The 115,343-nt window shown below is 64.3% G+C and carries 86 protein-coding genes, 1 tRNA gene and 3 pseudogenes (2 of these 90 cut by a window edge); 41 read left to right on the forward strand and 49 right to left on the reverse strand.

Going from position 1 to position 115,343, the window contains the following annotated elements:
- On the reverse strand, nucleotides 1-1,369 hold the 5' portion of the coding sequence (gene clpB / locus FLG15_RS16015) for an ATP-dependent chaperone ClpB (RefSeq protein WP_057677792.1). 1,217 nt of this gene lie to the left of the window's left edge; 1,369 of the gene's 2,586 nt are visible here — the first part of the coding sequence; its start codon is at nucleotides 1,367-1,369; its stop codon lies off the left edge, out of view.
- Nucleotides 1,370-1,751: 382 nt separating this feature from the next.
- Between clpB and FLG15_RS16020 the strand changes: the two genes are divergently transcribed.
- Together FLG15_RS16020 and FLG15_RS16025 are read left to right on the forward strand one after the other, a co-directional pair.
- Complete coding sequence (locus tag FLG15_RS16020; protein WP_017156987.1) at nucleotides 1,752-2,078, forward strand: GIY-YIG nuclease family protein; 327 nt, start codon at nucleotides 1,752-1,754, stop codon at nucleotides 2,076-2,078.
- Nucleotides 2,079-2,122: 44 nt separating this feature from the next.
- Nucleotides 2,123-2,830 carry a glutathione S-transferase gene (locus FLG15_RS16025; protein WP_057677791.1) on the forward strand — a complete coding sequence of 236 codons (708 nt, stop codon included), beginning with the start codon at nucleotides 2,123-2,125 and terminating at the stop codon, nucleotides 2,828-2,830.
- Between the two features lie 217 nt (nucleotides 2,831-3,047).
- Here FLG15_RS16025 and FLG15_RS16030 read toward each other — a convergent pair whose 3' ends face one another.
- The 5 genes from FLG15_RS16030 to FLG15_RS16050 form a co-directional block, all read right to left on the reverse strand.
- Nucleotides 3,048-3,866, reverse strand: coding sequence for a DUF3014 domain-containing protein (locus tag FLG15_RS16030; protein ID WP_057677790.1), 819 nt, complete (start codon nucleotides 3,864-3,866; stop codon nucleotides 3,048-3,050).
- A 337-nt stretch (nucleotides 3,867-4,203) separates the two neighbouring features.
- Nucleotides 4,204-5,370 carry a lysozyme inhibitor LprI family protein gene (locus tag FLG15_RS16035; RefSeq protein ID WP_150146776.1) on the reverse strand — a complete coding sequence of 389 codons (1,167 nt, stop codon included), beginning with the start codon at nucleotides 5,368-5,370 and terminating at the stop codon, nucleotides 4,204-4,206.
- Nucleotides 5,370-6,971 (reverse strand): SulP family inorganic anion transporter, encoded by a 1,602-nt coding sequence (locus tag FLG15_RS16040; RefSeq protein WP_057677788.1) that lies wholly within the window; start codon nucleotides 6,969-6,971, stop codon nucleotides 5,370-5,372. Before FLG15_RS16040 ends, FLG15_RS16035 begins: the two co-directional genes overlap by 1 nt.
- Before the next feature lie 138 nt (nucleotides 6,972-7,109).
- Entirely contained in the window at nucleotides 7,110-8,174 is a 1,065-nt protein-coding gene (locus tag FLG15_RS16045; protein WP_057677787.1) for an XAC2610-related protein, read from the reverse strand.
- Entirely contained in the window at nucleotides 8,141-8,614 is a 474-nt protein-coding gene (locus FLG15_RS16050) for a DUF3574 domain-containing protein (RefSeq protein WP_017156981.1), read from the reverse strand. The genes FLG15_RS16045 and FLG15_RS16050 overlap by 34 nt, the downstream gene beginning before the upstream one ends.
- Before the next feature lie 221 nt (nucleotides 8,615-8,835).
- Between FLG15_RS16050 and FLG15_RS16055 the strand changes: the two genes are divergently transcribed.
- From FLG15_RS16055 to FLG15_RS16085, 6 genes and pseudogenes are all read left to right on the forward strand, one after another.
- Complete coding sequence (locus FLG15_RS16055; RefSeq protein ID WP_057677786.1) at nucleotides 8,836-11,271, forward strand: TonB-dependent receptor plug domain-containing protein; 2,436 nt, start codon at nucleotides 8,836-8,838, stop codon at nucleotides 11,269-11,271.
- Between the two features lie 330 nt (nucleotides 11,272-11,601).
- The gene (gene otsB / locus FLG15_RS16060) at nucleotides 11,602-12,360 is read left to right on the forward strand and encodes a trehalose-phosphatase (RefSeq protein ID WP_057677785.1); all 759 of its coding nucleotides are present in this window, start codon (nucleotides 11,602-11,604) and stop codon (nucleotides 12,358-12,360) included.
- 48 nt (nucleotides 12,361-12,408) lie between these two features.
- Nucleotides 12,409-14,187 carry a glycoside hydrolase family 15 protein gene (locus tag FLG15_RS16065; protein ID WP_057677784.1) on the forward strand — a complete coding sequence of 593 codons (1,779 nt, stop codon included), beginning with the start codon at nucleotides 12,409-12,411 and terminating at the stop codon, nucleotides 14,185-14,187.
- Nucleotides 14,184-15,551 (forward strand): alpha,alpha-trehalose-phosphate synthase (UDP-forming), encoded by a 1,368-nt coding sequence (gene otsA / locus FLG15_RS16070; protein WP_057677783.1) that lies wholly within the window; start codon nucleotides 14,184-14,186, stop codon nucleotides 15,549-15,551. Before FLG15_RS16065 ends, otsA begins: the two co-directional genes overlap by 4 nt.
- Nucleotides 15,552-16,222: 671 nt before the next feature.
- Entirely contained in the window at nucleotides 16,223-18,661 is a 2,439-nt protein-coding gene (locus FLG15_RS16075) for a glucose/quinate/shikimate family membrane-bound PQQ-dependent dehydrogenase (protein ID WP_209225638.1), read from the forward strand.
- Nucleotides 18,662-19,386: 725 nt separating this feature from the next.
- Nucleotides 19,387-21,254: pseudogene (locus tag FLG15_RS16085) on the forward strand (methyl-accepting chemotaxis protein).
- Nucleotides 21,255-21,466: 212 nt separating this feature from the next.
- On the opposite strand, the gene FLG15_RS16090 reads toward FLG15_RS16085, so the two are convergent.
- The 4 genes from FLG15_RS16090 to rluD are packed head-to-tail and all read right to left on the reverse strand — an operon-like array spanning nucleotide 21,467 to nucleotide 24,224.
- On the reverse strand, nucleotides 21,467-21,901 hold the full coding sequence (locus tag FLG15_RS16090; protein ID WP_057662452.1) for a thiol-disulfide oxidoreductase DCC family protein: 435 nt from the start codon (nucleotides 21,899-21,901) through the stop codon (nucleotides 21,467-21,469).
- Nucleotides 21,888-22,394, reverse strand: a complete 507-nt coding sequence (locus FLG15_RS16095) for a DUF4166 domain-containing protein (protein WP_007965341.1) — start codon at nucleotides 22,392-22,394, stop codon at nucleotides 21,888-21,890. The genes FLG15_RS16090 and FLG15_RS16095 overlap by 14 nt, the downstream gene beginning before the upstream one ends.
- Before the next feature lie 20 nt (nucleotides 22,395-22,414).
- On the reverse strand, nucleotides 22,415-23,227 hold the full coding sequence (pgeF, locus tag FLG15_RS16100; protein ID WP_057662458.1) for a peptidoglycan editing factor PgeF: 813 nt from the start codon (nucleotides 23,225-23,227) through the stop codon (nucleotides 22,415-22,417).
- A 1-nt stretch (nucleotide 23,228) separates the two neighbouring features.
- The gene (gene rluD, locus FLG15_RS16105) at nucleotides 23,229-24,224 is read right to left on the reverse strand and encodes a 23S rRNA pseudouridine(1911/1915/1917) synthase RluD (protein ID WP_003488615.1); all 996 of its coding nucleotides are present in this window, start codon (nucleotides 24,222-24,224) and stop codon (nucleotides 23,229-23,231) included.
- A gap of 120 nt (nucleotides 24,225-24,344) precedes the next feature.
- Between rluD and FLG15_RS16110 the strand changes: the two genes are divergently transcribed.
- Together FLG15_RS16110 and FLG15_RS16115 are read left to right on the forward strand one after the other, a co-directional pair.
- Nucleotides 24,345-25,226, forward strand: a complete 882-nt coding sequence (locus FLG15_RS16110) for an outer membrane protein assembly factor BamD (protein WP_005915798.1) — start codon at nucleotides 24,345-24,347, stop codon at nucleotides 25,224-25,226.
- 284 nt (nucleotides 25,227-25,510) lie between these two features.
- Complete coding sequence (locus FLG15_RS16115) at nucleotides 25,511-26,488, forward strand: hypothetical protein (RefSeq protein WP_057677781.1); 978 nt, start codon at nucleotides 25,511-25,513, stop codon at nucleotides 26,486-26,488.
- A gap of 18 nt (nucleotides 26,489-26,506) precedes the next feature.
- Here the strand turns inward: FLG15_RS16115 and FLG15_RS16120 are convergent, their stop codons facing one another.
- From FLG15_RS16120 to sucC, 5 genes and pseudogenes are all read right to left on the reverse strand, one after another.
- Nucleotides 26,507-28,147 carry an NAD+ synthase gene (locus FLG15_RS16120; protein ID WP_057677780.1) on the reverse strand — a complete coding sequence of 547 codons (1,641 nt, stop codon included), beginning with the start codon at nucleotides 28,145-28,147 and terminating at the stop codon, nucleotides 26,507-26,509.
- A gap of 22 nt (nucleotides 28,148-28,169) precedes the next feature.
- Nucleotides 28,170-28,541 (reverse strand): endonuclease domain-containing protein, encoded by a 372-nt coding sequence (locus FLG15_RS16125; protein WP_057677779.1) that lies wholly within the window; start codon nucleotides 28,539-28,541, stop codon nucleotides 28,170-28,172.
- A gap of 64 nt (nucleotides 28,542-28,605) precedes the next feature.
- Nucleotides 28,606-28,968 (reverse strand): annotated as a pseudogene (locus FLG15_RS16130) (hypothetical protein); the annotation flags it as partial.
- A 173-nt stretch (nucleotides 28,969-29,141) separates the two neighbouring features.
- Nucleotides 29,142-30,017: a succinate--CoA ligase subunit alpha gene (sucD, locus tag FLG15_RS16135; protein ID WP_150146785.1), complete on the reverse strand. Its 876-nt coding sequence runs from the start codon at nucleotides 30,015-30,017 to the stop codon at nucleotides 29,142-29,144.
- 24 nt (nucleotides 30,018-30,041) lie between these two features.
- Nucleotides 30,042-31,211: an ADP-forming succinate--CoA ligase subunit beta gene (gene sucC / locus FLG15_RS16140; protein WP_007965356.1), complete on the reverse strand. Its 1,170-nt coding sequence runs from the start codon at nucleotides 31,209-31,211 to the stop codon at nucleotides 30,042-30,044.
- Between the two features lie 231 nt (nucleotides 31,212-31,442).
- On the opposite strand from sucC, the gene FLG15_RS16145 reads away from it, so the two are divergent.
- Both FLG15_RS16145 and FLG15_RS16150 read left to right on the forward strand, forming a co-directional pair.
- Entirely contained in the window at nucleotides 31,443-33,056 is a 1,614-nt protein-coding gene (locus FLG15_RS16145) for a sensor histidine kinase (protein WP_007965357.1), read from the forward strand.
- A gap of 262 nt (nucleotides 33,057-33,318) precedes the next feature.
- Nucleotides 33,319-34,773 (forward strand): sigma-54-dependent transcriptional regulator, encoded by a 1,455-nt coding sequence (locus tag FLG15_RS16150; protein ID WP_170922314.1) that lies wholly within the window; start codon nucleotides 33,319-33,321, stop codon nucleotides 34,771-34,773.
- A 598-nt stretch (nucleotides 34,774-35,371) separates the two neighbouring features.
- Here the strand turns inward: FLG15_RS16150 and FLG15_RS16160 are convergent.
- The 4 genes from FLG15_RS16160 to FLG15_RS16175 form a co-directional block, all read right to left on the reverse strand.
- Nucleotides 35,372-35,491: a hypothetical protein gene (locus tag FLG15_RS16160; protein WP_057687107.1), complete on the reverse strand. Its 120-nt coding sequence runs from the start codon at nucleotides 35,489-35,491 to the stop codon at nucleotides 35,372-35,374.
- 61 nt (nucleotides 35,492-35,552) lie between these two features.
- Entirely contained in the window at nucleotides 35,553-35,672 is a 120-nt protein-coding gene (locus FLG15_RS16165; RefSeq protein ID WP_057687106.1) for a hypothetical protein, read from the reverse strand.
- Between the two features lie 61 nt (nucleotides 35,673-35,733).
- On the reverse strand, nucleotides 35,734-37,467 hold the full coding sequence (gene pilB / locus FLG15_RS16170) for a type IV-A pilus assembly ATPase PilB (RefSeq protein WP_061112147.1): 1,734 nt from the start codon (nucleotides 37,465-37,467) through the stop codon (nucleotides 35,734-35,736).
- 133 nt (nucleotides 37,468-37,600) lie between these two features.
- The gene (locus FLG15_RS16175; protein ID WP_057677883.1) at nucleotides 37,601-38,029 is read right to left on the reverse strand and encodes a pilin; all 429 of its coding nucleotides are present in this window, start codon (nucleotides 38,027-38,029) and stop codon (nucleotides 37,601-37,603) included.
- A 340-nt stretch (nucleotides 38,030-38,369) separates the two neighbouring features.
- Between FLG15_RS16175 and FLG15_RS16180 the strand changes: the two genes are divergently transcribed.
- From FLG15_RS16180 to FLG15_RS16215, 6 genes are all read left to right on the forward strand, one after another.
- Nucleotides 38,370-39,632, forward strand: coding sequence for a type II secretion system F family protein (locus FLG15_RS16180; RefSeq protein ID WP_057677885.1), 1,263 nt, complete (start codon nucleotides 38,370-38,372; stop codon nucleotides 39,630-39,632).
- 6 nt (nucleotides 39,633-39,638) lie between these two features.
- Nucleotides 39,639-40,502: a prepilin peptidase gene (locus tag FLG15_RS16185; protein WP_003491180.1), complete on the forward strand. Its 864-nt coding sequence runs from the start codon at nucleotides 39,639-39,641 to the stop codon at nucleotides 40,500-40,502.
- A 13-nt stretch (nucleotides 40,503-40,515) separates the two neighbouring features.
- On the forward strand, nucleotides 40,516-41,124 hold the full coding sequence (gene coaE / locus FLG15_RS16190; RefSeq protein ID WP_022558665.1) for a dephospho-CoA kinase: 609 nt from the start codon (nucleotides 40,516-40,518) through the stop codon (nucleotides 41,122-41,124).
- A gap of 79 nt (nucleotides 41,125-41,203) precedes the next feature.
- Nucleotides 41,204-42,291 (forward strand): IS3-like element ISXcd1 family transposase gene (locus FLG15_RS16195; RefSeq protein WP_223842567.1). Its coding sequence is split into 2 segments (ribosomal slippage): nucleotides 41,204-41,456 and nucleotides 41,456-42,291, totalling 1,089 coding nucleotides; the frame shifts between segments, so codons are not numbered across the junction.
- A gap of 255 nt (nucleotides 42,292-42,546) precedes the next feature.
- A complete protein-coding gene (locus FLG15_RS23550; protein ID WP_370512604.1) occupies nucleotides 42,547-47,103 on the forward strand; it encodes an RHS repeat-associated core domain-containing protein in 4,557 nt (1,518 codons plus the stop codon).
- Nucleotides 47,104-47,846: 743 nt separating this feature from the next.
- The gene (locus tag FLG15_RS16215; protein WP_057679407.1) at nucleotides 47,847-48,245 is read left to right on the forward strand and encodes a SymE family type I addiction module toxin; all 399 of its coding nucleotides are present in this window, start codon (nucleotides 47,847-47,849) and stop codon (nucleotides 48,243-48,245) included.
- A 102-nt stretch (nucleotides 48,246-48,347) separates the two neighbouring features.
- On the opposite strand, the gene FLG15_RS16220 is transcribed toward FLG15_RS16215, so the two are convergent.
- The 4 genes from FLG15_RS16220 to rimK all read right to left on the reverse strand — a co-directional run bounded on the left by FLG15_RS16220 (nucleotide 48,348) and on the right by rimK (nucleotide 51,952).
- A complete protein-coding gene (locus FLG15_RS16220) occupies nucleotides 48,348-49,706 on the reverse strand; it encodes a sensor histidine kinase (protein ID WP_007971710.1) in 1,359 nt (452 codons plus the stop codon).
- Nucleotides 49,699-50,376, reverse strand: coding sequence for a response regulator transcription factor (locus tag FLG15_RS16225; RefSeq protein WP_003490678.1), 678 nt, complete (start codon nucleotides 50,374-50,376; stop codon nucleotides 49,699-49,701). The genes FLG15_RS16220 and FLG15_RS16225 overlap by 8 nt, the downstream gene beginning before the upstream one ends.
- Before the next feature lie 25 nt (nucleotides 50,377-50,401).
- Entirely contained in the window at nucleotides 50,402-50,878 is a 477-nt protein-coding gene (locus FLG15_RS16230; RefSeq protein WP_007962331.1) for a hypothetical protein, read from the reverse strand.
- A 186-nt stretch (nucleotides 50,879-51,064) separates the two neighbouring features.
- Nucleotides 51,065-51,952: a 30S ribosomal protein S6--L-glutamate ligase gene (gene rimK, locus FLG15_RS16235; protein ID WP_057679410.1), complete on the reverse strand. Its 888-nt coding sequence runs from the start codon at nucleotides 51,950-51,952 to the stop codon at nucleotides 51,065-51,067.
- Between the two features lie 485 nt (nucleotides 51,953-52,437).
- On the opposite strand from rimK, the gene glgX reads away from it, so the two are divergent.
- Nucleotides 52,438-54,570 (forward strand): glycogen debranching protein GlgX, encoded by a 2,133-nt coding sequence (glgX, locus tag FLG15_RS16240; RefSeq protein WP_150146787.1) that lies wholly within the window; start codon nucleotides 52,438-52,440, stop codon nucleotides 54,568-54,570.
- A gap of 458 nt (nucleotides 54,571-55,028) precedes the next feature.
- Here the strand turns inward: glgX and FLG15_RS16250 are convergent, their stop codons facing one another.
- Both FLG15_RS16250 and FLG15_RS16255 read right to left on the reverse strand, forming a co-directional pair.
- On the reverse strand, nucleotides 55,029-55,421 hold the full coding sequence (locus FLG15_RS16250; protein ID WP_017154750.1) for an H-NS histone family protein: 393 nt from the start codon (nucleotides 55,419-55,421) through the stop codon (nucleotides 55,029-55,031).
- Nucleotides 55,422-55,668: 247 nt separating this feature from the next.
- A protein-coding gene (locus FLG15_RS16255) for an IS3-like element ISXcd1 family transposase (protein WP_223842567.1) occupies nucleotides 55,669-56,756 on the reverse strand; the annotation gives its coding sequence in 2 pieces (ribosomal slippage) (nucleotides 55,669-56,504 and nucleotides 56,504-56,756; 1,089 coding nt in all).
- A gap of 186 nt (nucleotides 56,757-56,942) precedes the next feature.
- On the opposite strand from FLG15_RS16255, the gene FLG15_RS16260 reads away from it, so the two are divergent.
- Nucleotides 56,943-58,613, forward strand: coding sequence for an adenylosuccinate synthetase (locus tag FLG15_RS16260; protein WP_150146790.1), 1,671 nt, complete (start codon nucleotides 56,943-56,945; stop codon nucleotides 58,611-58,613).
- A gap of 4 nt (nucleotides 58,614-58,617) precedes the next feature.
- A complete protein-coding gene (locus tag FLG15_RS16265) occupies nucleotides 58,618-59,262 on the forward strand; it encodes a DUF7002 family protein (RefSeq protein ID WP_150146793.1) in 645 nt (214 codons plus the stop codon).
- 217 nt (nucleotides 59,263-59,479) lie between these two features.
- Here the strand turns inward: FLG15_RS16265 and FLG15_RS16270 are convergent.
- The 5 genes and pseudogenes from FLG15_RS16270 to FLG15_RS16290 form a co-directional block, all read right to left on the reverse strand.
- Nucleotides 59,480-59,872, reverse strand: a pseudogene (locus FLG15_RS16270) (H-NS family nucleoid-associated regulatory protein).
- Nucleotides 59,873-60,165: 293 nt separating this feature from the next.
- Nucleotides 60,166-60,669, reverse strand: coding sequence for a hypothetical protein (locus FLG15_RS16275; RefSeq protein ID WP_150146799.1), 504 nt, complete (start codon nucleotides 60,667-60,669; stop codon nucleotides 60,166-60,168).
- A gap of 36 nt (nucleotides 60,670-60,705) precedes the next feature.
- Entirely contained in the window at nucleotides 60,706-62,022 is a 1,317-nt protein-coding gene (locus FLG15_RS16280) for a site-specific integrase (protein WP_150147715.1), read from the reverse strand.
- A gap of 251 nt (nucleotides 62,023-62,273) precedes the next feature.
- Nucleotides 62,274-62,347, reverse strand: a tRNA-Gly gene (locus FLG15_RS16285).
- Nucleotides 62,348-62,465: 118 nt separating this feature from the next.
- Nucleotides 62,466-64,250 (reverse strand): autotransporter outer membrane beta-barrel domain-containing protein, encoded by a 1,785-nt coding sequence (locus FLG15_RS16290; RefSeq protein WP_150146802.1) that lies wholly within the window; start codon nucleotides 64,248-64,250, stop codon nucleotides 62,466-62,468.
- A 187-nt stretch (nucleotides 64,251-64,437) separates the two neighbouring features.
- Here FLG15_RS16290 and thiS point away from each other — a divergent pair, with 187 nt between their 5' ends.
- The 4 genes from thiS (at nucleotide 64,438) to FLG15_RS16310 (ending at nucleotide 68,494) form a co-directional block, all read left to right on the forward strand.
- Nucleotides 64,438-64,638, forward strand: coding sequence for a sulfur carrier protein ThiS (gene thiS / locus FLG15_RS16295; protein ID WP_057679458.1), 201 nt, complete (start codon nucleotides 64,438-64,440; stop codon nucleotides 64,636-64,638).
- 49 nt (nucleotides 64,639-64,687) lie between these two features.
- Nucleotides 64,688-65,482, forward strand: coding sequence for a thiazole synthase (locus tag FLG15_RS16300; RefSeq protein WP_033473827.1), 795 nt, complete (start codon nucleotides 64,688-64,690; stop codon nucleotides 65,480-65,482).
- Between the two features lie 298 nt (nucleotides 65,483-65,780).
- On the forward strand, nucleotides 65,781-66,566 hold the full coding sequence (trmB, locus tag FLG15_RS16305) for a tRNA (guanosine(46)-N7)-methyltransferase TrmB (protein WP_057679457.1): 786 nt from the start codon (nucleotides 65,781-65,783) through the stop codon (nucleotides 66,564-66,566).
- Between the two features lie 65 nt (nucleotides 66,567-66,631).
- Nucleotides 66,632-68,494: an SLC13 family permease gene (locus FLG15_RS16310; RefSeq protein ID WP_057679456.1), complete on the forward strand. Its 1,863-nt coding sequence runs from the start codon at nucleotides 66,632-66,634 to the stop codon at nucleotides 68,492-68,494.
- Nucleotides 68,495-68,553: 59 nt separating this feature from the next.
- Here the strand turns inward: FLG15_RS16310 and FLG15_RS16315 are convergent, their stop codons facing one another.
- A complete protein-coding gene (locus FLG15_RS16315) occupies nucleotides 68,554-68,895 on the reverse strand; it encodes a Rieske (2Fe-2S) protein (protein WP_150146804.1) in 342 nt (113 codons plus the stop codon).
- Between the two features lie 265 nt (nucleotides 68,896-69,160).
- Here FLG15_RS16315 and FLG15_RS16320 point away from each other — a divergent pair, with 265 nt between their 5' ends.
- The 6 genes from FLG15_RS16320 to FLG15_RS16345 all read left to right on the forward strand — a co-directional run bounded on the left by FLG15_RS16320 (nucleotide 69,161) and on the right by FLG15_RS16345 (nucleotide 74,005).
- The gene (locus FLG15_RS16320; RefSeq protein ID WP_017155446.1) at nucleotides 69,161-69,436 is read left to right on the forward strand and encodes a hypothetical protein; all 276 of its coding nucleotides are present in this window, start codon (nucleotides 69,161-69,163) and stop codon (nucleotides 69,434-69,436) included.
- A 109-nt stretch (nucleotides 69,437-69,545) separates the two neighbouring features.
- Nucleotides 69,546-69,869 (forward strand): hypothetical protein, encoded by a 324-nt coding sequence (locus tag FLG15_RS16325; RefSeq protein WP_057679455.1) that lies wholly within the window; start codon nucleotides 69,546-69,548, stop codon nucleotides 69,867-69,869.
- Nucleotides 69,870-69,900: 31 nt separating this feature from the next.
- Nucleotides 69,901-70,614 (forward strand): fumarylacetoacetate hydrolase family protein, encoded by a 714-nt coding sequence (locus FLG15_RS16330; RefSeq protein WP_150146807.1) that lies wholly within the window; start codon nucleotides 69,901-69,903, stop codon nucleotides 70,612-70,614.
- Between the two features lie 60 nt (nucleotides 70,615-70,674).
- Nucleotides 70,675-71,106, forward strand: coding sequence for a large-conductance mechanosensitive channel protein MscL (gene mscL, locus FLG15_RS16335; protein WP_003487203.1), 432 nt, complete (start codon nucleotides 70,675-70,677; stop codon nucleotides 71,104-71,106).
- A gap of 123 nt (nucleotides 71,107-71,229) precedes the next feature.
- Nucleotides 71,230-72,648, forward strand: a complete 1,419-nt coding sequence (locus FLG15_RS16340; RefSeq protein ID WP_057679453.1) for a M28 family peptidase — start codon at nucleotides 71,230-71,232, stop codon at nucleotides 72,646-72,648.
- Nucleotides 72,649-72,952: 304 nt separating this feature from the next.
- Nucleotides 72,953-74,005: a LacI family DNA-binding transcriptional regulator gene (locus tag FLG15_RS16345; RefSeq protein WP_150146810.1), complete on the forward strand. Its 1,053-nt coding sequence runs from the start codon at nucleotides 72,953-72,955 to the stop codon at nucleotides 74,003-74,005.
- Nucleotides 74,006-74,039: 34 nt separating this feature from the next.
- Here the strand turns inward: FLG15_RS16345 and FLG15_RS16350 are convergent, their stop codons facing one another.
- The 4 genes from FLG15_RS16350 to FLG15_RS16360 all read right to left on the reverse strand — a co-directional run bounded on the left by FLG15_RS16350 (nucleotide 74,040) and on the right by FLG15_RS16360 (nucleotide 82,397).
- On the reverse strand, nucleotides 74,040-75,080 hold the full coding sequence (locus FLG15_RS16350; protein WP_057677744.1) for a cytochrome P450: 1,041 nt from the start codon (nucleotides 75,078-75,080) through the stop codon (nucleotides 74,040-74,042).
- Between the two features lie 149 nt (nucleotides 75,081-75,229).
- On the reverse strand, nucleotides 75,230-75,319 hold the full coding sequence (locus FLG15_RS23555; protein WP_017155454.1) for a tryptorubin family RiPP precursor: 90 nt from the start codon (nucleotides 75,317-75,319) through the stop codon (nucleotides 75,230-75,232).
- A gap of 528 nt (nucleotides 75,320-75,847) precedes the next feature.
- Nucleotides 75,848-78,784, reverse strand: coding sequence for a TonB-dependent receptor (locus tag FLG15_RS16355; protein WP_057677743.1), 2,937 nt, complete (start codon nucleotides 78,782-78,784; stop codon nucleotides 75,848-75,850).
- Nucleotides 78,785-78,926: 142 nt separating this feature from the next.
- Entirely contained in the window at nucleotides 78,927-82,397 is a 3,471-nt protein-coding gene (locus tag FLG15_RS16360) for a glycoside hydrolase family 2 (RefSeq protein WP_057677742.1), read from the reverse strand.
- 218 nt (nucleotides 82,398-82,615) lie between these two features.
- Between FLG15_RS16360 and FLG15_RS16365 the strand changes: the two genes are divergently transcribed.
- Complete coding sequence (locus FLG15_RS16365; RefSeq protein ID WP_057677741.1) at nucleotides 82,616-84,580, forward strand: glycoside hydrolase family 97 protein; 1,965 nt, start codon at nucleotides 82,616-82,618, stop codon at nucleotides 84,578-84,580.
- Between the two features lie 137 nt (nucleotides 84,581-84,717).
- Here FLG15_RS16365 and FLG15_RS16370 read toward each other — a convergent pair whose 3' ends face one another.
- The 6 genes from FLG15_RS16370 to FLG15_RS16395 form a co-directional block, all read right to left on the reverse strand.
- Nucleotides 84,718-86,223 (reverse strand): carboxylesterase/lipase family protein, encoded by a 1,506-nt coding sequence (locus FLG15_RS16370; protein WP_150146813.1) that lies wholly within the window; start codon nucleotides 86,221-86,223, stop codon nucleotides 84,718-84,720.
- The gene (locus FLG15_RS16375; RefSeq protein WP_150146816.1) at nucleotides 86,223-87,140 is read right to left on the reverse strand and encodes a TrmH family RNA methyltransferase; all 918 of its coding nucleotides are present in this window, start codon (nucleotides 87,138-87,140) and stop codon (nucleotides 86,223-86,225) included. The genes FLG15_RS16370 and FLG15_RS16375 overlap by 1 nt, the downstream gene beginning before the upstream one ends.
- A gap of 288 nt (nucleotides 87,141-87,428) precedes the next feature.
- Nucleotides 87,429-87,998, reverse strand: coding sequence for a GNAT family N-acetyltransferase (locus tag FLG15_RS16380; RefSeq protein WP_057677747.1), 570 nt, complete (start codon nucleotides 87,996-87,998; stop codon nucleotides 87,429-87,431).
- A gap of 67 nt (nucleotides 87,999-88,065) precedes the next feature.
- On the reverse strand, nucleotides 88,066-90,747 hold the full coding sequence (locus FLG15_RS16385; protein ID WP_057677738.1) for a M1 family metallopeptidase: 2,682 nt from the start codon (nucleotides 90,745-90,747) through the stop codon (nucleotides 88,066-88,068).
- Nucleotides 90,748-91,090: 343 nt separating this feature from the next.
- The gene (locus FLG15_RS16390; protein WP_057677737.1) at nucleotides 91,091-94,216 is read right to left on the reverse strand and encodes an efflux RND transporter permease subunit; all 3,126 of its coding nucleotides are present in this window, start codon (nucleotides 94,214-94,216) and stop codon (nucleotides 91,091-91,093) included.
- Complete coding sequence (locus FLG15_RS16395) at nucleotides 94,213-95,283, reverse strand: efflux RND transporter periplasmic adaptor subunit (RefSeq protein ID WP_150146818.1); 1,071 nt, start codon at nucleotides 95,281-95,283, stop codon at nucleotides 94,213-94,215. The genes FLG15_RS16390 and FLG15_RS16395 overlap by 4 nt, the downstream gene beginning before the upstream one ends.
- 78 nt (nucleotides 95,284-95,361) lie before the next feature.
- On the opposite strand from FLG15_RS16395, the gene FLG15_RS16400 reads away from it, so the two are divergent.
- Complete coding sequence (locus tag FLG15_RS16400) at nucleotides 95,362-95,547, forward strand: hypothetical protein (RefSeq protein ID WP_082341365.1); 186 nt, start codon at nucleotides 95,362-95,364, stop codon at nucleotides 95,545-95,547.
- On the opposite strand, the gene cysN is transcribed toward FLG15_RS16400, so the two are convergent.
- Nucleotides 95,544-97,502 (reverse strand): sulfate adenylyltransferase subunit CysN, encoded by a 1,959-nt coding sequence (cysN, locus tag FLG15_RS16405; RefSeq protein WP_370512605.1) that lies wholly within the window; start codon nucleotides 97,500-97,502, stop codon nucleotides 95,544-95,546. The genes FLG15_RS16400 and cysN overlap by 4 nt on opposite strands.
- A gap of 17 nt (nucleotides 97,503-97,519) precedes the next feature.
- Nucleotides 97,520-98,428 (reverse strand): sulfate adenylyltransferase subunit CysD, encoded by a 909-nt coding sequence (cysD, locus tag FLG15_RS16410; RefSeq protein ID WP_057677734.1) that lies wholly within the window; start codon nucleotides 98,426-98,428, stop codon nucleotides 97,520-97,522.
- A 178-nt stretch (nucleotides 98,429-98,606) separates the two neighbouring features.
- On the opposite strand from cysD, the gene FLG15_RS16415 reads away from it, so the two are divergent.
- The 3 genes from FLG15_RS16415 to FLG15_RS16425 all read left to right on the forward strand — a co-directional run bounded on the left by FLG15_RS16415 (nucleotide 98,607) and on the right by FLG15_RS16425 (nucleotide 102,991).
- The gene (locus FLG15_RS16415; protein ID WP_057687088.1) at nucleotides 98,607-100,454 is read left to right on the forward strand and encodes an assimilatory sulfite reductase (NADPH) flavoprotein subunit; all 1,848 of its coding nucleotides are present in this window, start codon (nucleotides 98,607-98,609) and stop codon (nucleotides 100,452-100,454) included.
- A 108-nt stretch (nucleotides 100,455-100,562) separates the two neighbouring features.
- Complete coding sequence (cysI, locus tag FLG15_RS16420; protein ID WP_150146820.1) at nucleotides 100,563-102,269, forward strand: assimilatory sulfite reductase (NADPH) hemoprotein subunit; 1,707 nt, start codon at nucleotides 100,563-100,565, stop codon at nucleotides 102,267-102,269.
- Nucleotides 102,266-102,991: a phosphoadenylyl-sulfate reductase gene (locus FLG15_RS16425; protein ID WP_057677524.1), complete on the forward strand. Its 726-nt coding sequence runs from the start codon at nucleotides 102,266-102,268 to the stop codon at nucleotides 102,989-102,991. Before cysI ends, FLG15_RS16425 begins: the two co-directional genes overlap by 4 nt.
- Nucleotides 102,992-103,127: 136 nt before the next feature.
- Here FLG15_RS16425 and FLG15_RS16430 read toward each other — a convergent pair whose 3' ends face one another.
- The 3 genes from FLG15_RS16430 to FLG15_RS16440 form a co-directional block, all read right to left on the reverse strand.
- Nucleotides 103,128-104,729 (reverse strand): PepSY-associated TM helix domain-containing protein, encoded by a 1,602-nt coding sequence (locus tag FLG15_RS16430; RefSeq protein WP_057677523.1) that lies wholly within the window; start codon nucleotides 104,727-104,729, stop codon nucleotides 103,128-103,130.
- Complete coding sequence (locus FLG15_RS16435) at nucleotides 104,729-106,732, reverse strand: TonB-dependent receptor (protein ID WP_057677522.1); 2,004 nt, start codon at nucleotides 106,730-106,732, stop codon at nucleotides 104,729-104,731. Before FLG15_RS16435 ends, FLG15_RS16430 begins: the two co-directional genes overlap by 1 nt.
- 195 nt (nucleotides 106,733-106,927) lie before the next feature.
- Nucleotides 106,928-107,365 (reverse strand): DUF2946 family protein, encoded by a 438-nt coding sequence (locus FLG15_RS16440; protein WP_057661167.1) that lies wholly within the window; start codon nucleotides 107,363-107,365, stop codon nucleotides 106,928-106,930.
- A gap of 302 nt (nucleotides 107,366-107,667) precedes the next feature.
- Between FLG15_RS16440 and FLG15_RS16445 the strand changes: the two genes are divergently transcribed.
- Complete coding sequence (locus FLG15_RS16445) at nucleotides 107,668-108,864, forward strand: sensor histidine kinase (protein ID WP_057661169.1); 1,197 nt, start codon at nucleotides 107,668-107,670, stop codon at nucleotides 108,862-108,864.
- Between the two features lie 840 nt (nucleotides 108,865-109,704).
- Here the strand turns inward: FLG15_RS16445 and FLG15_RS16455 are convergent.
- Both FLG15_RS16455 and FLG15_RS16460 read right to left on the reverse strand, forming a co-directional pair.
- Complete coding sequence (locus FLG15_RS16455) at nucleotides 109,705-109,986, reverse strand: hypothetical protein (protein ID WP_057677521.1); 282 nt, start codon at nucleotides 109,984-109,986, stop codon at nucleotides 109,705-109,707.
- An 8-nt stretch (nucleotides 109,987-109,994) separates the two neighbouring features.
- Complete coding sequence (locus tag FLG15_RS16460) at nucleotides 109,995-110,978, reverse strand: LysR family transcriptional regulator (RefSeq protein ID WP_008574681.1); 984 nt, start codon at nucleotides 110,976-110,978, stop codon at nucleotides 109,995-109,997.
- Between the two features lie 164 nt (nucleotides 110,979-111,142).
- Here FLG15_RS16460 and cobA point away from each other — a divergent pair, with 164 nt between their 5' ends.
- The 4 genes from cobA to FLG15_RS16480 all read left to right on the forward strand — a co-directional run bounded on the left by cobA (nucleotide 111,143) and on the right by FLG15_RS16480 (nucleotide 114,865).
- Nucleotides 111,143-112,345 (forward strand): uroporphyrinogen-III C-methyltransferase, encoded by a 1,203-nt coding sequence (cobA, locus tag FLG15_RS16465; RefSeq protein WP_081023041.1) that lies wholly within the window; start codon nucleotides 111,143-111,145, stop codon nucleotides 112,343-112,345.
- A 16-nt stretch (nucleotides 112,346-112,361) separates the two neighbouring features.
- Entirely contained in the window at nucleotides 112,362-113,321 is a 960-nt protein-coding gene (cysK, locus tag FLG15_RS16470; RefSeq protein ID WP_057677520.1) for a cysteine synthase A, read from the forward strand.
- A 303-nt stretch (nucleotides 113,322-113,624) separates the two neighbouring features.
- A complete protein-coding gene (locus FLG15_RS16475; protein WP_017155478.1) occupies nucleotides 113,625-114,131 on the forward strand; it encodes a methyltransferase family protein in 507 nt (168 codons plus the stop codon).
- Nucleotides 114,132-114,325: 194 nt separating this feature from the next.
- Nucleotides 114,326-114,865 carry an O-acetyl-ADP-ribose deacetylase gene (locus tag FLG15_RS16480; protein ID WP_057677518.1) on the forward strand — a complete coding sequence of 180 codons (540 nt, stop codon included), beginning with the start codon at nucleotides 114,326-114,328 and terminating at the stop codon, nucleotides 114,863-114,865.
- A 214-nt stretch (nucleotides 114,866-115,079) separates the two neighbouring features.
- On the opposite strand, the gene FLG15_RS16485 is transcribed toward FLG15_RS16480, so the two are convergent.
- Nucleotides 115,080-115,343, reverse strand: partial view of a class I fructose-bisphosphate aldolase gene (locus FLG15_RS16485; RefSeq protein WP_003487259.1) — the end only. The gene runs 741 nt beyond the window's last position; 264 of the gene's 1,005 nt are visible here — the last part of the coding sequence; its start codon lies off the right edge, out of view — the gene reads right to left on this strand; it ends in the stop codon at nucleotides 115,080-115,082.

The raw sequence follows: 115,343 nt of genomic DNA on the forward strand, positions 1-115,343 counted from the left end.
CGGAGAACTCGCGTTCGAGCTTGTCGATATCGCTTTCCAGATCGGCCAGGCGCTGCCGCGAGGCCTCGTCCTTTTCCTTCTTGAGCATCTCGCGCTGGATCTTGAGCTGGGTCAGTCGGCGCTCCAGGCGGTCGAGTTCCTCCGGCTTGGAGTCGATCTCCATGCGGATGCGCGAGGCGGCTTCGTCCATCAGGTCGATGGCCTTGTCCGGCAGCTGGCGGTCGGTGATGTAGCGGTTGGACAGCGTGGCGGCAGCCACGATCGCCGGGTCGGTGATCTCCACGCCGTGATGCACCGCATAGCGCTCCTTCAAACCGCGCAGGATCGCGATGGTGTCTTCCACCGTCGGCTCGCCCACGAACACCTTCTGGAAACGGCGTTCCAATGCCGCGTCTTTTTCGATGTACTTGCGGTATTCGTCCAGCGTGGTGGCGCCGATGCAATGCAGCTCGCCGCGCGCCAGCGCCGGCTTGAGCATGTTGCCGGCATCCATCGCGCCGTCGGCCTTGCCCGCGCCGACCATGGTGTGCAGCTCATCGATGAACAGGATGATCTGGCCTTCGTTTTTCGACAGGTCGCTGAGCACCGCCTTCAGGCGCTCTTCGAACTCGCCGCGGAACTTGGCGCCGGCGATCAGCGCGCCCATGTCCAGCGACAGCACGCGCTTGCCGCGCAGGCCTTCGGGCACTTCGCCGTTGATGATGCGCTGGGCCAGGCCTTCGACAATGGCGGTCTTGCCCACGCCGGGTTCACCGATCAGCACCGGGTTGTTCTTGGTGCGCCGCTGCAGCACCTGGATGGTGCGGCGGATTTCTTCGTCGCGGCCGATCACCGGATCGAGCCTGCCGCTCTCGGCGCGCGCGGTCAGGTCGATGGTGTATTTCTCCAGCGCCTGGCGCTGTTCCTCGGCGTTTTCAGACTGCACGGTTTCGCCGCCACGCAGCTTATCGATGGCCGCCTCGATCTTCTTCTTGTCGCCACCGGCCGCGCGCAACGCCACGCCCAGCGGGCTGGCATCGTCGGCAGCGGCCAGCACGAACCATTCGCTGGCGATGAACGCGTCGCCATGTTGCTGGGCGAGCTTGTCGGTCTGGTTGAGCAGGCGATTGAGGTCGTTGCCGATCGACAGGTTGCCTTCCTGCCCGGACACCTTGGGCAGCGTGTCCAGCGCCTCGCCCAGGCGCTCGCGCAGCAGCGGCACGTTGACGCCGGCCTGCGACAGCAGCGGACGCGTACTGCCGCCGCTCTGGTCGAGCAGAGCGGCCAGCACGTGCACCGGCTCGATGATGTTGTGGTCGCGGCCCACGGCCAGCGACTGCGCGTCGGCCAGCGCCTGCTGGAACCGCGAGGTGAGCTTGTCCATCCGCATGGGTGATCCTCTGAACAGGTGGCCGGCAGCGCCGGCGATACCGTGCAGATGCGGTTGGCGAGCGAGGTTTCAAGGTTTGCCGGTGCTGGAGATGGACACTGGCAGACCGCTGCCGCCCCAGGCGGGCTGGGCGAAGGCTTCTGGGCAGGCGGACTTGCGTTGCAACTGCGTAGCGTGCAGCAGCGTCGCAGCGAGTGGCAGCCGCTCCGGGCATGGCCCAGCTACGTTTGGCGATGCATGGCCCGCGACTGACGCATGGACGGTCGCCCAACAGGCCGGGATCCACGCGCACCGGCCTGCAAGCACCTCCAGGCTCCGGCACTTGCGCCGCCATTAGCCGACCCCGCAGCGCCCGCACCTGGAACGCGCTGCGCAACCGCGCATGAGTGGCGATAATGCGCCGATGGACGCTCCCAAGCCCTGGCACCTCTACCTGCTGCTCTGTCGCAACGGCAGCTATTACGCCGGCATTACCAACGATCTGGAGCGGCGCTTCCAGGCCCATCTGCGTGGCACCGGTGCGCGTTACACGCGCGCCAACCCGCCCGTGCAGCTGCTCGCCAGCCACCGTTATCCGGACCGCGCCAGCGCTTCGCGCGCCGAATGCGCGCTCAAGCGCCAGCCACGTGCGCGCAAGCTCGCCTGGCTGCAGGCGCAACCGAACGATGCGGAGTCACGACCTGCTGACGCATCGATCACGCCCATCTAGCCATCGTTTTCCTACGCTGCAGCGCCCTACAGGCGAAGCCGACCATGCATTATCAGCTCTACTACTGGACCGGCCTGCAAGGCCGCGGCGAGTTCGTGCGACTGGCACTGGAAGACGCTGGCGCGGCGTATACCGATGTCGCCCGCATCCAGGGCGACGAGGCCATGACGGCGTTTTTGCAAGGCGAGCAGGTCGGCGCGCAGCCGTTCGCACCACCCTTTCTCAAAGCCGGCGACGTCGTGGTGGCGCAGGTCGCGGCGATCCTGCACTTCATCGGGCCACAGCTGCAATTGGTGCCCGATTCGGAACCACAGCGCCTGCAGGCGCTGCAATTGCAGCTGACCATCGCCGATCTGGTGGCCGAGGTGCACGACACGCACCACCCGATCGCAACCGGACTGTATTACGAAGACCAGCAAGCCGAAGCGGCCAAGCGTGCGCAGGACTTGCGTGAAAACCGCCTGCCCAAGTTCCTGGGCTATTTCGAACACGTGCTGCAACAGGCTGGCGGCACGCATGTGCTCGGCACGCATTCGTATGTGGACCTGTCGCTGTTCCAGCTGATTAGCGGCCTGGAGTACATGTTCCCCAGGCGCATGGCGACGCTGGCAAACAACTTGCGCGGGCTGAAGGCGCTGCAGCAGCACGTGGCCCGGCGGCCGCGTGTTGCGAGCTATCTGGCGTCCGAACGCCGGGTGGCCTTCAACACCAATGGCATCTTCCGCCATTACCCGGAGCTGGACGCGGCATAGGCAGCGGCGACGGGTCGGTGCGGCCAGTCGCAACAGGCTGGCCCGCATGCGGGCGCGGCGCAGGCCGTTGAATGCTGCTCTCGATCACGCAGCCAAGCCACCTGATCCTGACCGAGGTGTGCAGCGTTACGTCATGTACATCCGCACTCACGCGAGTGCGAACGCCGCACGGTCGCCCGGCATGCGGCCTTCACCCGGGGGAGCGAAACCAATGGCCTCAGCGCCCCTGCAGCAGGGCCGCGCGAATCCGCTGCAGTTGCGCTTTGACTGCAGCCGCTTGCGTCGGCCCCAGCCGCAGCAGCGCCTTCTGCCCCACCGACAGCGATTCCAGCGATGGCTCGACGAAGCGGTAGCGGCCACGCTCGTCGCGTTGCACGCCGATCGGCTGTTTCGGCTCGGGCGTGCGCAGCAAGTGGTCGATCACATCGATGAGGCGGTCATTGAAGTAACGATCCGGCGCGCCCAGGTCCGCGTACGCCTGCTGAAACAGTGGATAGAAGCGCACATAGCTGCGCGCCATGGCCTGCGCATCCACACGGGTGAATGCGGCCACGTACGGTGCGTAACGCGCCGCATTGGCCTCATCGAGCACCTGATGATCGCCCGCCCCTGCCACCTGCAATTCGCCAGGCACCGGCTGCAGCACTAAGGCGCGGCGGCTGATGCTGGGTTGGGTGAGGTTGTCGATCATGACCACCACGCGTTCGATCAGGTGCTTGCGCAACACGATCGACAATGCGTCATCGTCCTGCACCAACGCCCGCAGCGCTTGCCACGCGGCATCGTCGCTTTGCGCCAACGCAGGAATCGCCGCATCGGCAGCGTCGGCCGACGCTGCCGGCACCGGATGACGTGGTTCGCTACTGGCCGGTCTCGGCTGTGGGCTGACCGCAGCGGCCACAGCACTGGCGGTGCGGCTGATGGGTGCAGGCAAGGTGCCCTGCGGGTCGGGCGGGCCGCTGAACAACCACCACGCGGCGCCAGCGATCAAGGGGACCGCCAACAACCACGGCCAGCGCGAGGATTTGCTTTGCATCGTGGAACTCCTGACATCGACAACATCCAGTGTGTGACAACGGGATGCTTCGGTGGTTCCATCGATTGACGGTGTCGCGCGATTAGCCGCTTGAGGTGGGGCGTAGCGCGATAGCTCGCGGCTCCTGGAAAACACATCGACCGGCTTGCCGGCTGTGTGTGGGACGTCCTACCGATCGAGCAGTTCAACTGGTCCTTGCCCACCCGCTATCGCGGCAACGCATGCCGCATGAATGCCGCAAAGGAGCTACAGGGACGTACGCAGCTGGTCCTGCGATGGTCGGCAGGCAAGGCCCCTGCGCGAACCGGCAGATCCTTCGCTGCGCGATCCGCGTCACTTAGCCGGCGAAATCCAATCGCGCATTCACCCAGGCCGCGACAATGGCAGCGGCAACCTGTTCGGCCTGCCTGGCCGGCATGCGTTTTTCGCTTACCAGCCAGGCGGCCGTCTCTGCGCGCACTTTTGGCAACAGCGCGCGCACGGCGTTGCGCTCGGCTGCCGGCCAGTCGCTGTCGTCGCCGGACCACGCAGCAATCGCCTGATCCGGATCGTTGCCGTAGCGCTTGCGCAACTCCGGTTGCAGATACAGTGCCGGCGACACGGCAGCGCTTAGCGCGATGATTTGCCACTCGGCGTAGCTGGCATAGCGGATGGTGCCCGCGTCCTTGCTCAAGGCCTCGATCAGCCCGGCAAACCCGGCATCCAGCTGTTTCCAGCTCGGTTGCGCGAACAGCCCGCCGGGCGGCTCGCAGATCGGCGCGAAACTGTCGCGTGTCGAGCCATAGAGCGGACCGAACGCCTCATACGCCGGCTCGCCCACTGCAGCGAAGATGAAGCAATGCACATACGGCCGCTCCGCACGATCTTCGCGCTCGATCCACATGCGCAGCAGGGTCAGCACACGCTGCTGCTGTTGCATGGCAGGCGCGCCTTCCACATCGTCGAGCAAGGACGCTGCGAAATCATCGCTCTTGCGTAGCGCCTTGCGTGCGCTTTCAAAACGCGCGCTCGCCAGGGCGGCATCCACGCCTGCGGCAGGCGCGAAGTGATGCAGATACGCCAGCCACGCCGAGGCCAGCGGCGCGTCGTAGCCCTGCAACTGGCGTGCAGCGTCCGCTGGCGTTTTGGGGATGCTGGCGATGATGCGGTCCAGCGCTCGCTGCTGGGCGTCGCGTGTCTTGCTCAGCGCATCGACCCTGGCCTTCAAACTGCGTTGCAGGCAGTCATCCATCTTGGCGTCCTCCGCGCAGGCATTGCGCTGGCGCAACCAGGCGCGTTGCTGATCGCGTACCGCGGTGAGCGAGGTACGCGGCGCGGTGTCCAGCACGCCGCGGTACGCCTCATCCAGTTGATCGTCCAGTTGACCGAGCGCCGGTACCGCGCATAGCCGCTTTTCCACCGGCGTGCCCGCCTGCTTGCAGTCGAACGACGCCGTCCATGCGGCGCCGGCGCTCAGCATTAGCACACCAGCCACGATGCCCTGCACGCCACGCATCCGATACATCACTGCAACGCCTGCTTGCGCGCCGGCAGCAGCGACAGCAACAGCAGCGTTGCCGCCAGCGCCACATAGGCACCGACGAACTGCCAGCTGATCAGCCGCGCCAGGCCTTGCAGCGACCACGGCAGATAGATGCCGCCGCGCGGGTCCACCGAGTGGATCAGGCCGAACAGGGTCAGCCCGGCAGCCACCAGCAGGAACACCGCGCCGCGTCGCAAGCGGCCGTCGATCATCGCCGCCACCGTGGCGATCCACAGCATCGCGGTGATGATGAAGCCATTGCCTAAGGCGAAGATCACTGCCAGCTCAGGCAACCCGTGGCCATCGACCTTGGTGGTCAGCGCGACCAGCTGCTCCGGTGCAATCCAGCCCGGCGCCTTGATGGTCAGCAGGTACGCAACCGACGGCAGAAAGCCCAGCACCATCGCACCGGCGTGCTGCTTGGGCGTGGCCTGGAATGCCTGCGTGGTGATGTCGATGGAGACATACACGATGATCGGGGCCAGCACGGCCAGCGGCAACCACTGCACCAGGCCGCTGATCACGCCAAGCATGCCGCCGATCCCGATGAACACACCGGTCAGCAGCGTGTAGCCGCAGCGCGCGCCCATGTGCTTGTACGCGGGCTGGCCGATGTAGGGCGTGGTCTGCGCGACGCCGCCGCAGACGCCGGCCACCAGCGTGGCCAAGGCTTCCACCAGCAGGATGTCGCGGGTGCGGTAATCGTCGCCGGCTGCGCGTGCGCTCTCGCTGACGTTGATGCCGCCCACCACCATCAACAAGCCGAACGGCAACAGCAACGGCAGGTACGCCACCGTGGCCGGCAGGCCGTCGATAAAGCCCAGCGTCGGCAGCGGCAGCACGATCTGCGGCGGATTCCACGCCGGCAAGGCGAAGCCGGGGGCACCCAATCCCGACAGGCCAAGCCCGTAATACAACGCGGTGCCGATCACGAACGCCACCAGCACGCCGGGCAATTTGGTCGGCAGGCGGCCCTTGGCGAGCAGCACATACAGCAGCAGGCCCAAGGTGACGAAGCCGGCCACTGGCGAACGTAGCGTTTCCAGCAATGGCAACAAGCCCATCAGCACCAGCGCGATCCCGGCGATGGACCCGAGCAAGGCCGCCCGCGGCAGCGCGCGCGTCACCGCTTCGCCTGCGAACGACAGCACCAGCTTGAGCAGCCCCATCACCACCAACGCGGCCATGCCCAGTTTCCAGGTGGCGATCGCGGCGGCCTGCGGGTCCAGCCCCTGCGCCTTGAAACCGGCAAACGCCGGGCCGAGCACCAACAGCGCCATGCCGATGCTGGTGGGCGCGTCCAGGCCCAGCGGCATGGCGGTGACGTCGTCGCGCCCGGTGCGTGCGGCCAGCCGCCGCGCCATCAAGGTGTACAGCAGGTTGCCCACCAGCACGCCGAATGCGGTGCCGGGGAACATGCGCTGGAACACGACGTCGGCCGGGAACTGGAAAATACCGACCAAGGCCATCGCAATGAAGCCAAGGATGGACAGGTTGTCGACCACCAGGCCGAAGAAGCCATTGAGATCGCCAGCGACGAACCAGCGCGGCGCAGCCGCAGGACGCGAAGAGGGAGCCGACATGAGAACCAAACAAGCGTGGGGGTCGGCCGATGGTAGCCGCTGCATTGCAAGGGCGACAGCGGCGCGGTGGATCAGAGCGTGTCGCGGCCATGGGGCCATCGGGCTGTCCGTGAGCAGGCAGCCCGGCGCCATCGCCCGCTACTGCATCGCTGCATCCACATCGATCCAGCCCACGCTGTCGCTGCGGCCGGCACTGCGATAACGCACCTGCAGCCGCCTACCATCGGCGCTGACGTCCAGCGCATCGGCCTGATCGCCGCGCACCAGATAGCGCTTGGTGGCGGTGGCCGTCGGCGTGGCGTACAGCGGCAAACGCGCCACCTGTACATGCAGTTGCACCGGCATGGGTTCTTCGAGCGTGGTGCCGATTTCGCTTGCCACCTTGGTGCCGCGCGGGTCGTACATCGGCCACACCGATAAAGGCATGCCATCCTCGCTTCCCGAATCCAGCAAGGTCTGGATCTGCGGCGACTCGATCCGCTGCTGCGTCCGCCAGACGTACAACCGCCCGCCAGCGTCGTAGCGGTAGACATCCGCGTACCACATCGGCCCACTGCGGCAGGAACTGGTCAGGCTGCGTTGCTGTTGATCCGCAACCAGATTGAAGAATCCTTCGCACTGCACCGTCGGCCGCGTCGGTGCAGCGAGCGCATGAAAGCGGCGCTTTGCAGGATCGAACACAAAGACCCACACCGCCTCGTTGACCTGACCCAGCATTGCCGACACCGCAAGATCCGGGCGCCCGTCGAAGTTGTAGTCGTCGCTGCGCAGCTGCGCGCCGCCCTCGCCATCGTCCACATTCGCGTCGAACCACTGTTCGGTATCGCCGGGAGACAGCACCACATGCAGGCGCTGGCCGACCAAGGTGGCGGTCGCATGGGTGTGCGCATCTAGCGTTAAACGAAGACTTGTGTCGTCTGCCGCAGCGCCGAACGCCAGCCCGCCTGCCATCGCAACCAACAGTGCGCGCGCGGTGCGCATGGGCGGCAACTGCAACGCGCCAAGGCGCATGCGCAGCTGGCCGGAACCGGTGCGCAAATACGCGCTCCCCGACGACGCATGCGATACCCGCCCGCGCCGGAGGACGCGCGGCATACGACCACCAACGCCGGCGAGCGTGGTGGCCGGCACCTGTACGGACCTGTCAGTGCGCAAGCCAGGCCGCCGACTCAGAACGAGACCTCGACCGGCTGCCGCGACCACAGCACCGACTGGTGTCCGGTGGCCTGCTTCCAGGCCAGCCGGATCGCCTCGATGTCGCTGCGCCGTTGCGGGGTGTCTTCGTGCAGGATCACCAGCACCTTGGTCCCCAGCCGGTTCGGCTCCTTGGCGCCGCGGAACAACCATTGGCCGTAGGCGTCGAACACGGTCAGACCATCGGGGAAGCGCGGAGTCACTTCCTTGTCCAGAAACGCGCGCCATTGGGTTTCGTCGATGGTGCGGGTCTGCGGGCGGTCGGCCGGGCCGGATTCCTCGCCGACGCCGAAATACAGCTCGCTGCGCACCCAACCCCGTGCCGCCGCCGGCCGCGCTGCATCGCCCTGCAGGCTGGCAGTGGTCGCGGTCGGCGCGGTGCCGGGCGTGGTGGCGCATGCGGTCAGCGCCAACATGGCGGCAAGCAGGCAAGACGGCAGCAACTTCATCGACTTCTCCACAACAGATCGGGGGACAGGATTTGGGGCAGGCTCATGCAAGGCTGATATCAGCTCATGCCGGCGCGCACGGACTGTGCCATCTCGCGCCGGCCTGAACAACGCGATAATATCTTTCCATCCGGATGAATGTGGACAATCCGCCCTCTTTGCGCCCAGCCCGGCCGGATGCCGACCGCGCGGCGCGTTGCAGTTGCAGGAGAGAGAACAGCATGACCCGCCCCACCCTTTCGGTGATTGGCCTGGCCATCGCCGCCGTGCTCAGCGCCAACGCGCAAGCCCAGCAGGCCGATGCCGGCGCCACCACCCTGGACACCGTGATCGTCACCGGCACCCGTGCCAGCGACCGCACCGTACTGGAATCGACCGTGCCGGTGGACGTGCTCACCGCCGAAGACATCCGCAAGGCCGGCGTGGTCAACGGCGAGCTGGGCAGCGCACTGCAGGCGCTGCTGCCCTCGTTCAACTTCCCGCGTCAGTCCAACTCCGGCGGCGCCGACCATATCCGCGCCGCGCAGCTGCGCGGGCTCTCACCCGACCAGGTGCTGGTGCTGGTCAACGGCAAACGCCGCCACACCTCTGCGCTGGTCAACACCGACAGCAAGATCGGCAAGGGCACCACGCCGGTGGATTTCAATTCGATCCCGATCAACGCGATCAAGCGCATCGAAGTGCTGCGCGACGGGGCCGGGGCGCAATACGGCTCGGATGCGATCGCCGGGGTCATCAACGTGATCCTGGACGACAACCCCGAACGCGGCGAACTGGAAGCCAGCTTCGGCGCCTACAACACCGATGTGAAGCCGATCGACCGTCGTGTCACCGACGGCCAGACCAGCTACGCCAGCGCCAAGGTCGGCTCGCTGCTGGGCGACGACGGCGGCTTCTTCAAGGTCGGCCTGGAACTGAAGAACCGCGAGGCAACCAACCGCGCCGGCTTCGATCAGATTCCCTCGTTCGAAGAACAGACCCCGGCCAATCTGGCGCTGCGGGGCCAGCGCAATTACGTGCTCGGCGACGGCGCCACCAAGGGCCTCAATGCCTGGCTCAACACCAAGGTTCCGTTCAGCGCCAGCGGCGAGTTTTACGCCTTCGGCACCTACAACCAGCGCGATACCGAAGGCGCCAATTACTTCCGTTACCCGGACAGCAGCGCCAACTGGCGCGAGATCTACCCCAACGGCTACCGCCCGATTTCCGAAGGCGAGAATCGCGACCTGCAACTCGTGGCCGGTGCGCGCGGGCAATGGGGCAACTGGGATTACGACGCCAGCGTCAACTACGGCCGCAACGACTTCACCTACCGGCTACGCAACTCGCTCAATGCATCGCTGGGGCCCAGCAGCCCCACACGCTTCAAGACCGGCGATTTCGCCTTCGCGCAGACCGTGGGCAACCTCGACCTGACCCGCGTGTTCGACGCCGCCGGCGCCACCCATACCTTCGGCACCGGCGCCGAGTTCCGCCGCGAGCAATACCGCACCCACGCCGGCGACCCCGCCAGCTACGCGGCCGGCCCGTTCACCGATCGTCCCACCGGTTCGCAGGCCGGCGGCGGGCTCACCCCGCAGGACGAAGCCGACCTGTCGCGCAACGTTGCCAGCGCCTACGCCAACGTCTCCAGCCAGTTCGGCGACAAGTTCTCCACCGACCTGGCCGGCCGCTACGAGCATTACCAGGATTTCGGCAGCCAATGGACCGGCAAGTTGGCCGCACGCTACGCGTTCGCACCGGCCTTTGCGCTGCGTGGTGCCATCTCAAACAACGTGCGCGCGCCTTCGCTCAGCCAGATCGGGTATGAAGCCACCTCCACCGGTTACGACGCCGCCGGCCGCCTGACCCAGGGGCGCCTGCTGTCGGTCAACAACCCCATCGCGCGCGGACTGGGCGCCACCGATCTGAAGCCGGAAAAGTCGGTCAACTACAGCCTGGGCTTCACCAGCAAGCTGGGCGATCACTTCGACGTGTCGCTGGACTTTTTCCAGATCGATATCGACGACCGCATTGCGCTGTCCGAAGACATTACCGGCGATGCGCTGACCAGCTTCGTGCAGCAGAACTACGGCGTCACCGGCGTGCAGAGCGCCAGCTATTTCCTCAATGCCGCCGACACCCGCACCCGCGGCGCCGAGCTGGTTGCCAACTGGCGTCAGTACGCCTTTGGCGGCGACCTGCTGCTGACCGGCACCTACAGCTACGCCAAGACCGAGTTGGAAAACATCATCGCCACCCCGGCCCAGCTGCTCGCACTGAACCCGGAGTACGTGCTGTTCGGCGTGGAAGAAAGCAATACGCTTACCGACGCCGCACCGCGCACCCGCGCCTCGCTTGCCGCGAACTGGAGCAACGAGCGCTGGAACCTGCAGACGCGCGTCAACCGCTACGGCAGCGCCACCCGCGTGTTCGATTTCGGCGGCGGCTTCGTACCGCGCCAGACTTACGGCGCCGAGTGGCAACTGGACCTGGAAGCCGAATACCACCTGGGCACGCAATGGACGCTGGCCATCGGCGGGCAGAACATCCTGGACAATTACTCGGACCGGTCCATCGACGACATCGCTTACTTCGGCAACCTGCCTTACGACGTGCTCTCGCCGATCGGCAGCAACGGCGCGTACTGGTATGGACGGGTGCGGTACAGCTTCTGATGCGGGATCGGGATTCGGGATTGGCAAGAGCAGCATTGCTGCGAATCCCTAATCCCTAATCCAGATTGGCCTTGCCTCCACTACGACACCGTCCAGGCAATCGGCAATCGTTGGCATTGGAGACTCGAGATTGGCAGGCGTGGCCCTGCCATGCATACCCGGTGCCCAAGACGGTAGCGGAACTGACTGGCAGGGCCATGGCGCACGCCATCAAAGGCGGTTCGGGATCGGGATTGGCGCGCCCTGCTTTGCACGAATCCCCAATCCCGACTCCCCAATCCCCCCCGTTCCATAACCTGAATCTCACACCGCTTTGCGCACACTGCCTGGATGGCAGACGCGCATCCCCCCCTACCGTCGCCGCCATTGCTGGACGATGCCTGTGCATTGTTCCTGGACGTGGACGGCACCCTCATCGACTTTGCCGACCGCCCCGAGGCGGTGCAGCTATTGCCCGAAGTGCGCGAGGCCATCGGCCTGCTGAGCAAGCGCCTCAAGGGCGCCGTTGCGCTGGTCAGCGGTCGGCCACTTGCCCAGCTGGATGCCCTGTTCGCTCCCTTGCTGCTGCCGGCCGCCGGTCTGCACGGGCATGAACTGCGCAGCGATCTGGCGGCACGCGCGGCAATGCCGCAAGACACCTCCGAGTGGCTGCACGGCCTGCATCAACGCGCCGCGGCGCTGACCCACCAACACCCGGGCGTGCTGGTCGAAGACAAGGGCGCCAGCGTGGCGCTGCATTGGCGCGCCCGGCCGCAGGCCGGCCCCGAGGTGCTCGCCTTCGCGCAGCAGGAAATCGCCCAGCTTTCCGGCTATCGCCTGCAGCCCGGCGACCACGTGGTGGAATTCGTTCCCGAGGGCAGCAACAAGGGCCTGGCGGTCGAACAGCTGATGCAGCACGGCACCTTCGCCGGCCGCACGCCGGTGTTCGTCGGCGACGACCTCACCGACGAATTCGGCTTCGATGCCGCCAACCGGCTCGGCGGCTGGAGCGTGCTGGTGGGCGATCGCGCGCAGACCAGCGCGCGCTTCCGCGTCGATGGCACCGCCGACGTCCACGCGTGGCTACAGCGCAATGCACGCAATCGCTGAGCACAGCGCACCTTCTCTCTTTCACTTCAACAGGATCGTTTGCACTCCATGACCGAGCCAAACCTGGATCTGGGCGTCATCGGCAACTGCAGTTTCGGTGCACTGGTCGATCGGCAGGCACGTGTGGTGTGGAGCTGCCTGCCGGCATTCGACGGCGACCCGGCCTTTTGCACGCTGCTCTCGCCCAAGACCGAAGGCGGCGACTTCGCCGTGGAACTGGAAGATTTCGCCAGCAGCGAGCAGCACTACCTGCCCAATACCGCTGTGCTGCGCACGGTGTTGCGCGACAGCAAGGGCGGCGAGGTGGAAGTCATTGATTTTGCGCCGCGCTGGCGCAACAACGGGCGCTTCTATCGGCCTGTCAGCATCATCCGCCAGATCCGGCCACTGAGCGGCAACCCCCGCATCATCGTGCGCGCCCGCCCGTTGGCCGACTGGGGCGGCCGCACGCCGGACACCACCTGGGGCAGCAATCACATCCGTTGGGTGTTGCCGGAATTCACCCTGCGCCTGACCACCGATGTGCCGGTACGCTTCGTACGCGACGGCTTGCCGTTCGTGCTCAGCCATCCGGTGAGCCTGGTGCTGGGCGTGGACGAATCGCTGACCCGCTCGCTCAACGGTTACGTGCAGGAAGCGCAGGAACGCACCGAAGAATACTGGCGCGAATGGGTGCGTTACCTGTCCATTCCGCTGGACTGGCAGGAAGCGGTGATTCGCAGCGCGATCACGCTCAAGTTGTGCCAGTACGAAGACAGCGGCGCGATCATCGCGGCAATGACCACTTCGATCCCGGAAGCGCCCAATACGCCGCGCAACTGGGATTACCGCTATTGCTGGCTACGCGATGCCGCCTTCGTGGTGCGTGCGCTCAACCGGCTTGGCGCAACCCGCACGATGGAGCAGTTCATCGGCTACATCTTCAATATCGCCACCACTGACGGCACCATGCAGCCGCTGTACGGCATCGGCTTCGAATCGCAGCTGGAAGAACACGAAGTGGACACCATGGCCGGTTACCGCGGCATGGGCCCGGTGCGGCGCGGCAACCTGGCATGGATCCAGCAGCAGCACGATGTCTATGGCAGCGTGGTGCTGGCGTCCACCCAGCTGTTCTTCGACCTGCGCCTGAAGGATCAAGGCGATGCCGACACCTTCCGCCGGCTTGAACCGCTGGGCGAGCGCGCCTATGCATTGCACAACGTGCCCGACGCCGGCCTGTGGGAATTTCGCGGCCGCGCCGAAGTGCATACCTACACCGCCGCGATGTGCTGGGCGGCATGCGATCGCCTGTCCAAGATTGCCGACCGGCTGGCGCTGCCCGAGCGCAGCACCTACTGGCGCGAACGTGCCGACAGCATCCGCGAGCGCGTATTGACCGAGGCATGGAGCGACGAACACGGCCATTTCACCGATACCCTCGGCGGCCATCGGCTCGATGCATCGCTGCTGTTGCTGGCCGATATCGGGATCGTGGCCAACGACGACACCCGCTTCGTGCGCACGGTCGAAGCCGTTGGCCGCGTGCTCAAGCACGGCGATGCGCTATACCGCTACATCGCACCGGATGACTTCGGTGAGCCGGAAACCAGCTTCACCATCTGCACCTTCTGGTACATCGACGCACTGGCCGCGATCGGGCGCAAGGACGAGGCACGTGAATTGTTCGAACGCATCCTTTCGCGCCGCAATCACCTTGGCTTGCTGTCGGAAGATCTATCGTTCGAGGACGGCGAAGCCTGGGGCAACTTCCCCCAGACCTATTCGCATGTTGGCTTGATCATCGCAGCGATGCGCTTGTCGCGGAGCTGGCAGGAGGCGTCATGAGTCGTTTGGTGGTGGTATCCAACCGTGTTGCAGTGCCTGGCGAAAACCGCGCCGGCGGCCTGGCGGTTGGCTTGTTGGCAGCGCTCAAGGAGCGCGGCGGCATGTGGTTTGGCTGGAGCGGCAAGACCGTGCGCGGCGACAGCGGTGGCATGCACGAGCAGACCGAAGGCGACATCACCTTCGTCACCCTGGACCTCAACAAGCGCGACATCGATTCGTACTACAACGGCTTCGCCAATCGCACGCTGTGGCCCTTGCTGCACTTCCGCCTGGACCTGGTCGATTATGATCGCGCCACCCGCGAAGGCTATATGCGCGTCAATCGGCTATTTGCCGAAAAACTCGCGCCGCTGCTGAAAGACAGCGACACGCTGTGGATCCACGATTACCACATGATTCCGCTCGGCGCGATGCTGCGCGAGCTGGGCGTGGGCTGCAAGATGGGCTTCTTCCTGCACGTACCGATGCCGTCGGCCGATCTGGTGCAGGCCATGCCCGATCACGCGCGCCTGTTCAGTACCTTCTACGCATACGACCTGGTCGGATTCCAGACCCAGCGCGATGCCGAACGTTTCAAAGCCTATGTACGCCTGTTTGGCGGTGGCCGCATTCTGGAAGGCGATCTGGTGGAAGGCCCGGGTGGGCGCCGCTTTAACGCTTCTTCGTTCCCGATCGGGATCGACACCGACCTGATTGCCCACCAGGCCAAGGCGTCTGCCGGCAAGCAGGCGGTACGTGATCTGCGCGAAAGCCTGCGTGGCCGTCAGTTGGCCATCGGTGTAGACCGCCTGGATTATTCCAAGGGCTTACCGGAGCGCTTTCAGGGTTTCGAGCGCTACCTGGAGCGGTATCCGGATCAATCCGGCAGCCTGACCTATCTGCAGATCGCGCCGGTCTCGCGCGGCGATGTCACCGAATACCGCCAATTGCGCAGCCAGCTCGAACAGATCGCCGGCCACATCAATGGCGGACATGCGGAGCCGGACTGGACGCCGCTGCGCTACGTCAATCAGAACTTCAGCCATGCCACGCTGACGGGCTTCTATCGCGCGGCCTCGGTGTGTCTGGTCACGCCATTGCGCGATGGCATGAACCTGGTTGCCAAGGAATTCGTGGCCGCGCAGGATCCGGCAGATCCGGGTGTGCTGGTGTTGTCGCTGTTTGCAGGTGCAGCCGATGAAATGAAGGAAGCACTGCTGGTCAACCCACACGATCTGGATGGCGTGGCCGACGCGATCGCCACAGCGGCAAGCATGCCGCTGGCAAGCCGCATCGAACGCTGGCACGCAATGATGGACCACCTGCGCAAGAACAATATCAACCACTGGCGCCAGCGCTATCTGCAGGCGCTGTCTGAGGTGTAAGGCAAACCTTTTCCCACCAGGGCATTGTTCTCCTCAATGAAGGAGACGGTGCCCGAAATGCGGACGTGGGTGCGGCCGCAATCAGAGTGAAGTCCGGAGCTCCTAGAGATGCGCTGCGTGGCGCAGCTATATTGAGCGGCTGCTGCGTTTGGCCAATGCATGACGCAGCCATATTGAGCAGCTGCGGCGTTTGGCCAAGCTGCCCCGACTCGCAATGGGATGATTAGCTCGCACGTCGACAGTCTGCAGCTGCGATCGACACGGCAGTCACACGCAACGCCACGTGCGCGGCTGCACCCTGCTCTTCGATCGTGGTCGCGCTTAGCAGCAGCGCATGTCGCCGATGGCTGTGCAAGTACCGCATGCACTTCGCAAGGCGTTCAAAATCCGCATGTTTCCGGTGTGCCAAACGTGCAGGTTGGAACGCTGGTTCCTATTCCGTCACGGACAAAGGGCGTTCGGGGGTCTAAAATATTTGCATGATTAGCGCTGAGGACCCTGGGAGGGGCTGCGCGTTCATAGCGTTCGACGTTCGTATCTAGATCCGGGGCCGCGTGTTGGCGCCTGCGATCGCTCTCCCTCCACGACTCGCCACCGCTCGCTGGTGCCTGAGTCCTTCCTGACATCTCAAAATGACTGATCAATCCTCAAAACGTGGGCTAGGCACCTGGTTGCTGGTGGCCTATGCCGTGGTGATCGCCGTGCTCGGCGCGGTGCTCGCCTATCAAGGCGGCCGCCTGGTGGCCGTGGGCGGCTCCTGGTATTACCTGATCGCGGGCATTGCCCTGTTCCTGGCGGGCGTCCTGCTCGCGCTGGGCAAGCGCGCCGGGCTGTGGCTGTTTGGCGCCACGCTGGCCGGCACCATCGCCTGGGCGCTGTGGGAAGTGGGCCTGGATGGCTGGGGCTTGGTACCGCGCCTGGCCATGATGTCGGTGCTCGGCCTGGTGCTGCTGCCGTTCTGGGGTGTGGCGCGTCGTCGCATGCAGCCGCTATCCGGGCTGGGCTATGCGCTGGTGACCGGCGTGCTGCCGATCCTGGGGGCGGCGCTGATCCTGTGGCCGCTGCTGATGCCGCGCAATGTCGAGCTGGCCGATGCCTCCAAGCTGCCGGCCGACAACGCAACGGCCTTCAGCCGCGGCACCGTGCCCAGCCCCGACGGCAACGTCGCGGCCAACCACGACGCCAGCAACTGGACCTCCTATGCCGGCTCCAACCTGTCCAACCACTACACCCCCGGCGCGCAGATCACCCCGGACAACGTGAAGAATCTCAAGGTGGCCTGGGAATTCCACACCGGCGATCTCAAGCCCAAGGATTCCAAGCTGGGCTACGCCTTCCAGAACACCCCGCTCAAGGTCGGCGACCTGCTCTACATCTGCACCCCCACCCAGAAGGTGATCGCGGTGGAAGCAGCCAACGGCAAGGAGCGCTGGCGCTTCGATCCGCAGACCAATCCCAAGGCGATGGCGGGTGTGGCTGCCACCACCTGCCGTGGCGTGTCGTATTACCAGGCACCCGAAGGCACCGCCGAGTGCCCGACCCGGATCTTCTGGCCGATGGTCGATGGCCGCCTGGGCGCGCTGGACGCGCAGACCGGCAAGCTGTGCACCAGCTTCGGTAACAACGGCTATGTCGATCTGAATGCGGGCACCGGCAACACCAAGCCGGGCTTCGTCGGCCCGACCTCGCCGCCGGTGGTGATGCGCGGTGTGGTGATCCAGCCGACCGGCCAGGTCCGCGACGGTCAGGAAGGCGATGCGCCGTCCGGCGTGGTGCGTGGCTTCGATGCGCTGACCGGCCAGCTGCGCTGGGCCTGGGACCTGGGCAACCCGGCGATCACCGCCGAGCCGCCGGCCGGCCAGACCTACACCCGCTCCACCCCGAACGTGTGGTCGCTGATGGCCGCCGACGACGAGCTGGGTCTGGTCTATCTGCCCACCGGCAATGCGTCCGGAGACTTCTTCGGCAAGGGCCGCACCCCGCAGGACGAGGAATACACCGCCTCGCTGGTTGCGGTGGATGCCGCCACCGGCAAGGAGCGCTGGCATTTCCGTACCGTCAATCACGACTTGTGGGATTACGACATCGGCCCGCAGCCGAACCTGGTCGATTGGCCGGTCGCCGGCGGCGGCACGCGTGCTGCGGTGATCCAGGCGACCAAGTCCGGCCAGGTGTTCGTGCTGGACCGCGCCACCGGCGAGCCGATCATGCCGGTCAAGCAGATCCCGGTACCGCAGGGAACCGACCACGGTGACTGGACCGCTGCCACGCAGCCGATCTCGCCGGGCATGCCCAACACCGTGGGCGCGCCGAGCCGCGAGTTCGAAAAAATCATCGAATCCGATGCCTGGGGCATGACCCCGTTCGACCAGTTGGTGTGCCGTATCCAGTTCAAGCAGCTGCGCTACGAAGGCATGTTCACCCCACCCACCCTGCAGGGGTCGCTGGCATTCACCGGCAACCACGGCGGCATCAACTGGGGCGGCGTTTCGGTGGACCTGCAGCGCGGCATCATGGTGATGAACAGCAATCGCCTGCCCTACACCCTGCAGGTGTATACCCGCCAGAAGATGGACGAGCTGGGCGTGGTCTCGGTGTTCGACGGCAAGAGCAAGACGCCCGGCTACATGGCGCAGAAGGGCCTGGCCTACGGCGCACGCAAGGAGCCGTGGATGTCGCCGCTCAACACCCCGTGCGTGGCACCGCCGTGGGGCTACATTGCCGGTGTCGACTTGCGCACGCAGCAGGTGATTTGGCGCCGTCCGTTGGGTACCGGTTATGACCAGGGCCCGATGGGTATCCCGTCCAAGACCAAGTTCGAAATCGGCACGCCCAACAACAGCGGCTCGCTGGCCACCGCTGGCGGAGTGACCTTCATCGGCGCGAGCCTGGACGACTTCATGCGCGGCTTCGACACCCGCACCGGCAAGCAGGTCTGGGAGACCCGCGTGCCCGCCGGCCCGCAGGCAGCGCCGATGAGCTACACCATCAACGGCAAGCAGTACATCGTGGCTGCCGTCGGTGGACACGACCGCATGGAAACCAAGTCGGGCGACAGCGTCATTGCCTGGGCCCTGCCGGACGATGCGCAGGCCGCGCCTGCCAAGTGACGGCCGCGCTCCACGCACCACGCGGCCAGGCAGTGCGCTGATGCGCATCAGCGCATGCAGTCTGCACTGCATCGGCCGCTGCGCCTCACCCGCCTGGCTGCGTGCTGGCGCATAGGCAACCTGCCGTCGGCCCGGGGCCGACGGACGCATCAATCAAACCGGTCGTCGCGAGGCGGCCGGTTTTTTTGTGCGCGCGCATCCAGGTGCGGCCAAGGCTCGTGGGTCCAATCCGAGGATGTCGGCCCAGCGCAAGACGCGCGACCGACGTGGGTTGGCTGTCAAACCTGCGTCGTGGACGTCCGGATCCACGCCAACCTCCGAGGCCGGCGCCCCCATGCAGCAGCCAAAGGCCTGTGTGGGTGCCAATCCAGAGCCCGCGCAGGTCGACAAGCCAACCAGCACCATTCCCAGGAGGGGTTTGTCCACCCCAAATCGCAGCTCGCCGACATTGCCGGGCATTCGGCACGCACAGGGATTTTTCACGCGGAATTTACAATCAAATTGACGCGTGGGCGCATTTGATCGCACCCGACGCACATACCCTGGCGAACTGAAATCGCTTCCATATCAATGACATCCTGCCATTTCGGGACCTGGTTGCCACATTCCGACGAACGGCGCCTTCACATCATCATGATTCGGACTCAGCCGCCGATACCCCCATTGCGGGCCATGGACTGCCGATGCCGCTCCCCCTTCTCAGATCATCCAGCTGGACTCAGCCTATGTCGCTTGCACACGATGCCGCCCCCGTTGCCCAACCGCCTGCCGGTCGGCATTTGCGCGCGCTACCTGGACCGCATGGCTGCCCGCCGCTGCACATATCGCGCTGCTGGCGTTGCTGGCCTGCTATGCCGCCACGCTGGTGCCCGGCGGCTTCCTGAGCGGGCTCGGACGCGTGCTGCCCGCCCTGCTGGTGTTGGGCGCGACAAGCGCCGGGCTCTGGTGGTGGTCGCGCCGGCGTCACGACGGCCAGTTGCAGCAGGCAATGCGTGCGGCGGTGGCGATCGGCGAAGGACGCATCCAGCGTCTGGACCTGCGCAACGCCTCCGGCGACCTCGCGCCGTTGCTGCATGCGTTGCAGGATGCCCAGGACAAGCTCGCCATCCGCATCGACGTGATGGAGCAAGGCCTGCGCCATGGCCAATTCGTGATCAAGGCGCTGGACGATCTGGACACCATGATCCGCATCGCCGACGACGATGGCCAGGTGCTGTTTGCCAACCGCAAACTGCTCGCCATGCTCAAGCTGATCGAGCCGGATGTACAGAGCTTCCGTCCCAGCTTCCATGCCGAAGGCTTCGTCGGCGGCAGCATCGGCGACATCTATCCCGACAGCCAGGCCGCGATCGACCGCATGCGCGCGTTGAATGCCTCCAAGGCCGTGCGTGCGCCGTTCTTCGGCCGCCAGATCGACTTCGTGTACAGCCCGATCATCGCCGCCGACGGCACCAAGCTCGGCACCATCGCGCAGTGGATGGACGTCACCGCGCAGGTCAATGCCGAGCAGGCGCTGATCCAGATCATCGACGCCGCCTCCGCCGGCGATTTCAGCCGCCGCATGCAGATCGACGGCATGGACGGTGTGCTGCTGACCCTGGCGCAGGGCATCAACCGCATCTACGACTCGGTGGAAACCCACCTGGCCGCACTGGCGCGCGTGATCGGTGCGCTGGCCGAGGGCGACCTCACCCAGCGTGTGGACGGCGATGCGCACGGTATCTTCGCGCGCTTGCGCGACGACACCAACCAGACCGTCACCCGCCTGACCGAGATCATCGGCGGCATCCAGACCGCATCGGACACCATCCGCCAGGCCGCGGTGGAAATCGCCGCCGGCAACATGGATCTTTCCGAGCGCACCGAGCAACAGGCGGCCAATCTGGAAGAAACCGCCAGCTCGATGGAAGAACTCACCTCCACCGTGAAGCAGAACGCCGAGAGCGCGCTGCAGGCCAATCGCCTGGTCGTCGGCACCGGCGACGTGGCGCAGAGCGGCGGCCAGGTGATGGACGAGGTGGTCGCCACCATGGGCCAGATCAGCACCGCCTCGCGCAAGATCGGCGAGATCATCGGGGTGATCGACGGCATCGCGTTCCAGACCAACATCCTGGCACTCAATGCCGCAGTGGAAGCCGCACGTGCCGGCGAACAGGGCCGCGGTTTTGCGGTGGTCGCCTCGGAAGTGCGTGCCCTGGCGCGGCGCTCGGCCGATGCGGCCAAGGAAATCAAGACGCTGATCGCCGATTCCACCGACAAGGTGGAGCTGGGTTCGGGCTTGGTGCACCGCGCCGGCGCGACCATGCGCGAGATCGTCGGCTCGGTCAAACACGTCACCGACATCATGAGCGAGATCACCTCGGCCAGCGCCGAGCAGTCCAGTGGCATCGAGCAGGTCAACCGCACGGTCGCGCAGTTGGACGAGGTCACCCAACGCAACGCCGCGCTGGTGGAAGAAGCCACCGCCGCCGCGCGCAGCTTGGAAGAACAGGCGGTGGAACTGGCCGATGCGGTCTCGATCTTCCGCCTGCAATCCGACACCCGCCCGAGCACCTCCAACCTCGCGCGCGCCAGCTTCCACAACGCGGCATAAGCCCGGCATGCTTGGCGATTCGTAGGAGCGCACCCGGGCGCGACCGGGTTTGGGCAGAAATGCCATCCATCAACAGCTGCGCTGCTGAGGCCAGCCGAGCGAGGCGCAGCATCGCCCCGTCCCTGCGTAGGTTCGCGTTGCGTTGCGTTGCATCGCAATGCGATGCGATGCAGCGCACCTCAGGCCAGCGCCCCGATGCCGGGCGCACTGCGTCAGTCCAGAAACCGCGCGTGCTGCTCGGGCGTGGGCAGCAGGCAGTGATCGCTGCGGCCGAACCAGCGGTAACGATTGCGTGCGATCAGCCGGTAGCCGAGATCGCGCACGCGACGTGGGACCAGGCGCAGCACCCCACTCAGCCGCCAGAGTCCGCCCAATCCCGCAAGCACGCGCACGATCGCGTCGCTGTCGGTCCAGGCACCGGTGGCGTCCACCAGTAGAAACGACAGGGGGTCGTCTGGGTCCAGACCGTGCTGCTGCAACAGTGCGCGCCCGGCTTGCCCCTGCATGGCAGCAAAGCGATAGCGCCCACGCCGATCGTGGCGCAGCAGGAATTTGACCCAGCCATTGCAGAGCAGGCACACGCCGTCGAAGACGATGGTGGCGCGCCCCACAGGCGGCGCAGCAGGCGATGGATCAGCGCGGTTCAAGCCAGCCCTCGTAACGAATGAACGGTCCTACCAGCGGCAACTGCACGTCCACCAGAAACCCGTAACGGCCGTCGTCGGCATGCTCGCGGCAGCGCACCTGCCGGAACCAGCGTGCAGGCAACCGCATCATCCCGAACGCCCACACGCCGGTAGCCTGCCAATACAACGATTGCGCATCGGCCTGCAGCGAAAATTCAAAGCGCACCGCACCCAGGTGTTCGCGCAAGCTGTCGCCATGGCGCCATAGCCGCGAATGCATCGGCATGCCGTCAAAGCGCCGATGCCAGCGCTCGCCGTGCGTGTCGGCCAGAAAGTCCACTTCCACCGCCACCTCGCCGCTACGCGGCAGACGGCTCAGCAGCGCCAGCAACGGCACCAGCGCATGTCCACCGCGCTGAATCTGTGCGCGTCCGGCAAAGCGCTGCCGCTGCCGCACCGAGTGCAGCGCGCGCACTGGCGCAGGCAGTTGCGCGAACGCGTCCTGCCCCAGCACTTGGGCGAACAGGGGCGTGTTCAGGGGACAATCCAGGCCAGTGTGGCCATGCGTCCGCTGCGGCGATCGCGACGGTGCGAGAAGAAGCGTTGCGGCTCGGAAATGGTGCACAACCCGCCGCCATGCACCGCATCGGCCGGCACGCCGGCCTGCTGCAGCCGCTGGCGTGCCAGCGCATACAGATCCACCCGCCAGTGCCCCGGGCGCGTGGCGACAAACGCGCGTTGCGCCTGTGCATCGTGCGCAACGAAGGCGTCGAACACGTCCTCGCCGATTTCATACACCTGCGGTCCCGCGGCCGGCCCCAGCCAGGCCACCAGTCGCTGCGGTGGCGTCCGCATTGCGGCCATGCTGCGCTCCAGCACGCCGTCGGCCAGCCCGCGCCAGCCGGCATGCGCAGCAGCAACTTCGCTGCCATCGACGGCGGCGAACACGACCGGCAGGCAATCGGCCGTGAGGATTGCCAGTACCACGCCAGGCGCCGACGTCACTGCAGCATCGGCGACCGGTTCGTGCGCGCCTGGTCGCTGATCCGCCGCGCGCTCGGCGGAATCGGGCGCAGCGGGTGGTGCATCCAGCCGCACCACGTCCACGCCATGGACCTGCCGCAGCCAATGCGGCGTGCTCGGCAGCTGCAGGGTCGCGGCCAGCAGCGCTCGGTTGCGCTCCACCTGCTCGGGCACATCGCCTTCGGCGCTGTTGCGGTTACCGAGGTTGAGCGTGTCGAACGGCGGCAGCGAGCCGCCCAGACAGTGACGCAGCGTGGTCAGCGCACGGATGCGCGGCGGCGCCGGCCAGTCGGCTGGCAGGATGAAGGCCGCAGCCATGGACATCTCAGCGGCGTGCCAGCTCGGCGGCGCGTGCGCTGTCTTCGCGCAGCACAGTCATCAGGCGCTGCAGATCGGCCGGCACCGGCGCGCTGGCCCGGACCGGCTCGCCGCTGACCGGATGCAGGAATTCCAGGGTTTCAGCGTGCAGCGCCTGGCGCTTGAAGGTGCGCAATTCGTGCACCAGCTCATCGGTGGCGCCCTTGGGCAGCTTGAGCGCGCCGCCGTACAGCGGGTCGCCGACGATTGGCGATTTCAGGTGCGCCATGTGCACGCGGATCTGATGGGTACGCCCGGTTTCGAGCCGACATTCCAGCGCGGTGTGCGCACGGAAGCGCTCGCGCAGGCGGTAATGCGTGACCGCATCGCGGCCATCGTCGCGTACCGCCATCTTCAGGCGGTCGCGCGGGTGGCGATCGATCGGGGCATTGGCGGTGCCGCCGGAGACCAGCGCGCCCACCACCACGGCCAGATACTGGCGATGCACCTCGCGCGCGGACAGCTGCTCCACCAGCGCGGTCTGCGCCTGCACGGTGCGCGCTACCACCATCACGCCGCTGGTGTCCTTGTCCAGGCGATGCACCACCCCGGCGCGCGGCACCGAGGCCAGCGCCGGGTCGCGGAACAGCAGCGCATTGACCAGGGTCCGGTCCGGATTACCGGCGCCCGGATGCACCACCAGGCCGGCCGGCTTGTCGATCACCAGCACCTGCTCGTCTTCGTACAGCACGCTCAGCGGGATGTCCTGCGGCGCAGCGTGGGTCTGGGTTTCCAGCACCACCTGCACCTGCACGCTCTCGCCACCGCGCAAGGTATCGCGCGGGCGCGCCATTTCGCCGTCCAGCAGCGCATCGCCGGACTTGATCCATTCCGACAGCCGCGAGCGCGAAAATTCCGGGAACAGCTCGGCCAGCACTGCGTCGAAACGGCGTCCGGCGGCGTTGTCGGGCACGATCGCCTGGCGGATGGACGGGTCGAGGGGTTCGGCAGATGGGTCGGACATGGACACGGGCACTCGGGCAAAAGCGGGAATTTGGGGGTCCGGGCGGCGGGAGTCAGTCGCCGGACAGGCCACTAGGCTATCATCGCGCTTTCGTTTTCCTGATGCGTCCTGCCCAGACCCATGATCCGACGGTCCACGTTTTCCGCGCCTGCGCGCCTGATTGCCCTCATGCTGGTCATGGCGTTCGTCGTCACCGGCTGCCACCGCGGCGCCAAGGACAAGAATCCCGACGAGGGCATGCCGGTCGAGCAGCTCTACGGCAAGGGTCATAACCTGATGGAGAAAGGCAACTGGGCCGGCGCCGAAGCCAGCTACAAGCGCCTGATCGCCCAGTACCCGTATGGCCCGTACACCGAGCAGGCGATGATCGAAACCGCCTACGCCCAGTACAAGGCCGGCAAGCACGACGACGCCGTCTCCAGCGTCGACCGCTTCATCCGTACCTACCCGACCCACCGCAACATCTCGTATCTGTACTACCTGCGCGGGCTGGCCAACAGCAACCGCGACACGGTGTTCCTGCGCCGCGTGTGGTCGCTGGACCCGAGCCGCCGCGACCTGTCTTCGCCGCAGCAGGCCTACAACGATTTCAATACCGTCACCGATCGCTACCCCAACAGCCGTTACGCCGCCGACGCACGCAAGCGCATGATCGAGTTGCGCGACATCTTCGCCCAGCATGAATTGGACAACGCGCTGTACTACCTGCGCCGCGATGCCTGGGTGTCGGCCGCCGGTCGTGCCAACTACCTGCTCGAAACCTATCCGCAGAGCGCCTTCCAGTACGACGCGGTCGCAGTGCTGGCCGAGGCCTACACGCACCTGGGCAACAAGACCTTGGCAGCCGACGCACGCCGCGTGCTGGAGCTCAACGACCCGCAGCACCCGTGGCTGACCGGCAACTGGCCGAAATACCCGTGGGCCATCCGCAAGCTCAACCCGTTTGCCGGCGAAAAATCCGCCGCGACCGGGCAAAGCAATTCGCAGATGAATCGCGACTGAGACATCAGGCGCAGCGCATGACCAAAGAGAGGCCGAAAGGCCTCTTTTTTGTTGTGGCGACGATGACGGCAGCACGGCAAGTGCAGTACCGACGACAACACGGCGGCGATTGCCGACGCCGACGCACCTACAGCCTTCAGTCGCTTCCCCCGCGCACGATGCATTGCCGGAGTCGCGCGTGCATCCTGGAACCGGCCCCAGGTCACCAAATGCCCCCGGGCCCCCTGTCTATACTCATCCCCAACCAGCTCCGACTCCCTGCGAGCGCCAGCCAAGGAAGCCGCATGTCTCGTGCCATCATCGCTTTGCTGCTCATGCTCTCGCTGGCTGCCGTGACCGTCAGCGCCACCGCAGCCCCCATCGTCTACGGCGTCAACGCGCACGACAGCCGTCCCGGCTATGCCATGACCCAGGCCGAGGCACGCTTCAAACTGCTGGCAGCGCGCAACCTGCGCAGCTACCGGTTCGATGTCGACCCGCGCGACTACGCAACGCTGGATGCGCTAGTTCCCTTGGCGCGCAAGTACGGCATCACCCTGCGCCCGATGGTCTACCCGATGTCGCGCGAGATCGGTTACCAGCTGGCACGCCGCTATGCGGCAGACATCAAGGTCTGGGAAATCGGCAACGAACAGGATCTGGTGCGCGCCGAAGCCGATACCCGCATCGCCGCAATGACCACGATGTATCTGGGCATGCGCCAGGCTTCCGACGAACTGGGCGCAGGCCTGCGCTTCACCATCAACATCACCGCCTGCAATAGCGACGATCGCAGCGCCAACGCGCGCTGCCCGGGCGATCGCAACGGCTCGCTGTGGTTTCTGGCAAAAGCCAAGGCGGCCGGCTTCGACTTCGACCACATCAGCTTCCACTACTACGCGTTCTACCAGGATGCCGGCTACTGGACGGACTTGTATCTGGGCCAGCTGCGCACTGCCGCACGCACCTACAACACCTCGATATTCTTCAACGAGCTGAACTGTGCGGAGATTTATACAGGCAGCACCACTGGGGGCACCGCAGGTGATCGGGGCTGTTACGACAGCCTGGCGCAGCTGTTGCGCAACGTGCGTGACAACTACGCCGACGTGGTGGCCGAGGTGAACGTCTATGAGTTAGTGGACCAGGCCACCATCCAGGGGCCCGAAGGCCATTTTGGCCTGATGTACGACCTGGCCCGACCAAAGCCGCCCCTGGATCTGCTCACGCGGTTCGCCCAGCCGCCGGCCACCGCAGCGGCAGCCACTGCGTCAGCCGAGTGACCGGATTAGCCGTTCGGACTACTGCCCGCGATACCCGTTGGTGATCGGATAGCGCCGTTCGCGACCGAATGCACGCCGCGACACCTTGGGCCCGGGCGCGGACTGATGGCGCTTCCACTCGTTGAGCCGTACCAGGCGCAGCACATGCTCGACGGTATCGGCCGCATAGCCTGCCGCAACGATGTCGTCGCGCGACTGCTCCTGATCGACGTAGCGATACAGGATGCCGTCGAGCACATCGTACGGCGGCAGCGAATCCTGGTCAGTCTGGTTGTCGCGCAACTCCGCCGACGGCGGGCGCGAAATCACCGCCGGCGGAATCACCGGCGCGCCGCCGACGGTGTTGCGCCATTTCGCCAGGCCGAACACCTCCGTCTTGTACAGGTCCTTGAGCGGCGCATAGCCACCGCACATGTCGCCATAGATGGTGGCGTAACCCACTGCGTATTCGCTCTTGTTACCGGTGGTCAGCACCAGCCCGCCGAACTTGTTCGACAGCGCCATCAGGATCACGCCACGGCTGCGCGACTGCAGGTTTTCTTCGGTGATGTCCGGCTGTGTGCCTTCGAACATCGGCCCCAGCGAGCCGAGCAGGCCTTCGAAAGCCGGCTCGATCGCGATGGTCTCCAGCTTCACGCCCAGCGCGAGACATTGCTCGTCGGCCAGGTCGTTGGACAGGTTCGCGGTGTAGCGCGACGGCAGGCGCACGGCGGTCACGTTGTCGCCGCCCAGCGCATCCACCGCCATCGCCAACACCAGTGCCGAGTCGATGCCGCCGGACAAGCCCAGCCAGACCTTGCTGAAGCCGTTCTTGCGGCAATAGTCCTGCAGCCCGCGCACCACCGCGCGCCAGGCCAGCGCGTCCATGCTCTCGTCGCCGTCGTCCACCCACACCACCGGAGTGAAGCTGCGCTCGCCGGCCGCGTAGTCCACCACCAGCCACTGGTCCACAAAGGCTGCAGCGGCGGGATGCACGGTGCCGTCGCCATCGGCCACCACCGAGGCGCCATCGAACACCAGTGCATCCTGCCCGCCCACGACGTTGAGATAGGCAATCGCCGCCCCGCTCTCGCGGGTGCGTTCGGCCAGCAATGCATCGCGTTGCGCATGCTTGCCGCGCTCGTAGGGCGAGGCGTTGGGCACCAGCACCAATTCCGCGCCCGCCCGTACCGTGTTGGCCAACGGCTCGGCGAACCAGAGGTCTTCGCAGATCACCACGCCCACCCGCACGCCCTTGACCGTGACCACGCAGTTCTCGCCATCCGGGTCCACGTCGAAATACCGACGCTCGTCGAACACCGCATAGTTGGGCAGTTCGCGCTTGCGGTAGGTGGCTTCGATTCGCCCGTCGCGCAACACGCTGGCGGCGTTGTAGACCACGCTGCCGGCGCTTTGCGGCCAGCCGACCACCGCCACGATGCCGCGCGTGGCCGCCGCAATCCGTGCCAGCGCCTGTTCGCAATGAGCGAGGAATCCCGGCCGTAACAGCAAGTCTTCCGGCGGATACCCGCTGATCGCCAATTCGGGAAACAGCACGATGTCGGCCTCGAACTCGTCGCGCGCCGCTGCGATGTATTCGATGATGCGATCGGTATTCTGCGTCACGCCGCCGACCGGGAAGTCGAACTGGGCCATGGCGATGCGGAGGGTCTGGGACATATCGGCAGCCTTTTGCAGATTCCTACCGAACGCCGGAAGGAGGAAGAGAGAAGCGGGCAACGCATAGCCGCTGCGCAATCGCGTCGCAGACAGCGTCGGTGCGCACCAGCACTTCATTATTCCAGAAGCGCAGCAGCTGGAAGCCTTTTCGGTGCAGGAAGGTCTCGCGCGCGGCATCGGAGGACGCATCCAGGTGTTGGCTGCCGTCAAGTTCGACGATCAGCGCCCGTTCCAGGCAGGCGAAATCGGCGACATACGGGCCGACCGGACACTGCCTGCGGAACTTGAATCCCAACAGCCGCCGATCGCGCAGGCGGTACCAAAGCAAACGCTCGGCAGCGGTCATCTCGCGCCGCAAGGTTTTTGCAAAGCGGATCTTCTCACCGGTGCGCATCGGAAGCACCCAGGTCTGGGGAGCTCACAGCTTGGTGTGGAGCGCCACGGATCGCTATCGGCTGCGGCCGTCGGGGAGTGTGGGGAAAGCCGCCCTCACCCCTGCCCCTCTCCCGCAAGCGGGAGAGGGGAAATCCAAGACGAAAGGCAGGCGGTGGATCGGTCTGCTTCTGCGTCTGCTGCTTCTGCGTCTGCTGCTTCTGCGTCTGCTGCTTCTGCGTCTGCTGCTTCTGCGTCTGCTGCTTCTGCTGCTGCTTCTGCTGCTTCTGCTGCTGGTGCTGGTGCTGGTGGTGCTAGTGCTGGTGGCGCTGCTGGTGGCGCTGGTGCTGGTGCTGGTGCTGTTGGTGTTGGTGTTTGTGGTGTTTGTGCTGTTGGTGTTTGTGCTGTTGGTGTTTGTGCCGGTGCCGGTGCCGGTGCCGGTGCCGCAAAGTTGCAGCTCTTATCGCCCCGACACTCACACCTGCGCTCGTCACTCCCTTCTCCCGCGTGCGGGAGAAGGTGCCCGAAGGGCGGATGAGGGCAAGCTCCCGCGCACCAACAACAAAAAAGGCCGCCCGAAGGCGGCCTCTCTGACGCTCACACGCTTGCGCGCGGGGCGTGCTTACTTCACCAGCGCTGCGATCGCCGCACCCAGATCGCCCGGCGAACGGACGGTCTTGACGCCAGCGGCTTCCATCGCCGCGAACTTGCCTTCGGCCGTGCCCTTGCCACCGGACGCGATCGCACCAGCGTGGCCCATGCGCTTGCCGGCTGGCGCGGAGGCACCGGCGATGAAGCCGACGACCGACTTCTTGACGTGGTTCTTGATGTACTCGGCACCGGCTTCCTCGGCGTCGCCGCCGATCTCGCCGACCATGATGATGCCTTCGGTCTGCGGGTCTTCGTTGAACAGCTTGAGGCAGTCGACGAAGTTCAGTCCGTTGATCGGGTCGCCGCCGATGCCGATGCAAGTGGACTGGCCCAGGCCGACTTCGGTGGTCTGCTTGACCGCTTCGTAGGTCAGCGTGCCCGAACGCGACACGATGCCGATCTTGCCCGGCTTGTGGATGTGGCCCGGCATGATGCCGATCTTGCATTCGCCCGGGGTGATCACGCCGGGGCAGTTCGGCCCGATCAGCACGGTGTCCGGATGCGAGCGGGTCAGCACGTTCTTGACGCGCAGCATGTCCAGCACCGGGATGCCTTCGGTGATGCAGACGATGACCTTGATGCCGGCCGCAGCCGCTTCCAGGATCGCGTCGGCCGCATACGGCGGCGGCACGTAGATCACCGAGGCGTCGGCGCCGGTGGCCTCGACCGCGTCGGCGACGGTGTTGAACACCGGCAGGTTGATATGGGTGGTGCCGCCCTTGCCGGGCGTCACGCCGCCGACGACCTGGGTGCCGTACTCGACCATCTGAGTGGCGTGGAAGGTGCCCTGCTGGCCGGTAAAGCCCTGCACGATCACCTTGGTGTTCTTGTTAATCAAAACGGACATGGATAATTCCTTCGGTGTCGTGGATCAGGCGGCGTTCTTGACAGCTTCAACGACTTTCTTGGCACCGTCGTTGATGTTGTCGGCCGGGATGATGGCCATGCCGCTGTCGCGCAGCAGCTGCTTGCCTTCTTCCACGTTGGTGCCTTCCAGGCGCACCACGACCGGAACCTTGACGCCCACTTCCTTGACCGCGGCGATGATGCCTTCGGCGATCATGTCGCAGCGGACGATGCCGCCGAAGATGTTGACGAAGATGCCTTCGACCTTGTCCGAGGACAGGATCAGCTTGAACGCCTCGATGACGCGCTGCTTGTTCGCACCGCCGCCCACGTCCAGGAAGTTCGCCGGCTCGCCGCCATTGAGCTTGATCACGTCCATGGTGGCCATGGCCAGGCCTGCACCATTGACCATGCAGCCGATGTTGCCGTCCATGGTGACGTAGTTGATGTCCAGCTCAGACGCGGTCACTTCGGTCTCGTCTTCCTGCGTCTTGTCGCGCATGGCGACCAGCTGCTTCTGACGGAACGCGGCGTTGTCGTCGCTGTCGAACTTGCCGTCCAGCGCGTACAGGTTGCCGTCGTCCAGGATCGCCAGCGGGTTGATTTCAACCAGCGCCAGGTCCTTTTCGTTGAACAGGCGATACAGGTTCACCATGATGCTGGCGAACTGGCCGGCCTGCTTGGCGTTCAGGCCGAGCTTGAAGCCGAAATCGCGGCCGTGGTAGCCCTGCACGCCTTCGACGAAATCCACATTGAGCGCGTGGATCAGCTCAGGGGTTTCGGCCGCCACCTGCTCGATCTCCACGCCGCCCTCGCTGGAGGCGATGTAGGTGATGGTCTTGGTCCCGCGGTCGACCAGGATCGACAAGTACAGCTCCTTGACGATCTCACCGGCCGTGGTGACCAGCACCAGGTTGATCGGCAGCTCGACGCCGGCGGTCTGGTAGGTGGACATCTTGGTGCCGAGCATCTTGGCTGCTGCGGCCTTCACATCGTCGGTGGTCTTGCAGAACTTGACGCCGCCAGCCTTACCGCGGCCGCCCGCGTGGATCTGCGCCTTCACCATCCAGGGGCCATTGCCCAGGGAATTGGCGACTTCAACCGCTTCGTCCGGGGTCGCCGCGACCTTGCCGGCCGGAACGGGGATGCCGTACTCGGCAAGCAGCTGTTTTGACTGGTATTCGTGGAAATTCATGCGTCACCGTGGGAAAAGGAAACGACCGCTGCGTGCAACGCAGACCGCCGGGGCGGCACGTCATGGGACGCGAACGGGCCGCCTATTGTGGCCGACCACGCCGTGCGGCGCAAAATTCGACGGGATTGGCCGCCCGATCGCAGCGCTTGCGCGCCGGCCGACTCTGTGCGCAAGCGCTGCGCAGACCGCGCACCTGCCTATACTCGCGGCTCGCTCCAGCGGGGAATCGGCTTGGCATCCATCGCATCGCTCATCGCCCGGATCCAGTCCGCGCCGCAGCGCGAGCTGTACTTTTTCTCGCTGTACCGGGTGCTGGTGGCCGGCCTGATCGCCGCACTGGTGTTCAGCCCCTTGTCCGACGCCATCCCCGAGCCGCGCTACCCGCGCCTGGCCGCCGGCGTGGCGATCGGCTACCTGTGCATGGCGATCCCGCTGCTGTTCTGGGGCCGCGGCGAACGCCGCCTCACCCCGACCGTGCTGTGCGCGGTAATGGCCGACATCCTTGCCGCCACCCTGGCCACGCACGCGCTGCCCGGTGCCAGCGCCGGGATTGCGATGATGCTGCTGTTCAACGTGGCGGCCGCCTCCATCCTGCTGCGGCTGCGCTACGGCATGAGCATCGCGGTACTCGCCAGCGCCGCCATCCTGCTGGAATACCTGTGGACCCTGCTCGAAGGCGGCGGCGCCACCCGGCCGGTGGCGGAGCTGGCAATGTTTGCCACCAGCTACGTCGCGGTGGCCTTCATCTGCGAACAAATCGCCGCGCGCGCCCGTCGCAACCAGATGCTGGCCGAAGAACGCGGCGCCCAGGTCGCCAATCTGTACGAGATCAACGAGCTGATCATCCGGCGCATGCGCACCGGCGTGCTGGTGGTGGATACCCACAACCATATCTCGTTGGCCAACGAAGCGGCGCTGAGCTTGCTGGGCGATGGCGACCAGCGCACCCCGTCCACCGACCTGTCGCTGGTGGCGCTCACCCCGGAACTGGCGCGCCGGCTGCAGCGCTGGCGCAGCGGCTGGCGCGAGGAAGAAGCGCCGCTGCAACTCGGCGCCGACCGCCCGGAAGTGCAGCCGCGCTTCGTGCGCCTGCTTGCCGACAGCGACCTGGCGCTGGTGTTTCTCGACGACGCCACGGTGGTGTCGCGCCGTGCCGAGTCGCTGACCCTGTCGGCCATGGGGCGCTTTTCGGCCAGCCTGGCGCACGAGATCCGCAACCCGCTAGCCGCCATCAGCTACGCCTCGCAGTTGCTGGAGGAATCGCCGGACATCGGCGATGCCGACCGCCGCCTGCTGCAGATCATCCACCAGCAATGCCAGCGCACCAACGGCATCGTCGAAAGCGTCCTCGCGCTGGCGCGCCGGGAACGCGCCACCCCGGACAATCTGGACCTGGCCGCATTCGTGCGCCGCTTCGTGGTCGAATACCGCCAGACCTTGTCGATGGAAACCGACATCCTGGAGGCCGGCATCCAGGGGAGCTCCGTGCATGCCTTGGTCGACCCCAAGCACCTGCATCAGATCCTCACCGCGCTGGTGCACAACGCACTCAAGTACGGCCGGGTGATGGACGAACCGGCACGGGTCAAGCTGCACGTCGAACGCCTCGAGCGCAAGGCAGTGATCGATGTGATCGACCGCGGCCCAGGCATCCCCGACGCCGTGGCGGCACAACTGTTCCGCCCGTTCTACACCACCTCCGAACACGGCACCGGCCTGGGCCTGTACATCGCCCAGGAACTCTGCCGCGCCAACCAGGCGCAACTGGACTACGTCGCGGTCCCCGGCGGCGGCGCGTGCTTCCGGATCTCGTTGCAAGGCCCCAACGGATTGCTCGGCAAGTGAGTGCTCGGCTGTCGGCTGAGCGGGATGCCTGATGTGGCGATATCTAGCAGAGCGTTACTTGTTCGATAGAACGCGTTGCAATTGGCGAAGACGCAAACGCCACGCGGCACCTGGTTCGCAGGCCTTACCGGCTTGCGCCCCCCCCGCTAACCAGACGCGTTTGGCAACACAGCACATCGACAGCTGCGAATCGCCGACCGGCATCGGCGCCTTGCAAACGCGCTGAAAGCAGCAACGATGCGCGCGCGCAGCAGGTGAATCGTTGGGCCACCACCTGCTCGACAATTGTCGACCATCATCACGCTGGGCTATCGTGCGTCCCATGAACGAACCCAAAAGCGCCCTGGTTGTCGATGACGAGCGTGATATCCGCGAGTTGCTTGTTCTCACCCTGGGCCGCATGGGCCTGCGCATCAGCACCGCTGCCAACCTGGCCGAGGCGCGCGAGTTGCTGGCCAACAATCCCTACGATTTGTGCCTGACCGACATGCGTTTGCCTGACGGCAACGGCATCGAACTGGTCACCGAAATCGCAAAACACTATCCGCAGACGCCGGTGGCGATGATCACCGCGTTCGGCAGCATGGACCTGGCCGTGGAAGCACTGAAAGCCGGCGCCTTCGATTTCGTCAGCAAGCCGGTCGACATCGGCGTGCTGCGCGGCCTGGTCAAGCACGCGCTGGAATTGAACAACCGCGACCGCCCTGCTCCGCCACCGCCGCCACCGGAACAGGCCAGCCGCCTGCTCGGCGACTCCAGTGCCATGGAAAGCCTGCGCGCCACCATCAGCAAGGTCGCGCGCAGCCAGGCGCCGGTCTACATCGTCGGCGAATCGGGTGTGGGCAAGGAGCTGGTCGCACGCACCATCCACGAACAAGGCGCACGTGCCGCCGGCCCGTTCGTACCGGTCAACTGTGGCGCCATTCCCGCCGAACTGATGGAAAGCGAATTCTTCGGCCACAAGAAAGGCAGCTTCACCGGCGCGCATGCCGACAAGCCCGGGCTGTTCCAGGCCGCGCATGGAGGCACGCTGTTTCTGGACGAAGTGGCCGAATTGCCGTTGCAGATGCAGGTCAAGCTGCTGCGCGCCATCCAGGAAAAGTCGGTGCGCCCGGTCGGCGCATCCAGCGAATCGCTGGTGGATGTGCGCATCCTCTCGGCCACCCACAAGGACCTGGGCGACCTGGTCTCCGACGGCCGCTTTCGGCATGACCTGTACTACCGCATCAACGTGATCGAGTTGCGTGTGCCGCCGCTACGCGAACGCGGTGGCGACCTGCCGCAGCTGGCCGCTGCCATCATCGCACGCCTGGCGCACAGCCACGGCCGCCCCATTCCGCTGCTGACCCAATCTGCGCTCGACGCATTGAATCACTACGGCTTCCCCGGCAACGTGCGCGAACTGGAAAACATCCTCGAACGCGCCCTGGCCCTGGCCGAAGACGACCAGATCAGCGCTACCGACCTGCGCCTGCCTGCGCACGGCGGCCACCGTCTGGCCGCCCCCCCAGGAGGCGCCGCGGCCGAACCGCGCGAAGCCGTGGTCGACATCGACCCCGCCTCGGCCGCGCTGCCGTCCTACATCGAACAACTGGAACGCGCCGCGATCCAGAAGGCGCTGGAAGAAAACCGCTGGAACAAGACCAAGACTGCTGCGCAGTTGGGCATTACGTTTCGGGCGCTGCGTTACAAGCTGAAGAAGCTGGGGATGGAGTAGAAGAGCCGGGAATCGAGATTGGGGAATCGGGAATCGTAAAAGCGCAGTCGCCGGCCTCGATGGCCTGTGTGGGAGACACTGCGATGGACTGGCTCATGCGTCAGCTCCCGATCGTCGGCTGCAACGCTCGACGCTGTTGTCCACACAAAACAGCCTGGAACGTACGGGTCCGCAAGCTGTTCCAATTCCCTAATCCATAATCCCTAATCCCTAATCCCGATTCCCGATTCCCAGCCCTTCGTCCTTGGTTACTCGATTGATTTCCGCCAGGCCGGTCACCCAATGCGCAGCCCCCATCAACGCCGACTGGCGCAAATCGCCGATACCGACCTTCTGCGCCGCATCAGCGATCTACATCGCAGTGCAGCCCTCTTCTCCCGCTTGCGGGAGAAGGTGCCCGGAGGGCGGATGAGGGCGCTTAGTCCCTCGTCATACGATTGATCTCAGCCAGGCTGGTGACCAATGCGCAGCCGTCATCAACGCCGACTGGCGCAAATCGCCGATACCGATCTTCTGCGCTGCATCGGCGACCTGCATCGCAGTGCAGCCCTCTTCTCCCGCTTGCGGGAGAAGGTGCCCGGAGGGCGGATGAGGGCGCTTAGTCCTTCTTCACACGATTGATCTCGGCCAGGCTGGTCACCCAATGCGCAGCCGTCATCAAAGCCGACTGCCGCAAATCGCCGATACCTATCTTCTGGGCTGCATCGGCGATCCGCATCGCAGTGCAGCCCTCTTCGCCCGCTTGCGGGAGAAGGTGCCCGGAGGGCGGATGAGGGCGCTTAGTCCTTCGTCACACGATTGATCTCGGCAAGGCTGGTGACCCAATGCGCAGCCCCCATCAACGCCGACTGGCGCAAATCGCCGATACCGACCTCCTGCGCCGCATCAGCGATCTGCATCGCAGTGCAGCCCTCTTCTCCCGCTTGCGGAAGAAGGTGCCCGAAGGGCGGATGAGGGCCTTTAGTCCTTGGTGACCCGGTTGATCTCTGCCAGGCTGGTCACCCCATTCGCAGCCTTCATCAGCGCCGACTGACGCAAATCGCGGATACCGATCGCCTGCGCGGCTTCGGCGATCTGCATTGCATTGCCGCCTTCCAGCACGATCGCACCGATCTCGTCGGTCATCGGCATCACCTGGTAGATACCGGTACGCCCCTTGTAGCCTTCGGTGCACTCATCGCAGCCAACCGCCTCATACAGCTCTATCCCTGCGGCAAGCTGGGCAGGCGTGAATCCTTCGGCCAGCAATGCGTTATCAGGCAGGGTCGACTTGCGCTTGCAGTTGTTGCACAACCGCCGCGCCAGCCGCTGCGCGATGACCAGGGTCACCGACGAGGTGATGTTGTACGGCGCGATGCCCATGTTCATCAGACGGGCGATGGTCTGCGGCGCATCGTTGGTGTGCAACGTCGACAGCACCATGTGACCCGTCTGCGCCGCCTTGATCGCAATCTCGGCCGTCTCCAGGTCACGGATTTCGCCGACCATGATGATGTCCGGATCCTGTCGCAGGAACGAGCGCAAGGCTGCCGCGAAGGTCATGCCACGCTTGTTGTTCTGCTGCACCTGGTTGACGCCAGGCAAGCGGATTTCGACCGGGTCCTCCGCGGTGGAGATATTGCGCGTCTCGTCGTTGAGAATTCCCAGCGCCGTATATAACGACACCGTCTTGCCCGAGCCGGTCGGCCCGGTCACCAGCACCATGCCATAGGGCTTGTGGATCGCCTCCAGGAACAACTTCTGCTGGTCCGCCTCATAGCCCAGCTTGTCGATGCCCAGCTTGGCCGCGCTGCCGTCCAGGATACGCAGCACCACTTTTTCACCGAACAGGGTCGGCAAGGTGCTGACACGGAAGTCGATCTGCTTGGTCTTGGACAGGTTGAGCTTGATGCGCCCGTCCTGCGGCACCCGCTTCTCGGCGATATCCAGCTGCGACATCACCTTCAAGCGCGCCGCGATGCGCTGGTTCAGCTTCACCGGCGCCTTGGCCACGTTCTTCAACAGGCCATCGATGCGCAAGCGCACCCGGTAGTCGTCTTCATACGGCTCGAAATGGATGTCCGACGCTCCCCGCCGGATCGCATCCACCAGCACCTTGTTGACGAACTTCACCACCGGCGTGTCGTCACCCTTCGCATCGACCCCGGAATCCCCGCCGGCGCCCATGTCCTCGTCGCCAGCCGAAACGTCCAGATCCCCCATCTCCTCGTCGTCGTTGCCAAGCGACGAACCCAACGACGCGTTGCTGGCCTGCCACTGTTCGAGCGTCCGGCGGATCTGATCCTCGTCGACAAGAATGGCTTCGACCACCAGGTTCGTATGGAACTTGATGTCGTCCAGCGCCCGGGTCTGGGTCGGGTTGCTCACCCCCACGAACAACCGGTTGCCGCGCTTGAACAGCGGCAGCACTTGATGCTTCTGGAGCAATTCCTCGCTGACCAGCTTCACCGCGTTTTGGTTGGCGTCGAATGCCGACACGTCCAGTAGTGGCATGCCGAACTCGACTGCATTGGCAGCGGCCAATTGAGACGCTGAAACCAGCTTTTTCTCGGAGAACCATTGGGGAAGCGGAATCTTCGCCGCCGCGGCTTGGTCCATTGCGGTACGGGCACTTGCCTCATCCAGTGCTCCATCCTGCACCAAACGGCGTGCAATGCCTGTAATTCCCACTAAGTTCGCCGCGACTGCACTCATCACAATCTTCCCAATTTAGAGTAACAGTACTTTACTACTTCCTATCTTTTCGCCAACAGAAAGACAAAAAACCAAGCCCGCATCTGCGGGCTTGGCAAATAGCTTAGCTGTAGCTGCGATACAAATCAGCAGATTAGGTGCGGCATTCAGCCGGACGATACTTGGCAACCAAGGTGCCACCCTTGCAATCCCACGAAATGCGATCGGTAGGAACGGTGCCGGAAGTCAGCGCAGCGCCGTTAGCGGTGGGAGCAAAAATGATCGTGCCGCCGCCGGCCTTATCGGTAGTGGTCACAGTAATATTGCCCGTAGCGGCAGCAACGGCTACGCTGGCAACATTATTGGTCGCCGTAGGAGGGGTCCACCCGCTATTCAGGGCAGAGCCGTTGGCGGCATTTTCGGCCACCACCGTCTTGGCGGCAGACGCGGCAACCATCGCTTCAGAGACGCGGCCGCGAACGGTGTAGTCCTGGTAGGCCGGCAACGCGATGGCAGCAAGGATTGCGATGATCGCGACAACGATCATCAGTTCGATAAGGGTAAAGCCGTTTTGCTTCTTCATAGATGCATCCCCAAGAGGTTGTGGTAATCGAGGCGGACTAGGTGTGTTGGAACCGGTCCGCGGTGGTCGTGCAAGTGGGATCAAGCAGGTTACGTGCCAACTTCGCACCAACCCCAGATGTATCCCTGAGAGCAATGATTGCAGACGTTCTGGGGATTGGAAGCGTGAATTTCCATAATTGCGACCCCCCATGCAAAGTGACGCTCCCTGTCACTTTCAGCCCCATTTGATGCACATCCTGAGGCCCACACTTCTCCTTCATGACCAAATGCCCGGCCTGCTCAAACGCGCTATCATGCTGCTAGCTCCGGCCTGGGGATGGCCGATGGGGGAATTCGAAATGTCTGTCGCACGCAACGCCATCAAGAAGCAAACTGCGGATCGTAGCACCGTTCAACAGCTACAGCTGTTCCTTTGGGAAGGAACTGACAAACGCGGGATCAAGATGAAAGGCGAACAGACTGCTCGCAACATGAACATGTTGCGGGCGGAGCTTCGCCGCCAGGGTATCAATCCATCGATAGTCAAGCTTAAGCCTAAGCCGTTGTTCGGTGCTGCAGGCAAGAAAATCACGCCAAAAGACATCGCTTTTTTCAGCCGCCAGATGGCGACCATGATGAAATCGGGGGTGCCGATTGTAGGCTCGCTCGAGATCATCGGTGAGGGTCACAAAAACCCGCGGATGAAAAAGATGGTGGGTCAAGTGAGAACGGATATTGAGGGAGGCTCCTCCCTTTACGAATCAATCAGCAGACATCCGGTTCAGTTTGACGAGCTCTACCGAAACCTTGTAAGAGCAGGTGAGGGTGCAGGCGTCCTGGAGACAGTGCTAGATACGGTTGCCACTTACAAAGAAAATATAGAAGCACTAAAGGGCAAGATCAAAAAGGCCCTATTTTATCCAGCCATGGTTATTGCAGTCGCCCTGATTGTCAGCGCCATCCTCCTCATCTTTGTCGTCCCTCAATTTGAGGAGGTTTTTAAAGGTTTTGGTGCCGAGCTACCTGCTTTTACTCAAATGATTGTGGGAGCCTCACGCTTCATGGTGAGCTATTGGTGGATTATGTTCTTCGTCATAGCAGGCGCCATCGTCGGATTTGTCTTTGCTTATAAGCGTTCGCCAAGCATGCAGCACACTATGGACAGGCTGATATTGAGAGTACCTGTCATAGGTCAAATCATGCATAACAGTTCGATTGCGCGTTTCGCGCGCACCACCGCTGTTACCTTCAAAGCCGGCGTCCCACTGGTAGAGGCATTAGGCATTGTTGCGGGCGCCACTGGGAACCGCGTTTACGAAGATGCTGTACTCCGCATGCGTGACGACGTATCCGTGGGATACCCTGTCAACATGGCGATGAAACAGGTAAACCTTTTTCCACACATGGTCATTCAAATGACCGCGATTGGCGAAGAAGCGGGCGCGCTAGACTCGATGCTTTTCAAGGTAGCGGAATACTTCGAGCAGGAGGTTAATAATGCCGTGGATGCACTCAGCAGCCTGCTCGAACCAATGATTATGGTCTTCATTGGCGTTGTCGTGGGCGGCATGGTCATCGGCATGTATCTTCCGATCTTCAAACTCGGCGCAGTGGTTGGATAAGACGTAATGGCATTTCTCGACCAGCATCCCGGCCTCGGCTTTCCTGCCGCGGCCGGACTGGGACTGCTGATCGGCAGCTTCCTGAACGTGGTGATCCTGCGCTTGCCCAAGCGTATGGAGTGGCAGTGGCGACGGGATGCGCGCGAGATTTTGGAGCTGCCGGACATTTACGAGCCGCCACCGCCGGGGATCGTGGTGGAGCCCTCGCACGACCCGGTGACGGGCGACAAGCTCAAGTGGTGGGAGAACATTCCGGTCCTGAGCTGGGCGATGCTGCGCGGCAAGTCGCGCTACAGCGGCAAGCCAATCTCGATTCAGTATCCGTTGGTCGAGTTGCTCACCTCCATCCTGTGCGTCGCCAGCGTGTGGCGCTTCGGCTTCGGCTGGCAGGGCTTCGGCGCGATCGTGTTGAGCTGCTTCCTGGTGGCGATGTCGGGCATCGACCTGCGTCACAAGCTGCTGCCGGACCAGTTGACTCTGCCGCTGATGTGGTTGGGTCTGGTCGGCTCGATGGACAACCTGTACATGCCGGCCAAGCCCGCGCTGCTGGGCGCGGCAGTTGGCTATGTATCGCTATGGACGGTGTGGTGGCTGTTCAAGCAGCTCACCGGCAAGGAAGGCATGGGCCATGGCGACTTCAAGCTGCTGGCCGCGCTAGGTGCGTGGTGCGGGCTGAAAGGCATCCTGCCGATCATCCTGATCTCTTCGCTGGTCGGCGCCATCCTCGGCTCGATCTGGCTGGTCGCCAAGGGCCGCGACCGCGCCACCCCCATCCCGTTCGGCCCCTACCTGGCCATTGCCGGCTGGGTGGTGTTCTTCTGGGGCAACGACCTGGTGGACGGCTACCTGCACTTCGCAGGCCTGCGTTGACCCTGGCGCGACGATGAGTGATTTCATCGTCGGCCTTACGGGCGGCATCGCGTCCGGCAAGAGCGCGCTAGCCGCGGAGTTCGAGAAACTGGGTGTACCGGTGATCGATGCGGATGTGGTTGCGCGGCAGGTTGTGGCACCGGGGCCGATCCTCGACGCCATTGCTGCGCACTTCGGGGATAGCGTTTTGCTCCCCGACGGAACCTTGAACCGACAAGCGCTACGCTACCGCGTCTTTGCAGACACCGCGCAACGGCAAGCGCTCGAAGCCATCACCCACCCGGCCATCCGCAGAGAACTGCAGCGCGCAGCGCTGGCTGCACAGGGCCCCTATGCAATTGTCGCAATCCCCCTGCTCGCCGAAGCCGGTGGGCGCGCCACCTATCCCTGGCTAGATCGCATCCTCGTCGTCGACGTACCAGTCGCCTTGCAACACGAACGCCTGATGCAACGCGACGGAGCGACGGCCGAACTCGCCGATCGCATGATTGCTGCGCAGGCAACGCGGGAGCAGCGGCTGGCCATCGCCGATGATGTCGCCTGCAATCACGGCGTTTTAGAGCAGTTGTCGCAGGTGGCACGCGGATTGGACGTGGACTATCGTGCACGCGCCAACCCTTAGGCCTTTGTGCGGTAATCCCCCCACAGGTTAGCTGACGCCAGAAGTGGAATTTTCTCGTACCCTTTTCCGAGGAGGTTCCATGAAGACATCCCGCTTCACCGACAGCCAGATCATTGCCGTCCTCAAGCAGGCCGAGGCCGGCACGCCCGTGCCGGAGTTGTGCCGGGAACACGGCATCAGCTCGGCGACGTTCTACAAGTGGCGCAGCAAGTTCGGCGGCATGGACGCATCGCTGATGTCCCAGCTCAGGGAGCTGCAGGACGAGAACCGGCGCCTGAAGAAGATGTACGCCGATGCCCAGCTCAGCGCCGACCTGCTGAAGGAGGCGATGGCAAAAAAATGGTGAGGCCATCTCAACGCCGGGAGATGGCCCGATGGGCCGTAGATGGTGGCCACACGAACATCCGGCATGCCTGCCGGACCTTTGCGGTGAGCGAGACCTGCTTTCGCTATCAAGCCAAGGCCAGCGAGGAGAACGCCCGGATTGCCGATTGGCTGGTGCGGTTGACCACAACCTATCGTGATTGGGGGTTCGGCCTGTGCTTTCTGCACCTGCGCAACGTGAAGGGCTTTGGCTGGAATCACAAGCGGGTGTACCGCATCTATCGGGAGCTGGAGTTGAACCTGCGGATCAAGCCGAAGAAGCGGCTGGTGCGCGAGCGGCCAGAGCCGTTGGCGGTGCCGGAGACGATCAACCAGGTCTGGTCGATGGATTTCATGCACGACCAGCTGGCCGACGGCCGCAGCTTCCGGTTGTTCAATGTGCTCGATGACTTCAACCGTGAGGGTCTGGGCATCGAGGTCGACTTATCGCTGCCATCGGCCCGGGTGATCCGCTCGTTGGAACAGATCATTGACTGGCGCGGCAAGCCAAACGCCATTCGCTGCGACAACGGCCCGGAGTACATCAGCGGCGCGCTGCTAGCTTGGGCACAGCAGCGCGGGATTCGGATCGAGCACATCCAGCCAGGCAAGCCGCAGCAGAATGCCTATGTCGAACGTTACAACCGCACCGTCCGCTACGCCTGGCTGGCCACAACGTTGTTCGACACCATCGAGCAGGTTCAGGACAAGGCCACGCGCTGGCTATGGACGTACAACCATGAGCGCCCCAACATGGCGCTCGGCGGTATCACGCCAGCAATGAAATTGGCGATGGCCGCCTAGCTCCACTTTTGGCGAACGCTCAAAGCGGGGGGATTACCGTGCATCGGCACTTGCTTATGCGCTATGCGTAATATATCGATCGCCCAACTGATCAGACATGGTTGTAGCGATCGCTGCAGAGCGCCGAGAGTGCACTGATGCGATCACAGAAAGCACTGCAATGCTCTCCATTAGCAGCCATGCTTTACGATAAGCTCCCGCCTGTGCAGGCGCGACTAAGATGACCTGCAGACATTCTCCAAGGAGTTGGACGCGATGCAGGACGTGCAGAGGCGAGCCCCGGGATACGGGAGCAAGTGGTTCGGGATGTTGTTGGCCATTGTGGTGACGTGTGTTTCTCTCATTCCTACGATACAGATCGCCCACGCCTATGACTCGGGCGTCTGCAATGCAGGGACGCGCTTGTGCGATCAAGGCCAGGCTTATCTCAATGCCATCAAGGAAGGAAACGAAGCAATCTGCATTGGCGGCGGGATAAATACACACGCCAGCTTGGTACTCGACCTAGCCTATGATCAGCGCTACCAAGCGGTAGTTCAGTGCTACAGAGCGTTTGATAACTTTACCAGCGAATCTGGTTTAGGCGAAAGCTTTTATCCCCTAAAGTGCAGCGCCAGACCGACATTCACCCCTGCTGCCGACAGTAATGGCAACCTATGCCAGGAAGGCTGCGAATATACGGTCAGCAACAACGGCGGCCAGCCGGTCGCCACGCCAAACGGGGCGGTCTGCTCGCCACCGCCACCGCTCGATCCCGGCAAGAACAATGGCTGTTGCGAAGGGAGCACTGGTCCGACCACCGCCGGCAATCCGGCCAATGTGTTCACCGGAACCAAGCTCGAAACGGCGGCCGACTACCGTGCGCCAACAGGGCATCTGGAATTCGTCCGGTATTACAGCAGTGCCGTCGGCCTGCAGCCCACCAGCGCGCTCGGCAACACCTGGCGCCATAGCTACGTCCGGACCATCACCGTCACCGATGCATCGACGCTGATCCTGACGCGCCCCAACGGTAACTTCTACACGTTCAAGAAGTCCGCCAATGGCACATGGACACCGGACTGGGATGTGCGCGAAACGCTTTCCGAAGTGCAAGACAACGGGACACTGACTGGATGGCAGGTGACTGCCACCGACGACAGCAAAGAGCAGTTCGATCTGGACGGCAAGCTGACCGGCATCAGCTACACCGATGGCGAGCAACTCACCCTGACTTACGCCGGCCGCCAGTTGCAATCGGTGACGGATACGCGTGGCCGTCGCCTGCTATTTGCCTACCAAGCAGACAGGATCACACAAGTCGGACTCCCCGATGGAATGGTGCTGGCCTACGGCTACGACTCCCAGGCGCGGTTGAGGTCGGTGACCTTGCAGACAGCTGCCGGAGCGGTGGCGTCGGCTATCGCCGGGTATGACTATGGCAATGCGCGCTTTCCGGATGCACTGACCATCCACCGCGATGAGCAGGACCAGGTGTATGCCTCGTGGACCTACGATGCGCAGCAACGCGTCGTACGCAGCGTGCATGGCGATCCGACCGGCAAGATCGACGAGGCCACTATTGCCTACTCGGGGAACACTTCCACAGTCTCCAATGCGCTCGGCAATGCAGTAACGCGCACTGGCATCTCCAAGCTTGGCCAGGCCAAGGTCACCGCCGTCCAGGGCTTGTGCCCCGAATGCACGGTTGGGGCGTTCAAATCGCGCAGCTACGACGGCAACGGCTACCCCGACCAGGAAGTCGATTTTGCAGGCGTCACCACCGATTGGAGGTACAACAACCGTGGCTTGTTGGCCAGCAAGATCGAAGCGGACAACAGCAGTGGCGGCCAGAAGCGCACGCTGCAGACGGACTGGCATCCCAGCTTCCGTGTTCCCACCGACCGGCGCACCTATGATGCCAATGATGTCCTGGTCGCAAGGACGAGCTGGACCTACAACACCAGGGGTCAAGCACTGACCGTATCGCGGACGGATCCAAGCGGAGGTCCTACCCGCGTCACCACCCAGCGCTACTGCGAAGACAGCGATATTGCTGCCGGCAATTGTTCCTTGCCCGGCTTGCTGTTGGCCAGCGATGGCGCACGCACGGATATCACGGATAGCACCAGCTACACCTACTACCTTGCCAACGACGCCAGTTGCACGGCATCGGCGAGTACGTGCCCGCACCGCAAAGGCGACCGATGGAAAGTCACCAACGCCCTCGGCCAGACCACCGAATACCTCGCCTACGACGGCGCTGGCCGCCCGCTGTCCATCAAGGACGCCAACGGCATCGTCACCGACTACACCTATCACCCGCGCGGTTGGCTGACGGCCACCAAGGTGCGCGGCGCCGATGCCTCCAGCGAGGCCGATGACCGCATTACCCGCATCGACTACTGGCCCACCGGCCTGGTCAAGCAGGTCACCCAGCCCGATGGCGCGTTCACTGCCTTCACCTACGATGCGGCGCATCGGCTGACCGACATTACCGACAACGCGGGCAATACCGTCCACTACACGCTCGACAACGCCGGCAATCGCATCAAGGAAGACACCAGCGATGCGTCGGGCACGTTGAAGCGCACGCTCTCGCGCGTCTATAACCAGCTCGGCCAGCTCAAGACGCAGGCCACTGCCGCCAGCGACCCGACCGACTTCGCGTACGACGCCAACGGCAATGCCACCACCGTGACCGATGCGCTGGCAACCGCGACGCAGAACGAGTACGACCCGCTCAATCGCCTGTCGCGCACGCTGCGGGATGTCGCCGGCATCAAGGCCGACACGAAGTTCGAATACGACGCACTCGACAACCTGACCAAGGTCACCGACCCCAAGGGCTTGAACACCACCTACGACTACAACGGGTTTGGCGATCTGGTGAAACTCACCAGCCCGGACACCGGCGTCACCAGCTACACCTACGACAGCGCCGGCAACCGCGCCACCCAGACCGACGCGCGCGGCAACACCACCGCCTACAGCTACGACGCGCTCAATCGCCCGACCAAGGTCACCTACCCCACCACCAGCCTCAACGTCACCTACACCTACGACGCGACGCAGACGGCCTGCGCCAGCGGGGAGACGTTTTCGATCGGCCGCCTGACCAAGATGCAGGACGGCGGCGCCATCACCCAGTACTGCTACAACCGCTTCGGCGACTTGGTGCGCAAGGTGCAGACCAGCAACGGCACCGCGTTGGTGCTGCGTTACGACTACACCATTGGCGGCCAGTTGCGGCGGATGACCTATCCCGACGGGGCGGTGGTCGATTACGTGCGCAATGCACAAGGCCAGACCACACAAATTGGCGTCACGCCTGCTGGTGGTAGCCGTCAGCTACTGCTGGGCAATGCCAGCTACTACCCGTTTGGCCCGGCTGCCGGCTGGACCTACGGCAACGGCCGCACCCTCACCCGCCAGTACGATCTGGACTACCGCCCGCAGGCGATCCAGGACACCCGCCCGGGCGGTCTTGACGTAGGCTTCGGCTTCGACCCGGTTGGCAACCTCACCGCGCTGACGCCCGCAGGCAACACCACACCGGAAATCAGCCTGGGCTACGACGCGCTGGGCCGCCTGACCGGCCTAAAGGACGGCCGCACCGGCACACTGATCGACGGCTACAGCATTGATGCCACCGGCAACCGCCTCAGCGCCAAGGTCGGCACGGCCACGCAGATCTATAGCTATCCCACCGACAGCCACCGCCTCAGCGCCGTGGCCGGCGTCGCACGTACATACGATGCCACCGGCAACACCACCGCCATCGGCGGCACCGCGCGCCAGTACACCTACGACACCACCGGCCGCATGACCCAGGCTCGCCGCGCCGGCGCGGTGACCATGAACTACCGCTACAACGGCCGTGGCGAGCAGGTGCGCCGCTTCCTCGGCACCACCGATACCTACACGCTCTACGACGAAGCCGGCCACTGGCTGGGCGATTACGACAGCAACGGCGTGCCCAAGCAGCAAGCGATCTGGCTGGATGACCTACCGGTCGGCCTGCTCGCCAACGCCAACAAACTGCACTACATCGAACCGGACCACTTGGGCAGCCCGCGCGTGGTGATCGACCCCACCCGCGATGTGGCGGTGTGGACATGGAGCTTGAAGGGCGAAGCTTTCGGCAACACCGCGCCGAATCAAGATCCTGATGGGAATGGTGCGGCGCTGGTCTTGGATATGCGGTTCCCGGGGCAAAAATATGACGCTGCAAGCGGGGTCTTTTACAATTATCAGCGTTATCTCGATTCCGGGGTGGGGCGATACGTACAGTCCGACCTCATTGGACTTCGGGGCGGCGTGAGCACTTATGGCTATGCGCTTCAATCCCCATTGATGAATTCTGACCCTTATGGCTTAGCGACTTGGAAAGGATCAACGTATAGCGTAGGGGCCGGTGCTGCATATTATGGGGGGAATATCGATTTTTACCAGGTTACTTCGCCGTGCCCCGGCGGCGGATTCGCGTCTGCATATGTAATGGCATTAGCTGCGGCGGGTGGGGTCGGCTCGCAGGGGTCCATGACGGGCTCACAAGTTGAGCTTAACGATTCGAACGGCGTGCCTGATCCTGAAATTTTTCGCGGTGCTTATTCGAAAGTAGGCTTCGGATCAATAGCATTTGGACTGGGTCATCAGGTATATCAAAAAATTTCAATTGGGGGCGCAACTTCAACTTGGTTTAATTTTGGCAATGGTGCTGACTCAAGTGGGTGGAATCAATCTCAAGGTGGATTCGATGCAACGTTGTATGGTGTTGCGGCGGGCTTTACTGTGCTTCTAGAGCAAAAAAAATGTGAGTGCACCCAATGATGCCTTGGATTCAGATGGTTTTAGGGTTGATTGCAGTATGCCTGTTGGCTGTCGGGGGGCTGATTAGATCGGTATCATTTATGATCGCGCCAGAGAAAAAGCCCTTCAGATCCGTGTGGGATAAGAGGGGTTTTTACATTGCGATATCGGGAGCAACCTTGATGCTTGTGACGGTTTTAGCCTCAGATCTTTTTATTCACAAGAAGGTTTAGAGGTAGCGATTTATCACACTGCAACCTTATCTCGCCTACCCTGGAAACATGCCGCAATGCGTTACCAGCCGCATAGGCGTGGCAGAACAAGCAGTTTTCGCTACGCTACGACAGGCTTTGACAATTTGCTTCGATGCGTACACGCCGTTACGAGTAGACCTACTCTGGCATCAGATCAGCTCTTATGCTCCTAAACCAAGCAGTTGACATTCCAAACAACCAGTAGCGACCTCTACCTCAAGGAGCGTAGAAATTCCTCTAGTGGCGGTACCCACCTCCGTCAAACCGGTGGGTTTTTTGTGCCTGTTCGCAGGTGCAAGCCGACGCGATGCCTGCGTCGGGAGGGCGGCTAATACAACACTCCTTCGGGAGGAATACGCCCGCCGACTATGCACGGTTTCTAACCTCCCGACATCCCGTCGCCGGCCGGCGACGGTGCCTGTTCTTCGAAGGAGGCGTTGTTATGGCAGATGTATCGATAATGGAGATTGGTGTACTTCGTCGCTCCGTGGTGCTGGTGGAGGTGAGGCTATGAGCCGGGCGCCGTCTCCAACCGCCAAGCGGCCCAAATCGAACGCCAAGCGCGCAGCTGCCGCAAAGCAGACAGCCTTGCAGGTGAAAGACGCGCAGCCCATGCGGCTGGTGCCCTCGCCCACGTTCGATGTGGACAACCTCGACTTCGACCGGCGCCATAACAGACCTCGCGCGGACAATCTACCGCCGCGCCCACCGCGCAAGGCGCGCACGCCCACGCGCTGCACCGTGGGCTATGCGTTCTACGATGCAGAACCCGGCCGGCCACACAGCCAGCGCATCCCGAGCGTGCGCTTGCGCGGGCTGTGGCTGGAGCAATTGGGATTTGCGATTGGCTGCAAGCTGCAGATCACTACGCGCGAGGGCGAGTTGGTGGTGACGGTGGTGGAGCGCTGAGCTGGGTTTTGGGTGTGGTTGTTGTCTGGAGGCGCTGCCCTGGGGGCGCAATGGGTAAGGCCGTCGCGCCCGGGTGCGCTCCTACGGGAGTGCGTGTGGTGGTCAGCGATGGAAGGCCAATGTTGCGATGACGCCGCGCTGCTGGCCTGGGCGCACGCTGACCCGCCAGCCGTACAGATCGCAAAGACGGCTGACGATCGACAAGCCGATGCCGCCGCCTTGCGAGTGGCCGGCGTGGGTCCCGCGGTAACCGCGCTGGAACAGCTTGGCGGCGTCTTCTTCGCTCAGGCCGGGGCCCGAATCGATCACTTCCACTGCATCGCTCAGCACGCGTACGCGCACCTGACCGTCCTGGGTGTATTTGACGGCGTTGCCGATCAAGTTGCCCAGCGCCACCGACAAGGCGGATTCGGGCGCGTCGATGACCAGATCGCGTACGCCCTCCAGTAGCAATTCCAGTGGTTTTCCGCCGAGCTGCGCGCGGTGCGAATCGATCAGTTGCTCGGCCACCTTGGCGACATTGCTGCTGCCCTGCCCGCGCTCGTTACGCGAGAGCAGCAGCAACGAGCCGATCAGATCGCTGCATTGCTGCTCGGCGCGCTGGATGCGTTGCAGCCGCTGCAACACCTTTTCGTCCAGGTTGGGCTTGGTGAGCAGCAACTCGGTGGCGCCGCGGATCACCGCCAGCGGCGTGCGCAGTTCGTGGCTGACGTCGGCGTTGAATTCGCGGTCGCGCTGCACCACTTCGGTGAGCCGCGCCGAGTAGTCGTCGAGCGCTTCGGCGAGCTGGCCGACCTCGTCGTCCGGGAAGTGCGCAGCCAGTGGCTTGGGTTGGCTGGTGCCGCCGCGATAGGCACGCAGGCGTGCGGCCAGATCGGAGACCGGGCGCATCACCTTGGACGCGGACCACCAGCCGATCAGCAGCGAAAACCCGCTGAATACCAACACCGACAAGATTAGAGTGCGCTTGAGCTGGATCTCGCCCTTCAGCGCCTGGGTCATGTCATAAGCGAGGAAGAACCATTCGCTCGGTGTCTTGCGCACCGCAAGCTTGTACGAATAGGTATTGCCGCTTTCGTCCACGCCGGTGATGGTGTGGATGCCGTCGGGCAGCTGATACCACTCCGGTTGTTCGCGGCGTAGCGCTTCGAACTTGTCGCTTTTGACCACGCGCCCGCGCATCTGCTGCAACGGCAGATCGGGGTTGCGCATCGGATCGGAATAGAAGCGTTGCGCGAAGGCGTCGATGTTGCGATTCATCACGTCCTCCACCAACTGGTTTTCCACGCGCGAGCGCGCCCAATTGGTGGCGAAGGCGAACAGCGTTGTCAGGCAGAAGCCCAGCAACACGAACGACAAGATGATGCGGCTGCGCAGGCGCCGCCGATAGCGGCTGCGCAGGCGCCGCCGATAGCGGCCGCGCCGGCGCGCCGGCCGCGTCTCGCTCGTACTTTCAGGCATCGGGCGAGGCGATGCGGTAGCCGATGCCGTGACGGGTCTGGATCATCGGCACATCGAACGGCTTGTCGACCACCGCGCGCAGGCCGTGGATATGCACGCGCAACGAATCGGAGTCGGGCAGCTCTTCGCCCCACACGCGGGTTTCCAGCTCCTGGCGCGTGACCACCGCCGGCGAGGCTTCCATCAGCGCCTGCAGGATCTTCAGCGCAGTCGGGTTGAGCTGCAGCAGCTTGCCGCGGCGACGCACTTCCAGCGTATCCAGGTTGTATTCCAGATCGCCGGTTTCCAGCACGCGGGTATGCACGCCCTTGCCGCGACGCGATAGCGCGTTGAGGCGCACTTCCACTTCCTGCAGCGCGAACGGCTTGATCAGATAGTCGTCGGCACCGGAGTCGAAGCCGGCCAGCTTGTTGTCAAGCGAGTCACGCGCGGTCAGCATCAACACCGGGGTCTGCTTGCGCGCCTCGTTGCGCAGCTTGCGGCAGACCTCGATGCCATCCATGCCAGGCAAGTTGAGGTCGAGCACGATGGCGTCGAACTCGTGCACCACGGCAAGGTGGAGGCCAGTCACCCCGTCGGCGGCGAAGTCCACCGTGTGACCACGGTCTTCGAGGTAATCGCCAAGGTTTGCGGCAATGTCGCTGTTGTCTTCAATTACTAGAATTCGCACTGGAACCTCGTTCGTTAAGCTGTTTTTAGCGCTGGCGCCGAGAAATTTCGTCTTGACTCACCGTGGTCTGACGGCGCCGCTGGGCAGCCGTCATGCACTGTTTCGTACTCATCTGCGACCCAGTCGCGCGCTCGCGCCGACAAATCAGCCGGCTATCTTCACGTGCCCTGGTCAAAATTCGGGTGACGAACTCCTGATCGCTGCGAACCGCTGCCAATTGCTCTGGCTGCAGCGCCTGGATATCCGGCTGCGTCTGGAATGCTGCTTCGATCCGATCAAGCGCAGCGCCCACCTTAGCGCGCTCATCCTGACTGATCTCGGAGTACTTCTCGCCATCGGCAAGATCGGTACGGACCTGCTCTGCCTGCGGCTTGAACGGCTTGTCCAGATCGAGCACGACCGCCAAGGCATGACCACTCATCAGGCCCGCGGCGAACAGCAGTCCCGCAACACTCCACCGTTTTGCCATGCGACGCCTCCTTGTGCCCGACCGATTTAACATTTTTAACATTGGCGAATGTAGATGCGAACCCCAACAGCGGCAAGCCGTCCATAAAAAGGCCCAAGTGCGACAGCGCACTTGGGCCAAAAGTTCATCCCGATCACCGTCACTGCCGAGAGCGGAGCTACGGTCGGAAGAGGCTAGCGAGGCGACAATTAGATTTTCGTTAATTTTTCGGTAAAACCGTTAGCCGGGTGACCGGCGGACCGACTGCTCCAGGTGCAGGACAATCGCCGCGGCCACATCTACCCCGCACACGCCTTCCACCCCTTCCAGGCCTGGGGTCGAGTTGACCTCCAGCACCAGCGGGCCGCGTTTTGACCGGATCAGGTCTACCCCTGCCACCGCCAGGCCCAAGGCGCGTGCCGAGCGCACCGCAACCTCCTGCTCCTGCTCGGTTGCCTCGGCCACGGCAGCAGTGCCACCCAGGTGCAGATTGGACCGGAAATCGCCTTCGGCCGCCTGGCGGCGCATCGCCGCGACGACCTTGTCGCCGACCACGAAGCAGCGCAGATCGGCGCCTTCTGCCTCACCGATGAACTCCTGCACGATGAAGTTGGCGTACAGCCCGCGCAGCGCTTCGACTACGCCGCGCGAAGCGCTGGCCTTTTCGGTCAGGATCACCCCGGCGCCTTGCGCACCCTCGTTCAACTTCACCACGTGCGGCGGTGGGCCGAGCATGGAGAGCAGATCCTGGGTGTCGTCGGGGTTGTCGCCGAACACGGTGACCGGCATGTCGATGCCCTGCGCGGCCAACAACTGATGCGCGCGCAGTTTGTCGCGCGAGCGCAGGATGGCGTCCGACGGATTGGGCGTGTAGGTGCCCATGAACTCGAGCTGGCGCAGCACTGCCGTGGCATAGCGGGTGATCGAGGCGCCGATGCGCGGGATCACCGCATCGAAGCCGGTGATCGGCTTGCCCTTGTAGTGCAGGCTGAAGCCGTCGGCGGCGATGCGCATGTAGCAACGCAGCGGGTCGAGGATGCGCACGGTGTGACCACGCTTGCGTCCGGCTTCGATCAGCCGCCGGGTCGAATAGAGCTTGCTGTTGCGGGAAAGGATGGCGATTTTCATCGCGGCAGGCACACGGCGCGGCTTGGACAGAGTCTGATGATGAAGTGACCCAAGTCCGTACAGCGCAGGCCGATTGCGCGTTCGCGGCAGCCCGCGATGTACGCTGCGATCAGGCCGACTGCGACGGTCCCGAGAAGGGAAGAGCGACGGTACCGCGACAAGTCCGAACAACGCTGTGCTGCACGGCCTCAACCGGGCCGATGCTAGCAGGGCGCTGGCGCGTCGCTCAAGCAACGCATGCGCGTAATGGCGAAAAGCGCTCGCTATGCCGTCGTCCCGATCACAACCGGTGGGTGGCTTGCCCGATGACTCGCGCTTGGCCGTAAGCTGGCCCGCCGGCACGTTGTTGCAGCGGCGCGCTGCGTGAGCGATCGCGACGGCCGCCCTCACGCCGCACCCCTGTTGCCGTAACGCGTTTTGCACAGCGGTAGACGCAATGCTTGAGGCCCCTCAATGCCGGCGTGCCGGCACCTCCGAGACTCTCCATGCGACGTCCAGCAAGCGCGGCCTATGCCAACCCCTCCCGCATCCGTCAGGGGCGCCCGTTTCCACGCGGCGCTGTCTTCGACGGCAAGGGCACCAATTTCGCGCTGTTTTCCGCGCATGCCACGCGGGTCGAGCTATGCCTGTTCGACGAACAGGGCAACGAAACCCGCATCGACCTGCCGGAGTACACCAACGAAATCTGGCACGGGTATCTTCCCGATGCCAAGCCGGGCCAGCGCTATGGCTACCGCGTGCACGGTCCCTACGCGCCGACCGAAGGGCATCGCTTCAACCACAACAAGTTGCTGCTGGACCCGTATGCGCGCGAGCTGGAAGGCGACCTGATCTGGTCCGACGAGCTCTACGGCTACACCGTGGGCCACCCCGATGGCGACCTGAGCTTCGACGAGCGCGACAGCGCGCCATTCATGCCCAAGTGCGTGGTCGTCGAAGACACCTACGATTGGGGAGACGACACACGCCTGCTCAAGCCATGGAATGAAACGGTTATCTACGAAACCCATGTGCGCGGCTACACGATGCGCAATCCACAGGTGCCCGAGGCGGTGCGTGGCACCTTCGCCGGCCTGGCCCAGCCGCAGGTCCTCCAATACATCAAGGACTTGGGCATCACCGCAGTGGAGTTGTTGCCGGTACATGCGTATCTGGATGATCAGCATCTGCTCGACAAGGGGCTGCGCAATTACTGGGGCTACAACACCATCGGCTTTTTTGCGCTGAAGTCGCGCTACCTCGCCAGCGGTCATCGCGATGAGTTCCGCGACATGGTCAAGGCCATGCACAAGCAAGGCCTGGAAGTGATTCTGGACGTGGTCTACAACCACACCGCCGAAGGCAGCGAGCTGGGGCCGCCCCTGTCGTTCAAGGGCATCGACAACGCCAGCTATTACCGCTTGGCCGACGACAAGCGCTACTACATCAACGACACCGGCACCGGAAATACGCTGAATCTGAGCAATTCGCGGGTGATCCAGTTCGTCAACGACTCGCTGCGCTACTGGGCAGGCGAAATGCATGTGGATGGCTTCCGCTTCGATCTGGCCACCATTCTTGGCCGCGAACCGAGCGGCTTCGATCAACGTGGCGGCTTCCTGGATGCCTGCAACCAGGACCCGCTGCTGTCGGAGGTCAAGCTGATCGCCGAGCCGTGGGACTGCGGCCCGGGTGGTTATCAGGTGGGTCACTTCCCGCCGGGTTGGTCGGAGTGGAACGACAAGTTCCGCGACAATGCGCGCGAATTCTGGAAAGGCGAAGACGGCAAGCTGGCGGAGTTCGCGACCCGCTTCACCGGTTCGGCCGATCTATTCGATCGTCGCGGCCGGCGTCCCTGGGCGTCGGTGAACTTCATCACCGCGCACGATGGCTTCACCTTGCGCGACCTGGTCAGCTACAACGAAAAGCACAACATCGATAACGGCGAGGACAACCGCGACGGTTCGTCGAACGATGGCTCCTGCAACTACGGCGAAGAAGGCGACACCGAGAACGCCGAGGTGTTGCAGATTCGCGAGCGCCAGATGAAGAACCTGCTGGCCACGCTGCTGCTATCGCAAGGCACGCCGATGATGCTCAGCGGCGACGAGCGCGCGCAGACCCAGGGGGGCAACAACAATACCTATTGCCAGGACAACGAAATCACCTGGCTGGATTGGGAAAACGATCCCACCGACGGCCGCCTGACCGAATTCGTGAAGGCACTGACCCGTCTGCGCAAGCGCTACCCGATCCTGTCGCGGGGCCGCTTTCTCAACGGCCAGTACAACGAAGAAGCCGGGCTGCGCGATCTAACCTGGCTCAATCCGGGCGGCATCGAAATGGACGATGCGCACTGGACCGATCCGGCCGCGCGCTCGGTGGGCCTGCTGCTGGAAGGCAAGGCGCAGACATCGGGGGTCAAGGAACTGGCCAACGACGACACCTTGCTCATCGTCATCAACGCCTATCACGAGGGCGTGACCTTTACCCTGCCCTCCTCCGATGAGCCGGTGCACTGGAAGCTGGTGCTCTCCACCGACGAAGCGCTGGAAGTGGACATGATGCCGGCCGGCGCCAGCGAATTCCTGGCCCCGCCGCGCAGCGTGTCGGTCTTCGAGTGCAAGAGCGACCAGTAAAGCTGTCCCAGCAACGCACATCAGAAGCGACGCTTGCTGCCTACCGGTATCGGATAGGCAGCAAGCGTTTTCGTTTCCGTCGTCGGAATGACGGATTGGTCCTGCGTGCGCTACCCGGCTTGCGCATGGCCAGGGTGATGGTGCCGATGGCAACACCCAAGCGAATCTGCGCGCCCCCTCACGTTGGACCACGTCATCATCGCTTACTCCGTGGATCGAGAATTAGCAGGCGTAAACATCCATCGCGGGATTTGCGCGAAAAAACGGCAAATGCTTTTTCGCAATTATTGAGCTCGTGGGCTTTGCTTGGAGATCCGGCACCCACTGCGTCGTTTGAAGGCACGCGGCTTACGACACTCAACAGCAGGGCACTGGTGCGCCAAACGTTCACTAAAACATCGAAGGCCAAAAGCAATGCCTCACCCATTGCGGGCCTTCGACATCACATGCCGGGCGACTCAACCCGGATACAGCGGGAAGCGCTTGTCCGGATGATTGGCTTTCCACTCTTTATAAGAGCTGGTGCCTTCCCAGGCCTTGAACGCCTTCGGTGTACGACCACGGCCGGACCAGGTTTCGCCGGAATGCGGAATCCAGTACTTGGCGACCACTTCGCCGGTGGAAGACAGCGGCCCCTTGGTCTTGCCGGTCATCGCCAGCGAGGCGATCTGGGATTTTTGCTTGGCGTTGAAACGGTTGCCGAACTGGGTAAGCACCTCGATCACCTGGTCGAAGGCTTCCAGCGTCTGGGCGTATTTCAGCTGCGCTTCTTCCTGCTCAAGCTTGCGCAGCTCTTCCAGTAGTTGAGCCCGGGCGGCGGCGGTGGGTGAAGCGGGCGAATCCTGGCGCATTGGCAAAACATAAGGTATGGGCGGGTCAACGAGTATTGCCGCTGGGCCGCCCAGCGTAAAGCGCCCGGGCCCGCGCGAGTCTGCCGGCGCTCAGCGATGGCGCAGCAGTGCGTGCTCGCGGGCCATGGTCAGGACCGGGCCGATCCGCCCGGCACGGATCAGTTCGCTGCAGTGCTTGCCGACAAATTCCACCCGTGGCGTGCGAAACCGGTAATCCCCCCGCTTTGAGCGTTCGCCAAAAGTGGAGCTAGGCGGCCATCGCCAATTTCATTGCTGGCGTGATACCGCCGAGCGCCATGTTGGGGCGCTCATGGTTGTACGTCCATAGCCAGCGCGTGGCCTTGTCCTGAACCTGCTCGATGGTGTCGAACAACGTTGTGGCCAGCCAGGCGTAGCGGACGGTGCGGTTGTAACGTTCGACATAGGCATTCTGCTGCGGCTTGCCTGGCTGGATGTGCTCGATCCGAATCCCGCGCTGCTGTGCCCAAGCTAGCAGCGCGCCGCTGATGTACTCCGGGCCGTTGTCGCAGCGAATGGCGTTTGGCTTGCCGCGCCAGTCAATGATCTGTTCCAACGAGCGGATCACCCGGGCCGATGGCAGCGATAAGTCGACCTCGATGCCCAGACCCTCACGGTTGAAGTCATCGAGCACATTGAACAACCGGAAGCTGCGGCCGTCGGCCAGCTGGTCGTGCATGAAATCCATCGACCAGACCTGGTTGATCGTCTCCGGCACCGCCAACGGCTCTGGCCGCTCGCGCACCAGCCGCTTCTTCGGCTTGATCCGCAGGTTCAACTCCAGCTCCCGATAGATGCGGTACACCCGCTTGTGATTCCAGCCAAAGCCCTTCACGTTGCGCAGGTGCAGAAAGCACAGGCCGAACCCCCAATCACGATAGGTTGTGGTCAACCGCACCAGCCAATCGGCAATCCGGGCGTTCTCCTCGCTGGCCTTGGCTTGATAGCGAAAGCAGGTCTCGCTCACCGCAAAGGTCCGGCAGGCATGCCGGATGTTCGTGTGGCCACCATCTACGGCCCATCGGGCCATCTCCCGGCGTTGAGATGGCCTCACCATTTTTTTGCCATCGCCTCCTTCAGCAGGTCGGCGCTGAGCTGGGCATCGGCGTACATCTTCTTCAGGCGCCGGTTCTCGTCCTGCAGCTCCCTGAGCTGGGACATCAGCGATGCGTCCATGCCGCCGAACTTGCTGCGCCACTTGTAGAACGTCGCCGAGCTGATGCCGTGTTCCCGGCACAACTCCGGCACGGGCGTGCCGGCCTCGGCCTGCTTGAGGACGGCAATGATCTGGCTGTCGGTGAAGCGGGATGTCTTCATGGAACCTCCTCGGAAAAGGGTACGAGAAAATTCCACTTCTGGCGTCAGCTAACCTGTGGGGGGATTACCACACCCCAACGAGGTCAGTGCTCGCTCGCTGCGAAGCATCGCCGATTGCCTGATCGATACATCAACACAGACGCCAGAGCAGGTGGCGTCCACCATCATTAAGAATTGGAGCTGACGATGCCAAGCCACCGGGTGGTTATCATCAGCGGCAAGCGATGCACAGGCAAAAGCGGCTTGGCCAAAGCGTTGGCTGAGCGCTATGGATTTCGTCTCATTTCCACCGATGACTTTTTTTCAGGTCAACTCGAACTAAATGGTCATATGGCCGCTCCCCGTATCACTCCCAGGACACCGATGCCGGATCGGGATCGAGATGGCGAATGGATCAATGAGAGTGTGCAAAAGATTTACGACTCATTGACAGAAGGCGAGCCAGGGATTGTCGTGGATGAAGTGCGCTCTGTTGAACAAGTCAATCAGTTGCGTCAACGCTTTCACACTCGACTTACCCATGTGCACTTGTATGCGTCGACAGAAGTGCTGCTGCAACGCTACATCGCATCAACAACAGACGATCCGGTCAGCTTACCCTACGACCAACTTGACGATCTTGATGACGGCGAGATCAAAATTCTGAAAGAAGATGCCGATGTTCGTATCTACACCGTCCGCGCTGATCATGAGGATACGCTCGTCCGCGTCGCCGCACACCTCCATCTCCTGACGCCACCAGACGTCCGCTGTGTGGATGTGCTGGTCGGTGGACAATATGGTAGCGAGGGAAAGGGCAACATCGTGGCTTATCTTGCTAACGAATACGATGTGCTTGTTCGGGTCGGTGGGCCCAACGCCGGTCACACCGTCGCCAATGCCGTGGGCAAATCGATCCATCATCAGCTGCCTTCCGGCGCCAGCTTTTCTAGGGCAAAACTGCTCTTGGGACCGGGCTTCACCATCAATGTCCAAGGACTTCTGAGAGAAATCGAGGAATTTGGCATCGGCTCTGATCGGCTATTCATCGATCCGCAGGCCACCATCATCGAAGCGGAGGATATCGAACTTGAAAAGGGCGGTGTCGTAGGTGCAATTGCCTCAACCGGCAGCGGAAGTGGCGCTGCCAAGGCACGACGCATTCTCAATCGCGGAAACATGGCAAAGCCCGTCCGCCTAGCCCGTGACATCCCCGAACTCGCTCCCTATATCGGCCGAACAGAAGATTTCTTAGAGCAAGCTTATCGCAAGGGTCAGTCAGTTCTTTTGGAAGGCACTCAGGGCAGCGCGCTGAGCTTGTATCACGGCGCGTATCCGCATGTAACATCCCGAGACACTAATGTAGCGGGTTGCTTGGCAGAGGCCGGCATCTCCCCAAGTCGTGTCCGGAAAATACTCATGGTGGTGCGCACCACACCTATCCGCGTTGCTGACCCGGATGGTCAAAACGGCAACACTTCTGGACGGCTAAAGAACGAAACAAGCTTTGCTGTTATTGCCGAAAGAGCAGGCCTGGACCCAATCGAAGTTCAAAGCGCTGAGATCACTTCCACAACGAAGCGCAATCGTCGTGTGGGATGGTTCGAATGGAGTGAATTTCGTCGTGCCTGTAATCTCAATGCACCCACCGATATCGTGCTCACTTTTGTCGACTACCTCAAAGCAATCAATCAGAAGGCTCGACGATTTGATCAGCTCGATGATGACACAATCAAATTCATCGAGGAAGTTGAACGCGTTGCCCAAGCGCCGGTATCGTTGATCAACACTAGATTTCCCAAAAAAGATAGCGACTTCAAAGATCTTCGATCCATCATTGATCGTCGCAACTGGACCGCGCGTTCGCGCTTGGAGTAGAAGATTGGACCTGAGCAAGCTTATTGATCGCTATCCGCGCGTCTATCACATGGCCCAAGCTGGCTCTTGGCCCAGCATTCAAGCGCGCGGCCTCTTCTCCACGACAGGTGCACTTGACGCACTCAGCGTTGAGGGCGACCGTCGCAATCATTTCGAGGCCGAGCATCGGCCCGAGATGACTTCGCTCAGGCCCCATTCACCTGACGATATCGTGCTTCGCGATCAAAAGCCTATGCCTCCTGGCCGATTGGCGCATACACTTCCCGCACACGTCACCCCTGAGCAGTGGTATCGACTTATCAATGGCAAGGTCTTCTTCTGGGCCGAGCGTGAGCGGCTGCTTCGACTACTGAAGTCGTATGGCGAGTTTGAACACGATGTCTTGACCGTCGATACGGCAAGTCTTTTGGCCGCTCACGCTGAAAACACTTGGCTATGCCACATGAATTCTGGCAATACTTGGCCCATCCCCCATCGAAGGGACGTCGACATCTTCAGGCGTATTGCTGACTATCCTGCCAAAGCCAGCGGCGCTCCTGTAAAAGAGGTTGTGGAGCTGGTCATCGACCATGCCGTGCCTGATATCGCTGACCATGTCATCGCGGTCACCCGCATGAAGGGTGAGGTCGAGATCCGAACAATCCGATAGCCTTGCGGGTGAATGCCATCAGCTCTTCATCACGAAGCAATTGTTCATTGTCAGCGAAGCCTGAACCGCCGCAAGACCGAAAGCAGGCATAGGCATGTCGCACCGAACGTAGTCCTCCCCCTGATCTGACCTCAAAGCTCTGATCCGGGAGCTAAGTGACACACGCTGAATTGAACGACGCGTGCCTAGCCTCGATCCAGCCTCACTGACTAATCGCTCAGCCAGGACACTTCGGGAACTTCACCGTCCGGATGCCGCTTTTTCCAGTCGTTATAGCGGCGGCGCCGACCCAAGTTGCAAATGCCCGGGGTGGATGCCCTCGACCCGACCAAGTCTCTTGGGTATGAGGTAGCCAGTATTTGGGAGCGACTTCCTTCGTTGAAGCAGCTGCCTTCTTGGTCTTTGCCGCCCCATGAATGACAAAGCCCGCAGTTTCGGAACGTTGCTGAGCGTTGAAGTGCTTGGCGAAATTTCCAAGGAGCTTGACCACCTCATTGAATGCCTCAGCAGCCTGATCCTGCCGCAACTGCGCCTCTTCTTCAAGCTTGCGAAGCTCCTTCTCTAACTTCGCCCGTGCGGAGGCGATCAATTCCAACGATCTATTATTCACAAATTCCCTCTAATAAAAAGACCACAGGCTTGACAGGCTTCATTCTTCAATTACAAGAAGCAATTCACTCACATCAACAGCACCCATATGAAAGTCGAACAATTCTGGAATAAAGCATTTCTTGCCGCACTTACCCGCCTACCCGCTGACGAAGCGAAGGCGGAAGCTGACAAGGCGACCGAGTTGTGCATCAGTCACTGGCAGAACAACGCTACAAACTACGCATTCAACTACCTGGTAGCCTGGAAAGAACAGGATATCTCAAAAATACCATATAGAAGATCGGAGTAACATTAAAAATTATTCTTGCGGCGCCCCTTGAGCTCCGGCTCCTTCTCCTTAATCTCTTTACTCATCTCAGCTTGCGCCCCTAGAGCCTCCTCGGGAGATTCAAAAGCGCGAAGTGAGCTAAGTGTGGAATTTAGGATCCCAGTCAAAAATCTAAAGCCAGGTTGAAGCGCGGCTAACACATACCCGGTTTCGCCTAGTTCCCAGCACATAACTTCGGCCGCAAAGGCTCCGGTGTTTTGGTCAAATGCCAGAATTTTTGAGTCTTTGTAAGACAATGTCTGGCCAACAGCCTCGACCTTTCCCTTATCAGGCGGGGACCAGGCATTTCCTAAAAGGTTACTGCCAACCACTTTTGCACCATGATCAAGACCTTTAGAGGCCTCTTCCGCACTAGAAAGTTGATCTCCAGCTTGTTGAGGGGGATGCGCCGCAGTAAGGGCTACGAAGCTCTTTTCACTCCCACCTTCTTGCGAAAAAGGAAGTTCAACGATGACGACCTCAACCATGCTTAACCTCACTCAGAATAATACTGAAATTAACCTCTAGAATCCGGCTTTATAGATTGGAAGCGCAACTGGCGGTTTGAAATGCGCCAACGTTGCCACACGATCAGGCAAAGTTCTTCTATCAATATAGAACTTCTCCAACACCCCCTGCCCTCGCGCATGACCGGTGATCGCCGCAATAGCTGAGGCTGATACACCTGCCTCATCTAAACGCGAAGCAATGGTGTGGCGAAAGCCATGAAAGCCTTGCCCCTTTGCCGTGATCCCTTGACGTTTAATGTAGACCGAAAACTGTCGGCTCAACTGTCGACCAAAGCCCAGTCCGGTGCTATTGGGTAGATGCCGGAAGATTTGCGTGTGCCCCGCTTGGCGCACCTCATCGATGTAGACCAGAAAGCCGGCATCGATCACAGGTTTGGCCAGCGGCACAAAACGGCGGCTGTTCTTGTTCTTGACACTCTGTCCCTTGCCGCCCTTTCGCACGAAGAAGCCCGGCACACCGTCGATCGTGTCGATGTCCTCCACCCGAAGCTGCGCGATCTCGTTCACGCGCGCTCCTGAGTAGAGTCCAAGCATCGGACCAAACCACCGATGTGGATACTTCTGGGCCCATGCCGGGAACGCCACCGGATCAAAGATGGCCTTCAACTGGTCATCGGTGAAGGGCTCGCCCGTGTCGTCTGCATCAGGCGTCGAAATCGCACGGATACCGGCCAACGGATTGCTCGCCAAAAGCCCTGCCGACACGAGCGACACCAAAAACACCGACAAGCGCTGTCGATGCTTAGCAACCGTCCAGGCGGCAGGCTCGGGAACTTGATTGGCTTGGGCAAGCGTCACTACATCCATGACGGCAAGGCCCTTGTAGGGCGCGCGCTTGGTCGCATTCGACGGCCACCACCTCACGACATCGAAAAATGCCCTCACATGGTCTGCCGTCAATTCGGACACCGCCAGGTCTTGTCCTACGGCGCCCGCAAACAAGCGCAGCGAGTGGCGACTTTCAAGCACTGTCTTGCTGTGGAGCTTGGCGCGATCCAAGTCCCCCAAGTGATCAGCAATCGCTTTGGACAACAGCGGGCCAGACGCCTTGGCCTTCCCGGTGCGCCAACCGCTTGGCTTGGCGGGCGGGACAACCTCGGCGGCAGGCTCGCGCAACAACTCAGCAAACAGCGCTGCGTCCTTGGGCGTGTCGATCTGGGCCTTGCCCAGACGCGTGCCATTAGGCAGCGTCACATCGGTCAATGTGAGTTCGCGCAGCCCTTGTTCTCGGATGCGCCGCAGCACTTCGTCCAGATCCACCGGCTTCCCCTGCCTCAATGCTTGGAACGCGTTCGATAGTGCCATCCCCATGTAGGCAGACACCAGACGCGCAGTATCGCCGGGGCGAAGATGGAGAGGACGAACAAGAAAACGCGAGCCGACCTGCTCCCGCAAATCAACAGGAACCAAGAAGCGCACGTAGAGGCCTGATGGCCGATGCAGCAAGAGGGGTTTTGGCAAAACGATACCTCAAACGATACCTTGGGAGGTCGTTCGAGGCAGTCTTAAACCAAGCGAAATAGTCAGCACAATCAACAGCTTAGCGCTGAACTTCGCAAGACTGGAGCGGGCGATGGGAATCGAACCCACGTCAGTAGCTTGGGAAGCTACAGCTCTACCATTGAGCTACGCCCGCATGGCGCTGGCAGAGTTTATGCGGGTGCAGGTGTCCGGCGCAATGTGCGCCGATAAGACGAGGGCCGGTTGCCCGGCCCTCGTGTGTTGCGTGTGAGCCAACTGCGGCCTACCGCGCCTCAGAAGTTGCCGCTGAAGTTCACGAACAAGGTGGCATCGCGGGCGCTGCGCTGGGCCGTGGTGGTGCTCAGGCCGATGTTGCTCTGCAGGCCCCACAGCCCGGTACGGGCACCCAGCACGACGGTGGCGTAATTGCGATCGAAGTTCTGCCCCGGGACGGTGTACATGCCCACTTCCGGCATCGACTGCAGCCAGGCGCTGGCTTCGCCGCCGTCCTTGAACTCGTGGTCGTAGGTTGCCTGCAGGTACGGCTTGACCATGGCACCGTCCAGACGCACCTGGAAGCCGACTCGGCCGACCAGCGAATCGATGTCCTGGTTGGCGTAGCCCAGCGCGGTGGCGCTGTCGTTGCTTTCCGTATAGCCGTCGAGCTTGATCTTCTGCCAGGTCAGGCCGGCCACCGGGCCGTACTTGAGGTTGCCTTCGCCCAGCGAATACCCGGCGTTGAGGGCGGCGGTAAGGTTGCTGCCGTCGGGGGAGCCGCTGTGCACGCGGGTCGCTGGCCCAAGCTGGACTTCGCGGTCCACGTCGTAGCTCAGCCAGCCGTAGCTGACCTGGGCATTGACCCACACCGGGCCGGTATACCAGCCGAAGAAGCCGCCCAGCGTGGTGTCGTCCTGCTTGAAGCTGCCGTTGCGGTTGCCGAAGTCGGCGTCCATGCGGCCGAAACCGGCAAAGCCACCGAACACCAGGTCGCCTGCAGTCCAATCCACGCCGAACAAGCCGGCCGGCGCCATGCCGTCATACAGGTCGGCGTGGTCGTAGCGCTGCATGTCGCCACGCACGCTGCCCCACCAACGCATGCCATCGGCGTCCGGCTTGCCGTCCAGATGCCAGGCCACCTGGTCGGCGCGCGCGCGGCCGCCGGCCTGCGCCGAATGCGTCAGCACCTGCTGCAGACGCGGCGCTTCCAGCAACGAGATGGCGTATTCGCCCAGGATCTGGTGCACTGCCGTGGTCGGGTGAATGCCATCGGCGAACACATAGGTGTTCTGCGCATTGGCGGCGACCAGGCTGGTCGGGTTACAGGCAGGCAGCGGCACGGCCGGGTTGCAGGCGGTACTGGTGACATTGCTGAAGCCATAGGTGCCCGGGTTGGCGACGATTTCCTGCAGCATGTGGAAGGTGTCGACCGGAATCACGCGCAGGCCGGCGGACTGCAGGCCATTGAACAAGGCGGTGTTGTAGGCGGTGGCCGCAGCGGTGCCTTGCGCCATTCCCACGGCGCCGCCGGCGCGGAAGCGCGGGGTGAGGCCGACGTCCGGAATGGTCGGCACCATGACGTAACGCGCGCCGGCATTCTGCAAGGTGGCCACGGCACCGACCTGGGCGGTCACCGCGCTGCCGATGATGGCCTGCGCCTGTGCCGGGGCGAGCGACGCGGCGAGCAGGTCGTTGGCGCCGCCCCACACGGTGTACAGCGCATTGGGGTTGGCGCGGCCGCCATTGGCGGTGAGGTAGGTGTTGATCTGGCTGGTTACCGACGGTGCAGCGCCGAGCGCGCTGACCGAGCTGGCCTGGATGCGCGCACCGCCGGCAGCGTAGTTGTCGCCGGTCTGGCCGTTGCCGTTGGGCGCGGCATTGGTGCCGAAATGGTCGCCGACATATTCGGCCCACACCCAACCCGGGTTGGTGGTGAACTTGCCGGTGACCGCGCGCGAAGCGGCCGGCAGCAGCGGGTTGTAATAACCGCTGTCGGTGAGGCTGTCGCCGAAGAACACGGTCTGGTCGAAGGCCGACTCGGCCATGGCCGGGGCGGCCGCGATAGCGATGGCCATAGCCATCAGGGAGCGGATCGGGCGAAGTGTTGAAGCCATCGGAATGCCTGCTTGAGTGAGTGGGACCGGGCCGGCGTGCATACGTACGCTGGCGAATGGCACATGGTTTCACCCTCGCCGCCCGCGCTCACGCTGCATTGCCGCATAACGCAAAAACGCGCGCCGGAGCGGCACGCGATGCAACAATGATGACATGAACATCCAACTCAACGGCACCCCGCGCGCGCTTCCGGACAATTTGCCGCTGGCCACCCTGCTGGAGCAGGAAGGCCTAGCACAACGCCGCGTTGCGGTAGAGGTCAATAGCGAAATCGTGCCGCGCGGACGGCATGCAGATCACTTACTGCGCGAGGGCGATGTGGTGGAAATCGTGCATGCGCTGGGCGGCGGCTGATGCGCCGCGCAAGCCGGCGCATCCGCGCCCGATCGGTGATAATTGCGGCATGACGAATCCCGCCCCCTCTGATGCGCTGGTCATCGCCGGCAAACACTACCGTTCGCGCCTGCTTACCGGCACCGGCAAGTTCAAGGACCTGGACGAGACCCGCCTGGCCACCGAAGCCGCCGCGGCCGAAATCGTCACCGTCGCCATTCGCCGGGTGAACATCGGCCAGGACCCCAACGCGCCCAGCCTGCTGGATGTGCTGCCGCCGGATCGCTACACGCTGCTGCCCAACACCGCCGGCTGCTACACCGCCGAAGATGCGGTACGCACTTGCCGGCTGGCGCGCGAATTGCTGGATGGCCACAACCTCACCAAGCTGGAAGTGCTGGGTGACGAGCGCACGCTGTACCCGGACGTGGTGCAGACGCTCAAGGCTGCCGAACAACTGGTTGCCGATGGTTTCGAGGTGATGGTCTACACCTCCGACGACCCGATCCTGGCCAAGCGGCTGGAAGAGATCGGCTGCGTGGCGGTGATGCCGCTGGCCGCGCCGATCGGCTCGGGGCTGGGCATCCAGAACAAGTACAACCTGTTGGAAATCATCGAAAACGCCAAGGTGCCGATCATCGTCGATGCCGGCGTGGGCACCGCCTCGGATGCGGCAATTGCCATGGAGCTGGGCTGCGACGGCGTGCTGATGAACACCGCCATTGCCGGCGCGCGCGATCCGATCCTGATGGCCAGCGCGATGCGCAAGGCGATCGAAGCCGGCCGCGAGGCGTTTCTGGCCGGGCGGATTCCGCGCAAGCGCTATGCCTCGGCGTCGAGCCCGGTGGATGGTGTGATTGGATGAGTGGGTGGTCTGCTGGCGCGCAGTGCGTTCGACCGTCTGCATTGCGCAACCGCCAGGCAGTGGCCGCTCGACGATGGGCGTGGTCGGATCCGACGCCGCTCGTCCGTACCCTTTCCCCAGCCCCTGCTCCGCGCCCCGGCCCACGCCTGCGTTGCGAGCTCCCAGGCACGCGCGCCCATGGCGCGCAAACCGCGCCTCCTCGCCCCGGTGGGAGAGGGGCTTTTCCAGCTCCTGCATGGGCGCGATGCGGTTATCGCGCAGGTGCGGAGCATGTGTTTGCTGACGTGACCGACCTTTCATGACCGACCCGTTTACCAGCGACGGCGCCAAGATGCCGCCCAAGCCCTTCACCATCGAAGAGGGGCGCCGCCAGGTGCGCAGCTTCGTGTTGCGCCAGGGCCGTTTCACCCCCGCGCAGCAGCGCGCCTTCGACGACCTGTGGCCTCGCTTCGGGCTGGACTACACCGGCGCGCCGCGCGATCTGGCCGCCACCTTCGGACGCGATGCGCCCAAAGTGCTGGAAATCGGCTTCGGCAATGGCGCTGCATTGCGCTTTGCCGCGCAGCAGGATCCGAGCCGCGACTACATCGGCATCGAGGTGCATGCCCCCGGCGTGGGCCGCCTGCTCAACGCGCTGGAGGAAGACGGCAGCACGCATGTGCGCCTGTATCACCACGATGCGGTGGAAGTGCTGGAACACGAGATCGCCGATGGCGCACTGGACGAAGTGCGCATCTACTTTCCGGACCCCTGGCACAAGAAGCGGCATAACAAGCGTCGCCTGATCCAGCCGGCGTTCGCGCAGTTGCTGGTGCGCAAGCTGGGCGAGGGCGGCCGCCTGCACGCGGCCACCGACTGGGCCGATTACGCCGAACAGATGTGGGACGTACTCGATGCCACCCCAGGCCTGGTCAATCGCGCCGGCCCGCGTGGCCACGTCGAACGCCCGGCCTGGCGCCCGCAAACCCACTTCGAGACGCGCGGCCAGAAGCTTGGACACGGCGTGTGGGATTTGCTGTATGACCGCGAATCGGGAATCGGGAATCGGGAATCGCAAGGGCAACTGCCCGCGTTGCCCGGATAAACCACAGCGCCCGCAATTTTCGCTCTGCCAATTCCCCATTCCCGACTCCCCATTCCCGGCCCCCAATGGACACCGCGCTGACGCTGACCAACGACATGAAGCTCGTCCTCGGGCTGGTCGGTTTCACGATGGCGATGTTTTTGTTCGAGCGCATCCGCGCCGACGTGGTGGCCTTGATCGTGCTGGTGGTGTTGGGCGTCACCGGGCTGGTGGCGCCGGAGGAACTGTTCGGTGGTTTCTCCGGTAATGCGGTGATGAGCATCATCGCCACCACCATCCTGGGCGCGGGGCTGGAGCGCACCGGTGCGTTGAACCGGTTGGCCACCTGGTTGTTGCGGCGTTCGCACGGCAGCGAGCAGCGCCTGATGATGATGACGCTGGCCATCTCCGGCTTGAACTCCTCGTTCATGCAGAACCCGTCGGTGATGGCGTTGTACCTGCCGGTCGCCTCGCGCCTGGCCGCACGCACCGGGCTCACCTTGCAGCGCATGTTGCTGCCGATCGCCGCTGCCATCGTGATGGGCGGCGCGCTCACCATGGTGGGCAATTCGCCGCTGATCCTGCTCAACGACCTGCTGGTCTCGGCCAACAACAACCTGCCCTCGGGTATGGCCAGCATCGAGCCGCTGACGATGTTCGCGCCGCTGCCGATCGGCGTGGCGCTGCTGATCGCCGCACTGCTGTACTTCCGCTTCTACGGCGACCGCAAGCTGATCGAAGAAGAACGCCTGATCAACGAAGGCGTGACGCCCTCGCGCACCGAAAGCTATTTCGCCAAGACCTACGGCATCGACGGCGATGTGTTCGAGCTGACCGTCACTGCCGAGAGCCCGCTGGTGGGTATGACCCTGGGCGAGGCCGAAGCCCTGCACGATGCACCGTTGCTGCTTGCGCTCAAGACCGGTAACGACACCCGTCTGGCACCGCCGGCCGATATGCGTATCTGGGTCGGCAGCGTGCTCGGCGCGATGGGCCCGCGCCAGGAAGTGGCCGACTTTGCGCAAAACCAGTTCCTGCGCATGTCCTCGCGCCTGCGCAACCTGGGCGATTTGTTCAATCCCAGCCTGGCCGGCATTTCCGAAGCGTTGATTCCGCCGAACTCCCGGTTGATCGGCAAGAGCGCCGGCGAATTGCGCCTGCGCAAGCAGGCCGGCATCAGCCTGCTGGCGATCAACCGCGACAAGCAGGTCATCCGCGAAGACGTGCGCAACGTGCCGCTGCGCGCCGGCGACATGCTGGTCTTCCACAGCATCTGGCAGGACCTGGTGCAGGCGGCGGAAAGCCGCGATTTCGTGCCGGTGACCGACTTCCCCAAAGGCGAGCAGCGCCCGCACAAGTTCAAGATCGCGATGGCGATCTTCGCCTTTACCATCCTGATTGCGCTGACGTCGCGCCTGCCGGTGGCACTGACGCTGATGACCGGCGTGGCCTGCATGCTGGTCAGCGGCGTGCTGCGCATGGACGAGGCCTACGCATCGATCAACTGGAAAACCATCTTCATGATGGCCGGGCTGATTCCGCTGGGCTGGGCCATGGACAGCAGCGGCACCGCGGCATGGGTGGCCGGCCACACCATCGACCGCCTGCCCGAAGGCGTCCCGGTGTGGGCGCTGGAAATCAGCCTGGCGTTATTGACCACCGCCTTCTCGCTGGTGATCAGCCATGTGGGTGCGACCATCGTGATGGTGCCGATTGCGGTGAATCTGGCGCTGGCCGCAAACGGCAACCCGACCGCGTTCGCGCTGATCGTGGCGTTGTCGGCGTCCAACAATCTGATGACCGCGTCCAACCCGGTGATCTCGATGGTGGCCGGCCCCGCCAATTATCAACCGCGCGAGTTGTGGCGCGTGGGCGCACCGCTGTCGCTGATCTACATCGTGGTGATGGTGTCGATGATCAACCTGATGTTCTGGTGGGCGGCGCGCTAATCCAGCGTTGCGCTCTTCGGGCGGCTGACAAAGCGTCCTAAGCAATCGTTCCCTGGCGCTTACCCCAGCAGCACCTGCTCATTGTCGACCCGCACCGGCACCGCAAACAGCGATTGGCCGCGACACGGCCCGCTGATGCACTCGCCACCACTGAGTTCGAAGGCCGCGCCGTGCGCGGCGCAGACCAATTGCCCTTCCTTGGTCTTGAGGAACTGCCCCGGCGCCCAGTCCAGCCGGCGGCCCGCACGCGGGCAGATGTTCAACCAGGCACGGACCTGGGCGCCTTCGCGATACAGCACCAGCGATTCGGTACCGCTATCCAGGAGTGCTTCGACTTCCAGAAACCCGGCATCGGGAATCTGCGTCAACGTGGCAAGCGTGGTGGGCGATGGCAACGACATGCAGGCGACCGGAAACGATGGGCGGTGAGGCCTGGATTGTGGCATGCGAGCCGGGCAGCACTGGCAGCCTCAGGCAGCCCCCGGGTGAGCGCGGACGACGCGATTCCTCAGACAACCGGACACAACCGGCCTTATGAGCCGCCATCCATGCATGCCGCACGTGATCGCCTTCGCAAATCGCTGCGTCAATTAACGAACTTTTCACTCAATGACATAAAACCGCAACGATACTGCGCGCTCGTTTCCTGCCCGGCAGCCCACCGCCATGCCCGCTCGTATCTTCCAATTCGGCAACTTCCATCACCTGTTTGCGCCGCGCAAGCCGCGTCACCCATTGGTGCGCGTTGCCGCCGGCCTGGCTGGCCTGGTGATCCTTGCGGTGCTGATCTTCTTCAGCGTGTTCGTTGGCGCAGCAATGATCCTGGGCGGCATTGCCTGGAAGCTGTTGAGCAAGTCGAACCGCCGCACGCCGCAGCAGGCACGCGTGGTCGAGGCCGAGTACCACGTGGTGCGCAAGCCCGCATTGCCGTTGTCGCACTGACACCTGGCTGACTGCATCGCTGCACCGCCGGCTTGCCTGCGCAGCAGGTGCCGGGGTGTGGTCGACGCCCGCATCGATGATGATTTGATTCCAGCAAGCCACACGTGGCGTGCGCTGGCTTGCCGCGCGTTGGGCAGTGCCACAGCGCCGGGTGGCGCGCTGCACTGATGGGTCAGACGCACATCGCTGCATCGAGCACCAGTTCATCGCCCTGCGCGCACTTTTGGTCGACACCGCATCAATGCGCAATGCGCTCGCATCGAATGCCGGCGGCGCGCTGCAGGGTCTGTGGTGGGTCCGCAATCGTCTGGTTGTCCCCGTGGCCATTCACGCGTCGATGCAGCTGTCTGACGCCTTGCAGCGCTGCCAGCCCCGCCGTGTCGTGCACTGGATGCAAGCGTCACGGTTCCGTCGTACACAGGCAAGCCGCTAGACTCGTGTGCCCGTATGTTGAGGATGCGTGCATGACCCACGATGTGATTCCCGCCGCCGATGTTCCGCGCATTCCAGTGGTGGGCGGCGGCAGTTTCCCGGTGCACCGCATCTACTGCGTGGGGCGCAACTTTGCCGACCATGCGCGCGAGATGGGCGCCACCGCACCCGCCTCCAAGGCCGAGCGTGGCCAGCCGACCTTTTTCATGAAGCCTGCCGATGCCATCGTGGTCGGCCACGGCGACCACATTCCCTACCCGCCCGGCACCAAGGAACTGCACCATGAGGTGGAACTGGTGGTGGCGCTGGGCAGCGATGCGCCGGCCGGCGAGTTGCCGGTGGAACAGGCAGAAGTGTTGATCTACGGCTACGGCGTGGGCCTGGATCTGACCCGTCGCGATCTGCAGGCCGCTGCCAAGGCCAAGGGCCTGCCGTGGGATATCGCAAAGGGCTTCGATCACTCCGCGCCGATCAGCGAGCTGGTGCATGCCGGCGAAGTCGGCGCGCTGGAGGCGCTGAATCTGTCGCTGGAGGTCAATGGCCAGGTGCGGCAGCAGTCGTTGCTGGATCAAATGATCTGGAACGTGCCGGAGATCCTGCACGAGTTGTCCAAACTCTATGCACTGCGCGCGGGCGATCTGATCTTCATGGGCACGCCGGCCGGCGTCGGCCCGTTGCTGCCGGGCGACCAGTTCAGTGCGCGCCTGGAGAACGTCGCCGAGCGCCACGGCATCATCGCCGGCTGACATCGGGGCAGCTACGATCGGGCTGCGGCAGTTGGTCCGCGACCGCAGTTGGAGTGCACTATGGGAATGGTCAGCGAATTCAAGCAATTCGCAATGCGCGGCAATGTCATCGACCTGGCGGTCGGTGTGGTCATCGGTGCGGCGTTCGGCAAGATCGTCACCGCGCTGGTGGAGAAAATCATCATGCCGCCGATCGGTTGGGCCATCGGCAATGTGGATTTTTCGCGCCTGGCGTGGGTACTCAAGCCGGCCGGCGTCGATGCCACCGGCAAGGAAATCCCGGCCGTTGCCATTGGCTACGGCGATTTCATCAACACCGTCGTGCAGTTCCTGATCATCGCCTTCGCGATCTTCCTGGTGGTCAAGTTGATCAACCGCGTGACCCATCGCAAGCCCGATGCCCCGAAGGGCCCGAGCGAAGAAGTGCTGTTGCTGCGCGAGATTCGCGACGCGCTCAAGAACGACACGCTCAAGCCGCCGGGCGCGCTGTAAGCGGGCACAACCAACTGATGCATCTTGGGGCGCAACTTCGCGAAGAAGAATGACCTTTCGCACGCAGACGGGGGACCTTGCGCTGATAAGCTCGGGGTCCCCTTGTCGTTGGAGCCGCCCTGCATGCGTCGTCTCGCTGTTGCCATCTCTGCCCTACTCGCCTGCTCCTGCGCGCTCGCCGCGCAGACCAGCATCCCCGACAGCGCATTGCGTACCGCAGCGCAGTTGCGCGAGCAGGCGCTGGCCGACAGCACCGGCTTTGCGGTGGTCCAATCGTTGACCACCGAAGTGGGCCCGCGTATTGCCGGTGGCGAAGCAGACCCGCGTGCGGTGGCCTGGGCCAAGGCGAAATTCGCTTCGCTGGGTTTCGACAAGGTATGGACCGAGCCGGTGACCTTTCCCAAATGGGAGCGTCGCAGCGAACACGCTGCCGTGCTCGGTGCGCATGCGCAGCCGCTGACCATCACCGCATTGGGCGGCAGCCCGGGCGGCACCGTCGAGGGCGAGGTGGTGCGTTTCGATACGTTGGCTGCGTTGCAGGCCGCGCCAGCCGGCTCGCTGGCCGGCAAGATCGCATTCGTCGATTACCAGATGGTCAAGGCGCGCGACGGCAAGGATTACGGCAATGGCGGCGCCGTGCGCAGCAAGGGGCCGTCCGAAGCGATACGCAAGGGTGCAGTGGGATTTGTCATGCGCTCGGCCGGTACCGATTCGCACCGCGTGCCGCATACCGGCATCACCCGTTTCGATGAGGGCCTGACCCCGGTGCCGGCTGCAGCGCTGTCGGTGCCCGATGCAAACCAGCTCGCGCGGCTCACCGCGCTGGGCAGCACGCGCCTGCGCCTGACGCTGGATTGCGGCTGGGACGGCACGGCGACCTCATACAACGTGATCGGCGAGATCACCGGGCGCAGCAAGCCCAAGGAAGTGGTGGTGATCGGCGGGCATCTGGATTCGTGGGATCTGGGCACCGGCGCCATCGACGACGGCGCCGGCGTGGCGATCACCATGGCGGCAGGCCACCTGATCGGCCAACTCAAGCAGCCACCCAAGCGCAGCATCCGTGTGGTGGCCTTCGCCAACGAAGAGCAGGGGCTGTATGGCGGCAAGGCGTATGCCGCCGCGCACGGCACCGATGCCAAGGACATGGCACTGCACCAGATCGGCGCGGAAAGCGACTTCGGCGCCGGGCGCATCTATGCGTTCAACACCGGTGCGGCCGCACCGGAAGACTCGCGTGCAGCGACCAAGCAGATTGCCGAGGTGCTGGCACCATTGGGCATCGCGTATGAACCGGGCAAGGGTGGCCCCGGGCCGGATGTCGGGCCGATTTCCGCCAAGGGTGGCGCCTGGGGGTGGCTGGCGCAGGATGGCACCGACTACTTCGACCTGCACCACACCGCCGACGACACGCTGGACAAGATCGACCCCAAGGCGCTCGCGCAGAACGTGGCCGCCTACACCGTGTTCGCGTATCTCGCCGCAGAAGCCGATGGCGATTTCGGCAGCCGCGCGAAGAGCGTGCAACCGCCGAGCGAGTGAGTGGCGAGGACGACGCGGCGCATGCGCCGAATGCTGGATCTGGCAGTGCTTCGCCGATCTTCGTGCGCCAGGCGCATGCAGGAATTGCACAATGCCTGGCGCTGCTGCTTGCGCAAATCGGCGCGTTCGTCTGGCGAGTGCGCAGTTGCGATGAAGCGGCTGCCACTGCGCGCGGTGTCTTCCGCGCGACCTGCAGCCTTCGCCGGTACTGAACAAGGTGATTGGTCGGTTGCTTTCCGTGGTCGCTTTACACGTCGAACCGGTAGCGCGCGCAGTCGCTCTTACTCCAGGATGAGCACACACAATGGTGGCCAAGCGGCAACGCAGTGCGAACAATGCGGCGACGTTGTTGGATGTCGCCAAACACGCCGGCGTCTCGCCGATGACCGCTTCGCGTGTGATCAACCGTCACCCGCATGTGGGCGAAGCGATGCGCGCGCGCGTGGAGGCCTCGGTACAGGCATTGGGCTACCGGCCCAATCTGGCCGGCCGTTCGTTGCGCACCAGCGGGCTGCTGCGTATCGGCGTGCTGTATAGCAACCCGAGCGCGGCATATCTCAATCAATTCATGCTCGGCCTGCTCGAGCAAAGCAGCCTCACCGGCAGCCAGGTCATGGTGGAAAAGTGCGGTGCCATCCGCAGCCAGCGTGCGGCCACCGAGCGTCTGCTCGCAGCCGGGGTCGATGGGGTGATCCTGCCGCCGCCGCTGTGCGACTCGCGCCAGACCATCACCGAACTCGATGCGCGCGGCATTCCGGTCGTGGCGGTGGCCAGCGGCGCACCGATGGCGCAAATCAGCTCGGTGCGGATCGACGACTACCAGGCTGCACGCGCCATCGTCGACCACCTGATCGAGCTCGGGCATCGTCGCATCGCGTTGATCAAAGGCGACCCGAAACACACCCCGAGCGCGCTGCGCGCCAATGGCTATCTCGACAGCCTGCACGCTGCCGGCGTGTCGGTCGCAGAGGGTTTGATCGCCGAGGGCCTGTTCACCTATCACTCCGGGTTACTCGCCGCGCGCAGCCTGTTGGCGCAGCCGCAACCACCCACCGCGATCTTCTGCAGCAACGACGACATGGCGGCCGCAGCGGTGGCGGTCGCACACGGACTGGGCTTGCGCGTGCCCGAAGATGTCTCCATCGCCGGCTTCGACGATACGCCGGTGGCCACCACCATCTGGCCAGAACTCACCACCGTGCATCAACCCGTCACCGCGATGGGGCGCGCTGCTGTGTCACTGCTGGCCGACGCGGTCCGTCAACGCCGCAAGGGCGACACCGCACCCGGCGTGCATCAGGTGATGAAGTACACGCTGGTCAAGCGCGGCTCGACGGCAGGACCGCCGAAGACATAGCGCCACAGCGCGCAGCGACCAGGCGAGCGATTGGCTAATGACGCACGACATCGACCTGTGCAACGCCCAGCAGGCCCGTCAACGGAACCACCGCCTTGCGTTGCTTGGGGTCAGCAGCCAAGCCCTGGCTGCGCAGCGCATCCAACAAGCGCTCAGCCAGTGGCATCACCATGTGACGCCCCCAACAGCGCTCGGACGCGTGCCCAAACGGCAAATAGCCAGGGTGATTGTCCGGATCGAGGTGATCCCAGCGCTCTGGCCGGAATGCCTCCGGCGCCTCCCAAAGCGCTGGATCGCGGTGACTCAGCAATGGCAGTACCAGTACATCGTCGTGGCTGCCGATGCGGCCATCGAGCGCAGGATATTCCGGCGATGCGTGACGCAGAATGTTCCATGATGGCGGCAGCAGCCGCAGCGATTCGTAGACGATATGACGGCTGGACACCGCCGGGTCGAAGGGGGATCCCAGCCATAGCGCATTGGCCACCAGTGTCGAAATGGTGAAGCACACCGGTGCTGCCGTGCGTCGGTACAGGCCCATGGCGTAGCGGCGCTCGTCGTAGCTGCCGGCTGCTGCGGTCAACGTGGCCAGGGCCGAGGCGTTGTGCTGCGGCTTGAGCGATATTGCAGCACCGGCAGCGATGACAGCCCAGGTCAACTTAGGCGTCAGCTCTAGAATACGATCCATCAACAGACGCAATCGCAGCGGGTCCCCGGCCAACAAAAGATCACGTAGATAGACGTGACCAACGTGTGGCCATGGTCCGGATAAATCCAGTTCTGCCGACACAGGACGCTTCAACGCTTCGCGTACATCGCGCCCGATGGCCTGCATCAGTTTTGAAGCATCGGTGCGCGGGATTGAACGCCCATGCAGCGGTTTAAAGGTGGGCCGCTCCACCTCGGTTGCTGCGCGCGCGTCAAGCAATCGGTGCGTCAGCACCGGGCCCGCGACGCCCACGGTCTCCGCATCCAGTCGAAACACTTCCTTGCCGACGTACTCGTCCAACAGCGCCTGCAAGCGCGGTGCGAACACCGTCGCCCTGGCAAACGCGTCGGCGCTGGATCCGGGCATGCGTCTCTCCTATCCCGTTTTGCCCGCGTCCGGCAAACGCGACGCCTCGCGCGGGCAAGATGCTACAGACACCACATCACGGCGAAGGCTGCGCCCACGTGGCGCAGCCACCGGTACCACGAACGACAGGATCTTTCTTCGAACGACTGTCAGTACCAGATATACCAGGCGTAGGACTTGAGACTCTTCCGAGAGGCCAGCATGTGCTTGATCGAAAAAAGTATCTTCATGAGCGACATCCTGCTGCAAGGACGGATTGCCCTTTCGGGGGATTTGACGGATCAATGATCGACAGTTACTTGGGCGCGAGGCGTAATGGTTGGGCTCGCCAGGCGGACGTTACGCTGGGTCGACAGACCATGCAACGGCAGAAACTTGCGCATGTGCACAGATCCATCGACGGCCCGGTGCATCTCGGTTCCGCATCGTTTTGAGACTAAAAAGTTCGCAAGCGCCCCGTTGAAAAACGGCGGCCGAACGGCACTACTCCATCCGCGGCAAGTCGACCGAGGATACGCTCGGCAACGCAACGGCATGAGTGCGCAGACGCCCACGCAATCACACAAAAAAACGGCCACATCGCTTCCCGACGATGTAGCCGAATGGGAGGGTATTCGACGTCGCCGCCGAACGTACTGCAGCGCCGTATCAAACGGCGACGGGAAGAGCGCGCAATGACCGCTTGGAGAGGAACGAGGAGAACCGCATGTGCGGCACGGCGCGCGTACACCATGCCGCACAGCAGCGTCTTGCATCAGTGCATGGCATCAAAAGCGCAAACGCAGACCCGCGTAGTAGCGACGTTCGAAGATGTTCTGGTCGAAGTAGTGATTGGTCCACTGCGCGTAACGGCGTTCGCTTTCGCCGGTCAGGTTGGTGGCCTGGGCGTACAAGGTCAGGTGATCGTTGACGTCGTAGCTCAACGATGCGTCCAGGTAACCGACGTCATCGTTCCAGATCGCCAGCTCGTCACCCCATGCAGAACTGTTGACCTGGCTGAAGCGCTTGCTGCGCCAGTTGTAGGCTACGCGCGCCTGCAGCTTGTCCTTCTGATACCACAGCACCGCGTTGGCCTGGTGCTTGGAGTTGTCGCCGATCGGCAGCGTGTTGCCGTCGATATCGGTGTTGTCGGTATCGGCATCGGAGAAGGTGTAGTTGATGTTGGTCCCGAAGCCGCTCAGCCAGCCCGGCAGGAAATCGAAGGCCTGCTGGTAGCCGATTTCGAAGCCCTTGATCTTGCCGCCGCCGCCATTGACGATGCGCTCGACCGGACCACCCGCGCGCACGACGCCATCGGCATCGGGCAAGGGCTCGATATTGGTGACGGTGGTGGGAAACGACTTCACATCGATCAGGAACGCACCCACGCTGATCAACGAGGCGTCGGCGAAATACCATTCCCACGAGGCGTTGTAGTTGGTGGCGCGGTACGGATCCAGATCCGGATTGCCCGAACGGCCATTGAGGAACAGCACCGCATCCGATGGCAGCGACGGGTTACGCGGCGGTGTGCCATTCACCGCGTAGAAGCTCACCAGACCACGGCCCAGATCGGGCAGGTCCTGACGCGCAACCGCCTTGTTGTAGGCGAAACGCAGCTTCTGCGCGTCGGTGATGTCCAGCGACAGATTCGCGCTGGGCAGCACATCGGTGTACTGGCGATTCAGACGGTTGGTACCGATCGCAGGGCTGACGCCATTCCATTCGACATTGCCGATATAGACATTGCCGCTGCTCAGGTACTGGTCGATCGCCAGCTTGGTCTGCACGATGCGTGCACCGATGTTGGCTGTCCACGGCACGCGCGTGCCGGTACCGCCTTCCAGGTTGGCCATGAAATAGGCCGAGCTGGTTTTTTCGGTGACCTGGTAGGAATCGGCTGCCTGCTGATACGCCACGTTGCCCGGATACAGGCTGTTGAGATAAGCAACCGGGTCCTTCATCGCCTGCGGGTTGATTGCAGGCAGACCCTGGCTACCCAGGCCGGTGACCTTGAGCGGATCGAAGTCGTTGAAATACGCCCAATAACCGGGAATCGAATTGAACGGCAGCAAGCGCGCCTCGGACACGCCGCTGCAGGTATCCACGATCAGCGGATCCTTGTAGTAGTACAGCGAACGGTTCGGATCGGCGCAGCTGGACGACACCGGCGACAGATACCGATAGGTATCGAGCTTGAAATCGCGTTCGCCATAGCGAATACCGAACTGGAAGCCGCGCACAACGCCCTCGTCGAACTCGAAAGTGCCATCGGCGCGGAACGCGTCCATCTTTGCCTCGATCTTGTTGCCCTGCGCCCAGGTGGACATCAGCTGCCAGTTGTCTGGATTGGACACATCGGTCGCAAGGTTGACCGCCGGATAGGTGCCGCGGAAATCCACTGATGCATCCACCGTGGGCAGGCCATTGACGTTGGCCCACTGGGTCACGCCGCCGGCACGTGGAATCTGGTCGCCGCGAGTCACCGCTGCATCGGCACGCGCTTCGTCGTAGGTGCGCTGCGCATCGCCATGCACCCAGCGGAACGAAGCACGGAACGGCCCGCCGTCGTCGTAGCGCAATTCCAGATTGGTGTTGAGCGCATCCGAATCAGCCACCCCGGCCATCGAGTGCGCCTGGAAGCGGTTGTAGCGAAAATTGCCGTACTCCAGCACGCCATTGGGATCGACGACCGACCCCGGCTGCAACTGATTGGTCGCCCAACCGGTATGCAATTGCGCGGCTACCGAGGTGTCGTGGTCTTCCAGCTTGGTGTAGGCCGCGTCCGCCAGCACCGTCCACGCATCGTTGATGTTGAACTGGAACGAGCCGTTGAGGCCGGTGCGCTGGCGATCGGTGCTGCGGTTATCCAGCTCGGTGGCGACCCAATTGTAGAAATAGTCACGCGGCAGGTTGCCCGGATCGGTGTTGTTGCCGATACGTCCATCGCCGTTGAAGTCGAAGCCGACATTCTGTTCGGTGGATTTCTGCGCGCCGTTGGAATACACGCTGGGGTGCTTGTTTTCCAGCGTGGCATCCGAATACGACACCGCCAGCAACGCGCCCCAACGCGCGGTACGGAAACTGGCCAATCCCGAATACAACGCGTTGGCTTTCTGCACGCGGTCGCCGTACGAGCCTTCGGCCTGACCGCTGAAAGTCCAGCCTTCCGGCAGATCGAACGGACGCCGCGTCTTCAGCGAGACGGTGCCGCTGATGCCGCCATCCAGATCGGCGGCAGTAGGCGACTTGATCACATCCACGCCACTGAACAACGTGGGCGGAATATCCACGAAATCCGGCTGCGCGCGGCCGATGTTCGGCTGGCCATACTGATCGCCGCCACCGGCACTCAAGTACAGCTCACCGTTCATGGTGGTCTGCACCTGCGGCATGCCACGGATATTGAGCTGCGAACCTTCGCCGGCCGAGCGCCGGATCTGCACGCCAGGCACGCGCTGCAGGGAATCGGTGATGGTGACGTCGGGCAATTTGCCGATGTCTTCGGCAGAAATCGAATCGATGATCTGCGCGGCGCTGCGCTTGTTCTCGATGGCCTCGGCCTGCGCGCCGCGCACGCCCTTGACCATTACCTTGTCCAGTTCGGTGACGCCTGCAGTGGTGGCGGTGTCCTGTGCGCTTGCGCCGCCGGCAAGCAGGGTGAGCGCAGCCGCGAGTGCGGCCGCCAATGGGGTGTGGCGGGTATTCGAATGCAGTTTGTTCATGGTCCCCTCCCAGGGATGACGACACTCCACGACCGGTTCGACTGACATTGCCGGCACGGCAATGCGGTATTGGCTGACGGCACCAGGCGGTGCGTCAGTGCAAGCGCCGTGCACGACACGGCGCGGCAACACGCAGACCTCGCTACGGAGAACCGTTGGCAACGCCTGTGGATGGTTCGGCATTCCAGCCACGCAATTGCAGCGTGGCGTTGCGCAAGGTGGCAGCGGACGGGCCGCGAATTTCCACCACGCGCTCTTCGCCTGGCACCAGGCTGAGGTAGTTGTCGCTGTAATAGGCCGGCAGGATGCGCTGGCCTTGTCCATCCACCAGGGTCAGCTTGGTATTGAGGGCCACCTGCTGCGACGGGTTGCGGACGGTGGCGCGCAGCACGGCCTCCTCGTTGCCCTGCTGCACTTGCGTGGTGAGCTGTAACGGCACCTTTGCGAGCGCCTCCAGCCCACGCATCGCCACCGCATCGCGCGCCACCCAGTAGAAGTTGCGCGAGCGCACCACTGCATCGCGATCGAGCAACTGCAGCCGCACAAAGCCCAACCCGTTGGTGTCCTTCAGCAACGGTGCCAACTGCAGCACGGGTGCCGACACCGCCACCGCCGCGGCATCCAGTGCCTGTTCGCGCTGTTGCAGCAGCCTGCCGTCGTTGGCGTACACCTGTGCACGTACACGCAATCCACGCACCGCAGTGGAAGCATTGTTGACCACCACCACCTCATGCCCGGGCAGATTCATCTGCACATGCAGCGTCTCGGCGGCGTTGCGCACGCCGTAATACGCGGCGTGGGTGTCGTAGTCATGGCTATACACCTGCCACATGTTGCTCGGCCACGCCGGATGGCTCATCCACAGCAGGCGACCGCTATTCTTGCTCCACAACTGCGCGTTGAAGCCTTCGAAGATGGCGCGGTGGGTTTCGTAATTGAGCAGCTGCGCCTTGCGCTCGAAATCGGCCAGGCTGGTCGGTGCGCCCAGCTTGTCGGTCAGCGTGCGCATGAAACTCGTGGTATCGCCGTTACCGGACTGATGCCAGTCGTGGTACGCCCAGGCATCGCTGATCGGCCATTGGTCGTCAACTGCCGGTACTGAAGCCTTGAACGACTCCAGCGTGGAGAACGATGGCGTGCCTACCTCCACCGAGAAACCCTGCGCCAACTTGTTGAAGTACGCCACCGGCTCGCGATAGTTGTACGGCCCACTGCCCTGCAAATTGATCTCGTTGGAACTGCCGGTGTACCAGCGCGTGCCGTCGAGTTCGGCGACCAGCTTGTCCAGGCCTTCATTCAGGATGGGGGCCGGCACGCCTTCGTTGCGCCCGAACCACAACACGATGGACGGATGATTGCGGAAGCGCTTGATCACCTCGGCCGCGTTGTCCAGGAACAACGCCGCGTCGGCCGGTTCCATGTTGTAGTTCTGCGTGGACTGCCAGAAATCGTTGAGCACCAACATGCCGTATTCGTCGGCCAGCTCGAAGAAGCTTGCTTCGGTGTTCTGCCCGACCCAGTTGCGCACCACATTGAAGTGCGCATCGCGCTGCAGGCGGAAGTACGGCTCCAGCCGCTCACGCGAAACGCGCTTGCGCCAATCGTCCATGCCCCAGTTACCGCCCTTCACCGCAATGCGCACACCGTTGATGCGAATGACCAGATGCGGGGCCAGCGTGGAATCGTCCAGCTGTTGCACTGCCGGCGAGCCCAGCGCACCGGGATACAGCGACTGCGCGTTACCACCGGGTACCGGCCGAATCGCCGCATGGCGTACATCGACGATGCGTTCGCCACGCTGGCGGGCCTGGTTGAGATCGACCAGCACACGGCGCAATGCGCCATCGTCGTCGAATAACGAAAGTTCGTAAGTCACCTCGCGAATACCGAAGCGCAGCTGCTGCGCATCCGAGCGCGCGCCTGCCACATCGACGCCCACTTGCAGCGTGTACAGCGCAGGCTCGCCGTAGCCGTTAGGCCACCACAGCCGCGGGTTGAGAAGGCGCAACTGCGGCGTATCGCCTGCGGTGAACTTCAGCGTACTGCCGCCGGCCGGCACCGTGACCTGGCGCTGGATGGTCACATCGCCGAAGGCCAACTGCACGCTGCCCTGCACTGCGGCAGGCGTGTCGTTGCGCAGCGGCACGTTGATTTCCAGTTCGGCGCGTCGATGGTCCGGCGCCAAGCGCGCGGTCACCACCTGGATGTCGCCAAGTGCGAGCGGTCCGCTGGCGTGCAACTGCACGTCCTGCCACAGACCGGCATTGCGGTCGCGCACTGCGGGAATCCAGTCCCACCCCTCGCTGGCGATGAAGGTCGGACCATCCAAGGCCTGCATGCCGCCGTTTTCGCCGACGCCTGCACTCATCGATTGTTCGTGCGCAATGCCCGGATGCGGTGGCGGCGATACCCGTACCGCAATGACGTTGCGACCTGGCGTGAGCTGCTTGCTGACATCGAAACGACCGCGCGCGAATGCGCCGCGGGTGTGCCCGACCTGCACGCCGTTGACCCAGATGTCGCCTGCGTAGTTGATGCCGTTGAACAACAGCTCCAGACGCTTGCCTTGCGCGGCGGCAGGCAGGTCGAAACTGCTGCGGTACCACCAGTCCTGACGGCTCAGCGCTTCGGGAATGGCCATGTTGTTGAGGCCGATGTCCGGATCCGGATACACGCCACGGTCGACCAGCGTGGTGAGCACGGTGCCCGGCACGGTCGCCACACGCCACGCCGCGTTGCCGGTCGTGTCATCGCGGCGCGACAGCGTGGCGCCGGTCGCTTGACCAAGCTCGGGTGCTGCGGCCAGTTGCCATGCCCCCACACGCCAGGATGCGGCATCCAGCGATTGCAGCGCAGGCGCATCCGGGACTGGCTGTGCAACCGGCGCCGAGAACGCGGCGCTACTGCGCGGCAGCGTTGCAGCCGGCTGCGGCGCAAGCTGGCCGGCCATCTGCTTGGTCTGCACGCGCCAGCCTGGCGATGCGTCTTCGAACCGTTGCAGCGCCGGATCCGGCGCGTTTGCGGCGAGCCGTGCAATGGCCTGTGCATCCAGCGCGCCCGCCTGTGCGGTAAAGCCCGCGATATCGCCGCCGAAGTGCTGCGTATACGCCGCAGCTTGCTGGTGTGGACCGAACACCAGCGTCGGCGCGACGGCCGCCCGCTGCACACGACCGCTGGCGACCTTGCGGCCGTTGGCGTACAGGGTCAGGCGTTCGCCCTGGGCAACTGCGGCCACCTGCGTCCAGCTGTCTGCACGCAAGGCCTGCGTACTGCGCAGAACATTGTCGGCGCCCTGCGCAAAACCAAGCGTGCCGCCATCGATCACGAAGTAGCGGCCGGCCCCTTGCGGATCGCCGATGCCCGCTATCAATGCGGTACCTGTGATCGAACGTGATGGGCGCACCCATCCGAAGACGCTCCAGTCCGCATCGGCAGACAACCACGGCGTCTGGGCGGCGAGTTTCTTGGTCAGCGCAACGCCACCGGCAAGCACGCGCACGTCATACGGACCGGGCGGATCGTCGGCTGGCGCTGCCTCCACTGCAGTCCAACCCATGCAAGCACACAACAACCACAGCGCTCCGCGGCGGAACGCCCTGCGAACCATCAGCATTAGAGGCCTCTCCCAAGCTCTACTGCCACACAACGGTGCACACCGCTTCGATGCAATCGGCAACCCGTCGTGCAGACGTTCTGCGTCATGACCTCCGTGATGCCGCCCGTGGCTGCCGCCCCTGTTTCAGCGGCCATGGTGCGAGGTAACGTTACCCCAGCTGGATATCGACAACAACCTTTCTGGGTTAGGGTTGGCAATCCCAGGAGGAGGGAATCATGCGAAACCTGATCCAGTCCGCAATCCCGGCGGCATGTGCATTGCTGTGTTTGATCGCTGCACCCGCTGCAGCACAGAGCTTGCGCGTGCAATCGCCCGATGCACGCACGCAAGTGGAATTCACGCTGCGCGCCGATGGCGTGCCCAGCTATCGCGTGCTGTATCGCAACACGTTGGTGCTCGGCGATGCACCGCTCGGGCTGGATCTGGGCCGAGGCAACAAGCTCGGCCGTGACATGACGCTGCAAAGCAGCACGACCGAACTGCACGACAGCCGCTTCACCTTGCCGGTCGGAAAGACGCGACAGGCACGCGACCACTATCGAGCACTGCGCGTGCAACTGACCGATACGCAACATCGCAAGCTCGGCATCGAACTGCGTGCGTATGACGACGGCGTTGCACTGCGTTACGTCCTGCCGGATGCGGGCCAGGTGCGCATTCGCGACGAACTCACCAGCTTCGCGTTCCCGCACGATTACCGCTGTTGGAACTTGAATCTGGGCCGCTTCGGAACCAGTCACGAGGGCGAATACGATGCCATCGCCGCATCCAAATTGCGTGCCCACAATTTGATCGAGTTGCCGCTGGTATGCCAGACCGACGCCGGCGGCACCACGCTTGCGATCGGCGAAGCGAATCTGCGCGATTACGCCGGGATGTATCTCACCGGTCGTTCCGATGGCGGCCTGGGCGTGTCGGCAAAACTGTCGCCGCGCCTGGACGACCCCACGGTAGCGGTCAGCATCGATGCAAAGGGCCGCGATTTCGCCACGCCGTGGCGCGTCATCATGCTGGCCGACAACCCCGCAAGCCTGATCGAATCCAACCTGATTTCCGCGCTGAATCCGCCGCCTGCCTTCGATGCGAGTTGGGTGCGCGCGGGCAAATCGGCGTGGGATTGGTGGTCGGGCAGTCTGGCCAGCGGGGTGGCGAACCCGGGCATGAATACCGCCACCATCCAGCGTTATATCGACCATGCGCAGCAGTTGAAGCTGCAATACATGCTGATCGACGACGGCTGGTATTACGGCAGCACCGGCGATGGCCAGTACAACGCCGATACAGACATTCTCCGCCCGGTCGAGCAACTCGATCTGCCTGGCTTGGTGAACTACGCACGCAAGCGCGATGTCGGCTTGTGGCTGTGGGCGCATTGGCGCGCACTCGATGCGCACATGGACCAAGCGCTCACCTGGTACCAGCAGCTGGGCATCAAGGGCATCAAGGTCGATTTCATGGACCGCGACGACCAGCAGATGGTGGACTTCTATCATCGTCTTCTGAGCAAGGCTGCCGAGCACAGGCTGCTGGTGGATCTGCACGGTGCGTATCACCCGACCGGGCTGACCCGCACCTATCCGAACTATCTCACCCAGGAGGGCGTGCTTGGTGCCGAGTACAACAAGTGGAGCGCGCGCATCACCGCAACCCACAACCTCACCCTGCCGTTTACGCGCATGTTGCTCGGGCCGATGGATTACACGCCTGGCGGCTTCCGCAATGTCCGCCCGGCCGAGTTCAAGCCACAACACGTCGGGCCGCAGGTGATGACCACACGCGCGCAGCAGTTGGCGATGTACGTGGTCTACGAGAGTCCGTTTGCGGTGGTTGCCGACAGTCCCGAGCAATACGAAAACGTACCTGCCGCGCAGTTCTTGCGTGATGTGCCGGCAAGCTGGGACGAGACGCGCGCGCTGGATGGCGCCATCGGCGAGCACATCGCGCTGGCGCGGCGTAGCGGCAAGGACTGGTATGTGGGTGCAATGACCAACGAGCAGGCGCGCACGATGGAGGTGCCGCTATCGTTCTTGGGCAAGGGCAATTGGACAGCCACCATCCACGCCGATGGCCAGGCGCCGACGGACGTGCGCATCGACACCCGCACACTCACCCGCAACGACACCTTGCAGCTGAACTTGGCGGCAAATGGCGGCGCGGCGATCAGGCTGCAGAGAAAGTAACGGCCGCCATCCCAAGACGAAGTGCCTCACGCACCTTCGCGCGACCGCTTCGCGGTACGCGCAGGCGTGCAGGCGCTTGGGCATGGCATCACACGCGCGCACCGCAGCGGTGCGCGCGTTTCGCACCACGGATGGCGTTATGGCAAATCCACGCCCACACACACCGCCGGGCGCGCGTCCTTGATGGGTTGCACGCCATGCGCATCGAACTGCAGCCCCGCATGCGTCGGCGCAAATGCCGGCCAGGCCGGCAGACCCTTTGCATTCGGATTGCCATGCTGCACGAACGCGGCCCAATAGCGCTGCAGGGACACCGGCGGCTGGCCGATCGGCAGGTTCTTGAACAGGAACGGCAACTCGGCGCTATGCGTCACCTGCCCGCCGGGCACGGCGGTATCGAACACGTAATGCCACACCGGCACGCCCAACGCAGCCTGGCGTTGCGCCACGGTCACCGCCGGGCAACGGAAGGTGAGATCGGTGGACAACTGCATGGACGCATTGCCTTGCCGTTCGGCGCGCTGCGCAATGGCGGCGCGATGCGTTTGCAGGATGGTCTTGGCGTGGTCGGGATAGTCGCGGCGCACCCGCTTCTCGGCGCCTTCCTCACCGCCATAGCGCAGTTCCTGCACCACGTAACCGATCAACAGCGGCACCTTTGCCTGCGCGCCGGCAGCCAGCAGCTCGGCCGGCGCACGCGGCAGCACGCGCCCGTCGACGACCGCCTGCAACCAGATATAGCCGTTGTCATCCAAGGCCGGCACATCCACACCCTGGGCCGCCTTGAGCAGTCGGTCGGCCGGCAACGCGCGTAGTTGCGCCAGCCGTGTGGCCGGCTCGTCGATGCCGGCGCGTTCGGCAATGCGCACGCCCAGCGCGCGATTGTCTTCCAGGCTGCGCGCCGGCAGGCCGAAGCCGGCAGTGCCGCTCTGTTCGATGGCTGCCGAGAACAGGCCGCGTGCGAGCGGGCTGAGCATCAGCAAGCCCACGTCCTGGCCGCCGGCCGACTGCCCGGCGATGGTCACCCGCGCGGGGTCGCCGCCGAACTGCGCGATGTTGTCGCGCACCCATTGCAAGGCAGCGATCTGGTCGAGCAAGGCGTAGTTGCCGGCGGCTTCGTTGTCGCCATCGGCCAGCTCCGGCAACGACAGGAACCCCAATGCGCCCAGCCGGTATTGCAGCGTCACCACCAGCATGCCCTGCGCCACCAGGTTGGTGGGCAGATGTCCATCGGCGCCGCCCGCCACGTTCGCGCCACCGTGGATCCACACGAATACCGGCAGCGGCCTGGCCGGATGCAGCTGCGGTGTCTGCACTTCGACATAGAGGCAATCTTCGGTGCCGCGCTTGGCCATGGCGTTGTTCCAGCCCAGCGCCGGCTGCACGCACGGCGTGGCAGCCTGAGTGGCGTCGCGCACCTGCGTCCATGCGGCAATCGGCTGCGGCGGGCGCCAGCGCAGCGCGCCCAGTGGCGGCGCAGCGAAGGGGATCGCGCGGAAAACCGCACTGCCATCGTCCTGCCATTGGCCACGCACCGCACCATGATCGGTGCGCATCTGGGGAGGTGCCGCCGGCGTGGCGGCAAACGCATTCGCACCGAGCAGGCAACCGGTCGCAAGCAACAACGCACAAAAACGCAGCATCAGTGTTCTCCGGTGAGCACGCGCGCGTGCCAGGCGGCCTGGAAGACCGCAGTGGCCGAGGCGACATTGAGACTTTCCACCTTGCCGCTGCCGCGGATCGACAACCGCAGATCGCAATCGCGCGCAAATGCGCGGTCCATGCCGTCGCTTTCTGCGCCCATCACGTACACCAGACGCTGCGGCAACGCGGCGGAGAAGACGTCCTGGCCACCGTCGACGAGTGTGGCGGCAATCGCAAAGCCGGCCTGGCGCAGCTGCGTCATCGCCGTTGCAGTGTCGGGCAGTTGCACCAGCGGTACCGCTTCGGCGCCGCCTTCTGCCACGCGTGCCGCCGCGCCCGACAGGCCCAACGTGGAACTGGCCGGCAACAACAGACCGGCCACACCGAAGTGCGCCGACGAGCGCAATATCGCCCCGAAGTTATGCGGGTTGCCCACCCCGTCCAGCCACAGCGCCAGCACCGGGCCCTGCGGCAACGCAGGCAGCCATTCCTGCAAGGGTTGCGGGGCGACGCGCAGCACCTCGGCCACCACGCCCTCATGGTGTGCACTGGCGGCGAGCTTGCTCAGGTCGGCCTCTTCCACCACGCGATAGCCGATGCGCTGGGTCACGCACCACGCCAGCAGCGCCTTGAACTGCGGAATGCGCGCCTCGCTCAGGTACAGCTTGCGCAGCGCCTGCGGACGCGCCTGGAACACGGCCTGCACGGCGTTGATGCCGTACAGCCGCACCTCACGCGCGTTGCTATTCGCTGCAGCGGCAGGTGGGGTGGCAGCAGGAGTGTGCTGCGCTGCAGCGCGGGGTGCGGCGCTGCGCGGTGCAGGTGTGCGCGGCGCGGCGCGGCCCCAGGGGTTGTGCGAGGGGCCGGAGCCGCCATCGCTTGGCGGCCGTCCGCCGCGTCCATCATGCTGTGTCATTGTCGGATCCAGAAGTTCGTGTTGCGTGCAGTGCGCAACGGCTGTGTCCGGCCGTTCGCCGTCTGCGCGTCGATCAGGTTGCAGCACCGGCAGGGCCGCTGCCGCACAAGCAGTGACGACGATGGTAAGCCACTGGCGCGATGGTCCATACACGCGGCCGCGCTGAGGCATGTTGAACGTCGTGCCGCCTGCAGGGGGGCGTTGACGCGACCCGGAGGCCAGCAGGATCTGCGCACCTCCTGCGGCGGGCATTTCCCCGTCCTGCAGCTGGCAATCATGCGCGTGCGATCACGCAGGGTTGGACGCGCACACGGGCCCGCAAAGCGCAGCAGTTGGATCCACCCGTGCGAACACCCGCAGATCGTGCAGCCCATCCGGCTTGAGCAGCGCACAGCGGCTGACGCCTTCTTCGACAAAGCCATTGCGCAGCAACACCGCGGCCGATGCAGGATTGCTATCGAGCACGGTGGCCTGCACCCGATACAGCGGTGGCGTCTGCATCGCCCAGGCGACATACGTGCCCACGATCCGGGTCATCCAGCCGCGGCCCCAATAGCTGCGACCGAGCCAATACCCCAGCTCGGCCGAGTAGCGACGTTCGCCCTGTCCTGGGCGCACTGCGATCGTGCCGCAGGCCTGGCCATCGATCTCGATGGCCAGCACCGGGTCGCGCAAATCGACAACCCGTCCGGCCAGGAAGGCTTCGCCATCGGCACGGGTATAGGGGTGAGGGAATCGCTCGCTCAATCCGCGCGGCACCAGCGGGTCGTTGGCATGCCGCACCAAGGCATCCAGGTCGTCCCGGCGCCAGCGGCGCAGCACGAAGCCTTCCCCGTGCACCATCAGCGATTGGTCCATTGCGTTGGTCATGGCATGCGCAGCATCGACTCCCGCGATACTGCGCACACTGGCCGCACGCCGCAACTCAGCGCTGGGCGATCTGCGCCTGTTTCAGTGCAGCGCACAGGCGGATGGTCTCGCCGGTCTGCGCCAGGCCGCGGTCCGCACCACTGAGCTTGGCCAGGCGCGGCTTGAAGAACGCATCCAGGCGGTCGGCCTCGTCCACACTGCAGCCACCGGAAGCACCCAGCGCCGGCAACCCGCCACCATCGAACGAGCCACTGCGTTGCACGATGCGGTCGAAGTTGGCAGTGAACCAGGCCCACATCGAATCATGCGAGCGCTCATCGCTGTGCCCGCGCATCAGCAGGCTCTTCATCTCGCCCACCTTGATCGCGTCGGTCAGCGCGAAATCGCGCACCTGCTTCAGCAGCGCCGGGTCCTGCACCGCACCCAGCGCGGCGATCATGGCGTTGCGCTGGGCTGGGTCGGCGTGCGTGCGCAGTGCATCGATCAGCCTCTGCACCGCCGGTGCGCCGCGTTCCTGGACAGTCACTGCCAGCACGGTGCCGAGCAGGTCAGGGTTGGCGGCGGAAAAATCCAGCGCACCATTGCCGCCGGCCAGCACCGCATCGCCTTGCGCCAGCAGGGCCTTGCGTACCTCTGCATTCTGCAGACGCAAGGCGAACACACTGGCCAGCGACGTGCGCAGGGCGGTGTCGTCGATCGACTCACCGCTGCGCCGCGTATAACCCAGCGCACGCAGACGCGGCAGGTACGCCTGTTCGGCCGCCTTGCGCAAGGCGCCGCGCTGGGCCTCGGTGGTGGCCTGGTAACGCCAGATCCACACGAAGCGTTCCAGCAGCGCGGTGGACACGTCGGCCGATGCCGACGGCGCCAACTGCGCGAGCGCTGCCAGCACGGCCGCGTTGTCGGCATCGCCATGCCGGTACGCCGCATTGATCGCATCGGCGTAGGCGAGCTGTTCGTTATCGTCCAGCTGGCCGACCTGCTTGCCCAGCGCCGCCAATTGCTTCTTGGGCAGCGAGAAACGGTAATAGCCGGCGCCACGCGCATTCGGGAACACCCAGGTGTTCTTGCCGGCGCCCTCCAGCACGATGCTGCCGCTGCCGTTTTCGAGCAACTGGCAGGCGGTACCGACCTGGTTCTTGCCCTTGCCGTACTTCACGCACACCGGCACGCCCCACTGTTGCGCCGCAGAGCCGGTGGAGCCCAGCGGCAGGTAACGTTGCTGCTGCAGTTTGACCACGGTCTTGCCGCCTTCGCGGGCCACCTGGGTCTGCAGATACGGCACGCCCGGCTGGTTGAGGAAGCTGCGAAATGCGGCCTTGAAATCATCGCCCTTGCCGGCCGCTTCTGCGATCGCATCGACCAGGTCGTCGGCAGTCGCGTTACCGAACTGATGCTTGGCGATATACGCGCGCATGCCCTCGCGGAACACGTCTTCGCCAACGAAGGCCTCGAACATTGCCAGCACTGCCGCACCCTTCTGGTAGGTAATGCCGTCGAACGCGGTTTCGATATCGCCATTGCCGGTGATCGGCTGGCGAATCTTGCGTGCGCTCACCAGGCTGTCGTTCTCCATCGCATGCTGCGCGCCGCCGATGCGGTCCAGGTTGGCGTGGTATTCCGGATGCAGCTGCATGGTGATCTTCTGCTGCATCCAGGTGGCGAAGGCTTCGTTGAGCCACAGGTCGTCCCACCACGCCATGGTCACGGTGTCGCCGGTCCACTGATGCGCCAGTTCGTGCGCATTGACGTTGAAGGAGCGCTGCACGTTCTCGGCTGGCGAATCCTTGTCCAGCAACAGCAGCCAATCGCGGAAGGTGACAAACCCCGGGTTTTCCATTGCGCCGGCGCTGAAGTCCGGTGCAGCGACCAGATCGAGCTTGTCGAACGGATAACCGAAGGCGTAGTAGTCCTCCAGCGCGGCGATGATGGCCGGGGTCTGGTCCAGCGCCGGGGTGATGCGCGGGCCCTGGCCCTTGGCGGCAATGCCGCGCAACGGCGTGGCGTTGGGGCGCTGCGGGGTGGCCGGCATCGGCGCCACATCCACCACGTCCCACGGGCCGGCGGCGTAGGCGACCAGATAGGTCGGCAGCGGCACGGTCGGGGCGAAGGTCACCGTCTTCCAGCCCTTGCCGGCCGGCTTGGTCGAGGTCGCGATGGTGTTGGCCAGCGCCTGGTCATTGCTGGGCACGGTCAGGCTGATGTCGAACGGCGTCTTGAACGCCGGCTCGTCGAAACCCGGGAACGCATAGCGCGCACTGATCGGCTCCATTTGCGTCATCGCATACGCCTTGCCCTGGTATTTCACCTGGTACAGGCCCTGCAGCTGCTGGTTGAGCGGCGCGCTGTAGGCGATCTCCACGGTAAGCGTCTGCGGTGTGAGCGTGCGGCCGAAATCCAGCCGCGCCACGCCGGCTTGCGCATCGGCTTCCACATAGCGTGCAGTCAGCGCCTTGCCTTTGCCCTTAGCCGGCTTGACGGTGACCTTGCTGACCTTCAACTCCTTGCCGTGCAGCCAGAGATGGTCGGACGCCTGCTTGAGCTGCACGCGAATGGTGGTGCGGCCGCTGAATTGGGTCTGCTCCGGGTCGATCTTGAGCGCGAGGCTATAGCGCTCCGGTACTGCCCAGGTCGGCAGACGGCCATTGGGAACCGGCTCGCCGGACGACTGCGCCAGCGCATTGCCGCAGCACAACGCGAGAAGAGAAGGAGCAAGCAAACAGGCAAGACGACGCATCGACAACTCCGGGGATGGCAATCGTCGAAGTGCACCATATCCATCCATGACTGTCATGGGCCATTGGTTGGCGACCGGCTCGCACCCACGCCGCGCCTACGACATCGGCTACGACACGCGCCTATTTCAGCCGGGCGGCGTGAGGAGGGCTCACAGCGCCGACCTACCAGGCACAGCCGTATGAGACGGATCGCAGCGCGCACATAGCCGCCGCCTGCAACGTCTCGCGCAGCGGCGCCGGGCGCTCAGCTGGACGACTGCACACGCCGGCCCAGGGCGTCGATGGTCTTGCGCCCCCTTCCGCATCGGCGAACGCCGGCAGCCGTTGCGCCACCGGCCTCGTTCACGCATGCCCACCCACGGACGGCGTCTGCGCTTCCAGGGTTTCCAGCTGGCGTGCCACCGCTTCGGGCGACTTGGTAAACGGCGCGATCAGGCTGTAGAACGCCGGCACCACGTACAGCGACAACAACGTGGACAGCGAGACGCCGAAGATCACCACCACGCCGATGGTGGCGCGGCTGGCCGAGCCAGGTCCGCCGGCCACCACCAGCGGGATCGCGCCGACCACCGTGGCAATCGAGGTCATCAGGATCGGGCGCAGACGCACCGATGCCGACTCCACGATGGCCGCATGCACGCTGCGCCCCTCATCGCGCAACTGGTTGGCGAATTCCACGATCAGGATGCCGTTCTTGGCCGCCAGTCCTACCAGCATCACGATGCCGATCTGACTGAACAGGTTGAGCGTGCCGCCGGTCAGCCACAGCCCCACCAGCGCGCCCAGCACCGCCAACGGCACGGTGAGCATGATCACCAACGGGTGCGCGAAGCTTTCGAATTGCGCGGCCAGCACCAGATACACCACCAGCAGCGCCATGCCGAAGGTCAGCAACACCGCACTGCCCGATTGCTGGTACTCGCGCGATTCGCCTTTCCAGTCCACCTGCGCATATTCGGGAAGTTCCTCCTGCGCGGCCTGCTGCGCCCAGGCAATGGCATCGCCAAGCGGGTAGCCCGGTGCCAGGCCGGCGGTGATCGTGATCGCACGCAGGCGATTGAAACGGTTCAAGGTGCCGGCTTCGGCCACTTCGCTCAAGGTCACCAGGTTGGAGAGCGGGATCAGCTCGCCACGGTTGGAACGCACGCGAATGGCGGTGAGGTCTTCCGGCGCCATGCGGCCTTCGCGCCCGGCCTGCAGCATCACGTCGTATTCCTCGCCGTTGTCGACGAAGGTGGTGACGCGGCGCGAGCCCATCAATGCTTCCAGCGCGCCGCCGATGGCAGTGACCGGCACGCCCAGATCGGCCGCGCGCAGGCGGTCGATATTGACGCGCATCTGCGGGCGGGTCTCCTTGTAATCCGAGTCGGGGCCGACCAGGCCGGGGTTGGCTTCCATGCGCTGCAAAATGCGGTCGCGCCACTGCGCGATCTCCGCGTAATCCGGCCCGCCCAGCACCAGCTGGAACGGCTGGCCACGGCTACGCACCAGCCCGCCGCTCACCTGCGTGCGCGCACGCACGCCGCTGAGCACATTGAGTTTCTGCTGCACCTCATCGGCCACTTCGGTGGTGGGGCGGGTGCGCTTTTCCCAGTCCTGCAAGAACACGCTGACTCGGCCGGTGTGCATTTCCTCGCTGCTGCCAAAGCCGCCGGGCACGCGCGGATTGGCGCGCACGATGGGTTTGTCCGGCCCCACGAAGGGGCGCAGGATGTCTTCCACCTGATGCATCTGCCCCACCGTGTAATCGAAGCCGGCGCCTTCCGGGCCGTCGATCATGATCTGGAAATTGCCGCGGTCTTCGGCCGGCGCCAGTTCGGAGGGAATGCGGCCCATCAGCCATGCGCTGGCGCCCAGCGCCAACAGCATCAGCAGCGCAAAGATCCAGGTGCGGTGCACATGCCGCTCCAGCGAGCGCCCATACGCACCGGATACAGCCTGCATGCGCCCATCGAACCATTGATGGAAGCGATTGGGCTTGGCCTGCCCGTGCGCGCGCAACAACTTGGACGACATCATCGGCGTCAGCGTCAGCGCCACGAAGGCCGAGATCGCCACTGCCGCCGCCAGCGCCACCGCCAGTTCGCGGAACAGCCGCCCGGTATTGCCTTCCAGAAAACCGACCGGCAGGAACACCGCCACCAGCACGGCCGTGGTCGCAATCACCGCGAACGCCACCTGCCCGGTGCCGCGCTTGGCCGCCACCAGCGGCGGTTCGCCCAGATCGATCCGGCGCTGGATGTTTTCCACCACCACGATGGCATCGTCCACCACCAGGCCGATACACAACACCAAGGCCAGCAGGGTGAGCAGGTTGATCGAAAAGTCGAACGCGTACAGCGCAATGAACGCGGCAATCAGGCACACCGGCACCGTCACCGCAGGAATCAGCGCGGCGCGCGCGCTGCCCAGGAACACCCAGATCACCACCAGCACCAGCACCACCGCTTCCACCAGCGTGTGATAGACGCGCTCCACCGCCGCATCGATGAAGGTGGTGGTATCGAAGGCGACGAAGATGTTGGTGCCCTTCGGGAGCGACTTCTGCACTTCTTCGGCCTGCGCACGCGCTTCGCGCGCCACATCTAGCGCATTGGCGGTGGAGTTGCGCACGATGCCCAGCCCCACGTTGGGCACGCCATTGCTCTGGAAATAGGCGCGTCGCTCGGCCGAGGTGAGTTCCACCTTGGCCACGTCGCCCAGCCGCACGACGTAGCCATCGTCGCCTTTGCTCAGCGGCAGCTTGGCAAAATCCTCCGGCTTGAGATAACTGCGCTCCACGCGCAGGGTGAAGTCGCGCTGCGCCGATTCGATGCTGCCGGCCGGCAATTCCACGTTCTCGTTCTGCAGCGCGGCTTCCACATCGGCCACGGTGAGCGCGCGCGCGGCCAGTTGGTCGCGGTCCAGCCAGATACGCATCGCATAGCGCTGGCGCCCGCCAATGCGCACTTGCGCCACGCCATCCAGGCTGGAGAAGCGGTCGACCACATAGCGCTCGGCGTAGTCGGACAGCTGCAGCGTGTCCATCGTGCTGGAGCTCATGTTGAGCCACAGGATGGGGTCGGCGTCGGCCTCGACCTTGGAAATCTCCGGTGGACGCGCCTGGTCGGGCATGCGGTCGGACACCCGGCTGACCGCATCGCGCACGTCGTTGGCAGCGGCTTCCACATCGCGCGATTGCACGAACTCGATGCTGATGTCCGAAGAACCATTGCGGCTGCGCGCCTCGATGGTAGAGATACCCTCGATGCCGGCCAGCGCGTCTTCCAGCACCTGGGTGATGCGGCTTTCCACCACTGCGGCAGAAGCGCCGGTGTATTCCACATCCACCGAGACGATGGGCGGGTCGATCGCCGGCAGTTCGCGCAAGGTAAGGCGGGTGAACGACATCACCCCCAGCACGATCAGCAGCAAGCTCATCACCACCGCCATCACCGGGCGGGTGATCGACAGGTCGGAGAGTTTCATTGTGCGGCCGCCTGCGGGCGTGGCGCTGCGGGCGCCGCCTGATCGGCAACCTTCAGGCCCGGGCGCAGCTTGCCAGTGCCATCGACCACGATGCGCTCACCGGCCTTGATGCCTTCGAGAATTTCCACCTTGCCATCGCGGCGCTCGCCCAGCCGCACATCGGCACGCTCCACGGTGCTGTCGGGCTTGACCCGGAACACGTACGATTCGCGCCCCACCTGCACCACCGCGATTTCCGGGATCACCACCGCCTGCCGCGCCGGCTGGAACAGCCGCACATCCAGCAGCATGCCCGGACGCAGCCGGCGATCGTCGTTGGGGAAATCCGCGCGCACCGTCACCGAGCGCGTGGTTTCATCGATCCGCGAATCGATCGTCACCACCTCGCCCTGGAACTGCGCGCCCGGATACGCCGCCGCGCTGCCGCTCACCGCATTACCGAGTTGCACCAGGCCGAACTGCGATTCCGGCACCTGGAAATCCACGTACATGCGCGCCACATCGTCCAGCGTGGCGATCACCGTGCTGGAGGTGATCAGCGAGCCAGGGCTGATCTGGCGGATGCCCAGCACGCCGGAAAACGGCGCGCGCACCTCGCGGTCGATGATTTCCGCACGCATCTGCTGCACGCGCGCCTGCGCGGCATCGCGCAGCGCGCGTTGCGTGTCCACGGTGGACTTGGCCACCAGCTGCTGGCCAACCAGACTCAACTGGCGGCGGTATAACTGGTCGGTTTCTTCGAAGGTGGCCTGCGCGGCGGTCAATGCCGCCTGCTGCGAATTGCCGCGCAGACGCAGTAGCAATTGCCCGGCCTTGACCTCGTCGCCGCTGTCGAAATACACCTGCTCCACCACATCGCTGACCGCAGCGGTGAGCGCCACCGATTCGCGCGCACGCACGGTGGCGATCGACTGCACAGTCGAGTTCCAGGGTTGGGTGGCCACCGCCTGCACCGAGACCGGAATGGGTTTGGCGGCGGCCGGCGTACTGGCCTGACGGCTGCAACCGGCCAGCACAGCGGCCAACAAGAGCGCGGCGCAAACGCGCGCGCTGGGCAGAACAAGCATCAGAACATCCTGGCAGGGTACGTCGAAAGTTTACCGACCTAGCCGCCATGAATTGACAGAAAGGGCGCGCTTTGCACCATGACCAAAGACCCTTGCTGTCCTCGGCACGATGCGCTGGTCAGCGCGACCATGGCCTGGCTGCGCATGCGTCAGACCGACGCCACCGGTATGCAGCAGCCGCATGTATGGGGTCATACACCGCCGCTGCGCACACGCGCCGCGTTGCCTGACGACCGCCGGCCCTGCCGTATTCGCCGCGCCTAGCGTTCCAGCCCAAGATATTCGAGCACATGGTGCGCCAGCGCCTCTACATTCTCACCATCGGCGTGAAGATGGATCTCCGGGTTCTGGGGGGCCTCGTACGGCGAATCGATCCCGGTGAAATTGGGAATCTGCCCGGCGCGCGCCTTGCGGTACAGCCCTTTCACATCGCGTGCCTCGGCAACCGCCAGCGGCACGTCCACGAAGACCTCGACGAACTCGCCCTGCTCGAAGCGCTCGCGCGCCAGTTGCCGCTCGGCCCGGAACGGGGAAATGAAACTCACCAGCACGATCAGGCCGGCATCGGCCATTAGGCGCGCCACTTCGGCCACGCGCCGGATGTTTTCCACGCGGTCTTCGTCGGTGAAGCCCAGGTCGCGGTTGAGCCCGTGCCGCACGTTGTCGCCGTCCAGGATGAAGGTGTGGTAGCCCAGCGCGTGCAGACGCTTGTCGACCAGGTTGGCGACAGTTGACTTGCCGGCACCCGAGAGCCCGGTGAACCACAACACGCGTGGCGCCTGGCCCTTGATGCGCGCGCGTGCGCTGCGATCCACGTCCAGATGCTGCCAGTGCACGTTACCGGCGCGACGCAACGCAAATTCCAGCGTGCCGGCGGCCACGGTGGCATTGCTTTGGCGGTCGATCAGGATGAACCCGCCGAGCACGCGGTTGCGCGCGTAAGGCGAGAACGCGATCGGTTCGTCCAGTGCCAGGTTGCAGTAACCCACCTCGTTGAGCTCCAGCCGTTTGGCGGCCAGTCGCTCCTGCGTGTTCACATCGACCTTGTGCTTGATTTCGCTGACGCTCACGGTCACCGTGCGGGTGCCGATCTTGAGCCAGTACGGGCGGCCAGGCAGCAACGCCGCATCGTCCATCCACAGCAGATGCGCGGCGAACTGGTCGGCCACCTCCGGCGGGTCGTCGATGGCGGCAATGATGTCCCCACGGCTGACGTCGATCTCATCGCGCAAGGTCAGCGTCACTGCCTGGCCGGCGCGTGCGCTGTCGACCTCGCCGTTGGCACCGCGCACGCTCGCCACCTGCGTGCGGCGCCCGGACGGCACCACCACCACCGCGTCGCCCGCGCGCACCTGGCCGGCCGCAATCGTGCCCGCATAGCCACGGAACTGCGCGTTGGGGCGGTTGACCCATTGCACCGGCAGGCGCAGGCCGCTACCGGCGTCCGGCGGCTCCAACTGCACCGTGTCCAGGTGCTGCAGCAGGTGCGGGCCGCTGTACCACGGCATCTGCGTCGAAGCGCTGGACAGATTTTCGCCCGCCAGCGCCGACAGCGGAATGCACTGCACCTGGGCGATGCCCAGCTGCGCGGCGAGCGCGGCGTAGCCTTCCGCAATGTCGGCGAACACCTGCGCGTCGTAGTCCACCAGGTCCATCTTGTTGACCGCCAGCACGACATGCCGGATGCCCAGCAACGAGACGATGTAGCTATGCCTGCGGGTCTGCGTCAGCAGGCCCTTGCGTGCATCCACCAGCACCACCGCCACATCGGCAGTCGACGCGCCGGTGGCCATGTTGCGCGTGTACTGCTCGTGCCCTGGGCAATCGGCGACGATGAATTTACGCCGGTCGGTATCGAAATAGCGGTAGGCCACATCGATGGTGATGCCCTGCTCGCGTTCGGCCGCCAGCCCATCCATCAGCAGTGCATAGTCGATGCCCCCGCCCTGCGTGCCATGCCGTCGGCTATCGCTTTCCAGCGCGGCAAGCTGATCGTCGAACAGGCGCTTGCTGTCGTACAGCAACCGCCCGATCAGCGTGCTCTTGCCGTCGTCCACGCTGCCGCAGGTGATGAAGCGCAGCAGCGGCTTGGATTCGTGTTGCTGGAGGTAGGCACCGATGCTGCCGGGAATTGGGAGTCGGGAATCGGGAATCGCAAAAGCGTTCTCCGCCAACGTGACGTCTTCCGGCAACCGCTGTTGCGATTCCCCATTCTCCATTCCCCATTCACTGCCCATCAGAAATACCCCTCAAGCTTCTTCTGTTCCATCGATGCGCCCGGGGCGTGGTCGATCATGCGGCCCTGGCGCTCGGAGCTGGTGCTCACCAGCATTTCGGCGATGACCGCTTCCAGCGTGTCGGCGTTGGACTCGATCGCGCCGGTAAGCGGGTAGCAGCCCAGCGTGCGGAAGCGCACCGAGCGCGATTGCGGGGTTTCGCCCGGGTGCAGCGGCAGGCGTGCGTCGTCGACCATGATCCAGGCACCGTCGCGCTCCACCACCGGGCGCGGGGCGGCGAAGTACAGCGGCACCACCGGAATCTTCTCGCGGTAGATGTACAGCCAGATGTCCAGCTCGGTCCAGTTGGAAAGCGGAAACACCCGCACGCTCTCGCCCGGACCGGTGCGCGCGTTGTAGAGATTCCACAACTCCGGGCGCTGGTTCTTCGGGTCCCAGCGATGGCGCGCGGTGCGAAACGAAAACACACGCTCCTTGGCGCGCGATTTCTCTTCGTCCCGGCGTGCCCCGCCGATCGCCGCATCGAAACCGCCCTGCTCCAGCGCCTGCTTCAGGCCCTGGGTCTTCATGATGTCGGTGTGCACGGCGGCACCGTGGCTGATCGGGCCAACGTCCTGCGCAACGCCGTCTGGGTTGATGTGCACGCGCAGGTCCACGCCGGTCTCGGCCGCGCGGCGGTCGCGGAAGGCGATCATCTCGCGAAACTTCCAGCGCGTGTCGATATGCAGCAGCGGGATCGGCGGCCGCGATGGCGCGAACGCCTTGAGCAGCAGGTGCAGCAGCACCGAGCTGTCCTTGCCCACCGAATACAGCATCACCGGAGCCCGGAACTCGGCGGCGACTTCGCGCAGGATGTGGATGCTTTCGGCTTCGAGCCGGTCGAGATGGGACAGCGGCGGCAGGGTCATCGGAATGTCGTGGGTGTCGGCGGGCAGACCAGCCGATGGTAGGGCAAGGCGCTGCAGTGTGTGCCGCCCTGATGACTGCACGAAATAAGCGCCCGGCATAACGCGATAACGGCAATTCCTTTCTGATGGCGCAACGCTTCCCTAACATCGTCTCTCTCATCCAAGCCCCCGGATCCGAATGACCGCTGCCAGTTCCGCGCTACCGCCCAGCCCCTTGCCCGACGAGCGCAAGGCGCTGCTGGACCGGTTGGTCGACGGCCTGGACCCCGCAGCGCTGTGGTGGCTGTCCGGTTACACCGCCGGGTTGGCGCAGGGCCATCCGCCGCGCGCGCTGGCCGTGTTGCCGGGCGGACAAGCCCAGGCACTCGTGCAGGAAGGCCAGCGCCTGACCGTGCTGTACGGCAGCCAGACCGGCAATGCCCGTCGCCAGGCAGAGCACCTGGCCGCCGAGGCCGAAGCGGCGGGTCTGAGCGTGCGCCTGGTGCGCGCCGATGCCTACCCCACCCGCGATCTGGCCGGTGAGCGGCTGTTGTATGTGGTGATCAGCACCCAGGGCGAAGGCGACCCGCCGGACGATGCGATCGGCCTGGTGGAATTCCTCACCGGCCGTCGCGCACCCAAGTTGCCCGAGCTCAAGTACGCGGTGCTGGGTCTGGGCGATTCCAGTTATGCCGATTTCTGCGGTATCGCCCGACGCATCGACGAGCGCCTGGCCGAACTGGGCGGCCGCCGCGTGCAGCCGCGCGGCGAAGCCGATCTGGACATCGACAGCGTTGCCGTGCCGTGGCGCGCGCAGGCGCTCACGCAGGCGCGCGAGCAGCTCAAGAGCGGCCTGCACTCGGCCACGGTCACGCCGCTGCGCAGCGCCCCGGCCACGCCAGTGTGGTCGCATCAGCAGCCGTTCGCCGCCGAGCTGTTGTCCAATCAGATCATCAGCGGGCGCGATTTCAAGGGCCCGGGATTTCGCGTCTACGCGGTGCCCGGCAAGCGCATGCGGCATCTGGAATTTTCGCTGGAAGGCAGCGGCCTGAGCTACGAACCGGGCGACGCGCTGGGCATCCGCCACCGCAACCCACCCGCATTGGTCGAGGCGGTGCTGCAGACCTTGCGGCTGGATGGCGATGCCGCAGTCACCGTCGGCGAGCAGACACTGGCAGTGCATGCATGGCTCGCTACCCAGCGCGAACTGACCAAACTGTCGCGACCGTTTCTCGCCGCACACGCCGAGCGCGCAGGCGCGCAAGAACTGCAAGCGCTGCTCGCCCCCACCCAGACTGCCGGCCTGGCGTCGCTGCTCGCCGATCACCAGGTGATCGACGTACTGCGCCGCTGGCCGGCGGATTGGGACCACGCCGGCCTGCTCGCCGCGCTGCGTCCGCTCACCCCGCGGCTGTATTCCATCGCATCCAGCCGCAAGCGCGTGGGCGATGAGGTGCATCTGGCCGTGGACGAGGTCGCCTACCAGGCGCATGGGCATGCGCACCTGGGTTCGGCCAGCGGCTTTCTGGCCGCACTTGGCGACGGCGACACTGCGCCGGTGTACATCGAACCGAACGACCGCTTCCGCGTGCCGGCCGATACCGATCGCGACATCCTGATGATCGGCCCGGGCACCGGCGTGGCACCGTTCCGCGGCTTCGTGCAGGAGCGCGCGGAAACCGGCGCCAAGGGCCGTAACTGGTTGTTCTTCGGCGCCCAGCATTTCAATACCGATTTCCTGTATCAGGCCGAATGGCAACTGGCCCTGCAACGCGGCGAGCTGCACGCGCTGGACCTGGCGTTCTCGCGCGACCAGGCCGAAAAGCTCTACGTGCAACACCGCCTGCGCGCGCGTGGCGCCGAGGTCTATGCCTGGCTGCAGGGCGGCGCGCACGTGTATGTGTGCGGCGCCACCCGCATGGGCAAGGACGTGCACGCCGCCCTGCTCGACATCGTCGCATCGCACGGCGCCCTGGATGCCGGAGCCGCCGCCGCGTATCTCACCCAACTGCAGGTGGAGGGGCGCTATGCGCGGGATGTCTATTAGTGCCGAGAATCGGGAGTGGGGAATCGGGAATGGGAACAGCCCATGTCCGAGTTCTTCCGACCAACTGCGCCGTTTTTCACGATTCCCCATTCCCGATTTCCGATTCTCATGAGCCACTCTGTCGAAGACATCAAATCCGAAAGCCGCCGTCTGCGTGGGTCGCTGGAACAGAGCCTGGCCGATGCGGTGACCGGTGCGTTGCGTGAGGACGATCAGACCCTGATCAAGTACCACGGCAGCTACCAGCAGGACGACCGCGACATCCGCGACGAGCGGCGGCGGCAGAAGCTGGAGCCGGCGTACCAGTTCATGATCCGCACGCGCACGCCGGGCGGAGTGATCACGCCCACGCAGTGGCTGGCACTGGATGGCATCGCCACCCGTTATGCCAATCATTCGCTGCGCGTCACCACGCGCCAGGCCTTCCAGTTCCATGGCGTGATCAAGCGCGAATTGAAGGCCACCATGCAGGCCATCAATGCCACGCTGATCGATACGCTGGCCGCCTGCGGCGATGTCAATCGCAATGTGCAGGTGGCGGCCAACCCGCTGCTCTCAAAGGCGCACGCCACGCTGTACGCCGATGCGGCGCGCGTCTCCGAACACCTGCTCCCCAACACACGGGCGTACTACGAAATCTGGCTGGACGAAGAGCGCGTGTCCGGCTCCGGCAGCGAGGACGAGCCGATCTACGGCGAGCGCTATCTGCCACGCAAGTTCAAGATCGGCTTCGCCGCACCGCCGCTCAACGACGTGGACGTGTTCGCCAACGACCTTGGATTCATCGCGATCCTGCGCGACGGCGAGCTGCTGGGCTACAACGTCAGCATCGGTGGCGGCATGGGCGCCTCGCACGGCGATGCCGAGACCTGGCCGCGCGTGGCCAACGTGATCGGCTTCGTGAGCCGCGACCAGTTGCTCGATGTCGCCACTGCCGTGGTCACCACGCAACGCGACCTGGGAAACCGTGCGGTGCGCAAGCGCGCGCGCTTCAAGTACACCATCGACGACCACGGGCTGGACACCATCGTGGCCGAGATCGAGCGCCGCGCTGGGTTCGCCCTGCAACCGGCGCAGCCGTTCGCGTTCGACCACAACGGCGACCGCTATGGCTGGGTGGAAGGCGAAGACGGGCTGGGGCACCTGACCCTGTCCCTGCCGGCCGGCCGCATTGCCGACACCGACACCGCAGCGCATCTGAGCGGGCTGCGCGCAATCGCGCAGTTGAACATTGGCCAGTTCCGCATGACGCCCAACCAGAATCTGGTGATCGCCGGCGTGCCGGCCAGCGAGCGCGCACGTGTCGATGCGCTGGTGGTGCAGTACGGGCTGGATGCCGGCAACCGCGCCGCCACCGCCCTGGCGCGCGGCGCAATGGCCTGCGTGGCACTGCCTACCTGCGGCCTGGCGATGGCCGAGGCCGAGCGCTACCTGCCCGATTTCAGCGCAGCGCTGCAGCCGCTGCTGCAGCAACACGGACTGGCCGACACGCCGATCGTGCTGCGCCTGTCCGGTTGCCCGAACGGCTGCTCGCGCCCATACCTGGCCGAGATTGCGCTGGTGGGCAAGGCGCCCGGGCGCTACAACCTGATGCTGGGTGGCGACCGTCGTGGCCAGCGGCTCAATACGCTGTACCGCGAGAACATCACCGAGCCGGAGATCCTGGCCGCATTGGAACCGCTGCTGGCGCGCTATGCCACCGAAGGCGACCACGCCAACGATGAAGGCTTCGGCGATTTCCTGCATCGCGCCGGCGTGATCGCACTGCCGCCCTACCCCACGCACCGTCGCCTCGACCTGGAATTGATCGCATGACCGCGCTGCCTGCTGCATCGATCACCTCTTCCGCGTTCGACGATCTGGACGCGCTCAATGCGCAGCTGGAAGGGCTGCGTGCCGACCAACGCGTAGCCTGGGCGCTGCAGCATGGCCCGCAGAACGCGGCGCTGTCGTCCAGCTTCGGCGCGCAATCGGCGGTCACCTTGCATCTGCTCAGTCAGCAGCGCCCGGACATCCCGGTGATCTTGATCGACACCGGATACCTGTTTCCGGAAACCTACCGCTTCGCCGATGCCCTGACCGACCGACTCAAGCTCAATCTCAAGGTGTATCGCCCGCTGGTCAGCCGCGCCTGGATGGAAGCGCGCCACGGCCGCCTGTGGGAGCAAGGCATGGTCGGCATCGATCAATACAACAATCTGCGCAAGGTCGAACCGATGCGCCGGGCCCTGGACGAACTCGAGGTGGGCACCTGGTTTACCGGCCTGCGCCGCAGCCAGTCCGGCGGCCGCGCGCAGACGCCGATCGTGCAAAAGCGCGGCGAACGCTACAAGATCAGCCCGATCGCCGACTGGACGGATCGCGACGTGTGGCAATACCTGCAAGCGCACGATCTGCCGTATCACCCGCTGTGGGAACAAGGCTACGTGTCCATCGGCGATTTCCACACCACTCGTCGCTGGGAACCCGGCATGCGCGAAGAAGACACGCGTTTCTTCGGCCTGAAGCGCGAGTGCGGCATCCACGAAGAGATCTAGCGGCAGAGCCGCCCGCTGCCGGCTGCACGTGTGCGGGCGACGCGTTCACCCGCATCTGCGGCAGCTGCATGGACATGCGAGATCCAGGATGCAACGGCAACGCGCTGCGCGCTGCACTCACTCAAAAGCGCGCGCATCAACCCGCCAAGGCATCGGCGTGTGCGCGCCGCATCCAGTAACGATCGAACGCCCACATCAGCACCAGCGACAGGCCGACCAGCGGGAAGATCAGACCGCACAGCACCAGCAACGCCATCAGGCCGCGTAATGTGCGCGGGTCGGCCGGCAACGACGGTACGCCCAAGCCACCGCTGGGGCGGCGCTTCCACCACATCACCGCAGCGCTGACGCACAACAGCACGATGGCGATGCAGGCCAACAACAGGATCAACTGGTTGGCAGTGCCGTATTGCTGGCCCAGGTGCACATTGATGCCCCATTCCAGCAGCTTGGCCAGCGGCCCGTAGTCGCGATAGCGCATGTCCAGCAATACCGCACCGCTGTACTGATCCAGATGGATCACCCGCTGCCGCCGCAGATCGGCCGGGTACACCGACGCGGTATAGACCCCGGTCGCACCACGCGGCGGCGCCACGCTATATCCCGGCTGGATGCCGCGTGCCTGAAAGCGCGCCATCGCGGCATCCAGGCCGATCGCGCCGCGTCCCGGCGCAGCGAATCCAGCCGAATCGCCGTGATCGGCATGCACGTTGTCTGCCGAGTGCGCGTGTCGGGCCGCGTGCTGCGACTGCGCCAGGTGCCCTGCGTGATCTTCGTTGCCTGCGTGGGCTGCATTTGCCGAGGGCGCGCCATGCCCGGAGTGCTCGACATGGTCGTCGGCCACCTGCAACGCAGGTGCTTGTTCGCCATGCGCGTGTTGTTCCGCCGCGCCAGCGCGCTGTGCAGGCACCACCGATTCCGGCAGGCGCGCCTGCCGCAGCGACCACGCCGGCTCGCCGCTGTCGGCCAAGCGTTGCTGCGACATCGGCTGCTGCACGCGCAACCCGGCGGGATAGCCGAAATCATGCCCATTGGCCCAGCGATTGACCTGCGCACCCCACAGCCACGACCACGGCATGCCGGTCAGCACCAGGAACAGCAGGATCGCACCAACCCCGGCACCGGTCACTGCGTGCAGGTCGCGCCAGAACCGCCGCTGCTTCGGCTTGCCGCGCACGCTGATCACGCCGCCGCGTCGTCCGCGCGGCCACCACAGATACACCCCCGTGAGCACCAGCACGATGGCCCATCCGCCGGCCATTTCGATCAGGCCGCGCGCATATGGCCCCACCAGCGCAAGACTATGCAGCCGGCGGATCGTCCAGCTCAGCGTGCCGTGCTCGGGCAAGGCACCCAACACCCGCGCACGGTATGGGTCGACATACACCACCTGCCGCACGCCGTGCGCGTCCACCAGCCCGATTTCGGCGCTCGCATCGGCGCGTTTGGGCGTGGTGTACACAAACAAGCTGCCGCCGTAGCGCCCTTGTGCAGCGGCAACCAACTGCTGTGCGGGCAGGCGCGCATCGCCTACCGGCACCACCTTCAACCCGTGGTGCACGCTGCGGTCGATGGCGTCCTGGTACAGGAACGCAGCCCCGGTCACCGCCAGCCAAATGATGAAAGGCAGCACGAGCAGCCCGGCATAAAAATGCCAGCGCCACACCGCGCGATAGAAGCGCCAGCGACTGGCTTGGCGTGCCTCGTCCACGCCACCGTGGTCAATCGTTGCGTGCATCAGAAGCTCCAATCCCACGACACCGACAACGCACGCCCATCGCCGGGCGAATAACCGGAGCTGCCGCTGTCGTACCAGGCGTACACATACGCGCGATCGGTGACGTTGCGCAGTTGCAGGCTGAGCGCATTGCGCGCATCCACCGCCCAGCGCGCGCCCAGGTTGAGCAAGGCGTAGCCACCGGTGCGGCCCAACCTGTTGGTGCGTTCCAGGTAGTAATCGCCTTGTGCGTTGCCCCAGGCGCTCACCTGCACCGACGAACTGACCTGCCACTCCAGCCCGGCGGTGGCCAACCAGTGCGGCACGTTTTCGATCTCCTTGCCGCGCGTGGCCGGGGCGCTCGGATCGGGCGTGGCGATGCTGGCCTTCTGCCGCGAATACGAGACCCATGCACGCCAATGCTCGGCCGGCTGCAGGTTGAGCTGCGCATCCCAACCGCGCCGCAGGGTACGGCCGACATTGGCCACATCACCGATGCCGACCACGCCATTGACGCCGAAAATGGTCGCCACCTCGCCGGAGGCGCGCTGCTCCCAATACGCCAGGCGCCCATCCAGCAAGGACGACGGTGCGAACTTCAAGCCGGTCTCCCAGCCGTCGTTGATCGAGGGTCCCAGATTGCCGGGCTGGCGACGGTAGGCGCCATCGCCGCTGCCGATCTGGAACGTGCGCCCCCAGTTCGCATACACGCTGCCCTGCTCGCCCACGCGGTAGCTGGCACTGAACTTGGGTTGCTTGATGGTGCCGTAGTCGTAGGTTGGCGCGACGACGCCGGCCAGCACGTCGTGCAGCTGTCCATCGACACGATCGATGCGATACCCCGGCACCAGCTGCAGGCGTGCAATCGGGGTCAGCACCGCCTGCACATACGCACCACGCGTGCGCAGGTCGTAGTCCCAATCGCGTAGTTGTGCCCCGCGCACACGCGCCACGGTGCGATACCGCTGCGATTGGTTGTCCTGCCACTGCGCATCCACCCCGGCTTCCAGGTTGGCCTGCAGCGCGCCCCAGTCCGGCTGCCAGTTGCTACGCAGCAGCAGCCCGCGATGGGTTTCGTCGGTATCGCGTTCCTGCTGCAGCCCGGCCGCAGAAAACCGTACCCAGCGTTGATTGTGGTAGTCGTTCTGGTAGGCCTTGGCGCTCCATTGCGCCTGCTCGCCGAGCGCACCGTCCGCATGCAACGCAGTCTGGCTCGTGCGACGCTCGCTGCGGTCGTCCTGCGCATAGTCCGGCGAGCTGCGCGGCGCCGCACGTGCGGTGGCGGCATCCAGATAGCCGGCTTCCAAGGCATGGTTGTCGTAGTACCGCGTGGTGAGCCCTGCGCGGAATGCACCGTCCGGGTCGGTGTAGAACCACTTGCCCGCCACGCTGCGTTTGCGTGCGTCGGCATGATCGCGATAGCCGTCCGAGTCGCGCCAGGCCAGCACATAGTTCTGGCTCCAGACGCCCTGTTCGAACCCCTTGCTCAGTTGCACCTCGCGCGCATCGAAGCTGCCGGCCGTCACGCTCAAGCGGCCGTCGTTGCCGCCGGTACGGGTGAGCACGTCCACGCTGCCGGCAATGGCATTCAAGCCATAGCGCGCGTCGTTGGTGCCGCGCACGATCTCGATGGCGCTGATGTCCTGCGGAAATACCGCGTCCAGATACGGCATGGCGCCGGCGTTGTCGTTGCTGGGGATGCCGTCGATCAGCAGTTTCACCGCATTGATGCGTCCTTCGCCATTGAATCCGCGAAACGAAAAACGCCCTGCATCGGTACCCATGCGGAACTGGGTAACCTGCACCCCGGGCGCGCGCATCAGCAGCTCCCAGCTGTAGTCCACATGCTGATCGTGCAGCAGCTCGCCACCGATCACATCCACCGAGCTCAGCACGCGCGCCGTACTCGGGCTGCGCTGCGCATGCTCGCTCACCTGCACCTTGCCCAGGGTGAGTGCCGCGTCTTGCGCCTGCACATCACATGCAGGCCCCCACACCAACGCCAACGACGGCGCGCACCACATCGCTTTCAACAACCGCAGACGCATGACCAACCCTTCGCCGTGACTGCACGGCCGCACAGCCGTGCGCTGCCACCGTCGCGGCGCGCATCGGCATCACTGGATAAGAAGCGAGTCGCCCGCACTGCCCGGCAGTGACGCCGACAACCTCAGGCGCGCACGGGGCATTGCTGCATGGACGCCCGCACAGGGGCCAGCTTATGCAGCCAGCGGTGGTCCGCGTGCGCCGAGTGCGGCCCATCGAAAGACCGCGCGTGCGCTTGCCTGGGTGACCGCCGGAGCCGGCGTCGGCCGCAGCTGCAGCAGGCACAGCAACGCCACGATGAGCACTGGCAGCAAGCGTGCGGCCAAGACGCAGTAATCGCAGGCTTCACCATGCGTCGCTGCGTCGTGGCTGCCGGCGTGCTGCGTGTTCACTACGGCGCCGGGCTGCGCGTCCACGGCCATAGCTGGCGGCTGGGTTCGATGGCCGGCATGCAGCGAGCTCTCTGCCGACAGGGCCGGAACGCCCATGCACATCGGCTCGCTCGGCTGCGCCTGGCTCCAGCGGCTGATCAGCGGAGCGACCAGCATCAGCACCACCGCCAGACAGGCAAGCAGGGGCAACAACCGGTGGCGACGGGACAAACGCAGCATGCCTGGAAGTGTAAGCCGCCACGCAAGCCGGGGCGATGGTCGCGGCCGATGCGCGACCGGATGTCGCACCCGGTTGCACCGGTCGCCCCGAATGATCCGCGCCCAGGCATGCGCCGGAACCGGCGCGCCAGAATCGGCTGGGCCTGCCGCTTCAGCTTCCGAGCCCGTTGACCGCACGCCGGACGCGTCACGCGTCGCCGTGCTGGTCGGCAGTCACACTTTCGTCCGGCCTCTGTGACCGTAGACACATGATGAGCCTTGGCATGCCCTATGCTTGCCGCTTCCACCTTGTAGCTACGCGCATGAGCACCATCCTGTCCGATCGAGCGGCCGAACCGCTTCCCTGCGCACCCAAGCCTCCCAGCGAAGCATTGCGTCTCCAGGCGCTGCGCAGCTACGGCATTCTCGACACCCCGCGCGAAGCGGCCTTCGAAGACATCACCCGGCTTGCCTCGATCATCTGCCAGACGCCGATCGCGCTGATCAGCCTGGTCGACGCGGACCGCCAGTGGTTCAAGAGCGAGCTCGGGATGGGCGAGCGCGAGACCCCATTGTTCAAGTCGATGTGCGCGCACGCGCTACTCGACAACGATGTGCTGGTGGTGCCGGACACGCGCGAAGACATCCGCTTTTCGCGCAATCCGCTGGTCACTGGCGAAGCACCGCTCTATTTCTATGCAGGTGCCTTGCTGAAGACGCCCGACGGCCTGCCGCTGGGCACGGTCTGCGTCCTGGACCGGAAACCACGCCAGCTCACCGACGAGCAGGTGGAAGCCCTGCGTGCACTGGCACGCCAGACCATGGCGCAGCTGGAACTGCGCCGCGCACTGGCCATCGCCGAGGAATCGGATCGCTACCGCAGCCGCCTGATGGCCATCGCCGGGCATGATCTGAAGACCCCGCTGCGCACTGCCGCCTACGCCATCGACAAGATGCGCCGGCATGCCAACGTCGACTCCATTCCGACCTTGGTGACCGCACGCGATGCGATCAGCCTGGTCGGCCGCAGCCTGGACGAGCTGGCCACGCTGGCCGCCGCAAGCGAGGCCGCCATGCCGGACCTGCAGCCGCTGCAGCTGGAAGACGTGCTGCATTCGGTCCTCGGCGTGTGGCGTCAACCGGCCATCGACAAGTACCTGGCCCTTCGCTACGTGCACACCTCGCTGCGCGTGCGCAGCCACCCCACACTGCTGACCACCTTGATCGGCAACCTGGTCGGCAATGCCATCAAGTACACCGAGCGTGGCCGCGTGCTGGTCGGCACTCGTCGCCGCCCCGGTTTTGCGGAAGTGGACATCATCGACAGCGGCATCGGCTTGAACATGGACCATCCCGAGCAGGTCTTCCAGGCGTTCCGCCAGGCCGACCCGCGCAGCGACGGTTTGGGCATCGGCCTGTGGATCGTGCATCGCACTGCCGAGACGTTGGGCTGCGAGGTGGACGTCCGGCCACGGCCGCAGGGCGGCACCTGTTTTTCGGTGCGGATTCCCTTGGCTTGACGATGCGTGGCTCGCAGCGTGTTCGGGCTTCGCGGCGTACGCCTGGGGTCGCACCGGTTTGGGCATCGGGCTATGGCCGGACCAGAGCGCGCCGGCCCTTCCATCGCGTCGAGCCGACGTTGCAGCTGCCCGCGCCACGCCAAGTCGCGCGTCAACGGCGACCGCTGAGCCCCGGCAACCCGCCGCAGGTGTAAGAATCCAGCCCGGCCCTGATCGCGCACTGCCTGCACTGCATCGGGCACGGCTTGGCGCCGTTCCAGCTTCAACCGGGATGCCGCTGCGGAACACAAAAAAGGCGGACCCGGGCTCCCGACCCGGGTCCGCCGCCAAGCACGCCAGGCCTCTCCCCAGGGACCCGGATGCGCCAGTCGCCCTGTGCACAGCCTCGTGCAACAGTGATGCGACAGCGCTAGCAACCCTTCGACGACACCGCGAAACACACCGGCAATGCGATCCCCTGCATCGCCAGCTCTGCGCCGTCCACCCCTAGACGTTCGAGAGTGTCGCGTCATGGTTGCTATAAAGGTTTTCGACAACGCAGCGCGCAACTTGATGCGCCCGGTCGACGCCGGCTGCATCGCCCTGACACGGGTAGGGAAAATCACCCACAGCACACCTGGCAGCGCTGTCGGGAACGCACGCATCCCTTTGATCCTGCAGGCATTTTTTTGCTGGGATTGCGCTGCAGCGCAGCACCGAAGGTCGCACGCACGCACCGATGACGCAGCCGACGGCCCATGTTTGGAACGACCATGCGCGCACGTCCACTCCCGCTCCGGTGCGCCGTCGATGTCGCCCTAAGACTGCTAGCCAGGGGCGCGCTAACGCTATATCGCCGCCTCAGGCCCCGGACGCATCCGCATCCTGGCGCGCGAACCATTCGGCCGAATGCACCTCATCGGCCGCAACCTCCAGCGCCTTGCGCAGCACGTCCAGCGGAATCTGCACACGCGCGCTGCCCGCCTGCACCGCCACCCATAACGCTTCGTCGCGCGGGTCGGCGAGCACCGTCAGTACCTCATGTTCGCGACCCTCGATCCTGGCCGACAGCTGCAGCGACATGCCGCCGTCCGGCTCGGACGACCATAGCCTGCTCAGTGCCGGACGCAATGGCTCGGTCATCGTGCCGCTCAGCTGGTGATGGTCTGGGTCAACGATTCCCAGGTCGGCGGCAGTGGCCAGTTCGGCGCCTGGTTACCGTCCAGCACCCGGCGCAGATCGCGCTTGTCGATCTGCGGCGCGAGCACATGCACCAGATCCAGCGCGTAGTCGCGCAGCACGCGGTCGCGCGGCAGCACCGCCCAGGCGATGCATTCGGCAATCGGCGCGGGCGCCGGCCAGGCGCGCAGATCCTCGTCGAACGCATTGACCGCCATTTCCGCAACCAATCCCACGCCAAGCCCTGCGCGCACATAGGTCTTGATCAGGTCGGCATCCAGCGCAGTGAGCGCGATGCTCGGCTCCAGCCCCACCTGCGCAAACGCGCGCTGCAGCGAGGAGCCCGGCCGGGTGGAGGATTCGTAACTGATCAGCGGATGCTCGGCCAGCGCCTGCATGTCCGGTGCCGTGCGTGGGTGATCCAGTGCGTGCCCCCGCGGCACCACCACCAGCCGCCGCCAGCGGTACAGCGGCACTGCGATGCCGGCGCTCGGCTCGCCACCGGCGGTGCTGACCACCGCAATGTCCGCATCGCCCTGGCTGAGCAGATCCAGGGCCGCACTTTCGGCGGCCTGCTGCAGATGCACGCTCACTTGCGGGTAGGCATTCTTGATCTGCGCCACCGCCGGCGGCAGCACGAAGCGCGCCTGAGTATGGGTGGTGGTCAGGGTCAGCTGGCCCTGGCTTTCGCGGCGCTGGTTGGCCGCGTAGGTGCGGATGTTGTTGGCCTCCGACAGCACCGCCCGCGCGCGCTCGATCACTTCCACACCGGCCGGGGTCACTGCGTCCAGGCTGCGTCCCTTGCGCACGAACAGCAGAAAGCCCAGTTCGTCTTCCAGCTGCTTGAGCTGCTTGGACAGGCCGGGCTGGGTCGCGTGCACGCGCGCGGCAGCCAGGGTGATGTTCAGCTCGGCATCGGCAATGGCGACCAGATAGCGAAGTTGGGTCAGCGTCATGGCTTATATCCAAAAAAGCGCGAGGCGCTACAAGGGCTTCGACTGTAGAGGAGTTCTGCGGCCCAGCTTATAACCGAACGCTATTTTCAGGATGGATGAAGTCATTTCCGACGGCTATAAGCCGGCGTTACGGTCTGGCGCTCCCTCTCTGATGCTACCGAACCGTGACTCCTGCGTTCCCGCTGCTTGCCGACCTGCGTGGCCGTGCCGTCCTGGTGGTCGGCGGCGGTGCCGATGCCGAACGCGTCACCGGCCAGCTGCTGCAGGCCGGTGCGCTGCCGCTGGTGGGCGCGCTCGCGCTCACGGCGCAGTTGCGGCACTGGGCGCAGTCCGGGCAGCTGCGCTGGTTGGCCGGTCGGTTCGACCCGGCATGGTTGGCGCAGTCCGACCAACCGCTATGGCTCACCATCGCCGCCAGCGAATCGGAAAAGCTCAACAACGCCTTGCGCGATGCGGCGAGCGCCCACCGGTTGCTGACCCACAACGCCGCGCCTGCGGCGTCCGCAACGGTTCCTGCGCGTTCCCCCACACCACGCAACGCGGTCGGCACGCTGGCGCCCGGCAACGTGAGCCTGGTCGGCGCCGGCCCCGGCGATCCCGGCCTGCTCACCCGGCATGCGCTGCGCGCACTGCGCCAGGCCGAGGTGGTGCTGCACGACCGTCTGGTCAGCCCGCAGATCCTGCGCCTGGCTCGGCACGGCGCGCATCTCATCGAGGTGGGCAAATCGGCACAAGGCCATAGCACCCGGCAGGAACAGATCCATGCCCTGATGCTGGAACACGCCCGCGCCGGTCGCCGCGTGGTGCGGCTGAAGGGCGGCGACCCGTTCGTGTTCGGCCGCGGCGGCGAAGAGCTGGAATTCCTGCGCGCGCACGCCATCGGCTTCCAGGTGATTCCCGGCATCACCGCCGCCATCGCCTGCGCTGCGTATGCCGGCATCCCGCTCACCCACCGCGACCACGCGCAATCGCTGCGCCTGATTACCGCGCACTGCAAGGATTCGCTGGACACGCTGGACTGGCAGGCGCTTGGCCAAGAGCGCCAGACGCTGGCCTTCTACATGGGCGTGGCCGGCCTGGACGCCATCCAGCAGCGGCTGCTGCAGGCCGGGCGCGCAGCCTCCACCCCGTTTGCGCTGGTCGAAAACGGCTCGCGCCCGCAGCAACGCGTGATCACCGGCACGCTCGCCAGCCTGGCCGTCAGCGCACGGCAGCATGCCGTGGCCGCTCCGGCGCTGCTGATCCTGGGCGAGGTGGCGGCGCTGGCGCAGACGCTGCACTGGTTCGGCAGCGCGCCGCTGGGCGCCTCGCCGCCGCACTCACCCGGCGCAACGCCCCACACGCCCACACTGGCCCACGCAGCCTGATTCCGACGGAGACCCCATGGCCCTGTACGACAACATCCTCGACACCATCGGCCGCACCCCGGTGGTCAAGCTCCAACGCCTCGCCCCGGACAACGTGACCTTGTACGTCAAGGTCGAATCGTTCAATCCCGGCGGCTCGGTCAAGGACCGGCTGGCGCTGGCGATCATCCTGGACGCCGAACGACGCGGCCTGCTCAAGCCCGGCGACACCATCGTCGAAGCCACCTCCGGCAACACCGGCGTTGCGCTGGCGATGGTGGCCGCAGCGCGCGGCTACAAGTTCGTCGCCACCATGGTGGAAACCTTCTCCATCGAACGCCGCAAGCTGATGCGTGCCTATGGCGCCAAGGTCATCCTGACCCCGGCAGCCGAGCGCGGCAGCGGCATGGTGCGTAAAGCGAAGGAGCTGGCCGAACAGCACGGCTGGTTCCTGGCCAGCCAGTTCGCCAATCCGGCCAACCCCGCCTATCACCGCAACACCACCGCTGCCGAGATCCTGCGCGATTTCGCCGGCCACCGGCTGGACCATTTCGTCACCGGCTGGGGCACCGGCGGCACCCTCACCGGCGTGGGTGAGGTCCTGCGCGTTGCGCGCCCGGAGGTGCGCATCACCGCCTCCGAGCCGGCTGGCGCCGCCTTGCTGCAAGGCCAGGACTGGAAGCCGCACAAGATCCAGGGCTGGACTCCGGACTTCGTGCCCGAGGTGCTCAACCGCGAGGTCGCCCATGAAGTCCTGAGCGTGGAAGACACCGACGCCATCACCGTCGCGCGCCGCCTGGCTGCCGAAGAAGGCATCTTCACCGGCATCTCCGGCGGTGCCACCGTCGCCACCGCGCTGCGCGTGGCCGAAGGCGCGGTGCCTGGCGCCGTGATCCTGGCGATGTTGCCCGACACCGGCGAACGCTACTTCTCCACCCCGCTCTTTGCCGACATCAACGAAGGCTCCGACGACGACTGGCTGGCCGGGCTGCCCTGATCGAGCGCAGGCGATGACCAGACCCGAAGCCGCGCAATGCGCGGCTTTTTTTCGGCCCCGGCCGCACCGCGCACGGGCCCCGAAAGACGCTGCGTCGCGGCGGCCACTTCGTACCCACGATCCGTGGCTGTCGTCGCGAGGCAACAGCGCACGCGGTCATGCCGAATCGGGCACGTGACAGGTGCCCGGCACATCTCGCGTCTGGGCGCAGCGTCCGCTCCCGTTTCCGGGTGTCGGCACGCCCGCACTCCCGTCCATGTCAAGGAAACGTTAGGATGGCGGCCGTGATGTAGGGAGAGATGTGTGAGCAACCAGCCGTATGGACACAGCGAGACCCGCGCCGCGCGGGCGCCATGGCTGGTAAAAATGACCTCCCCGGTCCACTTTGCGCTGGCCCTGGGGCTGGGCGCATGGTTGCAAGAGGCGCTGGATCTGCCCCTCCCGCCTCCCTCGCCGCTGGCCTGGATCGAATTGGCTGGCGGCGGCATCGCCTGTCTTGGCCTGGCGCTGGCGGTCAGCTGCTTTGTCCTGTTTGCGCGTCGGCGCACCACCATCATGCCCAGCGGCCATCCCTCGCGCCTGGTGCTGGACGGCCCGTATCGCGTCACCCGCAACCCGATGTACCTGGCCTTGGTGCTGAGCTACCTTGGCCTGTGCCTGCAACTTGGCCTGCTGTGGGCGGTTGCGTTGGTGCCGCTGCCGTGGCTTGCGCTGCAGCGCTACGTCATCCCGTTCGAAGAGGCGCGTCTGCGCGCCGAATTCGGCCGCCACTACAACGACTACTGCGCGCGTGTCCGCCGCTGGGTGTAGACGCAACACGCGTTACCGCGCGTGGCAATGGTTGCTGCCGATCGCTCCGGGAGAGCTTCCAGATGTCGCGAGACGGCATACAGTGCGACCGGTCAGACAGTCGCAGCAGATGAGATGAATGGCCGATAGCGTGCGGATTCCGCAGCGTGCTCCCCATCACGCGCCCATCATGCAATTCGCATAATTATCGCGCTATGAGAATCGAAGTCTGGCAAGGCGACATCACCGAACTCGACGTTGACGTCATCGTCAACGCCGCCAACGAATCACTGCTCGGCGGTGGTGGCGTCGATGGCGCCATCCACCGCGCCGCCGGCCCGCGCTTGCTGGAAGCCTGCGAAGCGTTGCCACAGGTGCGCCCGGGCGTGCGTTGCCCTACCGGCGAAATCCGCATCACCGACGGGTTCAATTTGAAGGCACGCCATGTCTTCCATACCGTTGGCCCAGTGTGGCGCGACAGCAAGCACAACGAGCCCGAACAGCTGGCCAATTGCTATTGGCAGTCGCTCAAACTCGCCGAACAGATGATGCTGCATTCGATCGCATTCCCGGCGATCAGCTGCGGCATCTACGGCTATCCGCTTTACCAGGCCGCGCGTATCGCAGTGACCGAAACGCGCGATTGGCAGCGCTCGCACAAGGTGCCCAAGCACATTGTGTTGGTGGCCTACAACGAGGCGACCTACAAGGCCTACCAGCAGGCCTTGGCCACGCAGGAAACTGCGGCGGCCTGAGGTTGGATCGAGTTGGCAGCATGCCGCCTCGGCCGGCTGCACGAGCAAGTTGATTGAGCGATCGACTGAGCAAAGGGCGCCGAACGGCGCCCTTTGCGTTTTCCGCACGGCATCGGCGTGCACCTGCGGATGCCGCAAACGAAAAAAAACGCCGGCATCGCTGCCGGCGTTTTCGTTTCATCGACGCGGCGACCTTGCAGCCGCCATCAATCGATCAACCCTTCCACTTACCCAGCGCGGCCAAGCCGTTTTCCTTGGCGCGCTCGTAGATGACCTGCTGCGCCTTGGCGAAGTTGCCGGTCATGTCCTTGGCCCACAGCTTCAGCGCGGCCTGCTGCATGGCGCGGCCGTAGGAGAAGCTCAGCGGCCACGGCAGATTGCCGAGCTGGTGCATTTCGTTGAGGTGGGCGGTGGACTGCTCGTCGGTCTGGCCGCCGGACAGGAACACGATGCCCGGCAGGATCGCCGGCACGGTGGA

The organism is Xanthomonas phaseoli pv. dieffenbachiae (genome assembly GCF_008639345.1).
GTDB classification, from domain to species: domain Bacteria; phylum Pseudomonadota; class Gammaproteobacteria; order Xanthomonadales; family Xanthomonadaceae; genus Xanthomonas; species Xanthomonas phaseoli.

Excerpts from the sequence above, each read along its gene's own strand:
- otsA (WP_057677783.1), top strand. The coding sequence starts at position 14,184 with ATGAGTCGTTTGGTGGTGGTATCCAACCGTGTTGCAGTGCCTGGCGAA.
- coaE (WP_022558665.1), top strand. The coding sequence starts at position 40,516 with ATGAGTGATTTCATCGTCGGCCTTACGGGCGGCATCGCGTCCGGCAAG.
- FLG15_RS16280 (WP_150147715.1), bottom strand. The coding sequence starts at position 62,022 with ATGGGGATGGCACTATCGAACGCGTTCCAAGCATTGAGGCAGGGGAAG.
- FLG15_RS16360 (WP_057677742.1), bottom strand. The coding sequence starts at position 82,397 with ATGCTGATGGTTCGCAGGGCGTTCCGCCGCGGAGCGCTGTGGTTGTTG.
- FLG15_RS16320 (WP_017155446.1), top strand. The coding sequence starts at position 69,161 with ATGCCCGCTCGTATCTTCCAATTCGGCAACTTCCATCACCTGTTTGCG.
- FLG15_RS23555 (WP_017155454.1), bottom strand. The coding sequence starts at position 75,319 with ATGTCGCTCATGAAGATACTTTTTTCGATCAAGCACATGCTGGCCTCT.
- FLG15_RS16440 (WP_057661167.1), bottom strand. The coding sequence starts at position 107,365 with ATGCTGCGTTTGTCCCGTCGCCACCGGTTGTTGCCCCTGCTTGCCTGT.
- thiS (WP_057679458.1), top strand. The coding sequence starts at position 64,438 with ATGAACATCCAACTCAACGGCACCCCGCGCGCGCTTCCGGACAATTTG.
- FLG15_RS16065 (WP_057677784.1), top strand. The coding sequence starts at position 12,409 with ATGACCGAGCCAAACCTGGATCTGGGCGTCATCGGCAACTGCAGTTTC.
- FLG15_RS16220 (WP_007971710.1), bottom strand. The coding sequence starts at position 49,706 with ATGCCTGAAAGTACGAGCGAGACGCGGCCGGCGCGCCGGCGCGGCCGC.
- FLG15_RS16260 (WP_150146790.1), top strand. The coding sequence starts at position 56,943 with ATGCCAAGCCACCGGGTGGTTATCATCAGCGGCAAGCGATGCACAGGC.
- FLG15_RS16345 (WP_150146810.1), top strand. The coding sequence starts at position 72,953 with ATGGTGGCCAAGCGGCAACGCAGTGCGAACAATGCGGCGACGTTGTTG.
- FLG15_RS16180 (WP_057677885.1), top strand. The coding sequence starts at position 38,370 with ATGTCTGTCGCACGCAACGCCATCAAGAAGCAAACTGCGGATCGTAGC.
- FLG15_RS16375 (WP_150146816.1), bottom strand. The coding sequence starts at position 87,140 with ATGACACAGCATGATGGACGCGGCGGACGGCCGCCAAGCGATGGCGGC.
- FLG15_RS16055 (WP_057677786.1), top strand. The coding sequence starts at position 8,836 with ATGACCCGCCCCACCCTTTCGGTGATTGGCCTGGCCATCGCCGCCGTG.
- FLG15_RS16030 (WP_057677790.1), bottom strand. The coding sequence starts at position 3,866 with ATGCAAAGCAAATCCTCGCGCTGGCCGTGGTTGTTGGCGGTCCCCTTG.
- FLG15_RS16290 (WP_150146802.1), bottom strand. The coding sequence starts at position 64,250 with ATGGCTATGGCCATCGCTATCGCGGCCGCCCCGGCCATGGCCGAGTCG.
- cysI (WP_150146820.1), top strand. The coding sequence starts at position 100,563 with ATGAGCCACTCTGTCGAAGACATCAAATCCGAAAGCCGCCGTCTGCGT.
- FLG15_RS16425 (WP_057677524.1), top strand. The coding sequence starts at position 102,266 with ATGACCGCGCTGCCTGCTGCATCGATCACCTCTTCCGCGTTCGACGAT.
- FLG15_RS16050 (WP_017156981.1), bottom strand. The coding sequence starts at position 8,614 with ATGAAGTTGCTGCCGTCTTGCCTGCTTGCCGCCATGTTGGCGCTGACC.
- FLG15_RS16480 (WP_057677518.1), top strand. The coding sequence starts at position 114,326 with ATGAGAATCGAAGTCTGGCAAGGCGACATCACCGAACTCGACGTTGAC.
- FLG15_RS16230 (WP_007962331.1), bottom strand. The coding sequence starts at position 50,878 with ATGTTAAATCGGTCGGGCACAAGGAGGCGTCGCATGGCAAAACGGTGG.
- sucD (WP_150146785.1), bottom strand. The coding sequence starts at position 30,017 with ATGTCCGTTTTGATTAACAAGAACACCAAGGTGATCGTGCAGGGCTTT.
- FLG15_RS16445 (WP_057661169.1), top strand. The coding sequence starts at position 107,668 with ATGAGCACCATCCTGTCCGATCGAGCGGCCGAACCGCTTCCCTGCGCA.
- FLG15_RS16385 (WP_057677738.1), bottom strand. The coding sequence starts at position 90,747 with ATGCGTCGTCTTGCCTGTTTGCTTGCTCCTTCTCTTCTCGCGTTGTGC.
- glgX (WP_150146787.1), top strand. The coding sequence starts at position 52,438 with ATGCGACGTCCAGCAAGCGCGGCCTATGCCAACCCCTCCCGCATCCGT.
- otsB (WP_057677785.1), top strand. The coding sequence starts at position 11,602 with ATGGCAGACGCGCATCCCCCCCTACCGTCGCCGCCATTGCTGGACGAT.
- FLG15_RS16020 (WP_017156987.1), top strand. The coding sequence starts at position 1,752 with ATGAGTGGCGATAATGCGCCGATGGACGCTCCCAAGCCCTGGCACCTC.
- rimK (WP_057679410.1), bottom strand. The coding sequence starts at position 51,952 with ATGAAAATCGCCATCCTTTCCCGCAACAGCAAGCTCTATTCGACCCGG.
- FLG15_RS16315 (WP_150146804.1), bottom strand. The coding sequence starts at position 68,895 with ATGTCGTTGCCATCGCCCACCACGCTTGCCACGTTGACGCAGATTCCC.
- FLG15_RS16370 (WP_150146813.1), bottom strand. The coding sequence starts at position 86,223 with ATGCTGCGTTTTTGTGCGTTGTTGCTTGCGACCGGTTGCCTGCTCGGT.
- FLG15_RS16390 (WP_057677737.1), bottom strand. The coding sequence starts at position 94,216 with ATGAAACTCTCCGACCTGTCGATCACCCGCCCGGTGATGGCGGTGGTG.
- FLG15_RS16185 (WP_003491180.1), top strand. The coding sequence starts at position 39,639 with ATGGCATTTCTCGACCAGCATCCCGGCCTCGGCTTTCCTGCCGCGGCC.
- FLG15_RS16275 (WP_150146799.1), bottom strand. The coding sequence starts at position 60,669 with ATGGTTGAGGTCGTCATCGTTGAACTTCCTTTTTCGCAAGAAGGTGGG.
- FLG15_RS16125 (WP_057677779.1), bottom strand. The coding sequence starts at position 28,541 with ATGCGCACCGGTGAGAAGATCCGCTTTGCAAAAACCTTGCGGCGCGAG.
- pilB (WP_061112147.1), bottom strand. The coding sequence starts at position 37,467 with ATGAGTGCAGTCGCGGCGAACTTAGTGGGAATTACAGGCATTGCACGC.
- FLG15_RS16460 (WP_008574681.1), bottom strand. The coding sequence starts at position 110,978 with ATGACGCTGACCCAACTTCGCTATCTGGTCGCCATTGCCGATGCCGAG.
- FLG15_RS16025 (WP_057677791.1), top strand. The coding sequence starts at position 2,123 with ATGCATTATCAGCTCTACTACTGGACCGGCCTGCAAGGCCGCGGCGAG.
- FLG15_RS16215 (WP_057679407.1), top strand. The coding sequence starts at position 47,847 with ATGAGCCGGGCGCCGTCTCCAACCGCCAAGCGGCCCAAATCGAACGCC.
- FLG15_RS16115 (WP_057677781.1), top strand. The coding sequence starts at position 25,511 with ATGTCTCGTGCCATCATCGCTTTGCTGCTCATGCTCTCGCTGGCTGCC.
- FLG15_RS16110 (WP_005915798.1), top strand. The coding sequence starts at position 24,345 with ATGATCCGACGGTCCACGTTTTCCGCGCCTGCGCGCCTGATTGCCCTC.
- FLG15_RS16160 (WP_057687107.1), bottom strand. The coding sequence starts at position 35,491 with ATGCGGATCGCCGATGCAGCCCAGAAGATAGGTATCGGCGATTTGCGG.
- cysN (WP_370512605.1), bottom strand. The coding sequence starts at position 97,502 with ATGGAGAATGGGGAATCGCAACAGCGGTTGCCGGAAGACGTCACGTTG.
- FLG15_RS16035 (WP_150146776.1), bottom strand. The coding sequence starts at position 5,370 with ATGTATCGGATGCGTGGCGTGCAGGGCATCGTGGCTGGTGTGCTAATG.
- FLG15_RS16395 (WP_150146818.1), bottom strand. The coding sequence starts at position 95,283 with ATGCTTGTTCTGCCCAGCGCGCGCGTTTGCGCCGCGCTCTTGTTGGCC.
- FLG15_RS16250 (WP_017154750.1), bottom strand. The coding sequence starts at position 55,421 with ATGCGCCAGGATTCGCCCGCTTCACCCACCGCCGCCGCCCGGGCTCAA.
- FLG15_RS16365 (WP_057677741.1), top strand. The coding sequence starts at position 82,616 with ATGCGAAACCTGATCCAGTCCGCAATCCCGGCGGCATGTGCATTGCTG.
- FLG15_RS16310 (WP_057679456.1), top strand. The coding sequence starts at position 66,632 with ATGGACACCGCGCTGACGCTGACCAACGACATGAAGCTCGTCCTCGGG.
- FLG15_RS16120 (WP_057677780.1), bottom strand. The coding sequence starts at position 28,147 with ATGTCCCAGACCCTCCGCATCGCCATGGCCCAGTTCGACTTCCCGGTC.
- FLG15_RS16040 (WP_057677788.1), bottom strand. The coding sequence starts at position 6,971 with ATGTCGGCTCCCTCTTCGCGTCCTGCGGCTGCGCCGCGCTGGTTCGTC.
- rluD (WP_003488615.1), bottom strand. The coding sequence starts at position 24,224 with ATGTCCGACCCATCTGCCGAACCCCTCGACCCGTCCATCCGCCAGGCG.
- FLG15_RS16300 (WP_033473827.1), top strand. The coding sequence starts at position 64,688 with ATGACGAATCCCGCCCCCTCTGATGCGCTGGTCATCGCCGGCAAACAC.
- FLG15_RS16350 (WP_057677744.1), bottom strand. The coding sequence starts at position 75,080 with ATGCCCGGATCCAGCGCCGACGCGTTTGCCAGGGCGACGGTGTTCGCA.
- FLG15_RS16455 (WP_057677521.1), bottom strand. The coding sequence starts at position 109,986 with ATGACCGAGCCATTGCGTCCGGCACTGAGCAGGCTATGGTCGTCCGAG.
- FLG15_RS16165 (WP_057687106.1), bottom strand. The coding sequence starts at position 35,672 with ATGCAGATCGCTGATGCGGCGCAGGAGGTCGGTATCGGCGATTTGCGC.
- trmB (WP_057679457.1), top strand. The coding sequence starts at position 65,781 with ATGACCGACCCGTTTACCAGCGACGGCGCCAAGATGCCGCCCAAGCCC.
- FLG15_RS16355 (WP_057677743.1), bottom strand. The coding sequence starts at position 78,784 with ATGAACAAACTGCATTCGAATACCCGCCACACCCCATTGGCGGCCGCA.
- cysK (WP_057677520.1), top strand. The coding sequence starts at position 112,362 with ATGGCCCTGTACGACAACATCCTCGACACCATCGGCCGCACCCCGGTG.
- sucC (WP_007965356.1), bottom strand. The coding sequence starts at position 31,211 with ATGAATTTCCACGAATACCAGTCAAAACAGCTGCTTGCCGAGTACGGC.
- FLG15_RS16330 (WP_150146807.1), top strand. The coding sequence starts at position 69,901 with ATGACCCACGATGTGATTCCCGCCGCCGATGTTCCGCGCATTCCAGTG.
- FLG15_RS16415 (WP_057687088.1), top strand. The coding sequence starts at position 98,607 with ATGACCGCTGCCAGTTCCGCGCTACCGCCCAGCCCCTTGCCCGACGAG.
- FLG15_RS16175 (WP_057677883.1), bottom strand. The coding sequence starts at position 38,029 with ATGAAGAAGCAAAACGGCTTTACCCTTATCGAACTGATGATCGTTGTC.
- pgeF (WP_057662458.1), bottom strand. The coding sequence starts at position 23,227 with ATGTCCATGGCTGCGGCCTTCATCCTGCCAGCCGACTGGCCGGCGCCG.
- FLG15_RS16400 (WP_082341365.1), top strand. The coding sequence starts at position 95,362 with ATGACCAAAGACCCTTGCTGTCCTCGGCACGATGCGCTGGTCAGCGCG.
- FLG15_RS16340 (WP_057679453.1), top strand. The coding sequence starts at position 71,230 with ATGCGTCGTCTCGCTGTTGCCATCTCTGCCCTACTCGCCTGCTCCTGC.
- FLG15_RS16380 (WP_057677747.1), bottom strand. The coding sequence starts at position 87,998 with ATGGACCAATCGCTGATGGTGCACGGGGAAGGCTTCGTGCTGCGCCGC.
- mscL (WP_003487203.1), top strand. The coding sequence starts at position 70,675 with ATGGGAATGGTCAGCGAATTCAAGCAATTCGCAATGCGCGGCAATGTC.
- FLG15_RS16430 (WP_057677523.1), bottom strand. The coding sequence starts at position 104,729 with ATGCACGCAACGATTGACCACGGTGGCGTGGACGAGGCACGCCAAGCC.
- FLG15_RS23550 (WP_370512604.1), top strand. The coding sequence starts at position 42,547 with ATGCAGGACGTGCAGAGGCGAGCCCCGGGATACGGGAGCAAGTGGTTC.
- FLG15_RS16435 (WP_057677522.1), bottom strand. The coding sequence starts at position 106,732 with ATGTGGTGCGCGCCGTCGTTGGCGTTGGTGTGGGGGCCTGCATGTGAT.
- cysD (WP_057677734.1), bottom strand. The coding sequence starts at position 98,428 with ATGACCCTGCCGCCGCTGTCCCATCTCGACCGGCTCGAAGCCGAAAGC.